This window comes from Giesbergeria sp. (genome assembly GCF_028686475.1).
In the GTDB taxonomy this organism is placed as follows: Bacteria; Pseudomonadota; Gammaproteobacteria; order Burkholderiales; family Burkholderiaceae_C; genus Simplicispira.
This window is the reverse complement of record NZ_JAQUCA010000008.1, coordinates 56,135-136,954: the sequence shown is the minus strand read 5'-3', so window position 1 is coordinate 136,954 and position 80,820 is coordinate 56,135. Positions and strand designations below refer to the sequence as shown.

Below are 80,820 nucleotides of genomic sequence, written 5' to 3'. Positions count from 1 at the left end.
CGAACAGGACAGTGAAACGACTTTGCGCCGATGATAGTGCGGGTTCCCGTGTGAAAGTAGGTCATCGTCAGGCTCATTACACCAAGCGCACCCCTCTAACTTTTATCGGTTAGAGGGGTTTTGCTTTGTGGAATCAACAATTTTATTGATACCCAGCTGCGTGAAGCGGTTGGGTAATATAAATTGCATAGCCCAAGCTCCAAGCACAGCTCAGGGCGGAAAAACTTTATTTAACTGCACCACAGTTCTGGTCCGTGGGTGGCATCTAGCCACAAGGCCCATAAAGCAACACCACAGAGTAACATTCCGGCCAGCCGAGTGCCACGTTGGCCGTGTAGCTGTAATCGTTGGCGCAGCCGTTGCCATAACCACGGCCCGGCCAATAACCACAGGCCGCTGCCCAGCGCAAACAATATCATGGTGATGGCACCAGAGAAGGCGCTACCGCTGAGCGAGGCCACCAATAGCGCTGAATACAGCAGTCCGCAGGGCATGAGCGCCCACAAAAAGCCGGTGATAAAAACGCCGCCGGGTTTTTCTACCACGGGGCGTACCTTTTGCCAAAGGCCACGACCGGCGTTTTCTACCCAAGCTGGTTGGCGCGCCAGCAGTACCATCATCAAGCCCCAAGCCAGCACACCGACATGCAGCATAGTCCATGCCGGGCGCAGGGCGCTGGTTTGCACGGTGAGCCAAGCTAAACTTTGCATGGCGACAGCAGCCAAAGCCCCGATGCTGGCATAACCGAGCAGGCGGCCCAGATGGTAAGCTGAAAGCCGTTGTAATTGACGTGTGCTGCCATACCAGTGCAGAGCTTGCTCGTGAGGCTGTTGCGCTGTTTTTCCAGCCCCCACTACTGCCCCACAGGGGGCTGCACACATCGCCAAACAATGGGGGCCACCCACCAGCCCCATGAGCAAGGCCGTCCAGGCCACAGAAAAAAGCATCATGCCTTAGATGATGCGCGAAAATCGGGTGCGGTTGCGGTCGGCTTGTAAATACCGATCAAAAGTCATGGCAATGCCACGCACAAAGTACCAGCCCATGTCGGTTACTTGTACGCCATCGGCGTGGAATGTAACCAAGCCCTGTCCGGCCATTTCTTGTAATTGCGCTAACTCGGTGGCGAAGTATTGGCGGAAATCAATCAGCCAAGCGCTTTCTAAGGGTTCAAACAGCAATTCACCTTGGCACATCAGCGCCATGATGACGGCACGGCGCACCAAATCGTCGCGCGTGAGGGCCAAGCCGCGCACAATCGGCAAGCGATTTTGGTTGAGGTGGTCGTAATACTCGTCTAAAGTTTTGGCATTTTGGCTGTAAGTGGCTCCAACACGTCCAATCGCTGAGACCCCCAGCGCAATCAAATCGCAGTCGGGTTGGGTGCTATAGCCTTGAAAATTGCGGTGCAGTCTGCCTTGGCGCTTGGCCACGGCCAAAGCATCATCGGGCAAGGCGAAATGGTCCATGCCCACATAGACATAGCCCGCTTGGCTGAAGGAGTCTAGCGCCCGCGCCAACATGCCTACTTTGGCCGAGGCCATCGGCAAATCAGCCCAGACAATGCGCCGCTGTGGTTTGAAGCGCTCGGGCAGGTGGGCATAGGCGTACAGGGCGATGCGGTCGGGGCGCAGCTGGGCCACTTGGGCCAAGGTGCGCTCAAATGAGGCCGGGGTTTGGCGTGGCAGGCCGTAAATCAGGTCGATATTGATGGAGGCAAAGCCTAAGGCGCGCGCGGCCTCTACCAGGGCAAAGACTTGCTCGGCGGGCTGGATGCGGTGCACTGCCTTTTGTACTTCGGGGTCAAAATCTTGTACGCCAAAACTGAGGCGATTAAAGCCCAATTCGGCCAGCACGGCCAACCGCCCTGCATCGACGGTGCGTGGGTCAATTTCAATCGAGTATTCGCCATCAGCTGCCAACGTAAAGTGCTTACGCAGCATGGTCATGAGTTCGCGCAAACCATCATCGGATAAAAAGGTGGGTGAGCCACCGCCCAAGTGCAATTGGCTGACCACTTGGCCTTGGCCGCAGTGGGCGGTGTGCAGTTCTACTTCGCGGCTGAGGTAGCGCAAATAAACATCGGCCCGGTCGTGGTGGCGGGTGATGATTTTGTTGCAGGCGCAGTAGTAGCACAGCGATTCGCAGAACGGAATATGCACATACAGCGATAGCGGCAGGGCCTTGGCCGAAGTGCCTACACTGCGTTGTTGCAGTGCCAGTATATAGTCGCGCTCTCCAAAAGCCTCGACAAAGCGGTCTGCCGTGGGGTAGGAGGTGTAACGCGGTCCGGGCACATCAAACCGGGTTAACAATTCGGGGGAAACAAGGCTCATGAAAAATTCCTCAGGTGCCAAGCCACTGTGCCGTAAACGGCGCTGGTGGGCGTTGACCTCTGTCAAGGGCAGGCAGTAAAAGGGCGCTGCACTGGTGGGGCGTAGTGGATGGGCGATAATTTGACCATATACCCCTGCTATCCGTCACAGTGGGGGGCTTTATTTGCTACCGTCGCCCCCGAGTCATCATGAATCCACATACCATCAAAGTCGCCTGCTCCAACTGCAATCTGCGCGAGCTTTGTATGCCGGTAGGTTTGACCGACGAGCAAATCCAGCGCATTGACGAGGTAGTGGCCACGCGGCGCAAAATTAAGCGCGGGGGTACTTTATTTTGCAATGGTGAGGCGTTTACTTCTTTGTATGCGATTCGCACTGGGTTTTTTAAGACTTGTGTGGTGACCGAAGATGGACGCGACCAAGTGACGGGTTTTCAGATGGCGGGTGAAGTGATTGGCTTGGATGGCATCGTGCATGACCGGCACACTTGTGATGCCGTGGCCTTAGAAGATGCCGAGGTGTGCGTGATGCCGTTTGACCGCATCGAGGAGCTTTCGCGCGAAGTGACAGCTTTGCAAAGCCATGTCCATAAAATCATGAGCCGCGAGATTGTGCGCGAGCATGGTGTGATGTTGTTGCTTGGCAGTATGCGCGCTGAAGAGCGTTTGGCGGCTTTTTTGCTCAATTTGGTGCAGCGCTTGCACGCGCGCGGGTTTTCGCAGTCTGAACTGGTGTTACGCATGACGCGCGAAGAAATCGGCAGCTATTTGGGCCTGAAATTAGAGACGGTGAGCCGCACTTTTTCTAAATTTGCCGAAGATGGTATTGTTGAGGTGCGCCAGCGCCATGTGCGTATCATCAGCACCGATGCCCTCAAGCGTATTGTGAACAACCAACCCGCCTGCCACTGAGGCGGTGCTGTTATTGCACCCGCGCCCGAATTTCGGGCAGCGCTTTTTGCAAATAATAGACCATCGACCATACGGTGAGGACGGCAGAAATCCAAATCAGCCAAGTGCCCCAAACACCGGTATCGACCAGCCCGAACAACTGTCCGTCGTAGAGTAAAAACGGAATGGCCACCATTTGCACGGTGGTTTTGAGTTTGCCCAGCATGTGCACGGCTACGCTTTTGCTGGCTCCAATTTGGGCCATCCATTCGCGCAGCGCAGAGATGGCGATTTCGCGCCCAATAATGATGAGGGCGACAAAGACATCCGCGCGTTGCAAATGTACCAGCACCAGCAAAGAAGCACAGACCAAAAATTTGTCGGCTACTGGGTCTAAAAAAGCGCCAAACGAGGAGGTTTGATTGAGTTTGCGTGCCAAGTAGCCATCGAGCCAATCGGTAGCGGCAAACACGACGAACATCACCGTGGCCAGTAAATTGCGTGTGGCTCCATCGAGGGGCGCATAAAACACCCCGACAATCAAGGGTATCGCGACAATGCGCGTCCAAGTCATGAGGGTGGGAATAGTCCAAAACATGGGCGCGATTGTGGCACGCCGACAAGGCAGCTGCCGAAACTAGCGCAGGGCTTGGTAAATGGCTTCGGCCAAGGTGGCGGAAATGCCTTCTACCGTGGCTAAATCTTGCACACTGGCGGCGGCCACACCGCGCACGCCGCCAAAGCGTTGCAGCAGTCGGGCGCGCTTGGTAGGGCCAATGCCGGCAATATCTTCTAAGCGACTGCCACCAGTCCGCACTTTGGCCCGTGCCGCACGCATCCCGGTAATGGCAAAGCGATGGGCTTCGTCGCGAATTTGCGCCACCAGCAGCAGTGCGGCCGAATCGGCGGGCAAGCGGAGTTTGGGGCGGCCATCGGCAAACACCAGCTCTTCTAGTCCGACTTTGCGCCCCGCGCCTTTTTCTACCCCGACGATGCGCGACAGTGCCAGCCCCAGTTCTTCAAACACAGCGCGGGCTATGCTGACTTGGCCTTGCCCGCCATCGACCAACACCACATCGGGCAAACGCGCTTGGCCTTCGGCCTCGGCTTGGAGCAGCTTGCTGTAACGGCGTGTCAGCACTTGGCGCATGGCAGCGTAGTCATCGCCGCCGGTGATGCCGTCAATTTTGTAGCGCCGGTATTGGCTGGGCTGCATTTGGTGGCCCTGAAACACCACGCACGAGGCTTGGGTGGCTTCGCCTGCGGTGTGGGAGATGTCAAAGCATTCGATGCGTAATGGGGCTAAATCTTCTAAAGTCAAATCCAGCACTTGGGCCAAGGCGTGGGTGCGCGCTTGTTGTGAGCCTTCTTCGGCCAACAAACGGGCCAGTTGCAATTGGGCGTTTTGCTGTGCCATCTCTAGCCAAGTACGGCGCAAGGCACGCGGCTGGTGTACCACATGGATGCGCTGGCCGCTTTGTTCGGACAACAATTGCAACAAGGGTGCAGCGATAGGCAGCGGCAGCACCAGCACGGGCGGCACCGGTATGCCCAAATAATGCTGCGCCATAAAAGCGTGCAGTATTTGGGAATTGGGGGAATTGAGGGAATCTAAGCCCGCATCTAGGCTTGCATCTTCTGTCAGTGGTTCTTCTGGCAGGGCCAACGCGCTGGCATCTTGTACCTGCACCGGAAAATAAGCCCTATCGCCCAAATGTCGGCCCCCGCGCACCATCGCCAAATTAACGCAGGCGCGTCCGCCTTGTACGCACACTGCCAAAATATCGACATCGCGGTCGTCGGTGGTGGAAATGGCTTGCTGCTGCAATACCTGCGATAAAGCGGCAATTTGGTTGCGTAATTCTGCGGCCAGCTCAAACTCCAACTGCTCAGCGTGTGCCATCATGCGCTGCTGCAACTGTGCCAAGACGGTATCGGCTTCGCCGCGCAACAGGGCTTGGGCATCGGCTACGTCTTGGGCGTAATTTTCTGGGGAGATTTTGCCTACGCAAGGGCCACTGCAACGCCTGATTTGAAACAGTAAGCAAGGCCGGGAGCGGTTCTTGAAAACGCTGTCTTCGCAAGTGCGTAGCCGAAATACCTTTTGCAGCAACTCAATCGTTTGCTTAACGGCCCATGCGCTGGGGTAGGGGCCAAAATAGCGGTGCTTGTGGTTGACGGCACCCCGGTAGTAGGCCAGTCGGGCAAATTGTTGCCACGGCGCTGGGCCTTGGCCATCTTTACCGGCTACGCCGGTCAATTGCAAATAGGGGTAGCTTTTGTCGTCGCGGAACAAAATGTTGTAGCGCGGCTGCAAAGTTTTGATGAGGTTGTTTTCGAGCAACAGCGCCTCGGCCTCGGAGCGCACCACGGTGGTTTCTAGCCGGGCAATTTGGCCGACCATGTGGCCGATGCGTGTGCCAGCCAGGGTTTTTTGAAAATAACTGCTCACCCGGCGCTTGAGGTGCAGGGCTTTGCCCACATAGAGCAATTGGCCTTGGGCATCAAAATAACGATAGACGCCGGGCAAAGCGGGCAGGGCGGCTACTTGGGCCAACAGTTCGGGGGAATGTGGCACAAACGTCCTTTCAGGCCGCAACCACCCAGTTGTCTAACTGCAAACCGGGCACTTTGGCAAATTCACGCGTGTTGTTAGTGACCAACAGCGCTTGCTGGCTTAGGGCGTGCGCGGCAATCATGGTATCTAAAGCGCCAATCGGCGTGCCCCGGCGTTCCAAATCAGCACGTATTCCAGCGTAGGCCCAAATGGCGGCCTCATCAAAGGGCAAAATGGTCAAGGGGGCTAAAAACATCTCTAAGGCTTGGCGGTTGCGCGCCGAACCACTTTTGGCCACACCATAGGCCAATTCTGCGGCTACCACGCTGCACAATCCAATCTCGCCCAGGCGGTATTGTCGAAAGCGTGCCAATACTGCTGGCGGTTTGGCATTGATGATGTAGATGCAGATGTTGGTATCGAGCAAAATCATGGCGCAATGGCTATCGCTTCGCGCAGCTGCTCATCCGGTTGCTGGCGCGTTAAGACAAAATTGGACTCAAAGGCGGCCAGCCCAGCTTCTAGCGTTTGCCACGGGTCATGCAGCGGCAATAACAAAACACCGTTGCCAAAGTGCTTTACCACCACTTCGGTGCCGTTAAAGCGGTATTCTTTGGGCAAGCGTACCGCCTGACTGCGGCCAGACTGAAAAAGGCGAGCGGTGTCCATAGCAGGCTCCTTTTATGGTAAGCACCAATGATAGCTATCAACAAGACGGGTGTCCAATGCGGCCCCTAAAACCAATGCAATGGGATATTTTTTGTCAGGTTATTGATAATTTTGGCGATATAGGGGTGTGCTGGCGCTTGGCGCGTGATTTGGCTGGGCGCGGCCATGTGGTGCGTTTGTGGACGGACGATGCCAGCGCCTTGGCGTGGATGGCCCCGCAAGGCTGCTTTGGCGTACAAGTGCGTGCTTGGGGCAGTGCCTTGCAGCCCGAAGATGCTCCCAGCGCGCTACTCATAGAAGCCTTTGGCTGTGAACCCCCGGCAGATTTTCTGGCCGCCACCGTGGCCCAAGTGCAACAGTTGGGCCAGCAACCGCCGGTGTGGATTAATTTGGAATACCTGTCCGCCGAGGGCTATGTCGAGCGCTGCCACCGTTTGCCTTCGTTGGTGTTGCAAGGCCCAGCCCAAGGTTGGACGAAGTGGTTTTTTTACCCCGGTTTTACCCCGGCCACTGGCGGCCTGTTGCGTGAGCCGGATTTGTTGGCCCGCCAAGCAGCCTTTAACCGCCTCGCTTGGCGGCAAGCGCATACCCCAGCGCAGGGCCTAGCGCCTGACGCGCTTTGGATAAGCCTGTTCTGTTACGAACCCGCTGGCCTGCCCGCGCTGCTGGCGCAGTGCCAACAAGCGCAAAACACAACGCACCTGCTGGTAACGCCCGGGCGCGCCCGCGCCGCCGTGCAAGCCGCCTTGTCTGGCGCGGCCTTGCCTGCAACGCGCCAGCAGCTCTGCATGAGTCCATTGCCCCCGGTGCCGCAGCCCGCTTTTGATGAGCTGCTGTGGGCCTGTGACCTCAATTTGGTACGTGGTGAGGATTCTTTGGTGCGCGCCCTGTGGGCCGGGCAGCCTTTGGTGTGGCATATTTACCCACAGCGCGATAACGCGCACCATGCCAAGTTGCACGCCTTTTTAGACTGGCTGCAAGCGCCGCCGTCCTTGCGCCAGTTTCATGCGGTGTGGAACGGCCTGATAGATGCCCCTTTGCCCGAATTAACCCCCACCACACTGCAAACTTGGGCCGATTGCGTGCAGGCAGCACGGCTGCGCTTGTTACAACAGCAGGATTTGTTGACTCAGTTACTGGGATTTTGTGCGTCGCAACGTTAAAATACTGGGTTTCGCGCAATCGAGCTGGCTACGTGGTTGTACCTGGCCCGCGCGTCTTGGCCGCCAAACTTATTCTGCGCGGCCCCAACCCTGCAAATCTTTTATGAAAATCGCTCAAGAAATCCGCGCTGGCAACGTCATCATGCACGGTAAAGACCCTATGGTGGTCTTGAAGACCGAATACGCCCGTGGTGGCCGTGGTGCTGCTACCGTGCGTATGAAGCTCAAAAGCCTGATTGGCAACTTCGGCACCGAAAACGTCTATAAAGCCGACGACAAAATCGACAATGTGATTTTGGACAAAAAAGAGTGTACCTACTCTTATTTTGCCGACCCGATGTATGTTTGCATGGACACCGACTTCAACCAATACGAAGTAGAAGCCGAAAACATGGGCGACACCCTCAACTACCTCGAAGATGGTATGGAGCTGGAAGTGGTGTTCTACGACGGCAAGGCTATCTCGGTAGAGCTGCCCACCAGCGTGGTGCGCGAAATCACTTGGACCGAGCCAGCTGTGAAGGGCGACACTTCGGGCAAGGTACTCAAGCCTGCCAAAATTGCCACCGGCTTTGAAGTGCCTGTACCCTTGTTTGTCAGCCAAGGCGACAAAATCGAAATTGACACCCGCACCGGCGAATACCGCAAGCGCGTCTAAACCCGCATTACGGGCATTCGCCCTGCTGCGCTGCTGCCCGCTGGCGGCGGTGCAGCACCCCGGCCAGCCCCAGCCCCGCAGCAGCGGTCAAGGCAGCGGCCCACCAGTGTTGCCAAGCATCTACGCGCAAGGCCCAGCCCCACAAAGCCAGTTCTGGCCCCAAGGTGGCCTGTTGCTGTCGGTGATAAGCCAGTTCTACCAGCACGGCGCTGCCTACCAGCACCAAACCCAAGGCCATGCCTTGTAGCACGCGCCAGCGCCATTCGGCGCGCCATTGGCCCGAACGCCCATACCGCCACAGCGCCAGTCCGAGCGCAGCCAAGCCGCCGGGGGCCAGCATCACCATGCCAATAAACACCAGCCCCAAGTAAAGCAGCCAAGCTGCCGACAGCTCAGACCACCAAACCAGCGTCAGTACCATCAGCACAGCCCCCAAAATAGGCCCAGCAAAAAAAGCCGCTCCGCCCAAAAAGGTAAACAGCAAATAATGGCCTGAACGCGCCAGGCTAAAACTATCAGCGGCAGTGACCATCTCTACCTGAATGGCGGCCAAAGCCCCGCCGATACCGGCAAAAAAACCAGCTATGCTAAAAGCGATGTGGCGCACGCGCTGTGGGTTGTAGCCAATAAAGGCGGCGCGTTCGGGGTTATCGCGCACGGCATTGAGGATGCGCCCCAAAGGGGTTTGCGTTAGGCACCACATGGCCAAGGTACACAGCAGCGCATAGACGGCTATCAGGTAGTAAACCTCTCGCGCCGGGCCAAAAGTAAAGCCCAGCCACGGCGTGCCATAGACGCGGTTGCTGCTGATGCCGCTCTCGCCGCCAAACCATGCCGGAAACATCAGCGCCACGGCGGCCACCAGCTCGGCCAGCCCCAAGGTAATCATAGAAAACACCGTGGCCGATTTGCGCGTGGCCGCAAAACCCAGCAGCAGCGCACAGGCTAATCCGGCCAGCCCCCCCAACACCGGCACCAGTACCAGCGGCACAGCAAAGTCGCCCTGTGCAGTGCGGTTCATGACATGCACCGCCATAAACGCCCCCAGCCCGGTATAAACCGCATGGCCAAAGCTCAACATACCGCCTTGACCCAGCAAAATGTTGTAGCTCAGGCAAATAATGATGAGGTAGCCCATTTGCGACAACATGCTCAACGCCAAACTGCTGCCAAACAGTTGGGGCAAGCACAGCAGCAAGCACAGCAGCAGCGCACCCGCACCCCAAAGTGCATAGCGTTGGTTCCATACGATTGAAGACAAGCCCATTGCGCTTAATCTTGGCGTTGGCCTAGCAGCCCCTGTGGACGCAGCAGCAGCACCAACACCAGCAACACATAGGGCAAGATGGGGGCCAATTGCGCCACCGTGAGGCGCTCTAAGGCTCCGTTGGCCAGCGTGGGCCACCAGCGCGCCAGCGGTGTATCCATCGACACGGCCAGGGTTTGCAGTAGGCCAATCAACAGCGAGGCCCAAAACGCCCCTAGCAAAGAGCCTATGCCACCCACCACCACCACGACAAAAATAATCGAGCCTACCGCTGCCGCCATGCCCGGCTCGGTGATGTAGGTATTGCCACCAATCACCCCGGCCAAAGCCGCCAGCGCACAACCGCCACCAAACACCAGCATGAACACGCGCGGCACGTTGTGTCCCAGCGCTTGCACCATATCCGGGTGTTCTAAGGCGGCTTGAATCAGCAGCCCGATGCGCGTGCGTGTCAGCAGCCACCCCACTGCTGCCAGCATCAGCAGGGCCACTACCATGATAAAAGCGCGTGATTTGGGAAACTGCACCCCATACAGGCTAAACAGTGGCCCCTGCAACCATTCTGGCAAGGCATAAGGCACCGTAGAGCGCCCCCAGAGCAGTTGCACCAGTTCTAACACCAAATACGATAACCCCCACGTGACCAACAACTCTGGCACATGGCCAAAGCGATGCACGCGGCGCAGGCAATAGCGCTCAAACAGCGCTCCCAGCGCCCCCACCAGCAGCGGTGCCAGCAGCAAAGCCAGCCCAAAGCCCCAATGCGCCGAGATGCTGTAACCCAAGTAAGCGCCCAGCATGTAAAAACTGGCGTGGGCAAAATTGAGTACCCCCATCAGGCTAAAAATCAGCGTCAGGCCCGCACTGAGCATAAACAGCAGCAGGCCATAGCTGAGGCCATTGAGCAGGGATACCAACAGCAGCTCCCAACCTGACCAGCCTATGGAGTCCATTGCAGGCAACAAAAATGGCGGACGGTATGCGGACGCTTTGTGTGCGGTGCCATCAGGAGCTGGGCGTTTTGGGCTGGTAGGGCACCACTTTTTGCCCCGGCGACAGCACATGCACCCCAGTGGCCACCACCTGCATACCCGCTGCCAGCCCAGAGGCCACCACGGCGGCATTGCCATCGGCGGTGGCAATTTGCACACTTTGCAAGCGCACCGTGCTGGTAGCTGGTTCATAGAGCCAAACGGCACTGCCCTTGCCCTGTTGGAGTAAGGCAGTGGTGGGTACCGTGATGGCCAAACTACCGGCACGGCTAAGGGATTGCAGCAGCACATACGCCGTGGCCCCCAGTGGCGGCACAGCGACACCTGGCGGCACTTCTAAAGCCACTTTAACGCTGTAAGTGCGGGTGATGGGGTCTGCGCTGGCGGCGACTTCGCGCACCCGCCCCGGCAAGGGGGCGGCAGCTTGCGCCCACAGGCGCACCTGCACGGCTTGTCCGGGGTGTAGCAGGGTTATTTTGTCTTCGGGTGCGGCAAACACCACATCGCGTGGGCCGTGGTGGGCAATACGCACGATGGGCGTGCCAGCGGCGACGACTTGGCCCGGCTCGGCCTCAATGCCGGTAATCACACCCGCTACATCGGCCAGCAAACGGGTGTAGCCGGTTTGGTTGCCTTGTACCGAGGCTTGGGCTTGGGCTTGGGCCAAGGTGGCTTGGGCGGCTTGCAGGGTGGCCTCGCGGCGCTGCAATTCGGCAGCGCTGATAAAGTTTTGCGCTTGCAAGCGTGCATAGCGTTGGTAATCGGCAGCGGCCAGTGCTTGCTGGGTTTGGGCCGCCGTTACTTGGGCCTGTGCTGCTTGGGCAGCCAGTTGGTAATCTTGCGCGTCTAGTTGGGCCAGCAACTGGCCGGACTGCACCTGTTGGCCCAATTCTGCTGGGCGCTGCACTATTTTGCCTGCCACCCGAAAGCCCAAGCGCGACTCGGTGCGCGCGCGTACCTCGCCCGCATATTCTTGCTCGGCTTGCAAGGCGCTGGCCCCTACCGTCAGCAGCTTGACGGCACGCACTGGCTCGGGTGCTGGGGCAGGCTTAGAGCAGGCCGCCAAGCACAGCGTAGCAGCACAAAGCCAAACAAGCCCCCGGCGGGACGGTGGTGCAATCGAGGAGGGCATGAAAAAACGGAGGTTGCGAGGTGTTCAATTGTAAATCCTAGGGTCGTGCCTTCAGCCAGCACCAGAACCTTGGGCGCAAGCGACAATCTATGCCGTGACCCAAGCCCAAACTATTACCCATTACGAAAACTTCCCGGTGGCCTCGCTGCTGTGCCCACCTGCATTGCGCCCACCGATTGCCGCCATTTATGCCTTTGCGCGCACCGCAGACGACATCGCCGACGAGGGCGATGCCAGCGCCGCAGAGCGGCTGGCCGATTTAACGGCCTACCGCATCGAGCTGCACCACATTGCTGCGGGCGCTGCACCTGGCCCACGCTGGCCGCAGGTGTTTGCGCCGCTGGCAGCCATCTTGCAAAGCCACCGCCTGCCGGTAGCGCTGCTAGATGATTTGCTCAGTGCTTTTATGCAGGATGTGCAAAAAACCGAGGCTGGCGCTGGCTATGCCGACCGGACTGAATTGTTGGAGTACTGCCGCCGCTCGGCCAACCCGGTGGGTCGTTTGCTGTTGCACCTGTATGGCGTGCAAGATGCAGCTGCCTTGCGCCAAAGCGATGCTATTTGCAGTGCCTTGCAGTTGATTAATTTTTGGCAAGATTTGAGCGTGGATATTCCACGCCAGCGCTTTTACCTGCCCCAAGCCGATTGCACGCGCCACCGCGTGCCACCAGCCGACCTATTGGCCCAACGGCTCACCCCAGCCAGTGCCGCCTTGGTCTTGGACTGCGCCCAATGGGCGCGCACCGAGATGTTGCGCGGCGCACCGCTGGTACACCGGCTACCGGGGCGCATTGGCTGGGAATTGCGCCTCGTGGTGCAAGGCGGTTTGCGTATTTTGGACAAAGTGCAGGCCCTGCGCGGGGCCAGCTTGCAGCAGCGCCCCCGCATTCGGCCTTGGGATGGCCCGCTGATGCTGGCGCGGGCGCTGAAAATGTAAGCCCCCAGCAGCGGAGGAGGCAGTTTTTAGCCCAGTGCCAAAATCACTGGCTTGCCATCGCGGCCGGTAAAAATCAAATTGCCGCCCTCGTCCAGATAAAAAGCCCCGCTGCCAAAGTCTTGACGCAAACGCGCTACCAGCTTGCACAGGCTGATTTCTACCGTGCCTTGGGTGCCCACAGCCACCTCTAAGCGCGCCAAGCGGGCTTTTTCTAGCTCTTTTTCTAGCGTTTCGCGCTCTTTGAGCGATTTGCCCCAGGCTTGCACCGCCTGTTGCCATGAGGAGCGGGCGCGCTCTAGTAGCCCTTTAGGGTCTGCGGTTTTGAGCTGCTTGACCAGTTGCTCTAAACGGGTTTCTTGCTCTTTTTCTTCTTCGATGCGCTTGAGCAAGGCGGCATATTCGGCATCTAGCGCCGGATTGACCCCCAGCGTGATTTTGGTGGTTCCGCCCTTGTCCGAGCCTAAAGTGACCACCCGAATCGCCATCATGGCTGTGGCGTGGCCGCCCACCAAACGCCCGGTTTTGCGTGAACCGGTGCCGATAGTGATTTGGTTGATAGCGTGTAGTTCACATTCGAGTGCCATGTCTTTCAGGGCAATCACGGTGCCAGCGCGAATCTCTACCCCTTCGGCAAAGCGCGCCATGACCGAACCTTGGGCCTCAATTTTGGAGCGCCCAATAATGCCGCCCGCAATGCGAATATCGCCGCCCGCGTGCAAATTGCCCGAGTCCACCATGCCATCGACGATGATGTCGCCGCTGGCATGTACCGTCATGCCTTGCACTACTTCGCCAGTCACATGCACGCTGCCATCAAAGTGGATATTGCCGGTGGCCATGTTGATTTCTTTGTAGCGCAGCACCGGCTCTACATTCACTCCGGCATCGACGCGCACTGGCAAACCGCCCACGGCGGCCACCAACACGCAAGCATCTTCGGCAGAGACTTCGGCCCCTTTGAGGCCGGTGGCAAACGGCTTGTCTTTGCCCGGTTTGGCTTTGACTACCACGCCTTTGACGGTTTGGCCATCGGTGCCCGCAGTGGCTGGCGTGCGCCGCATCAAAGGTGCGCCCGGTTGTACGGCCACGATTTCGCCGCGCTCGCGGTAGTCAATCAGGCCGTTTTCGTCGAGTTTGGGTTCGCGGTTGACGGTGTGTGGAATCAGGTCTTCAAACAGGGCATCGGCACCATGCAAAACATCACGACCACGGGCGATGATGACATTGCTACAACTGCCGCGTTGGCAGGCATCTTGGATGGCGGTTTGGTCAATGCCAAAGGTAACACCGGCCTTGCTCAGGGCGCGCAAAGCATCTTCGGGGTTGGCCGCCTTGCCACCAATCGGCGCAATGATGTTGAGCGTGGCATTCATGCCATCGGAGGACACAAACACTTGGTACTCGGCATCCAAACGGCGTGCTACCTCGATGCCAAAAGGCTCCTTTTGCACATTGCACATCTCAGCGGCACTGTGCAGGGCGTTTTGGTTGATGGAGCAATCGCCATAGCCTTCTTGCTCTAGCAAGTGCTGCAAGGTATCGCCATCAATCGGCTCGCGCCCCGGCGTGGGCAGCGCCACCAGCAAAATTTGGTTATCTGCTTCCTCAAAAGAAAGCCCTTGAATTTGAACAACAGACATGGATTTCCCCACTGAATCAGCACATGGCCCAAAATGAGCAGCTAAGATGAATAATCTGCACGACCGCAGCCCGCTCGCACCCCGTCCCAGACGGCAGCGGCGCTAGAGCTGCTTCATGATTTTTGCCAACTTGGCAAGACATTAGCGCCCCAATAAAGCCACAGAGGCTCGTGGGGCTACCGGCGATGGCATTGGCCTGGCACTGTGGCTGCTGCTGCCCGACTCCAGGGTAAACGAAGCCGCCAGCGTGGCCAATTGGTGCGCCTGCTCTTGCAAAGCACTAGAAGCAGCCGAAGTTTGCTCGACCAAAGCAGCATTTTGCTGGGTTACGCCATCGAGTTGCGCTACCGCTTGGTTAATTTGCGCCAAACCTGACGACTGTTGCACACTGGCCGAGGCGATTTCGCCCACGATGTCGGATACGCGCTGGATGCCCGCGACGATTTCTTGCATGGTGGCCCCGGCTTGCGACACTTGGCTGCTGCCCACGCCCACCTTGTCCACCGAATCGGTAATCAGAGCGCGCACCTCTTTGGCGGCTTGGGCGCTGCGTCCGGCCAAATTACGTACTTCGGCGGCCACCACAGCAAAGCCCCGGCCTTGCTCGCCCGCGCGGGCGGCTTCTACGGCGGCATTGAGCGCCAAAATATTGGTCTGAAAAGCGATGCCATCAATCACGCCAATGATGTCCACAATTTTGCGCGATGAGGAATTGATGGCCTCCATCGTATCGACCACCTGCGCTACCACGGTGCCGCCACGTTGCGCGATGCCTGTGGCCGCAGAGGCCAATTGATTGGCTTGGCTGGCATTGTCGGCATTGTGTTGCACCGTGCCCGAAAGCTGCTCGGTGGCCGAGGCGGTTTGTTGCAAGGAGCTGGCTTGCGATTCGGTGCGCTCGGATAAATCGTGCGTGCCCGTGGCCACCTCGGAGGCCGAACCGGCAATGGCATTGGCCCCTTGGCGCACTTGGCTGATGATGTGGTGTAGGTTGCTACGCATGGTCTCCATTTGGCCCAGCAGGGTGCCAATTTCATCATGGCCCGCATGGGGCACGGGGCGCGATAAATTGTTGCCTGCAATTTCGTGGGCGGTATCAATCGCCATGCTAAAGCCTGAACGCATACGCCCTAGCAGGGTCAGGGCCAAAAATGTTGCCGGAATGCCCCCCAGCGCAGTGGTCAGGCCAAACACCCATAAAGCCCGCTCATAGTGTTCTTGTGCCTCTTGGTAGGCTTGCTTGCCTTTGTTGACTTGGTAATCGCGGAAGGCCCCCATTGACTGCACTACGGCCTCGCCCTCGGTGCGGCTGGCCGCTAAAAAACGCTCTAATACTTCGGCGCTGTAGTTGCCACTGCGAATAGCGCTGGTTGTTTCATCCAATTTGGTACGCCACGCCGCACGAATCGGTTTGGTGCTGTCGTACAGTTTGCGCTCTTCGGGGTCGGTAATGTTCTCTTCCATCGCCTTGTTGGTGGCATTGGCCTTGACGCGTGTGTCGGCAATGGCATCCAAGTGGATGTTGGTAGGATGGTCATGCACCGCTGCCAAGGGGTTATCGGGCGCATGTTGGAACGCCAACAACACCTGCAAGCGGTTTTGCACCGTGGCATTCATCGACTCTTCGGCCAGCAGGGCGCGCTGCATGGCTTGGTCATGAATCAGGCGCAGGCTATCGCGCGCCGACATCAAACCCAGCAAGCTGACACCAACTACTGCCGAAAATGAAATCCAGTAAGCAAACAAAATGAGAATAAAGCGCTGGGTGATACGCAGGTTATTGAACATGGAGCGACAAAAAAGAGGAAACGGTACAAGGCGGCACAAACAAGCTCAGCGGACAGCGATGATAGCGCCCGATAGCGCCTATCCCAGCTAACGCGCATCATGGGACAATCCCCACCCATGAATCCGGAACAGTACGTCCAACAAAAAGCTGCCGCTTCGGGCAGCAGTTTCTATTACGCTTTTCTGTTCCTGCCCCCAGCACGGCGGGCAGCCATTACCGCGTTTTATGCCTTTTGTCGCGAAGTCGATGATGTGGTCGATGAGGTCTCTGACCCCGCTGTGGCGCGCAACAAGCTGGTGTGGTGGCAAGCCGAGGTGCAGCGCGCCTTTCAAGGCCAGCCCAGCCACCCCGTGATGCAGGCCCTGATGCCCCACGCGGCCAGTTATCAGATGGAGCAGCGCCATTTGCAAGCCGTGATTGAGGGCTGCCTGATGGATTTAGACCAAACCCGTTATTTAGACTATGCGGGCTTGCAGCGCTATTGCCATTTGGTAGCGGGTATTGTGGGCGAAGTGGCGGCACAAATTTTTGGCCAAACCGACCCAGCTACCACGCAATATGCCCATCGTTTGGGCCAAGCGTTGCAATTGACCAACATTTTGCGCGATGTGGGCGAGGATGCCCTGCGCGGGCGCATTTATCTGCCAGTCAATGATATGCAGCAATTTGATGTCAAAGCGCACGAAATCATCAAGCGCGAATATTCTGAACGCTTTACCGCACTGATGCGCTTCCAGGCCGAACGGGCGCATCGCCTCTATGACGAAGCCTTGGCCCTGTTGCCCGCCGCAGACCGGCGCGCGCAAAAGCCCGGCCTGATGATGGCCAGCATCTACCGCACTCTGCTGCGCGAAATTGAAGACGAAAACTTTCAGGTGCTGCACCAGCGCATCAGCCTGACACCACTGCGTAAATTTTGGCTGGCTTGGAAAGTCCAAGCCTTGGGGCGGATGTGAAAAAAATTGCCATTATTGGGGGCGGTTGGGCGGGCATGGCGGCTGCGGTGGCCGTGGTGCAGGCCGGACATCGGGCCACGGTGCTGGAGGCGGCGCGCGTCATTGGTGGCCGGGCGCGGGCTATTGTGGCCCACGGCGGCAGCGATGCAGCGCCGTTGGTGCTAGACAACGGCCAGCATATTCTGATTGGTGCCTATACCGAATCGCTGCGCCTGATGCGCCATGTGGGCGTGGACATGGATGTCGCGCTGCTGCGCCTGCCACTGGCCTTGCGTTTTGCCGATGGCAGCGGGCTGCAATGGCCGCGCCTGCCCCCGCCTTGGGATGCCTTGGTGGCCATTGCCCGTGCCACCGGCTGGACACGCTCAGAGCGGCTGGCGCTGCTGCGCGCGGCGCTCAAGTGGCAGCTCAAGCGCTTTCGTTGTGATGCACAGGACACGGTGGCCGATTTGTGCGCCAGCTTGCCGCAACGCCTTATCGACGAGTTTATTGACCCGCTGTGTGTAGCGGCACTCAATACCCCGGCAGCGCAGGCCAGCGGCCAAGTGTTTTTGCGCGTGCTGCAAGACAGTTTATTTAGCGGGCCGGGTGGCTCCAATCTGTTGTTGCCGCGCGTTAATTTGGGCGAAGTCTTCCCAGAGGCGGCGGCGCGTTGGTTGCGTGGCCAAGGCTCCATCGTGCGTACCGGTGTGCGCGCGCGCACCCTCAATGCCATGCCGCAGAGTGGACGCTGGCTTATCAACGGCACGCCGTTTGATGCCGTGGTGCTGGCCTGCTCCAATACCGAAGCGGCCCGTTTGGTGTCGCATTGCGTCCAGACCGCGCCGCGTCCGATGGTGATACCGCTGTGTGATTGGGCCGCCAGCGCGCAGGCGCTGCAATTTCAGGCCATTGCCACCGTGTATGCCCAGTTGCCGCTGCCAGAAGAGCGTCCCTCTGGGGCGGTGTTGTCTGCCCCTATGCTGGCTTTGCGTAGCCATTTGCATGGGCCAGCACAGTTTGTTTTTGACCGAGGGCAATTGGGCGGCCCGGCGGGCTTATTGGCCTTTGTGGCCAGTGCCAGCCAAGGCGACCGCAGCAGCCTAGAAGCACAAGTATTGGCGCAAGCCGAGCGCGAGTTGGGTTTGGCCGGGCTGCTGCCCGTGCAAACCGTGATTGAAAAACGCGCCACCTTTGCCTGTACTCCAGGTTTGCAGCGGCCAGCACGCCAAATTGCCAATGGCCTGTGGGCTTGTGGCGACTACATCGCTGGCCCCTACCCCGCCACCCTAGAAGGGGCGGTACGCAGTGGCACCGCCGCAGGTTTGGGGGTGCTAGACCCGCCTAGCGCCTGAACGTAAGCGCTGTGCCTGCTCAGCGCTCTAGTATGGATTGCAACACGATTTTGGCCACAAAGCCCAGAATGCCCAGCCCCAAGCCAATAAACATAATCATGGTGCCAAACTTGCCCGCCTTAGACTGCCATGCCAATTGCCCAATGATGAACAACATCAGCAAAATGAACGCCCCTACGCCGTAGGTCAGGAAAAAATCGGCGATTTGCTCTTCGCTCAAGCCAAAAATCATCAATTTGCGCGTGAAGCCTTGGCCAGACACCAAGGAGGTAGAGCTTAGAGTGCATGGCACCCTTTGCTTTGGTGGCGTACCTAGCACGTCCATTTTTGCCACCTATTGCATGACACACCGGATTTTTTAGCACCCAAGCCGATAGCCATGCTGCCGGGGGCCAAGCATAAAAAAGCCCGCAAACTAACAAGGTGTAGTTGGCGGGCTTGATTCTATTTAATGGCATGGCGGGAACCCAATTCACCAATGAAAACAGTCAAAAAACCCGAATTTATTCCCCGATTTATTCCCCGGTTTTGGTTTTGTTCCCCGTGTTTGGGATTCCAATTGCCCCATGTTTAGGCGCTATGATTTTGATAGCTTGCTTTTTTTGAGTGCGTGGCATGGATGCAACATGGTTGTCGGTTATGGGGTTGGCAGTTTAGCAGTACCACGGGCACGGCCATCTAAGTGGCCTGCCTTTGCCAACTGGCGCGCCAGTGCAGATAGCCGGGCGTGGTGGCTCTGGCGTGGCAGGCAATGGCAATGCCTGCAAGCAATGGCACGCCTCAAGTAGAGGATGGCAACCCGTCGAATACCGGGTAGCTGTGCAGCAAGGGCACACCAGCACCCGTAAGCGATACCGCCATACCCACAGCACGGGCACCCTGTCCGCCTTGGGTAATAGGGCATACGCCTATCAGGCCCAAGCGGTTAAAGGCTTGTGGGGTTAGCACCAGCGCCGGGCGGTGGCCTTGCTGCTCCCGGCCTAAAGTGGGGTCAAAGGTCAGGGCCACGATGTCGCCACGCTCAAAAGCCCTCACAGTGCTACCTCCCGGCCTGTGGCTGGCATGGTGTCCCAGTCGGTATCTATCACCAGCGGTGCCTCCCCTTGCATGGCCAGCACTTGCTCTAGGGTGTAGCTACGGCGGGCCACTGGTGCAACAACAAGGCGGCCATGCTCGGCATCTAGGTTGACCGTGTCGCCAGCGTGCAAGCCCAAGGCACGCGCCAGCTTTTGCGGGATGGTCAGGGCGATAGAACCGCCCACAGTGCGAAGGGTAGAAGTGTGAATGGTGTTGCTCCAAAGGTTGTACACAGTTTAACTTTTTGGGGCTAGGGTGTTGGTTTTGGGCAGGGATGCACCAGAAAAGGCCACGGCCAAACAGGCTAGGCGTACTCCAATCGCACCACAGCACGGCATCCAATGGCTTGGGCATAGCGTTGCACGCTACGCAACGATGGTGGGCGCTGGCCACTCTCTAGCCGGGCTACTGCACTTTGGGTAGTGCCCATGCGCTGGGCCACGTCCGCTTGGCTTAGGCCAGCACGGGCGCGGGCGGCTATCAGTTCACGGGCCATGCCAAACTCATCCCCCATAGCGTCGTATGCCTTACGGGTTTCGGGGCTGGCCAGCATTTGGCTTTTGAGTTGCTGCAATGTTTTCATCGTATAGCCATTTTGCTATACATGGAACGCCACGCGCAACCATCCCCACGTCGGTTAGGGGCTGGGCGGCATGGGGGGGGAAAAGCACCAGAAAAGGCACGGTTTGGGCTGGCTTGCCTTTGCTGGCGCTGGGGGTCTTGCGGCTTAGGCGGCCTTTACCAACAGTGGCACCACTTGGGCCGGTTGCTTAATGCCAGCCGCTTCCGGTATGAACTGGCGCAAAAAAACCCGCTCTAGGCGGGCTAGTGCTGGGTTTCTGTGGTGGTGCTGGCTATCGGCGCTTACTCATGGCGTTGTCAACTGCCTGTTGCAGTTGTTCGCCGGTAGGGCATAGCGGGCCACGGGTTCGCCCACCAGCCTTGCACGCCGGGCACTGCCAATAGTGGGCTTGGAACTCACGGTCTAGGGCGCACCACGGCTGGGCCGCGTGGAACTTGGGCAAGGGCTTTGCCGGGTCTGGGGCCACAGTAAGCGGTGCCAGTAGCTCTACCAATTCAGGCTTGCAGTTGCGGATATGTTGCGCCAATTTGGCAATGCCAGCTTGGTTGCCACGGGCGCGAAGTTCGCCATCGGATAAGGCCAGCACCACGCCCAAGGCTTGGGCCTGCGCCAGCACTTCGGTAGCGCTTGGGGCCGGGGTGCTTTTACTCTTATGGCCCAGAGGGTAGGTAATGGCGGCCATCAAAACGCCACCTCGATAACATCATCATCGCCAGCTTGGGTAGCGGGGGATATTGTGTTGTTTGAAGTCCGCCATGTCCGCCAATGTCCGCATGAATGGGGTTTTTGCCTAAATTTTCAGCAAAATTGGGGGTTTTGGGGTTGTTAGCAGGACTTGCAGGACATTCAGGACTTTGAACTCCTTGCGAGCGCATTCCCCACCCTAGCCGCTAGGCAGGGTGTGGGTCAAGCGAGCGGCACTTGCAAAGTGCCTTTTTTGTTGGATAAAGAATAGAATCATCTGATGCAAATTGGCAACTGTTTTCGTTGTTACCCCACTCCAGCACAAGAAAAAGTGCTGTTGCAATGGATAGGTTGCCAGCGTTTTATCTACAACGCCAAGGTGCAAGAAGACCGCTATTTTCGCACCTTTGCCCGCAAGTCCCTCCAACACACCGGACAGTTTGCCGCCATAGACCAACAATACAGCCAGTTCAAGCACCCAGAACTGACCCCGTGGCTATCTGAGGTGCCTAGCCAGCTGTTACGCAATGGTGCCGCCAAATGGATGCAGGCTTACAGCCGTTTCTTTGCCGGTTTGGCTGGCCGCCCCACTATCCAAGCCAAGTATGGTAAATAATCGGTATGGCTTACGCGCGAATTGTTTTCCTTTGAGCCTATCAAAGATGAGACCGGAAAAGTCACGCACCACCTGCTGCATCTTGGCACCAAAAAGCATCCCCTGGGCTGCTTGGCTTTTACAGCGCACCGTGATTACGCGCTGCCAGCTTCCATCCACCTGAGCATCCATGCCGGACACAGGCATGTGTCCTTTAACTATGACGACGGCATCGCCGAACCTAGCGTTGAGGAAATCACCCAATGGCTACGCAGCTTCAGCACTTCTGAACTGAGTAGCGTCACGCTAGGCTTGGACAGAGGTGTCCAGATTCCACTGGCGGCCAGCAATGGACAGCAGTTTGATTTTCGGGCAATAGAAAAAAAGCGTTTAGTCCAGCAAGAAAAGCGCAAAAAGCGCTGGCAACGCCGCCAAGCGCGTCGGGTTAAAGGTTCAGGACGCTGGAAAAAAGCCAAGCAGCGTGTAGCCCAATGCCAGCAATACGCTACTGACCTGCGCCGCGATTTTTGCCACCAAACCAGCCATGCCTTGGTAGCAGACCCAGCCTACAAGCTGTATGTATTGGAGGCGCTCAAAGTCAAAAACATGGCTACCAGTGCCAAAGGCGATACCGAGAAGCCGGGTAAAAACGTCCAGCAAAAAGCCGGACTGAACCGTGCCATCCTGGCTTCAGGCTGGGGGCAAATCAAGGCTTACACACAATACAAAGCCCTGCGCGCAGGCAAACTGTGCATCGAAGTGCCCGCACACTATTCTTCGCAGGAGTGCAGCCACTGCGGTTTCACTCACCCAGACAACCGGCGCTCTCAAGCCGCGTTTGTTTGCCAAAGCTGCCATTGCACCGACAACGCCGACACCAACGCCGCCAAGGTGCTGGTCAAACGCGGGGTAGCTCTCATTTTGGGCGAGGGTGTAGCAAAGAAGAAAGTCAAGCGGGCAAGGGTCAGAAAACAAAAGGTAGGGGCGGAATGCTCCAAACCGGCTGGGGCAACCTAGCTTACGCTCGTAGAGACATGGGTAAACCGTCCAGATGGCAACATCTTGGCGTACCGGTCGATGAAGCGAGAAACCCCAGCTACAACGCTTTGCGTTTAGCTGTGGGAGATTTCATGTGAACAATATCCCCCGTTGTCGCAACTTCCCACAGCCCATTTAACCGTGCCGCCTACCTTGCCCAAAGACTTGACCTCTAGGCCCATGTGAATGAGTTTTCGTTCAGGTGGGCAAGTGGCGTTTTTGCAATCAACGTCGGTCAGTGGCATGGACAGCTCCAAAGGGGGTATCGGGGTGGTGTTCCCCGGTACCGGGGTACGGGGTGAATCTGTTCCCCGAATTTTTCCCCGGTTGCGTGGTGGCTGTCTATGGGGCTAGGTGGTCTTCTTTGGCCGATACCATGCCCACTTGCCCAATGAAAAAGCCAGTCAACTGGCTGTAGTTGGCTGGCTTTGGTCTATCTGATGGCGGAGAGGGCGGGATTCGAACCCGCGGTGGGGATTAGCCCACACACGCTTTCCAGGCGTGCGACTTAAACCGCTCATCCACCTCTCCGCGTAGCCTATTATTATAGGCGATAAATTGAGCTTCATCTGCGTAGCAGGGCAGAAATAATTATCCGCTGGCCACCACGGTGCGGTTGCGCCCTTGGTGTTTGGCTTGGTAGGCCGCTGCATCGGCACGGGCAATCAGCTGCTCTAGCGTTTCGTTGGTTTTGAGGGTGGCCAGACCTAAGGATAAAGTCAATGAACCCACTTCTGCATCGCGGTAGTTTTGGAGGCGATGGCGTAGACGTTCGGCCAACTCAAAGGCAGGTGCGGCAGCGCATTGGCTCAGCACAATGATAAATTCCTCCCCGCCCCAGCGAATGACCGGGTCGCGACTGCGTACTCCGTGCAGCAAGTGCGTGGCCACGTTGTGCAAAGCCCGGTCGCCAGCGGGGTGACCAAAACGGTCATTGATTTGCTTGAAGTGGTCAATGTCACATACGAGCAAGCTCAGGGGTTCCTGCTGGGCTTGGGCGTAAAGATAGGCTTCGTTGAGCAGCTTTTCGCCGTGTCGGCGGTTGTAAAGACCGGTAAGTTTGTCGTGGGTGGCGGCATAAACCAGCGCTTGCTCTTTATTGACCCGTGTGGTGATGTCTTTGCTCACGCTGATGTAGTGCGTAATACAGCCTTTTTCGTCGCTGATGGGAGAAATGCTTTGCTCGGCATGAAAAATAGAGCCATCGCGCCGCTTGTTGACAAAGGTAGCCCGAAAATCTTCCCCCTTGGCCAAGGTTTGGTACAAGTTCGCATAAAAGCGGTCGTCATGCTGCCCCGAGGACAGCACCGCAGGCGTTTGTCCGTACACATCATCGAGGGTGTAGCCCGTGAGGTACTCATGTCGCAGGGGGTGGTTCGTCGGGCGATGGTCTGAGGCAGAGGACAGGGGGGTTAGAGCAGGTTTAAGATTTGCGCTCAACCTGCACCATCTTCATGGCCGAGGCAATCAGGGTTGAGACTTCGCTCATGTTGCTGGGCACAATCAGGGTGGTGGTGGCATCTTGGGCCAGTTTGCCATAGGCTTCTACCGCTTTTTCGGCCACTTTCAGCTGCACTGCTTGCTCGCCGCCGGGCTGGCGGATGGCGGTGGCCACGCGTTCAATGGCTTGCGCCGAGGCCGAGGCCAGCGTCATGATGGCAGTGGCTTCGCCTTGGGCCTTGTTGATGGCAGCTTGTTTTTCGCCTTCGGAGCGGGCAATAAAGGCTTCGCGCTCGCCGGTGGCGATGTTAATTTGCTCTTGGCGCCGCCCCTCGGAGGCGGCAATCAGGGCGCGCTTTTCACGTTCCGCCGTGATTTGCGCCTGCATGGCGTGCAAAATTTCTTTCGGGGGTGTCAAATCTTTGATTTCGTAGCGCAGCACCTTCACACCCCAGTTGAGGGCCGCCTCGTCAATCGCTTGCACAATTTGGGCGTTGATGATGTCGCGCTCTTCAAAGGTTTTGTCCAATTCGAGCTTGCCAATCACGCTACGCAGGCTGGTTTGTGCCAACTGCGTCACGGCCATGATGTAGTTGCTGGAGCCATAGCTGGCACGCATCGGGTCGGTTACCTGAAAATACAAAATGCCATCCACTTGCAGCTGGGTGTTGTCGCGGGTGATACACACTTGGCTGGGCACATCCAGTGGGATTTCTTTCAGGCTGTGTTTGTAGGCCACCTTATCGACAAACGGCACCAAAAAGTTCAAGCCAGGGCTGAGCGTGCCCGCATACTTGCCCAGGCGCTCTTTGACCCAAGCGTTTTGCTGGGGCACCACTTTGATGGAGCGCGCAATAAAAATCACGGCAATAACAACAAGGATGAGGGCGATTTCCATGATGGGCCTTTCGGGGTTGGGAGAAAAAAATGCCAATGCTGCTCACATGGGGTCAACCAGCAGGCGGCTGCCCACCAGTTCGGCCACGCGGTGTGCGCCGGTGCGTGGGGTGGTGCCGGGGCGGTGGATGGCTGTCCATTGTGCGCCCCGGTAGCGCACAAAAGCGGTGCCATCGGGGTTCCAGCCCTCAATATGCACTACTTCGCCAATATCGAGGTTGACGCTGCGGTCTGCGCGCGGCGATAAATCGCCGGGGCGGCGCCGCCGGTACCAGTGGCACAGCACCACGGCCCCCCCGCCCACCAACGCCGCCAGTACCATTTGCGCCACCTGCCCCAAACCGGCATGGGCGGCCAGCGCGCCAGCCGCTGCACCCAATGCCAACATCAGCAAATAAAAAGTGCCGGTGAGTAATTCGGCCACCACAATGGCCCCCGCCAGCAGCCACCAGAGGGTGGAATGGTCCATTGTCACAACAACCTCGCTTTCGGATGAGTCTGCACCACAGCAGATACTGGGACATTAGCACGGCGCGTCATAGCGCGGACAAAGTTATTCCGTACACTTCGCGCCTGTTTGCTTTTTTGGGGCGCTGTGCCCTTACCCCTTAGCCCCTACATTCAGAGGTAGCCCATGAAATTCCGTTTTCCTATCATCATCATCGACGAAGACTATCGTTCGGAGAATACTTCGGGTTTGGGCATCCGGGCGCTGGCCCAAGCCATCGAGTCCGAAGGTTTTGAAGTGCTGGGCGTGACCAGCTATGGCGATTTGAGCCAGTTTGCCCAACAGCAAAGCCGGGCCAGTGCTTTTATTTTGTCGATTGACGATGAAGAGTTCACGCTGGGTTCGGGCTTAGACCCCATTGTCTTGAGCTTGCGTAGCTTTATTGAAGAAGTCCGGCGCAAAAATGCCGATGTGCCGATTTACGTGCATGGCGAAACCAAAACCAGCCGCCACCTGCCCAACGACATCCTGCGCGAGTTGCACGGCTTTATCCACATGTTTGAGGATACGCCCGAGTTTGTCGCCAAGCACATCATCCGCGAGGCCAAAAGCTACCTAGAGGGCGTGCAACCGCCGTTTTTTAAGGCGCTGCTCGATTACGCCGAAGACGGTTCTTATTCTTGGCACTGCCCCGGCCACTCGGGTGGCGTGGCGTTTTTGAAAAGCCCAGTGGGCCAGATGTACCACCAGTTTTATGGCGAAAACATGTTGCGCGCTGACGTGTGCAACGCGGTGGAAGAGTTGGGCCAGTTGCTCGACCACAATGGCGCGATTGGCGAATCGGAGCGCAATGCCGCGCGTATTTTCAATGCCGACCATTGCTTTTTTGTCACCAACGGTACATCTACCAGCAACAAGATTGTTTGGCACCACACCGTAGCCCCCGGCGATGTGGTGGTGGTGGACCGCAATTGCCATAAGTCGGTGCTGCACAGCATCATCATGACGGGTGCGATTCCGGTGTTCCTCAAGCCCACGCGCAACCACTTTGGCATTATTGGCCCGATTCCGCAAAGCGAGTTTGAACCCGAGGCCATTCAAGAAAAAATCCGCGCCAACCCGCTGCTGCAAGGGGTAGATGCGAAAACCGTCAAGCCGCGCGTCCTCACGCTGACGCAATCCACCTACGATGGTGTGCTTTACAACACCGAGACCATCAAAAAGATGCTTGATGGTTATGTGGACAACCTGCATTTTGACGAGGCTTGGCTGCCGCACGCTGCCTTTCACCCGTTTTATGGCACTTACCATGCAATGGGCAAAAAACGCGACCGGCCCCAGCATTCGGTAGTCTATGCCACGCAATCCATCCATAAGCTGCTGGCGGGTATCAGCCAAGCCAGCCATGTGTTGGTGCAAGATTCGCAATCCACCCCGCTGGACCGGCATTTGTTCAACGAAGCCTATCTGATGCACACCAGCACCAGCCCACAATACAGCATCATTGCCAGCTGTGATGTGGCCGCCGCCATGATGGAGCCGCCCGGCGGCACCGCTTTGGTAGAAGAGAGTATTTTAGAAGCGCTGGATTTCCGCCGCGCCATGCGCCAAATTGAAGACGAGTTTGGCAAAGACGACTGGTGGTTCAAAGTCTGGGGGCCAGAAAAGCTGGTCGAAGAAGGCATTGGCCGCGCCGAAAACTGGATTATTCGCAGCGATGTCAAGGGCAAGGGCAAAAAGAACGATAGCAAATGGCACGGCTTTGGCCCGCTGGCCGATGGCTTCAACATGCTGGACCCCATCAAGTCCACCATCGTGACACCCGGCCTCAATTTAGATGGCGAGTTTGATAAAACCGGCATTCCGGCCAGTATCGTGACCAAGTATTTGGCCGAGCATGGCGTGGTGGTCGAAAAAACCGGCCTGTATTCGTTCTTCATTATGTTCACCATCGGCATCACCAAGGGCCGCTGGAACACCATGCTGACGGCCTTGCAACAGTTCAAGGACGATTACGAAAAGAACCAACCGATGTGGCGCATCCTGCCGGAGTTCTGCCAGCAGCACAAAGTCTATGAACGCATGGGCTTGCGCGATTTGTGCCAGCATGTGCATGAGATGTACGCCAAGTACGACATTGCTCGCTTGACCACCGAGATGTATTTGTCCGACTTGCAGCCAGCTATGAAACCCTCGGATGCTTATGCCCACATTGCCCACCGCACCACCGAGCGCGTGGCGATTGATGAGCTGGAAGGGCGCATTACCGTCGGTTTGGTGACACCCTACCCACCGGGCATTCCGCTGTTGATTCCGGGCGAAGTGTTCAACAAGAAAATTGTCGATTACCTCAAGTTTGCGCGCGAGTTTGCCAAAATTTGCCCCGGCTTTGAAACCGACATCCACGGCTTGGTGGAGGTGGAAGGTGCCGATGGCGTGGTGCGCTACTACGCCGATTGCGTGGCCAAGCAGCAGGCATAAAAAGGCTTCATCGCCAGCACCAAGGATGAACCAAGGTGCTGGCGGGGCGGTTGGCGCTGGTTATTATTCAGCCTCTTCAAACACCAAGGTAGGCCGGGTCATGACCCGTGCTACATCGGCCAAGCTGCCAATCAGTTGGTGGCTAAAGTAGCTGTGTGGGCTGTCCGGCTCTAGGGCGGCAGAGACCAAATTGGTCAAGGGCTGGCTCAGGGAGATGTAATAGCTGCCCGAGGGCACATCCAAAGCACTGCGCTGCAACGTGACTGCATTTTTGTCTGGGCGTGCTGCATCGGTAGCGGCGCTAAAGGTTTCGGCCACGACACCGCCTGGCTCGGCCACACGCAGCACCTGTACGCCCATCAGGCGCAGACGCTCTACCACTTCAGTGGCGGCAGGGGCCAGCCAATAACCACAGGGGCGTGTGCGCGTTTGTACGCTACGCGCTTGCAAGGTGGATTGCCACAGCACGCGCTGGCTACGCACGCTGGCGCTGCTGGGGTCCAGCAGTTGGATGTCGCGCTGTTCTGGCACCGGGGCGGTGTCTAGGATGAGCTTATCGCGGCAGGCTTGGGCCATGCTGTCGCGCACCACAAACGAGCGCACCTGTTCTAGCTTAGCGGCTTGGTCTGCCGTGGTACGCAAAGCGCTGCTGATAGCAGTGATTTGGGCATGAACCCGGCGCTGTACATGGGTGTAACCCAAGCCAACGCCGCGCGTAACCACCACCCCACTGACGGCATGTTTCAGGCCGTTGGCATTGCGGCTGTTGTTTGGCGTGGTTGCGCCCATTAGCAATTGGGCCTCTTGTGCCTGCGTTGGTGTCTGCGCCGATGGTGTGTGGTACCAGTCGGTGCGTAGTGCTTGGGCCTGCAAGGCACTGACTTGGGCGGGGTAGTACCACTCTTGCGCTGCTTTGCTCAAAAACTCTGGCGTGCCGCTGGCATTGGCATATTGCAGCAGCACATCGTTGTAAGCCAAAGCGTTGAACTGCGTCAGGTAGCCACCAGCGGGGTTGTATTCGTGGGCATCTAGTACCAAGGTGGGCCGAAAATCGCGCACCAAGGCCGCCAAGGCGCGCGCCTCGGGGGTTTGTAGCAGCAGGTGGTCGTGGTTCAAATCCAGGCCGTTGGCCGTCAGGCGGCTACCGGCTTCGGCCCCATCGGGGTTGGCACGCGGCACCAACACTACATTGATTTTGTCGAGTAAAGGGGCCAGTTGGCCGTGGGCGAGTTCTTGCGCCAGCACCAACAGGGCTTCGCTGCTGGCTGGCTCGTCGCCATGTTGTTGCGCCAAAAGCAGCACTGTGGGCCGCTTGCTGGTGTTGAGGCTGTTGGGGTCTGTGCCGCCAGCGCGGGTCAGCACCAGCGCATGGATGGGCAAGCCGCGCTGCGAAGCGCCTGCATGGAGCAAAGCGGCGCGCGTAGCACCGGGCAAGGTAGCACTGCTTAAATCTTGCAACCACTGGGTCAGCTCGGCATTGCTGGTAAAACTTTGGCGTTGTGGGGCTAAACCCGGCGTGAGGTAACGCTGGCTGGGTTCGGGAAAATGCAGTGCCAGTGCCGCTGATTCTGGGGCGCTGGCGCTGGTTGCTGGAAAAATCCCCGGTGGATAGGCCACGAGTGGCACTGCTGCCTTGCCCTCGGGCGGGGGCGGCACTTTGGCCGTAGAAGGTTTGAACGGATTGGGCCACGGTGGCAGCGGGGTGGTGGCACACCCCGCCAGCAAAGAGGCCAGCAACAGAGTTTGCGCGCGCAGGAAGGTCATTGTTTGTACAAAGTGGAGCGAACCAAGGGCGTGGTGATATTACTACTGCTGGATGACACGTTGTGCCAACCCAGCAGCACGCCCTTGGTGGGTTCCTTGGCTTTTTTAGCGGTTGAAGGAGCCACCGCGCGAACCGCCGCCGGTACCGCCGCCGCTGCGTGGGCCACCACGCGAGCCACCGCCGCCAGCATAACCGCCACCGCCGCCGCCATTGCGGAAACCACCGCCCCGGCGCCCGCGCTCTAACATGCTATCGACACTGGTACGCATCGGGTCAGGCTGGCCCGAGGGGCCAGAACCCCGGCTAGAGGGCATACTGTGGCCACCGTGGGTGCCCAAATGGGCGTTCTCGCGCGGGGGTTGGGCATCGCTGTTAAAGCGGTTGCCAGTTGGACGGCCCCCACGGGCCGGTGCGGGGCCACGCCCGCCCGCATTGGGCTGGTGCCCTGCCGCTGGCCCATTGCGCGTTGCGTTGCCACGCCCACCACCACCACCGGCATGGCCACCACGGGGGGCACCACCGCCAGCGCCATTGCCGCCGCCAGCGCGTTCTCCTTGGGGGGACTTGCTGGCGCGCATACGTTCCATCATCTCGCCGCGTGCGGCTTTGGCTGCCGCCTGCATGATGTCACGGCTGGGCGGTTTGCCTGCGCCGCCCCAAATGGTTTGGCGGCCCATCGCGATAGGCTCGGCTTTTTCGCCCTCTTCGGGGCCAAAGCCGTCAATCATTTGCACCGGAATGGTTTGCTTGGTGAAGCGCTCAATGTCCATCATGAAGCCTTCTTCGTCCATACAGACCAAGCTGACCGCCTCGCCGTTGTTGCCAGCGCGGCCCGTGCGGCCAATGCGGTGTACGTAGTCTTCGGCCACGTTGGGGATTTCGTAGTTGACGACGTGCGGCAGCTCGTCAATATCAATGCCACGGGCGGCAATGTCGGTGGCCACCAAGGCGCGGATAGCGCCGCTTTTGAAGCCCTCCAGCGCTTGGGTGCGCGCGCTTTGGCTCTTGTTGCCATGCAGGGCCATCGCTTGCACGCCGTTTTTGGTCAAAAATTCGGCCACGTTGTTGGCGCCAAACTTGGTGCGCGTAAACACCAGCACTTGGCTCCAGTTGTGTTGCTGGATGATGTGCAACAGCACTTGCTTTTTCTTGCCCCGACCTACCGGGTGAATTACTTGGGCAATGCGCTGCACGGTGGTGTTGCGCGGCGTGACTTGGATGCTTTGCGGGTTTTTGAGCAGCGTGCCGGCCAGTTCGCGGATTTCATCGCTGAAGGTGGCCGAAAACAGCAGGCTTTGCTTTTCTTTGGGCACGAGGGCCAAAATTTTCTTCACGTCGTAGATGAAGCCCATGTCCAACATGCGGTCGGCTTCGTCTAGTACCAGCACTTCTACGGTGGATAAATCCAAAAAACCCTGTTGTTGTAAATCCAACAAGCGCCCCGGTGTGGCCACCAGCACATCGACACCGCGTTTGATGCGGTCAATTTGCGGGTTCATGCCCACGCCGCCAAACACCACGGTGGAGTTCAAATCGAGGTACTTGCCATACTCGCGCACCGATTCTTCGACTTGCGCGGCCAGCTCGCGCGTGGGGGTAAGTACCAAGGCGCGCAACCCTTTGTTACCGAACTTGCTTTTAGGGGCGCTGGAAAGAGAAAGGCGATGTAACAGTGGTAACGTGAAAGCGGCTGTTTTGCCGGTGCCGGTTTGGGCACCAGCCAACAAGTCATGCCCCGCCAGCACGGCAGGAATAGCCTGTGCCTGAATGGGCGTGGGGGTATCGTAGCCTTGCTCGTGTACGGCCTTCAGAATGGCCGGGGCCAGGTTCAAATCGTCAAATGTCATGGATGTCAGACGCGCCCATCCGGGCGCTGGGTATTGACCTGTCGTGGCAGCGCATTAGCTGCCGAGCCAGTGTTAGGCCAATGAGGTTCAAGGGTGGGAGCCGGCAATGGCTTGCGTCGTCCCCAGCAAAGTGCTGATATTGCCCACAACTGGAGTGGGCAACGGTGCCTATTGTCGCATGGGCCGATAATCGGGTTTTCTTTTTTTAGACTGCACAAGTATCCCGATGGCCCAATACGTCTATTCCATGAACCGTGTCAGCAAAATTGTGCCGCCCAAACGGCAAATTTTGAAAGACATCTCGCTGTCCTTCTTCCCCGGTGCCAAAATTGGTGTGCTGGGCCTGAACGGCTCGGGCAAGTCCACCCTGCTCAAAATCATGGCGGGCGTGGACAAAGAAATCGAAGGCGAAGCCCTGCCGATGGCGGGCCTCAAAATTGGCTATCTGCCGCAAGAGCCACAACTCAACCCCGAACACACGGTGCGCGAGAGCGTCGAAGAGGCGATGGGCGAAGTCTTTGCCGCCAAAGCCAAGCTCGAAGAAGTCTATGCCGCCTATGGCGAAGAAGATGCTGATTTTGATGCCTTGGCCGCCGAACAAGCGCGCCTAGAGGCCATCATCGCCACCGCTGGCACCGATTCTGAACACCAATTAGAAATCGCCGCCGATGCGCTGCGCTTGCCACCGTGGGATGCCAAAGTGGGCGTACTCTCGGGCGGTGAAAAACGCCGCATCGCCCTGTGCCGCCTGCTGCTGTCCAAGCCCGATATGCTGCTGCTCGATGAGCCTACCAACCACTTGGATGCCGAATCAGTGGATTGGTTGGAGCAATTTTTGCAACGCTTCTCGGGCACCGTGGTGGCCATTACCCACGACCGCTACTTTTTGGACAACGCTGCCGAGTGGATTTTGGAACTCGACCGGGGCCACGGTATCCCCTACAAGGGCAACTACTCTGACTGGCTGCTGCAAAAGCAAAACCGCCTAGAGGCCGAAAACAAGGGCGAAGAAGCCCGCGCCAAGGCGCTGAAAAAGGAACTCGATTGGGTACGCCAAAATGCCAAGGGTCGCCAAGCCAAGAGCAAGGCGCGTATTGCCCGCTTCGAGGAATTGAGTGATTACGAATACCAACGCCGCAACGAAACCCAAGAAATTTTCATTCCGGTGGCCGAGCGCTTGGGCAATCAGGTGTTTGAGTTCCACAATGTCAGCAAATCCTTTGGCGACCGCCTGCTGATTGATAACCTCAGCTTCAACGTGCCTGCTGGCGCTATCGTTGGCATCATCGGCCCCAACGGCGCGGGTAAATCCACCCTGTTCAAGCTGCTGGCCGGTAAAGAGCAGCCCGATAGCGGTGAAGTGGTGGTGGGTTCCACCGTCAAAATGGCCTTTGTGGACCAACACCGCGATGCGCTGTCCGACGATAAAACCGTTTGGGAAGATGTCTCTGGCGGTCTGGACATGATCAACATTGGCAAGTTCCAAATGGCCAGCCGGGCTTACTGTGGCCGCTTTAACTTCAACGGTGGCGACCAACAAAAGAAAGTCGGGATGCTCTCGGGCGGTGAACGTGGCCGTCTGCACTTGGCCAAAACGCTCATCCAAGGCGGCAATGTACTGCTGCTGGACGAGCCATCCAACGACTTGGACATCGAAACCCTGCGCGCCTTAGAGGATGCGTTGCTCGAATACGCGGGTACCGTGTTGGTGATTAGCCACGACCGCTGGTTCCTAGACCGTATCGCCACGCACATTTTGGCCGCCGAAGGCGATAGCCAGTGGGTGTTTTTTGATGGCAACTACCAAGAGTACGAAGCCGACAAGAAGAAGCGTTTGGGCGAAGAGGCCGCACGTCCGCACCGGATGCGTTTCAAAGCCCTCAAGTAACGCCGTTTCTATTCCTTCAACCTTGGCGGCCAGCCTCCTGCACCATGACTGCCCAGTCTATTTTGCAAACCTGCGTCACCCAAGCGGCCCAACAAGGCCCAAGCTTGCTGGCGCAATGGCTGGCTGCGGCCTGCCAAAGCCTAGCCGCACAGGCACAAGACGCGAACACAGCTGAAACGGCTGAAACGACAGCCCCAGCGCTGGCCAACCCAGCCGCCAGCCGTGTTTTAGCGCTGTTGCAACAACATGGCCCGGCCTTGTGCCAAGCCTATGGCCCGGCCCTGTTGCAACAGTTTTTAGCGCCGCCCGCCACCGCCCATGCCAGCAGTTTCCAAAGTGAAGAGCTGGCGCTGGTCGATGCCACAGAACACGATGCCCAAGTAGCGTTGTTGCGCGCGCAAGAGCAACTTGGCCACGCCACCGATAGCGCGCTGTCCGAACTCAATACCTTGGTCAGTGCGGCCCAAGGTTTGCACCATGTGCAAGCCGACACCAACCCCCTGCGCCCCGCCAACTACCTGCGCGCTTTGCAACAGGTGCTGGCCCCTATCGCCCCCACGCCCGTCTTGCAACAGCTGTGTATGCAGCACCTGCTGCCCGTCTTGGGGCCAAGTTTGTTGCTCAGCTACCAACAAGCCGTGGCCTATTTGCGCCAGCAAGGCGTAAGACCGGCCAACTACGGCTTGGCAGCCAGCCATTTTTCTCCCGTACCGCCAGCACCGCCGCCAGCACAGCCAGCACAGCCGCCGACGAACCCCAGCCCCAGCCCGAGTTTTTATGCCCAAGAGGCCGCCCAGGCCGAAGAAGAAGTCCTGACCGCCAGCATCTTGCACCAGCTGCTACAAAGTGGGGCCTTGCCTTATGCCAGCGCCTATGCAAGCATGTACGGCGGCATGGTGGCAGACCCAGCGGCACAAGCGACTGACATCGTGGCGCAGATGATGGACAACATCGCCCAAGATACACGCTTGCTGACACCGATTCGGCAAGCCTTGCTCAATATGGAGCCAGCCATTGGCCAGTTGGCCATCCACGACACGCAATTTTTTAACGACCCCGACCACCCCGCCCGCCGCCTGTTAGACGATATTACCGAGCGCGGTTTGGCCTTCAGCAGTGAAGCCAGCCCTGGCTTTCATGCCTTTATGCACCTGCTCAACCAAGTGGTGCAACGCTTGTCGCAGCAAGAGCAGCCCCAAGCGGCCAGTTTTAGCCAAATTTTGCAAGCCCTGCACAAAGCTTGGCAAGCACAAACCGAGCGCGCCAAGCCCGCCGCTACCGCTACTGCTGCCACTGCGGATAGGCCAGCGCCAACGCCTGCCCCAGCCCCCCTGCCCACAGCCCGCACGGTGGACCCCCAACAGCGCTACCAAGCACTGTGCAACGACATCGCCCAAAATATCCGCCGCTTGCCCGACAGCAGCCAAGTGCCTGCCCCCATCATGGACTTTGCCACCAGCGTTTGGGCGCAGGTCATTGCACGGGTGCAACTAGAACAAAGCGCACACAGCACCGAGACCGACCCCCACGGCTACTTGGCACTGGTGCCGCTGCTCTTTTGGAGCGTGCGCCCCCAACTGCCCGCCGAAGAGCGACAACAAATCGCCCCAGAAATCCCCAAACTATTACAAAATCTTACACGGGGATTGCAACATATTGCATACCCCACCTCCGACATCCAACAATTACTGCGGCTGCTCAAAAGCATCCATCAAAATACCCTGAGCATTCAAGCTCCTCCGCCACCGCCACCGCCATTACCAGCAGCCAGCGGCCCAGATATTGATTTGAACTTCCATTCAACGGCAGAAGTGGCCGAAGCAGTGGATATTGAAATCGAAATGGAATCGCGCTATGACAATCTGGCCAGCCCGGTTACTGCGACACCTGCACCGGCACCTACTGCCCAAAGCGCCCCTTTGAAAACAGGCACAGCAGACACAGCCGCGCCTGCTCCCTCTCCCACTAGCAGCAATAGCAGCAATAGCAACAATAGCAGCCCAGAAATCCCCCTAGGCACTTGGGTAGAACTGCGCCGCCCACAACAAACCGTCCGCACCCAACTGACGTGGGCCAATCCCCACGGCAGCTTGTTTTTATTTACCGCCGCCGATGGCAGTACCCAATCCATGACCCGGCGCGTGCGCGACCGCCTACTGGCCACCGGCGAATTACGCCTGCTGCGCTAATGCCAGCAATGGCAATAGCTATCACCGTGCTTTGCACCATGCAAAATAGCACTTGCATTTACAGCTTGCTTGCCTACAATTGACCTTGCTGCACTGCAACAAGGCGTTTCGGTGCGCCCTGTGCAAACAATTTTTGCATTTTGGGCCTTTTGGCCCCCATAATTTTGGAGACCCTCATGTCACTCACCAACGAACAACTGGTAGCTGCCCACAAAGCCAACCTCGAAACCCTGTTTGGCCTGACCAGCAAAGCCTTCGAAGGCGTAGAAAAAATCGTCGAACTCAACGTCACCGCCTCGCGCGCTGCCTTGAACGAAGCCGCCAACCATTCGCAAGCCCTGCTCAGCGTCAAAGATGCCCAAGAGCTGTTGGCCCTGCAAGCAGGTTTGTTCCAGCCCTTGGCCGAAAGAGCTGCCGCTTACAGCCGCCACCTCTACGATATTGCCTCGGGCACTGGTGCCGAGTTTGGCAAAGCCTTTGAAGCCAAGACCGCAGAAGCCCAACTCAACTTGGTTAGCCTGATGGACAACGCTGCCAAAAACGCTCCCGCTGGCTCCGAGCCTGCCGTGGCCGTCATGAAAAACGCTGTTTCTGCCGCGACCAACGCCCTCGAATCGGTGCAAAAAGCCGTCAAGCAAGCCTCCGAGGCCGCCGAAGCCAACTTTAACGCTGTCACCGCATCCGCCTTGGATGCCGCCAAGTCTTCGGCCGCTCCACGCAAGCGCTAAGCAGCGCTGCAAAACTTTCCGCTAGGCTTCTTGGTCAAGAAGTCCAGCGCCCTGTTTGTCTCCTTGGGTCCCCTAGAGCGTTGGTTCAGGGATTCCTTTAGCCCGGCACCTTAGCCGGGTTTTTTTTGTTGCCTCGTTATTGCGAATAGTTCGCGTTTTCGATATGATGCGGCATCCTCCCTCTCATCGACAAGCACCATGCGATTTATTCTTTCTGCCGTGGCCACGGCTGCCTCTGCCTTGCTGGTCAGTGGCATGGCCCAAGCTACCGAGCAGGTCGTTAATCTGTATTCGGCGCGCCATTACAGCACCGACGAAGCGCTGTACAGTGGTTTTACCAAAGCCACCGGCATTAAAATTAACCGGGTTGATGCCGACGATGCCGGTATTTTGGCCCGCTTGAAAGCTGAAGGCAGTGCTTCGCCCGCCGATGTGATTTTGCTGGTCGATGCCGCACGCCTCTATAAAGGCGAGGTTGATGGTCTGTTCAAGCCGATTCAATCCAAAACTTTAGAAGAGCGCATTCCGGCCACCCTGCGCGGCCAGCCCAGTGCAGAGGGTACAGCATGGTTTGGCCTGTCCACGCGGGCGCGCTTGATTGTTTATAACAAAGTCAAGGTGCAAAAAAGCGATGTGGATACCTATGAAGACTTGGCTGACCCCAAAAACAAAGGAAAAATCTGCATTCGTTCAGGTTCGCATCCTTACAACCTGAGCCTGTTTGGTGCAGTGGTAGAGCATCTGGGCGAGCAAGCCACCGAAACCTGGCTCAAGGGCGTAGTCGCTAATTTGGCGCGTTCACCCAAAGGCGGCGATACCGACCAAATCAAGGCCGTGGCCGCTGGCGAATGCGATATTGCCGTCACCAACAGCTACTATTTGGCCCGTTTGATGCGTTCTAGCAAGCCCGAAGACGTGACCATCGCCAACAAGGTGGGCGCAGTGTTCCCTAACCAGCAGTCTTGGGGTACGCATCTGAATATTGCGGGCGGTGCGGTAGCGCGCTACAGTAAAAACCAAGCCAATGCCGTTAAATTTTTAGAATATCTCAGCACCCCAGAGGCGCAAAATTATTTTGCCAACGGCAACAACGAGTGGCCTGCTGTCAAAAATTTACAGGTAGAAAACCCAGCACTCAAGGCCATGACCGGCGGCGCACCCTTCAAGAGCGAGACCATCCCTATCAGCGCGGTGGGGGCCAATCTGCCCAAGGTGCAGCAAATGCTCGACCGAGTGCGCTTCCCCTGAAGCTGTGCGCGGTAGCGTTGATTACAAGCCCGGCCCGTCCGGGCTTTTTTTGCGCCTGTCGCCTAGGTGCTGCAACAGCAGCAAGGCATAATTGACGTTTACGTCAACGTTAAACCAAGGAGACAAACTATGGAAATCGAAAACAACGTTTTTATCGTCACGGGCGGTGCCTCGGGGCTGGGTGAAGGCACGGCGCGCATGTTGGCCGAGCAAGGCGGCAAAGTGGTGCTTGCCGATGTGCAAACCGACAAAGGCCAAGCCTTGGCGCAAGAAATTGGGGCCACTTTTGTGCAGTGTGATGTGAGCCAAGAAACCGATGCCCAAGCCGTGGTGGCGCAAGCGGTGGCACTGGGGCGTTTGTCGGGCTTGGTCAATTGTGCGGGCGTGGCCCCAGCAGAAAAAATGGTGGGCAAACAAGGCGCACACAGCTTGGCCGGGTTTAACAGAACCATCCAAATCAACCTGATTGGCACCTTTAACATGCTGCGCTTGGCTGCCGAAGCCATGTGCCAGAATGAACCAACGGCCAGCACCGGCGAGCGCGGTGTGTTGATTTCTACCGCCAGCATTGCCGCTTACGATGGGCAAATGGGCCAAGCGGCTTACAGTGCCTCCAAGGGTGGCATTGTCGGCATGACCCTGCCGATTGCCCGTGATTTGGCACGCAATGGCATTCGCAACATGACGATTGCCCCCGGCATTTTTGGCACCCCGATGATTTTTGGTATGCCCCAAACGGTGCAAGACAGCTTGGCCGCCGGTGTACCGTTTCCTAGCCGTTTGGGTACACCGCAAGATTACGCCAAATTGGTGCGCCACATTTTGGACAATGACATGCTCAATGGCGAGGTGATTCGCTTGGATGGTGCTATCCGTATGCCACCACGTTAAAAACCAAAAAGCCCTGCCAGCGAACTGACAGGGCTTGGTATTTTGGCGGAGTGGACGGGGCTCGAACCCGCGACCCCCGGCGTGACAGGCCGGTATTCTAACCAACTGAACTACCACTCCTGGTAGATAGCTTTTACTTGTAACCGCGTTACAAGCCAAGCGCTATAACTTGGCGACCCTACGGGGATTCGAACCCCGGTACTCACCGTGAAAGGGTGATGTCCTAGGCCTCTAGACGATAGGGTCAAAACCTAGAAAACTTTGGTGGAGATAAGCAGGATCGAACTGCTGACCTCTTGCATGCCATGCAAGCGCTCTCCCAGCTGAGCTATACCCCCAAAAATACTGGCGGAGTGGACGGGGCTCGAACCCGCGACCCCCGGCGTGACAGGCCGGTATTCTAACCAACTGAACTACCACTCCTGGCAGGAAGCTTTGCAGCTACTTTCGTAGCATCAAGCGCTTCAAACTTGGCGACCCTACGGGGATTCGAACCCCGGTACTCACCGTGAAAGGGTGATGTCCTAGGCCTCTAGACGATAGGGTCAAAACCTTGGAACTAATCCGGCAGAAAAACTTGGTGGAGATAAGCAGGATCGAACTGCTGACCTCTTGCATGCCATGCAAGCGCTCTCCCAGCTGAGCTATACCCCCACAACCTGCAACAAACACTTTTTAATTTGTTTGCTGCGTTTAACTGAGACTTGAATTATAGAACGATTTTTGAACGATTTTGCAATCTTGCCAAAACTTTTTCTTTTCCTAGCAATTCCAGCACCGCATCGACCGAAGGGGTGTGGGCAGTGCCCACCGTCAACACACGCACCGGCATGGCCAGTTGCGGCATTTTAAGCCCTTGCGCGGTCAAAACTTGCTTGAAAGTGGCTGCAATGGCAGTTTTTTCCCAAATGCAGGTCTCGAAAGCAGCTGCCAAGGCATCCAAAGCGGGGCCAATGGCGGCGGTGACGTGCTTTTCTAGCTCTTCGGCACTGGGGCTGACGCTATCGGCATAGAACACATAGGCCCAATCGGCCAAGGCCACGGTGGTGTCGCAGCGGTCTTTGAACAGGGCGCAAAGGCGCGGCAGGCGGCCATCGGCCAAGTCGGCAGTAGCGATACCGCGCTTTTCTAGTTGTGGCGCTACCAAGGCGGCCAAGGCCTCATCGCTCATGGCTTTGAGGTGCTGGGCATTGACCCAACGCAGCTTGGCTTCGTCAAACTGGGCGGCACTGCGGCCCAAATGGTCTAAGTCGAACCACTCTAGGAACTGTTGGCGGCTAAAAATTTCGTCGTCGCCGTGGCTCCAACCCAAGCGGGCCAGATAGTTAATCATGGCCTCGGGCAGGTAGCCTTCATCACGGTATTGCGTCACGGGCTTGGCCCCGTTGCGCTTGCTCATCTTCTCGCCCTGCTCGTTCAGCACGGTGGGCAGGTGGGCATAAACGGGTGGCTCTTTGCCCAAGGCTTGGAAGATGTTGATTTGGCGTGGCGTGTTGTTGACGTGGTCATCGCCGCGAATCACGTGGGTAATGGCCATGTCGATGTCATCGACCACCACGCAGAAGTTGTAGGTGGGGGTGCCATCAGGGCGGGCAATCACCAAATCGTCCAATTCGTCGTTGCGGATTTCAATGCGGCCTTTGACCTTGTCGTCCCAAGCTACGATGCCTTCTTGCGGGTTTTTGAAGCGCAATACCGGTTGCACGCCTTCGGGCACGGGGGGCAATACCTTGCCCGGCTCGGGTCGCCAAGTGCCGTTGTAACGCGGCTTTTCTTTGGCCGCCATTTGGCGCTCGCGCAGGGCATCGAGTTCGGCCACGCTGGTGTAGCAGGGATACACATGGCCCGTGGCTTGCAGTTGGGCCAGCACTTCTTTGTAGCGCGCCATGCGCTGCATTTGGTAGAACGGGCCTTCGTCGGGGTTCATGCCGAGCCAGTCCATGCCTTCTAAGATGACATCGACAGCGGCTTGGGTAGAGCGCTCTAAATCCGTGTCTTCAATCCGCAGGATGAAATCACCACCCGTAGCACGGGCAAAAGCCCAAGGGTAGAGGGCCGAGCGGATATTGCCCAGATGGATAAAGCCGGTGGGCGAGGGCGCAAAGCGGGTACGTACCCGACGGGCGGGGGTAGATAGATTTTGTTCAGTCATTACAGGGTGTCCAAGCCGCGCGCGAGGTCGGCTTTCAAGTCGTCAATATGTTCTAAACCCACCGCCACGCGGATTAGACCTTGGCCCAAACCGGCGGCTTGGCGTTGGGCTTCGGTCAGGCGGCCATGCGAGGTGCTGGCCGGGTGGGTGATGGTGGTTTTGGTGTCGCCTAAATTGGCAGTGATGCTGCACACTCGGGTGCTGTCAATGACATGGAAGGCACGGGCGCGGCCTTCTTCGGGGCTGGTAGCGCGTACATCGAACGACAACACGGCCCCGCCCAAACCCGATTGCTGGCGCATGGCTAACTCGTGCTGCGGGTGCGAGGCCAAACCGGGGTAATAAACCCGCGCCACTTGGGGCTGCTGTTCTAGCCACTGCGCCAGCGCCAGCGCATTGGCGCTTTGTGCCTTGACGCGCAAGGACAGGGTTTCCATGCCCTTTAGCACCACCCACGCATTGAAGGGCGACAAGTTCATGCCCGCACTGCGAATCAAGGGGGCGAGTTTGTCATCAATCAAGGCGCGTGGGCCACAAACCGCACCGGCCATGACGCGGCCTTGGCCGTCCAAGAATTTGGTGCCGGAGTGAATCACCAAATCCGCCCCCAGCTTGGCCGGTTGTTGCAAGGCTGGTGAGGCAAAGCAGTTATCTACCGCCAACAGCACCCCGGCGGCATGGGCGATATCGGCCAAGGCACGAATGTCGCACAAATCCGTCAGGGGGTTGGTCGGGGTTTCGGCAAACATCAGCCGGGTTTCAGGCCGCAGGGCGGCTTGCCACGCAGCGGCATCGGTTTGGGCGACAAAACTCGATTGCACGCCAAACCGGGCCAGCTCTTTGCTAATCAGGTTGATGGTGGAGCCGAACATGGATTGCGAGCAAATCACATGGTCGCCGGTTTTGAGCAGCGCCATGCACATCAGCAAGATGGCCGACATGCCGCTGGCGGTGCCAATCGCGCTTTCGGTGCCCTCTAAGGCGGCCAGACGGCGCTCGAAGCTGCTGACGGTGGGATTCGAGGTGCGCGAGTAGGTGTAGCCGTCTTCTTCACCCGCAAAGCGGCGCGCTGCGGTGGCCGCATCGGGCTGCACAAAACTGCTGGTCAGGTACAGGGCTTCGGAATGCTCGCCGTAGGCGCTGCGCGGCATGGCTTGGCGCACCGCCAAGGTGTCAGGATGGAGGGTGGCTAGTAATTCTGGGGTCATGGGCGGGGCCTTGAAACAAAAAATGCAGCGGCCAACTTAGCCATGCCGGGCATTGGGCAGGGCCAGGCGCGAGGTGTCTTCTTCATCTTCTTGGGCGTTGGGGCGCTCGTCGTTCATGCGCTCAATATCGGCCAAGGTGATGTCGCCGGTGACATACACGCCATCAAAGCAGGAAGCGTCAAAGCCATCCAAATCGGGGCGCAGGTTGCCTACGGCCTGTTTCATGGCATCGACATCTTGGTAGATGAGTGCATCACAGCCAATCAGGTCGCGTATTTGTTCAATCGTGCGGTCGTGGGCCACCAGTTCGCTGCTGGTGGGCATGTCAATGCCATAAACATTGGGATAGCGCACGGGCGGCGCAGCGCTGGCCATATAGACCTTGTTGGCCCCCGCCTCACGCGCCATTTGGACGATTTCGCGGCTGGTGGTACCGCGCACGATGGAGTCATCCACCAGCAGCACATTGCGGCCTTTGAACTCGCTGCCAATGACGTTGAGCTTTTGGCGCACCGATTTTTTACGCACGCCTTGCCCCGGCATGATGAAGGTGCGACCGACATAGCGGTTTTTGACGAAGCCTTCGCGGTAAGGCAGGCCGAGCAGCTGGGCCAACTGCATGGCGCTGGGGCGGCTGGATTCTGGAATCGGAATCACTACATCAATTTGGCTAGGCGGTACGGCAGACACTACGCGCTTGGCCAGGGTTTCGCCCAAATTGAGGCGGGCCTGATAGACCGAGATGCCATCCAGCACCGAATCAGGGCGCGCCAGATAAACAAATTCAAAAATGCAGGGGTGCAGGCGCGGGTTTTGCGCGCATTGCTGGCTGCTGATGTTGCCTTCTAAGTCGATGAATACCGCTTCGCCGGGGGCAATATCGCGGTCCAGCACATGGCTGGAGCCTTCGAGAACCACGGATTCGCTGGCCACCATGATGGTGCCGTCGGTGTTGCGCCCTAAGCACAGCGGGCGAATGCCATAGGGGTCACGGAAAGCCAGCAGACCATGTCCGGCAATCAGGGCAATCACGGCATAGGAGCCACGGATGCGCCGGTGTACGGCGGCCACGGCAGCGAACACGTCTTGCACGTCCAGTGCTTTGCCGCGCGTGGCTTTGTCGATTTCATCGGCCAGCACATTGAGCAAGACTTCGGAGTCGCTCTCGGTATTGATGTGGCGGTGGTCGGTGGTGAACAGCTCCGAGCGCAGGGCTTGGGCGTTGGTTAAATTGCCATTGTGTACCAGTACCAAGCCGAACGGTGCATTGACATAGAAGGGCTGGGCTTCCTCCTCGCTGAAGGCATTGCCTGCGGTGGGATAGCGCACTTGGCCCAAACCGCAGTTGCCCGGCAAGGCGCGCATATTGCGCGTGCGAAACACATCTTTGACCATGCCCTTGGCCTTGTGCATAAAGAACTTGCGCTCTTGCTGTGTCACGATACCGGCGGCATCTTGGCCCCGGTGCTGCAATAGCAGCAAGGAGTCATAAATCAGTTGATTGACTGGGGCGTTGCTGATAACGCCGACGATTCCACACATAGTTGACTTTCTTTTACCAAGATAGGTTTTGCAGCAGTTCTAGTGGCAAAACAGGTGCCACAGCCTGTAAGGCCAACGATAGCCAAGGCGCGCTGAACGAATCTCGCCACCAAGGCTGTTGTTGTAACGGTAACCATTGCAGCACCAGCGTAGCCACTAGCAGTAGCAGTGCCGCCCGTACTGCACCAAACAAGCCCCCTAGCACCCGGTCTACGGGGCGCAAACCCACCACCTGCACCAGTTGACGGCCCAAGGTGGCCACCCAGCCACACAAAAAAGCCGCTGCAATGAACACCACGGCAAAACTGGCGGCATGGCGGCTGCCCCCTTGTAGAGGCCCCAATGGCAAATGCAAGGCCGCATCGGCGGCAAAGAGGCGTGCCAGCAATACTGCTGCACCCCAAGCCAGCAAGGACAGCACTTCAAACACCAAGCCACGCCAAGCGCCGAGCAACATCGAGCCCAGCAGCAGCGTAAGGACACAGCCATCCAAGACAGTCATGGTATGGGGGCAGGGGGTAACTTAGGAGCCAGTAATGACCGCCGGTAATCCCAGCCCCCGGGCGCGCTCGGCCGCTTTGTCTGCATCGGTGCGGCCATTGAAGGGGCCAACCCGCACCCGCGTGCGCTTGCCGTCTTTGGTGTCAATGACTTGGGTGTAGGCTTTCAGGCCAGCGCTTTCGAGTTTTTGCCGCACTTCGGAGGCTTTGCCACTATCAGCAAAAGCGCCAATTTGAATGACAAAGCGTTTATTTTCGTTGCCAGCAGGCGCTGGTGCCGCCGCTGCGGGTGCAACGCTGCGGCCTTCGAGCAAGGCGCGCGCACGCGCTGCCTCATCGACACGAACTGGTTTGGGTTCGGGCTTAGGCTCGGGTTTTGGTTCTGGCTTGGGCGGTTTAGGTTCGGGCTTAGGCTCAGGTTTGGGTTCGGGTTTGGGTGGCTTAGGCTCGGGTTTTGGCTCGGGCTTGGGCGGTTTGGGTTCGGGCTTAGGCTCAGGTTTAGATTCGGGTTTGATGGCCAATTTGGCCGGTGCAGACAAGCCGGGCAGCCCCGGTAAGGCCGGTACCATCGAATTAGGTGCCAGTATTTGCTCGCCCTCGCCCAAACTGGCGGCGGTGTTGGCGGCTACGCTGCTGCTTTCGCTGCCATCGGCGGGCACGACCAGTGGGGCCACTTTGTTGCGGTCGGGCATCTCTATCGGAATATCGACGGGAATGGGCCGAGGCTGGGTATCAAACAGCATCGGAAAACCAATCACCCCCAACAATACCAGTACCGCAGCGCCAATCAGGCGGTGTCGGGCGCGTCGGCGCATGACCTCGATGCTCTCGGCCCGAGGCGCGCGCGAGGGCCGCATGGCGGTGTCATTGGGAGCAGAGGCGGAGGAGGTGGGCCACCGAAACTTGAAAAATGCCATGTATAAGCAACCACGGGGTGGACGTTAAGTGTCCAGATGTTTGGCTTGCAAACGGGGCGTGCCATTTTGCAAAACAGCACCAACCGTATAGAAGGAGCCAAAGACGACGATTCTATCAGCCGGGTCTGCCACTGCGACAGCCGCTTCTAATGCAGCTTGCGGGTTGGCATGGGTGCTGGTGGGTACTTCGCGGCGGCCACCCGCGACAATTTGCAGCGCATTCCATTTTTGCTGCAAGTTGGCGGCAGCATCAGCGCGCGGCGTGGGTAAATCAGTGAAATACCAGCGGTCAATCAGTGGCCCGACTTTGGCCAGCATCGGGGCTAAGTCTTTGTCGGCCATCGCACCAAATACTGCATGGGTGGTGGGAAAGTAGCCCATCGCATCCAAATTGGCGGTGAGCGCAGCCACGGAGTGCGGGTTGTGCGCCACGTCCAACACCAGCGTAGGTTGGCCCGGCACAATCTGAAAACGCCCCGGCAAACCCACCATCGACAAGCCCGTGCGTACGGCTTGCGCGGTGATAGGCAGGCGTTGGCGCAGGGCTTCTAAGGCCGCCAAGGCCCCCGAAGCGTTCATCAATTGGTTGGCGCCGCGCAGCGCTGGATAGGCCAGCCCGGCGTAGCGCCGCCCGCGTCCACTCCAAGCCCATTGTTGTTTGTCGCCAGAATAATTGAAATCGTGGCCAAAGCGCCACAGGTCAGCACCGATTTCGCGTGCGTAATCCAGTACGCTTTGCGGCGGCATCGGGTCACTGACGATTACCGGGCGGCCAGTACGCATGATGCCCGCTTTTTCGCGCCCGATGCTTTCGCGGTCGGGGCCGAGGTATTCGGTGTGGTCAATGTCGATGCTGGTGATGACAGCGCAATCGGCATCTATGATGTTGGTGGCATCGAGCCGTCCGCCCAAGCCTACTTCTAAGATGGCCACATCCAGTAAAGAATGGCTCATGAGGCGCAAGATAGCCAGTGTGGTAAATTCAAAATAGCTCAGCGAGACATCGTTGCCGTTTTGCGTGCGCGCGGCTTCTACGGCCTCGAAATGCGGCACTAGCGCTTCGGCTTGCACGATGTCACCGTGGATGCGGCAGCGCTCTTCAAAATGTACCAAATGCGGCGAGGTATAAACCCCGGTGCGCCAGCCCGCTTGCAGGGCCACGGCCTCTAGCATGGCGCAGGTAGAACCCTTGCCGTTGGTGCCCGCCACGGTAATCACGGGGCAGTCAAAGCGCAGGCCCAAGCGACGCGAGACTTCGCGCACGCGCTCTAGGCCCATGTCGATAGCTTGGGGGTGCAGGCGCTCGCAATGGGCCAGCCAGCCGTTGAGGGTGTGGATTTTGGTGTGCATACAGGGGGCTATTGTCGCCGAGGCGACGCTGGCGCATCATGGCGGGCATGACTATCACCACCAACATCACCGTGTATGGCATTGCCAACTGCGACAGCGTGAAAAAAGCCCGTGCGTGGCTAACGGCGCAAGGCCTGCCTTACCAGTTTCACGATTTTAAAAAACAAGGTGTGCCCGCCGAACGCTTGGCCGCTTGGATGGCCGCTGTGGGCTGGGAACGCCTGCTCAATCGCCAAGGCACGACTTGGCGCCAACTAGACCCAGCTTTGCAAAGCAAGGTGTGCGATGCCGCCAGCGCCAGCGCATTGCTGTTAGAACACAGCAGCGCTATTAAGCGCCCCGTGGTCGAGTGGCAGTGCGGCGATGGCCTGAGCATTACGGTGGGTTTTGCTGCCCAGCAGTGGGCGCAGATGTTGGCCTAATCTACAACTTGAGCAAGCGTGCTGCGTTGTCGAACAACAGCTTTTCCACCACCCCAGCATGAAAACCCAAGGCCAAAAAGTCTTCTATGGTTTGGCCGATAGGCCGGAACGGGTACGACGAGCCAAACAAAAACTGCTCGCCTAAAAAGCTGTTGGCCGCCTCCACATAAGCCTGTGTTCCGGGTTGGAACAGGTACATATCCGGCACCAAGAAGACATTTTCGTAACGAAAGGCCACGCCAATCGCTTGCTGCACATTCGGCCAATAGCCGTGGTAGGCCACTAATTTCAGACACGGAAAGGCTTGCGCCACCTGTGCCAAGGGCGCTGGGTCGTTGTAGCGCAAATCGGGCGTAGTGGGGCCACTCATCAAGAAGACAGGGATGTCCAAGTCTTGGGCCAAGTCGTAAATCGGGAAGTAAACCGGATCATCCGGATGGCGCGCTGGGGCACCAAAGCCCGGTTCTAGGTCAATGCCCGCCAGTCCCAAGGTATGCACCGCACGTTCTACCTCGGCCAGTGCGGCCTCGGTGCCCTGCAACGCTGGGTCAACCGCACCAATGCCAATCAGTTCTGGATGCCCTTGCACAATTTGGTGGATGGTGTCGTTGGGCAGGTGCTGGCCGGGGGCGTGGCTCCAAAAAATCATGCAGATAGGCCGGGCGGCAGCGCATGTCAATCACACGGTGGCCGCTGGCGCTGCGGGGTGCTTGCAAAGTAGTCTCATAGCTGGCTGGTTTAACGCGATTCGGTGGTGACGGTGGCACGGGCATCAAAAGCACCGCCAGTCAGGGTTTGGTCACGCAGGTTCACCGGCTTTTTGCCCGGCAGCAGCGGGAACACCAACTCAGCAAAACGGATGGATTCTTCGAGGTGCGGGTAGCCCGAGAGCACAAAGCTGTCCACGCCCAAATCCATATATTCTTGTAAGCGGGCAGCCACTTCTTCGGGGTTGCCCACCAGTGCCGTACCGGCACCACCGCGCACCAACCCGACCCCGGCCCACAAATTCGGCCCCACCACCAACTGGTCGCGGCGGCCACCGTGCAGCGCCGCCATGCGGCGTTGGCCTTCGGAGTCCATGCGCGCATAGTTTTGTTGTGCGCGTTCAATTTCTTCGTCACTCAAGTGGCTGATGAGGCGGTCGGCGGCGGCCCAGGCTTGGGCACTGGTTTCGCGCACAATCACATGGATGCGAATGCCAAAACGCACGGTACGGCCATATTTGGCAGCACGCTCGCGCACATCGGCAATCTTTTTGGCTACCGCCTCGGGCGGTTCGCCCCAAGACAGGTAAGCATCGACATGCTTGGCGGCCAACTCGTGCGCTGCTGGCGAGGAACCCCCAAAATACAGCGGTGGATACGGTTTGCTGACCGGCGGGAAAAAGTTTTGTGCCCCTTCTACGCGCAGGTGTTCGCCCTCAAAATCCACCCGTTCGCCTTGGAGCAGTTTGCGCCAGATGGTCAAAAACTCATCGCCAGCGGCATAGCGCGCGTCGTGGTCGTAAAAAATGCCATCAGCCGCCAGCTCAACGGCATCGCCGCCGGGCACCACATTGAGCAGCAATCGGCCATTGAGGGCTTGGTCTAAGGTAGCCGCCTGCCGTGCCGAGGCCGTGGGGTTGCCCAAAGAGGTACGCAATGCCACCAACAACTTGATGCGCTGCGTGACCGGTACCAAACTGGCCGCCGTCACCCACGGGTCAAGGCAGGAGCTACCGGTAGGAATGAGCAAACCATCGTAGCCCAAATGCTCGGCCGTGACGGCAATTTGGCGCAGATAGGCATTGCTGGGCGCACGGCCAAAATCGGACTTGCCCAAATAGCGGGTGTCGCCAGAGGTAGGGAGAAACCAGAAAATATCGAGGCTCATGGTGTTTCCTTGTCGGAGGGGGTGGGGGGATAGGGGAGGTCGGTGTCGTCGGCATCGGTAGGGTGCTTGCGCGTACCGTTGACTTCGCCCAGCCGGATCAGGCGGGCGCGCACAATGTTGCGGCTCACACCCAAGAGGCGGGCAGTTTCGCTTTGGCTGTAATGGCAATAGCGAAAGACTTCGCGCAACAGGGTGTCTTCTACGCTTTGGTACAAATCGGCCGCATTGGCCTCGCACAGTTGGCGAATGGCGTGGCGCAAAGCTGCGTGTGCCGCACTTTCGCTGTGGACTGTTGGGAGCAGGGGTATAGGCGGCTGCACCGATAGCGCCGGAGCTGGAACTTGCTGTGCAGGCGGACTGGGCGCTGCTACGGTGCTGCTGCCGGGGTGCAACAGGCGCAAACTACTGGCATCCAGCACATCCCCATCACACAACAACAAACTGCGGTGGATGGTGTTTTCTAATTCACGCACATTGCCCGGCCACGGGGCCTGCATCAGCAGTTGCTCGGCTTGAGGCGTTAAGCGCAGCCGGGCATAACCCAGCTTGCGGCTGTACAACTCCATAAAGTAACGCGCCAGCGGCACGATGTCGCCGGGGCGCTCGCGCAGGGTCAGTACGTGCAGCCTGACCACATTGAGCCGGTAGTACAGGTCTTTGCGAAAACGCTTTTGCTGCACCATCTCATCTAAATCAGCGGTGGCAGCAGCCACAATACGCACGTCGATGGGAATCGGTTTGCGCCCACCCAAGCGCACAATTTCATGCTCTTGCAGTACGCGCAGCAGTTTGTTCTGTACTGTCAGTGGCAGGTCGTTGATTTCATCGAGAAAAATGGTGCCACCATGCGCGGCCTCAAACCAGCCTATCTGGGTACCAAAGGCACCGGCAAAAGCGCCGTTTTCGTGGCCAAACAGTTCGGCATCCACCAGCGCTTCAGAAAAAGCGCCACAACTGACCACGACAAACGGGCCATTGCGCCGGGCGCTGCGGTCGTGCAGGTGGCGGGCAATCAGCTCCTTGCCAGTACCCGTTTCGCCGGTAATCAGGATGTTGGCATGGCTGGGAGCCACCTGCTCGACTTCGGTCAACAGGGTTTTGGAGCGCGGGTCTTCAAAAATCCAGTCAAATGCGCTGCTGTCTTGCCCCGGCGGTGGCGGCCAAATCGGAAGGGTTGCGGCCATCAAGGTATCGCTCAAGAGTAGAACGAGGGCGCAGGAATCTCGCGATTGAGCGCCCAGTCACCCAGCTCTTTGAGCTTGTAATCGACCGGGTCGTGCAGGGTTTGGGTGCGTAGATTGCGCCAAAAGCGATCCAGCCGTAGCGCGCCGTGGGTGGCGCGGGCACCGGTGGTCTCAAAAAAGCGGCTCGACACCTCCAAACCGACCCGAGTGGAGGCCACCTTGGCCGCCGCAATCGCTACGGCCACTTGGCCGCGCTGCTGTGCGTCCAGCGCCTCACCTTGGCTCCAAGCGGCATCAAACAGCTCGGCGGCGTTGCGCGCCAGCAGGCGTACACTTTCCAAACCGACAAAAAACTCGCCATAGTGCAGCAGCGTGTACGGGTCTTGGTGGGCCTGCTCCATCCCAGAACGGAACCAAGGCCGTGACTCGTTCAGGGTGTAGTGGCTGGATTGTGCCAAAGCACCTTCACCCAAGCCCAGAAATAAGTTGACAAAAATCAGCTGCGCCAGCAAGGGCCGCAGCGACGAGAACGGCGTGGACAGCGGGCCGGGGTCGAGCAGCAGCTCATGGGCCTCTACCCGCACTTTTTCAAACAGCGCGCTGCCGCTATCGGTTTGGCGCTGGCCCATGTTGTTCCAGTCGTAGTTGAGGGTGATGCCCGCCCGTGAGGTGGGCACCGCCGCAATCAACAATTTGCCGCTGCTCTCGTCCACACCCGAGGCCACCAGCATCTCAGAATCTGCCGAGCCAGAGCAAAAGCTCTTTTTGCCCGAAAACTCATACCAGCCATCGAGTTTTCGCACCACGGTGCGCGTATCGAGTGGGTTGAGGGCATTGCCCCAAAACCAATTTTTGCGTGCCGTCTGCTCTAACCAAGGCTCCCACTGGTCGGGGCGCGAGAACAGGCGCACCGTAGCCAGCAGCAAATGGTGAAAACCATAGACATGGGCAATCGAGCTGTCCACTTGGGCCAAGGTACGCACTGTGTCCAGAATTTGGCTCCAGTTCAGTCCTTGGCCACCGTATGCTTGCGGGATGGACAAAGACAGCAGCCCACTGCGGCGTAGCGCATCGCGCTCGGCCTTGGGGGTGCCGCCGCTGATGTCGCGCGCAACGGCGGTTTCGGCAAACTCGCGCGCCAAGGCGGCGGTGATTTGTTGGTAAGGTAAGGGAGGGGTGGTTAAGGTGGACATGGTGTGCCTCTTCTTTTCAGCCCATCAAGCCCAAGACGCTGCCGGCCCGCTGGCATCGGCCACACTCTCTTTGCCGATGTAGTGTTTGCGCCAGTGCGTGGCGGGGTGCGAGTCGCGTGTCTTGCCGTCCTTGTCACCCAGCAGCTTCTCGCGCAGGGTGCCCGGCGCATAGGAGCTTTGTGCGCGCCCGCGCTTACGCAACTCGGGCACTACAAAATCAATGAAGTCAGTGGTCGATGCAGGGGTGATGGCATAGGCCAAGTTGAAGCCATCCACACCGCCTTCATCCACCCAGCGTTCCAGTTCGTCCGCCACCTTTTGCGGCCCGCCCACCACGACGGGGCCAAGACCACCAATAGAGCGTTGGCGAATCACCTCGCGCACTGTCCATTCCTTGCCGTCGGCTGCCAGCGATTCAAGGGTGGTACGCAGGCTGTCGTTTTCTACCGCTTTCAGGGGCGTATCCGGGTCGAGGGAAGCAAAGTCCAACCCCGTCCAGCCGCCATAGAGTGCCATCATCCCGGTGGGACTGGCATAAGACAGGTATTCCTCATGCTTGCGCTGCGCCGCCTCGTCGGTAGGCCCAGTAATCACCGTGAGCAAGGTGAAAATCTTCAAGGCATCGGGTTCGCGCCCAGCAGCTGCCACTTCGGCACGAATCTTGTCGGTCAGCACGCGGGCCGACTCGGGGCTAGTGGCCAGAATGAACATGGCCTCGGCATGGTGGGCGGCAAAAGCGCGGCCCGCTGCGGAGGCTCCCGCCTGAAAAATCACGGGTGTGCGCTGGGGCGATGGCTCGGTCAGGTGAAAGCCCGGAACCTTGAAATACTTACCTTCGTGCTTGATAGGGTGTACCTTGGTCGGGTCGGTAAAGATGCCGCGCTCCTTGTCGCGCAAAACGGCCCCTTCTTCCCAACTGCCTTCCCAGAGCTTGTACATGACCTCCATGTACTCTTCGGCCAAGTCATAACGCTCGTCATGTGGAAGCTGTTTGTCTAAACCAATGTTGCGGGCGGCTGAATCCAGATAGGACGACACCACGTTCCAAGCCACCCGACCCTTGGTCAGGTGGTCTAAGGTGGACAGGCGGCGTGCCAGCAAGTACGGATGCTCAAACGTGACCGCAGCTGTGACACCAAAGCCTACATTGCGGGTTACGGCAGCCATAGCAGAGATGGCACCAAAGGGGTCATTCACTGGAACCTGTGCTGCGTCTTGCAAAGCGCCCTCAGCCGAGCCTCGGTACACGTCATAAACCCCCACCACGTCGGCGATGAACAGCGCATCAAATGCACCACGCTCCAGCTCAATCGCCAGATTCGTCCAATACTCCAAATCGTTGTAACGCGAAGCCTGACTGGAAGGATGCCGCCAAGTGCCAGCGGCCTGATGGCCGACGCAAGTCATGTCAAAAGCGTTCAGGATGATGCGTTTCTTGGAAGTGGTCATGGGAAAAGCCTGTGGAAAAGAGGTGAAGTCAAAAACTGGATGGCCGGGCAATGGATGAAGGCGGATTACGCGGCAACAGGGGTTGGGGCGGCTTGCGCCTTCAGCAGTGGGGCGCGGTCTAGCAAGGGCACAGCGCGCTCAATTGCCAAACGGATGCGCTCCAGCAATGGGGCGCTGGTGATTTCGTAGTTGCTAAAGTCCTGCTCGGTGGCATAAACGCCAATCGGCAACGTGCGGGCTTGGAAAAAGCTGAACAGCGGGCGCAACTGGTGGTCAATCACCAGCGAGTGGCGCTCGCTGCCGCCGGTAGCTGCCAGCAGCACCGGCACATCAATCAGCGCTTCGTGGTGAACAAAATCAAACAGGTGTTTGAACAGGCCGGTATAAGAGCCGCGATAGACTGGGCTGGCCACGATGAGTACATCGGCAGATTCAATCGCTTGGATGCTGGCCTCTGCTGCAGCGGGCAGTTGTGTGCGTGACAAGGCGCTGCCAATCAGCGGGGCCAGTGCGCCCACGTCAAGGTGTTGCACCTCAATCGGTACAGCATCGCCCAAGGTGTTGACCAGTTGCTCTATCAGCGCCAAGGTGCGCGAAGGGCTTTGCACACTGCCAGAAACTGCCACCACTTTGTAAATTTGACCCATTTCATTTTCTCCAGAAATTTTTGCACAATCAGAGCGCCTCTCGATTTGTTTAAATCGCAGTGCGGTCTTGCGTTGGTGGCCGTATTCTGGTGCTGAAAGGAATGGGGCTTTACTAGAAAAATGTTAATGCTTATGAAGATTTCTATTGTTGTGTAAGTTGTTGTTTTTAAAAGAATTTTTCATTTAATTTAAAATTCCATATAAACAATAATTATTTGTTTATTAAAACAAGCCTATATCAAAAACAAAAAAATGCTTTTTTGTTGCCCTGCTGTTGCCAGAGCAGCAACCTTACAGCCAATCTACAGCCGCTAATCGCTAGGGCACAGGTGTACCAGCGCTTTGTCCGCTGGAGCAATCAGGGGTATTTCAAGACGTTGTTTTTGGTGCTGCAAGAACACGATCACCAAGTGCGCGAGAAGCCTTGGGGTTTAGCCCGAGATCGAGAGCGCGCGGATGCCGTAGGCATCCTCATGGGGCGTTTGCTGCTCTTCAATGTATTGCCGAAGCATGTCTATCGGTGTACCACCGCAGCTTGAGGCAAGACAACCGGGGACGCTGGTACTTGAACGTCGTCGTCAAGGTGCAGCTAAAAAGCCCTCGATTTTCCAAAGTTGCCTACAATCTACGCGCCAACAAAAAAGCCGCCCCAGTTAGGAGCGGCTTTTTTGTTTATTTACTTGGGGTGACTGATGGGGTTCGAACCCACGACAACAGGAATCACAATCCTGGACTCTACCAACTGAGCTACAGCCACCGTAGAGCGAAATTATAGCAAGAAAAAACCTCGTTTGCCAAAAATTTAATTCTTTTCTGCATTCGCACTGGCGCTAACAGGACGCGGGGCCTTGATTTGCACCTTGAAACGGGTTTTTAAGAACTCGTAGTAGGCTTGGGCTTCAGCAGCGGCCAACCACTGCACGTACTGCTGCTGGCGTTGCTCTTCTATATTGGCCGGGCCGGGTTCGCGCGGCACGATGCGGTTGATGCGTGCCAAGGTATAGCCTTGGTTGCCCAAGTCAACCCCGACCCAAGCAGGCAGCTCATTGGTTTTGGCCGACAAAATCGCATCCAGCAAGGCCGGGGCTTGGTTTTGGCGTTGCTCACGCGAGACCACCAACGCAGCCCCTAAACCCGTAGCAGCTTCGGGTTTGATTTGCCAAGCGGCCAAACGGGCCTCGCCTTCTTTGCGCGCCAGTTCGGCTGATTTTTCTGCCACATAGAGTTTTTGCACCTGCTCGCGCACGGTGTCAAAGGGCAAAGTGGCTGCCGCTTGGTACGCCGTGATGCGCCCCGCTACCAGTTGGTTGTTGCCCAGCTCCAGGGCTTCGGTATTGCGCTGGTTGGCAATCGAGTCTTCAGAGAACAGCGCGGTCAAGAATTTTTCGTTGTTCAAAGGAGCTGGCGTACCGGGGCTGGGCTTGCGCTGCACTTGGGTAGCGGTTTGCACCTTCAGGCCCAGTTTTTCGGCCACAGGTTGCAAACTTTCGGCTTGTTCGTAAACGGTGTTGGTGAAGGTTTCAGCCACTTCGGCAAATTTGCGTTGTGCTTGTTGTTGGCGCAACTCGGCCTCTAGGCGTGGGCGCAGTTCTTCAAAACTGGGCTGGCGCGGGGTTTTGATGTCGGTGAGTTGAATCAGGTGGTAGCCAAATTCGCTCTCGACCACTTCGCTCAGCTCGCCTTTCTTCAAGGCAAAAGCGGCCTCTTCAAACGGTTTGACCATTGCCCCTTTGGCAAAAAAGCCCAAATCACCGCCTTGAACCGCCGAGCCTGTATCTTGCGAATGCTTCTTGGCCAATTCAGCAAAGCTGCTGGGGTTTTTACGCAATTGTTCTAGCAATTCTTGGGCGCGCGCTTTGGCCTTGTCGCGTTCAGCGGCGGGGGTGTCTTTACTGGCCTGGAGGAGAATGTGGCTGGCGCGACGCTCTTCTTTACCCGCCCATTGGGCCAGATTTTCTTGGTAATAGGTACGCAGGTCGGCTTCGTTCAGGTTGATGCTGGCAGCAACGCTGGCCAAATCCAGCACAGCATACTCGATGCTGGCTTGTTCGGGCTGCTGGAACTTGGCCGTATTGGCTTGGTAATACTGTTGCAGCAGTTCAGGGGTTTGCTCTACCTTGCTGATAAAGCTGGCGGGCTTGACTTCGACCAATTGCACTTCACGGCGTTGCAACAGGGCATCTAAAGTGACTTTGGTTTGCGTGGCGGTACCAAACGCTGTGCTGCCCAAATGGCCCAAGACCTGGTTGATGGCCAAATCACGGCGCACGGCAGCTTCAAAGCCTTCGGGGGTGAGGCCCTGCGTGGCGACCAAGGCTTTATAGCCTTCAATATCGAGTGTGCCATCGGCACGGCGCAAAGCCGCAATTTGTGGAATGTCCTTGAGTTGGCGTGCCAACTGGCCATCGCTGGCAACCAAATGGGATTTTTTGACCGCGGCTTGCAAGACGCGCTCGCGCACCAAACGCTCTAGCGTGGCATAACGGGCTTCGGGGGTATCGAGCAAGGCTGCATTGAGCTGCGGTTGCTGGGCGCGCAGACGGTCTGATTCTTGCCGATGGGCATTATCCCAATCGTTTTGGGTGATTTCTTGGCCATCGACCAAGGCCACCACCGGACTGCTGCCTGAAAAATAGCTGGAGTCGATACCTACCAAAATGAAGGATGGAACGATCAGCAAGAACAGCAAGAGCATCGCAATCTTGGAGTGCTTGCGGATGGATTCAAACATGGTCTATCTTTCAGTGACAAAAAAAAAGCGAACTTGCGTTCGCCTTTGTATTCGGTGGTGGTGGGTGCTAACGGGGTCGAACCGCTGACCTACGCCTTGTAAGGGCGCCGCTCTACCAACTGAGCTAAGCACCCCACCGGAAAACGTTAGTTTACAGCATTTTTGAGCGTTTTTCCAGGTTTGAACTTAGGAATTTTTGCGGCTTTGATTTCAATGGGGCTGCCGGTACGGGGATTGCGCCCTTTGCGCGCGGCACGTCGCCCGACAGAGAAGGTGCCAAAACCCACCAGCGAGACGCTACCGCCTTGTCTGAGGGTGTCTTTGATGGCGTCCATAGTGCCTTGCAGCGCGCGGGCGGCTGCCGCCTTAGAGATGTCGGCGTGGGTGGCGATATGCTGGATGAGTTCGGTTTTGTTCACAAGAAACCTCTGGGTAGCGGATGGATGGCAATGGCCTGTAGCACCTGCCGCAAGGTGGCACGGGCCGCGATTTTAGTCGCAATTACCACGGCAGCGGTTGGGTGGTGCGATGCGCCGCAAGGCCGTTTGCAGGGCCTGTTGGGCCGCTGGGGCCAGCACCCCCATACGCACCCAACCGGGCAAACCAAAGGAGTGGCAGTCGCGCAATTGGATGTCTTGCTGGCGTAGTTGCGCCAGCAAGTGCGCGAGGTCGGGGGTGCGAGGTTGGGCGACCAAGTAATTGGCCAAACTCCCCGCCTGCACCGACCAACCCGATTGGGCACACAGGACCAGTTGGGCTTGCTTCCATTGGCGCAGCGTGTGCAGACTGTGCGCCAACCACGTTTGGCTACTGGCTTCTAGCCACGCTTGTAACAGCGCTACGCCATGCGCTCCCACCGGCCAAGAAGGCGCTAAAGCCAGTAGTTGGGCCACGTCTTCTGCTGCATGGGGATGCAAAGGAGCGATAGCGTAGGCAGCACGCACACCGGTCAGGCCCAAGGCTTTGTTGGGTGTCCAGAGTTGCCATACATGGGCCGGAATCGTGCTGGGCTGGCCTTCGAGTTGCAAGGGCCGATAGGCGCAATCGAGTACCTGCCAGCGGTGGTAGGCTGCGCTGGTGGGTTGGACCAGCGCTGGTTCGGGCAGGCCCAAGGGGCTAGAGGGTTCGCACAGCCAATGTAAATCGGCAGGGGCCGCATGGGGGCGGCGGTAGAGGGGCAGACCCCATGCCTGTGCCGCTTGAGCATAGTCACCATAACTGTGGCACGGCAAAGAGACCGCCTTGGCTCCGTGGCGAACGGCCAGCAGGGTGATGCGGCCAATAAATTCGCTGGCGCTGGCGGCCAACACGATGCGCTCAGGACTTACGCCATGAAATTGCGCCAGTGCAGTGCGTAAAGCGGTATAGCGGGGGTCGGGGTAGCGGCTGGCATCGGCTTGCTGCACCGCCGCTAAGGCATAGGGACAAGGGCCACAGGCGTTGCTGTTGGTAGAAAAATCCCAACGTGCGGGGCCACGGGCATCGGGGCCACCGTGGTGCGCCGGTTCGGCCAGCAGAGAACAAGGTAAAGATGCGTTCACAAGCCAAGCTCAGCAGTTAAAACGCCCATAGGCAAGCCAAGCACAGCACCAGCAGACAGGCCAAGCCCACCGCCCGCGCCGCCAAGTGGCAAGCTTGGGCGCTGTGGCTGGCACTGGCCAGATAGCCTGCGGGGTGGAGTTGGTACACCCCCGGTTTACCCAAGCGAATTTGCAGTGCCAAGGCCATTGCGGCCATCGGCCAACCGCTGTTGGGTGATGGGGTTTGCCGTGCTTGCTGGGCCAAGCTGCGCCACGGTACACCGGCAGCAGCCAACCCCAATAACAGGGCCGTGAGCCGTGCAGGCAACCACGACAGCACATCATCGGCGCGCGCGGCCCATTTGCCTGCCCATTGCCAATAACGGGCATGCTGCCCGTGGCCGCGCCAACCGGGGTAGCCCCACATGGCATCGGCGGTGTTGGCCAGCCGGTAGAGCGCGGCACCGGGCAAACCTGCCAGCAAAAACCAAAACAGTGGCGCAATCACCGAGTCACTGAGGTTTTCAGCCAAGGATTCAATGGCGGATTCGCGCACCTGCACGGCATCCAAGGTCGTGACATCGCGACTGACCAGCCACGCCAAGCGGGCACGACCGGCCTCCAACGATTGACCCAGTGCGGCTTCTACTGCCTGCACTTCAGAGCGCAACATGCGCCACGAGAACAGGGGCTTGAGCCACACCCCCAAACACAGTGCAGCCAAGCTGGAGGACAGCCACGCTTGGCCCACCTGTGCGGCGTAATGCAGCGTAGCCGTCTGCAAGCCCGCATACGCCAGACTGACCAGCAGCGCCAGCACACACCAAAACAAGGCAAAGCGCGCAAAAGAATGCCAATCTGGCCCCGTGCTGGCACGGGTAGGTGCCCAACGCTGGCTAGCCCAAGCCAAAGCATGGCCGATCCACACCACCGGATGCCAACGCACCGGCGGTTCACCCCAGCAGTGGTCGATGAGCAAAGCCACCAGCAGCGCTAAAACGGCGATGCTAGCGCCAGCATCGTTGGCCCATAACGGCCCCCACAACCCGCTAGCTGCGTCAAACATTGGCATCTTCTTTCAGCCGGGCCGAAAACAGTGCCGACGGGGTGTTCCAATGGTCGTCAAACACCAAGGAAGCCAGCGGCGCACGTGATGCCCAGCGTTCGCTTTGCAGCATCGGTTGTTGGTAAAACTCCTGCACTGGCCCCAGACAGAGCAGGGCAATCGGTTCAGCGCCCGCAGGCAGGCCGAGTAGTTGGCCCAAGGCCAGCGGGTCGAAGATAGAAACCCAGCCCATGCCCAGCCCTTCGGCCCGTGCCGCCAACCACAGGTTTTGGATAGCACAACTGGCCGAGGCCAAATCCATCTGCGGCATGGTACGGCGACCAAACAGATGTTGTTCTCGGCCATCGGCCAGTGCCACTACCAGCAATTCGGCCGCCTCCAGAATACCTTGCACCTTCAGGCGCATAAATTCTTCTTGGCGCTGCCCCAAAGCTTGGGCGGTGCGTATCCGTTCTTGCTCAACCAAGGCGTGCAGGGCCGGGCGCAGGGCAGGCTGGGTAATACGGATAAAACGCCACGGCTGCATAAAACCGACACTGGGGGCATGGTGCGCCGCTTGCAACAGACGCAGCAACACCTCGGGGGCGACGCTGCCACCGCTAAAGTGGCGCATGTCGCGCCGCTCATGGATGGCACGGTACACGGCCAAGCGTTCGGCTTCGGTAAAAGCCGGGGCGTGGGCCTGTGGGTAGGTGCTGGTCTGCTGCGGCATCGCTCAGTCCTCAATACCGCGCTGGGCTGGAATGCCGGCCTGAAAGGCGTGTTTAATCAGCTTCATTTCGGTCACGGTGTCGGCCAGCTCGATAATTTCTGGCGGGCAACGACGGCCTGTGAGCACCACATGCACTTCTTTCGGGCGTTGGCGCAGGGTATCTAAGACCCCCTCCAAGGGCAGCCAACCATAAATGAGCGGGTAGGTAATTTCGTCCAATACCACCATGAAGTAATCACCCGAGAGGATGGCCGCGCGGGCTTTGTCCCAGCCATCACGCGCCAGTTGGGCCGAGTGCTCTAAGTCTTGGCTTTTCCAGCTGAAACCATCGCCCAAGCCTTCGATGGGCAGGCCGATTTGCTCAAACATGCGGTGTTCACCAAACCGGGCACTGGGCACTTTCATGAACTGAAAAATCTTGACGGCCTTGCTCCGGCCGTGGGCGCGCAAAGCCAAGCCAAAGGCTGCCGTGCTTTTGCCTTTGCCGTCGCCGGTATGGACGATGGTCAGGCCACGGCGCTCGCCCGTGGGTTTGTCGTAGCGTTTTTCGGTCGGTGGGGTTTCTATCTGCATGGTCAAAAATTCAATGGGATGGATGAAAAGCTGCTGGGTGTGGCGTGAGGCAAGGCAAGGCCACCCACATGCCAGCGGCTTGCTGGATGTGGATACGTTGGTCAAACACCTGTTCTAGGGCGCGGTGGGTAGTGCTGTCGCTGGCGCAGCCGTGGTGTTGTAGGCGGCCCTCGGCCAAAATCGCGATGTCGTCGGCTTGCAAAGCCAAAGACACTTCATGCAGCACACTGACCACGGTATGGCCTTGCGCCACCAAGGCGCGTACCAACAGCAGCCAATCGGCTTGGTGCGGTGGGTCTAAATTGGCCAGTGGCTCATCCATCAACAGCACCGGGGCTTGCACGGCCAAGGCGCGCGCCAGCAAAACCCGCTGGCGCTCGCCACCCGAGAGTTGGCCCAAGCTGCGCCGTCGCCAATCCCAAGCTTGGGTGGCACGCAGGGCTTGCTCTACGGCGGCGTGGTCAGCAGCACTGGGGACAGCCAGCCAAGCTTGGTGTGGCAAACGGCCCAGCATGGCTACGTCATACACGCTCAAGTCATCGGCGGTGGCTTCGTTTTGGCCTAACCAAGACAAGGTGCGGGCGCGTTCGCGCCGGGGCCAATCGTGCAAACTGCGGCCCTGCAACTGCACTTGGCCAGTGCAGTGCTGCAAGCCCGCCAAAGCGCGCAACAGGGTCGATTTACCCGCACCATTCGGCCCAACCATGCTGGTCCAACGCCCGGCCGGGATGGATAAATGGACATCGTGCAAGATGGTGCGCTGCCCTATCTGTACACGGATGCCTTCGGCTTGCAGGGCAAGGGATGGGGGCAAGGGATTCATGCCAGCCCCCCGGTGCGCCGGTGCATCAGCCAAAGCAAATAACCGCCGCCCAACACCGCCGTGAGCACCCCCACAGGCAGTTCTTGCGGGGCCAACAGGCCACGCGCCAGCAAATCAGCCCCGGCCAACAACACCGCACCCATCACGCTGGCCAACAGCATCAAGCGGCGGTGCGGCACCGGGGCCACGGCGCGCACCAAATGCGGAGCCGCCAAACCGACAAAGGCAATCAACCCGGTTTGGGCTACCGCTGTGCCGGTAGCCAGCGCCAGCACACCGACCAAGGCGGCGCGCAAGGGGGCCAAGGGCAAGCCCAAACTGTGCGCCGTGGCCTCGCCCAAGGCCAAGCCATCTAACACGCGCGACAAGGCCCAAGCCGCCAACAAGCACAGCCCCCACACACCGGCCATGAGCCAACAGGCTGTCCAGCCGACAAAGCCGGTCGAGCCCAACATAAAAGCCTGCATGGCCTGCATAGAGTCGGGTGAGAGCAACAAAATCAGCGAGGTAAAAGCCCCCAGCACCACGCCCACAATCACACCGGCCAGCAACAGCCGCAGCGTGTGCTGTACCCCGCGTGCCAACAGCAAGGTGAGCAGTACCGCCAGCACCGCGCCAGCAAACGCAGCCCCAGTCAGGCCCAAGCGCACTAACCAATGCCCAGAAAACACCGACACGCCCGCGCTGCCCATACCGCTGCCCGCGCCAGCCAAGCCAATGCCTGAACCCATCAAGGCCAGCGCCAACGCTACCCCCAGCGAAGCCCCGGAAGCACTGCCAAGCAGGTAGGGATCGGCCAGCGGGTTGCGAAACAAGCCCTGTGCCACCGCCCCCGCCAAGCCGAGCAAAGCCCCGGCACACCAAGCGCCCAAGGTGCGCGGCAGGCGAATCTCCCAGACAATTTGCCACGCCATAGCGCGGCTAGACTCCTCTGCCTCGCCCCCCCAAAGGGTGGGCCACAGGTTTTCTAAGCCCGCACTGCCCACTGCTGTGCCCAGCGGCAGCAACAATAGACTAGAACACAGCAGCACCAGCGCCAGCCAACGTGCGCGCGCGCAAGGGCTACTCATCGGACAGCAGCCTTTTCGGTCAGGCAGCGCGCCATCAAACGTGCCCCTTCGGCCATGCGCGGGCCGGGGCGAATCAGTATGTCAAACTCTGTTGGCGTAAAGATGCAGAGACTTTGTTGGCGTAGGGCGGGCATAGATTGCCAACCGGGGCGCTCGCTCAGGCCCTCCACGCTGCGTGCGCCCACCATGATCAGATCGGGGTTGGCACGCACGACAAACTCGGGGTTGAGCTTAGGGAACGGCCCCAGCGTAGCAGGCAAGATATTGCGTGCGCCCAAACGGGTCAAGGTTTCACCAATAAACGAGGAACTGCCCGCCCCATACGGCCCTCGGTTCACTTCAAAATAAACCCGTGCTTGGCGGGCGTTGGCAGGCACCGACTGTGCCGCCGCTTGCACGCCCGCATCGATCAAACGCCAAACGCGTTGGGCATCGGGCACCGCCAGCACTTGGCCGATTTTGCCCAACACGCGCTGTACATCGGCATGGCTTTTAGGTTCCAGTGCCAGCACCGGTATGCCCAAAGATTCAAGCCGGGCCGCGCCGCGCGAGGAGGTGGCCATCAGCACCACATCGGGGCGCAAAGCCACAATCGCTTCAATGTTCGGATCCAAACCACCGCCCACCTTGGGCAGCTTCTCTACGCTGGCGGGCCAGTTGGAATAGCGGTCCACGCCCACCAAGCGTTGGCATTGCTCTAAAGCACACACGGTTTCGGTGAGCGAGGGCAACAAACTGACGATGCGTTGTGGGGGCCGTGGCAAGCGCACGGCTTGGCCCCGGTCATCCGTCAGTTGGATAGGTTGGGCCTGCGCCACGAAGCTGGCGGCAGCCCCTAGCAACACGGTAGCTAGCCGGGTCAAACTGCGTGCAAGCCGTGGCATGGAGCGTCTTTCACACTGTCTTTCAAGGTCAAGGGCAAACCAGCAGCCATCAGCGTGACGCGCTGGCAGGTTTGGGCTACCTGTTGGTTCAGCTGACCGAGGGCATCGACAAAAGCGCGTACCTCGCGCCCGAGCGGAATCACGCCCAAACCGATTTCATTGCCCACCAGCACCACCGGGCCAGGGGCTTGTGCCAGTGCGGCACAAAAGGCGCTGGCTTGTGCGGGCCAGTCTTGTGCCGTTGGCAAGGTCGTGGCGGCATCGGCAGGCATCAGCCAATGGGTCAGCCACAAGGTCAGGCAATCCACCACGATCAGGGTGTTTGGTCGGCTGTGCTGTTGCAGCGCCTGCGCCAAGTAGCGCGGTTCCTCGAGCGTCGCCATGCCGGGCACACGCTGCGCCCGGTCTTGCTGGTGGCGTTGGATACGTTGCTGCATTTCTTCGTCCCAAGCTTGGGCTGTCGCCAGCATCAGGGCACGGTGTTCGGGCGATTGCGCCAGCCAATCGCGCGCTAACAGCTCCGCCCGGCGTGATTTGCCGCTTTTTTGTCCGCCCAAAATCAGCTCGGTGCGCGCCATCGACAGGTTCATGCGCTCACCTCTGCGCCCAACCAGCGGGCAATGGTGCGCGGGCTAGAGGCAAACCAAGCATGGAAATAGCTGGCGTGCAGGCTGCCGTGCTGGTACAGGGCTTCGCCTTTGTCCGCCTCGGGCGCTTGGCCGGGGCGGCTGCTGCGCGCCAACACAGGCACCGGGCTTTCCAGCCGCGAGTAGTGGAAGGTGTGGCCGCGCAACAGCCCAGTGTCGGTCGCCAATTGCTGCATACCCAAGCCAGCCAGCCGCTTTTGCAGCACTGCCCGGCCCGGCAGCAGACCCCACAAGGGGGCAAACTGGCCATCGTGGCCAGTGATGCCTTCACACAGCGCCACCATGCCACCACACTCAGCCCAAATGGGTTTACCAGCAGCCCAATGGGCGCGTAAACCGTTTTGCACCGCTTGATTCGCCATCAGTGCGGGGGCGTGCAATTCTGGGTAGCCACCGGGCAACCAGACGGCCTCGCAGGGGGGTAAGCCCTCGCCTGCCAGTGGCGAGAAAAACACCAGTTTGGCCCCCATGGCTTGCAAGCAATCCAGATTGGCCGGGTAGATAAAGCTAAAGGCCGCATCCCGCGCCACAGCCACGGTACGGCCTTGTAGCCAAGGGTGAATAGCTTCGGCGGCGGGCTTGGCCGCAGGGGCGGCAAAATCCACCGCCCAGTCTTGCCATTGCTGCCAACTGCGCTGGCCCAAGGGGGTCTGCTCCAGTGCATCGGCCACTGCATCCAGCCGTTGCAGCGCATCGCCCAACTCATGCGCGGCGACCAAACCCAAATGGCGTTCTGGCAGCAACGAGGTGTCTCCCACCGGGATAACCTTGGGTAGCGCTCCTTGCCACAGGGCCGGGTCGCGCAAACCCGCTTGCAACAGTTGGGCGTGGTGTTCCGTGGCAACCCGGTTGGCCAACACCCCTGCCCAGCGCAAACCGGGTTGGTAATGCACCAAGCCATAGACCACTGCGCCAAAGGTGGTGGACATGGCTCCAGCATCCACTACCGCCAGCACCGGAATGTTGAAGCGCTGCGCCAATTCAGCCGCACTGGGGCTGCCATCAAACAGGCCCATTACGCCTTCTATCAGAATCACATCAGCTTCTTGCGCCGCAGCGTGCAGCCGGGCGGCCATATCCTCGGGGCCAGTCATCCAACCGTCTAAGGAATGCACCGGCGCGGCGCTGGCCAGTTCATGCCAATGCGGGTCTAAAAAATCGGGGCCGCACTTGAACACGCGCACCTTGCGCCCTTGGCGGCTGTGCCAGCGCGCCAAGGCCGCCGTGACGGTGGTTTTGCCCTGCCCCGAAGCCGGGGCCGCAATCAGCAAGGTGGGGCAACGGGCGCTGCTCATTGGGGTGTCCACTTCAGGCCCAGATAGAGGCTACGCCCAGCCGTGGCATAGGTGCGCGCCAACTGGTAATCTTTATCGGCCAGATTGTCGATGCGTGCCAGCAGCGTAAAGTCGCGCGCCAAGCGCTTGTTGGCATACAGGTTCCACAAGGCATAGCCGCCCAAGCGGTTGGTATTGGCGGCGTTGTCAAAGCGCTGGCCCGAGGCTTGCATTTCTGCCCCCACATTCCAGCCAGACAGCAGCGTTTCAGCCCCCAGCGTGGCATGGCGTTTGGCGCGGCGTGCCAATTGCTTGCCGGTGTCTAAATCGCGTGGATTTAGCCAATCCACCGAACCCCGCCATTGCACTCCGGCCAGTCGGTAAGAGCCTGCCAGCGTGATGCCTTCGTATTGGGCGCGCGCGGTGTTGGCATAACAACCAAAATCGGAGGCACAACTGCCAGCGCCCGCAAAGCTAATCAGGTTACGTACCCGGTTGCGGTAGGCCACGATGGAGAAGGTGCTGCTTTTCTCGGCCCAGCGCAGACCGATTTCGGCATTGTGGCTTTTTTCGGGTTGCAGGGTGGCGACACCGTATTCACTAAAGCGATGGTAGAGCGTAGGTGCGCGAAACGCTGTACCCACCGAGGCCGTGGCGCGCCATTGCGGCGTGATGGCATAGCCATAGGCGAGGCTGCCGGTGTTTTGGCCGCCAAATTCGCTATCGTCGTCGTGGCGGGCATTGATTTGCAGCGTGTGGCCGTGGGCGCTGTAGCTGTAACCAAGTGCCAGACCGTCTTGGCTACGTTCGCCGTCGAGCGTTACGCCCCACGCATCCAAGGCTGGGTTGTACAGTTGGTCTTCGCGGCGCTCCAAAGTGGCGCTAAAGCGGTGTGCGCCCGCTTGGTAATCGTGCTGCCACAGGTAGCCGTGCAGGGTGGTTTCGGTCAGGTAGGGCGATGGGGTGGTTTCGTAACGGCTCACTGCCTCGGTGATGGACAGGCGTGTGCGGTAAGCCTCGCTCCATTGCGCTTGCCAGCTCAGGCCCGCCGTGCGTAGGCGGTGCAAATTGCGGTCATCGCTTGGATGGGCTGGGCTATAACTGAAATCATCGTAACCCGAGTTCATGCGCTGCGCCAGCAAGTTACCCTCTAGCCGGTGTTGGGCATTGATACGCAATCCCAAGCGTGCATAGCCCGAAGTGCTGCGATAGCCATCGCGGTCGGTGTCGTGGCTGCCGCTGTTTTTGGTGTCAAAGCCATCGCTGAGGGTGCGGCTCAAGCCCAAAGCGTAGTCGAAAGCGCCCTCGGTGCCGGTGCTGCCGCTGATAGCGGCTTCGATGTGGCGCGTGCCTTGGCTGCCGATGCCCACACCCACCATCGGCTGTGCTGGCCCTTGGCCTTGGCGTGTAAACAGTTGAATCACCCCAGCAATCGCATCCGAGCCATACACTGCCGCAGCGGGGCCGCGCAACACTTCAATGCGCTCAATTTGTGCCAGCGGAATTTGCTCCCATTGGGTGCCGCCGGTGGATTGGGAATCAACCCGCACGCCATCAATATACACAGCGGTAAAGCGCGATTCAGCACCGCGCACAAACACGCTGGCACTGCTGCCCAGCCCGCCATTGCGTGAGATTTCGATGCCCGGCAGGCGCGCCAACACATCCGGCAAGGCCGTGGCACCGCTGGCCTCGATGGTTTCGCGGTCCACAATCGACACATCGGCCACCAAATCGGCCAAGGGCTGGGGCGTGCGTGTAGCGGTGACTACCACCTCATCCAACGATGGCGCGCGTAGATTTTGCACCACCAGCCAAGACGGCGCTGGGGTGGCAGTTTCGGCTTGGGCCGCTAGGGCCAACAACCACAGGCCACAGGCCGTGGCGACAGGACGCAAACCCAGCAAAGCGTTAGCGTGGGCTGGAAAAACAACAGACTTCATGGAGAACAAAGAAAAAAGCAACCCGTGCCAGCCTCCCCGCCAGCATTGGGTGATACAGCTAGGCCACAGCGCAGAGGCTGTGCATAACCACGGTGTTGGCCGGTATCCGGGCTGGCGGAACACCCCTTAGCGCCTTCCCAGTGCTTGTTCAAGGCATCCAGTGGCGTATAGCTAAAGAGAGAGACAAAAAATGACTCGTCCGCTGACCGTTGCGGGGGCAGCGCAGGTTTGGTAGTGGCTTGGATAGGCCATTTCCTCCCTGCTTCCCGTTGAACTGCGGCATGTGAACCACACCGCGAGCACCAACGGTAGCAATTCTACGGTGCTTTGGTCTTTGGCAACCCTACAATTGCAGACATGGCCCCCTTGCAAACCCTCGACCTCATCACCGTGCGCGTGGAGCATCTGCTCCAACGCCTAGCCCAGTCGCAACAAACCCAGGAGCAGCAGGCGCAGCAGCTCGCTGAGTTGGGTCGAGAGAGACAGGCATTAGAAAAAATTCGCGAACAGCAAGCGCAGCAAATTGTGCGCCTGCTTGAAGAGCATGACATGCTGGTGCAAGCGCACACCAGCTTGCAAGAAGACGGCCTGCGCCAAGAAGCCAAGGCCCTGCACCTAGAGCAAGAGCGCGATGCCTTGCAGAAAGTCCATGCGGCACAAACCGAGCAACTCGTCAGCCTAACGCGCCAACACGAAGAGCTGCAACGCAGCACCGCGCCCCATGCCGATAAGCTGGCCGCCTTGCAGCAAGAACATACCCACCTGAAAAACGCCCACACCGCTTTGCAACAAAGCAGCACCGCGCAGCTGGCGCAAGTAGATACTTTGGCGCAACAATGCGAGACCCTCAAGCAACAAGCCCAAGTGCAAAGCACGCAAATTACGGCACTCACCCAAGAACGCGATGCTTTGCTACAGAGCAGCCAAGCGCAACTGGAAAAAATTCATAGCCTCACGCACGAGCATGAAACCCTCAAAGCGCGCCTGCAAACCGCCCGCTCGCGCATGGATGCCCTGATGGAAACCCTGCCCATCAGCCCCGCCGAGCAAGCAGGGGGCGCGCTATGAGCATGAAAAAAATCGAGGTGCAAATCATGCAGCAAAGCCTGCTGCTCAGTTGCCCAGAAGGGGGCGAAGACTACCTGCGCGAGGCCAGCGCACGGGTTGACCGGGCCATGACGCAAATCCGCGATGGTGGCAAAGTGCGCCTGCGCGAACAAATTGCCGTGCAAGCAGCTATCAATTTGGCTTTTGAGATGGTTAAAACGGCGGTGGCACAAAAAGAAGCCCTAGAGCGCGCCGAACGCGCCGAGGCCACCACCGCCAACGCTTTGGCGCAAGCTGAACAAGCCAAGCAATTGGCCCAAGCCGTCGGCGGCCCCGAGTTGCAAGCCAAATGCCAAGCCTTGCTGGAGCGCTTAGACAGTGCCTTGCAAACGGGTAAAAGCGCCACCTAAAAGCCAACCCGGCTACAATGGCCGCGTCTGCGGTGCTGCTGGGCTTTATATTTCCTTGAACCAATGCTCATTGAGCCTGGGCTTGGTACATTGCCCGGCAAGCGTGATCGTCTCGCGTCAGATGAACCCAATGCCTGGCTGCCCTTGCCCCCCTGAACCCCCGGTTCAGGATGCCGGTTCGGTGGCACTTGCAGACACCTTCCTCCTCTTTGCCACCGACTGCCACAGCACCGCGCTGACCTTGTCGGGCTGCGCCAGCTTTTTCCCCTGCTTATGTTAGACACCCTGCTGATTGTTGAATTGGCCCTGTTGGGCTTGTGTAGTGGCTTTTTTGCCGGTTTGTTGGGGGTGGGTGGCGGCATGATGCTGGTGCCATTTTTTACCTATTTTTTAACCCAGCGCGCCATTTCGCCCGATTTGGCCGTCAAGATGGCAATTGCCTCCGCAATGGGCACGATTTTGTTCACCTCGATTTCTAGCGTGCGCGCCCACCATCGGCGCGGTGCCGTGCGCTGGGATTTGGTGCAAGGCTTGGCCCCCGGCATTGCCTTGGGCGGTATAGCGGCCAGCTTGGGGGTGTTTGCGTTGCTCAAAGGCTCGTTTTTGGCCTTGTTTTTTGGCGTGTTTGTCGGCTTTTCGTCTTTGCAAATGTTCAGCAACCGCAAGCCCACCCCGGCGCGGCAAATGCCCGGCACGGCGGGACAAGTGGCCGCTGGCAGTGGCATCGGTTTTTTGGCGGGCTTGGTTGGTGCCGGGGGCGGCTTTATCAGCGTGCCCTTTATGACATGGTGCAATGTGCCCATCCACAATGCCGTGGCCACCAGTGCGGCCTTGGGCTTTCCCATCGCGGTGTTCAATGTGGCCGGTTATGTGTTGGGGGGCTGGTCGGTGGCGGGGTTGCCCGCCTATTCTTTGGGCTATGTCTGGCTGCCGGGTTTGGCCATCTGCGCCAGTTGCAGCGTCCTGACCGCCCCGTTGGGGGCGCGTGCGGCCCACAGCCTGCCCGTGGCACCGCTCAAGCGCATTTTTGCCAGCCTTTTGCTGTTGCTGGCGCTGTATATGTTCTGGAAAGGACTGACCGCCGTATGATGGCCTAGCTGGCTTTTTCATCGGTGCTGTCGATGCTGGCATCTTCGGGTGGCACTGGTGATAAGCCCGATAAATGGGCCAGCCGTTGCGCCGCTTTATAGCCTTGTTCTACCGCGCGGCGCAAATCACTCAGGCGCGCCAGCCAGTCATAGACCGCCCCCACATCCACCCCACCGCCTGCGCCCGCGTGCAACAGCGCCGCTTTGGCGGCTTGGTAGTTGTCTTCAAATTGCTCACGCGCTTCGGTCAATAACCAGGTGTTGCCGGGGCCGGGTTGTTCGCCTTCGGGGTCGGCGGCGGCAAAAAATGCTTGGGCTGCACAAAATACCGGCACCACACAGGCGATGAGGTCGCTGTCGGGTGTATGGACAGGCTCGGCCGGGGGCGCTGGCGCGGCCGCACCGGGAATCAAAATATGCTGCAAGGCATCGGGCAAAATCAATAAAGAGGTGCTGGCTGCTGCGGGTGCAGGTTCGGGCCGGGGCGTGTGCCAGCCTTGTAGCCCTACATGGTGCATCACACGGGCCAGGGTATCAAAATGGGTGGCAATGCGGAGCAATTCGGGCAGTTGGCTCGATACATCCAAGGCCATTGGTTGGCGGCTGAGTTCACCCACAAACTGGCCGATAGCGCGTTGCAGGTGGCCCACGGTTTCTAGCTCGCGCGCCAATTGTTGGTCGGCATGGGCGGGCGCTGGGGCCAAAGGCAGCTTGCAGGGATTGAGTTGCACTGCATGACGCGCCAATTGCACAGACAAATGGCCCATGCGCGCCAACTCGCGCCGTAGCGCTTGCAAGGCCAACACCGGAACCGCTGTCACGTTGCGGTCGAGGTAAATCGGACGCGCCAAATCCTCGTTTGCACTGGTAAAACGGGCCAGCAAAAAGCGCGCTAACCAACGCGACAACGGCCACATCAGCAGCACACCCAGCGCATTAAACGCGGTATGAAACACCACCAATTGCGTGACCACATCGCCACTGCCGACCAGCTCTACACTGATATTTTGAATCAGCCACAGCAAGGGCGAGAGCAAAACAATCGCCACCACCGCCGTGACCACGTTGAACAGCACATGCGCGGCGGCCAGCCGTTTGGCGTTGGCCGTGGCTCCAATCGCGGCCAAAATGCCGGTCAGGGTGGTGCCGACGTTGGCCCCAATCACTACCGCTGCGCCCACTTCAATCGACATCATGCCACCGGCCACGGCGGTTAGCACCAGCGTCAGGGTGGCCGAGGAGGCTTGCAGCACAATGGTCAGGGCTAAGCCAATCAACACCGCCAAGCCCAAACCTTGCCAGTCGTTGCCCAGTTGCGGCAGTGCTTCTGGCCCTAGGGCGGCAAAGCCGTTTTTGAGCATGTCGATGCCCAAGAACAGGACACCAAAACCGGCCAGCGCTGTGCCCAAGCCTGCCCGTTTGGTGCCCGCTCCAGTGAGTTTGAGGGCCATGCCCACGCCAATGAAGGGCAGGGCGAAGGCATCAATCTTCATTTTGAAGCCAATCGCCGCTACCAACCAACCCGTGACAGACGAGCCTAGATTAGAGCCAAACACCACCCACAGGGCCGAGGAAAAGGTGAGCAGCCCGGCGTTGACAAAGCCAATGGCAGCCACCGTCATGGCGGTGGACGATTGCACCAAGGCGGTTAAAGCAATGCCGGTAATCAGGCCATGCAAGGGCGTGCGCGTCCAAGCAGCCAAAATGCGCTCTAGCGCCCGGCCAGCGGCCAGCTTGAGACCATCGGTGAGCATGGTCATGCCCAGCAAAAATAAACCGATGCCACCCAGCAGGGCAATCAGCATCATGGTGGGGGAAGGGCTGGCAGCGCTCATGGCGGCATCCTCCTAGAAACAAACAAGGCCCTCACGGGCAAAACACCTGCAACAAAATCAGGGGCGTTGGCGGGTTGGGCGTACCCGTGCCGCACTTTGGCAGGCGCGGCGGAAGCGGCGCAGGGTTTGTTCGGCCAAAGCTATCACACTGCCGGGCGCTGCGCTGGCGGTTTCGCCCGCCTCAATGCCGGGGGCTTGGCCAGTCAGCAGGGCGATGCCATCGCGCACATGGTTGGCGGTGTAGATGTGAAAGCGCCCTTCGGTCACGGCCTGCACTACCTGGGGTTCTAACATCAGGTGGTGGCGGTTGCGTGCCGGAATCAACACGCCTTGTTGCCCATCCAGACCGGCAGCTTGGCAGGTATAAAACCAGCCTTCAATTTTTTCGTTGATGCCCCCAACGGGCAGCACTTCGCCATGTTGGTTCAGTGCGCCGGTGACAGCAATCCCTTGGGCCAAGGGCAGGCCGGACAAGGCGGAGAGCAGGGTGTACAGTTCGGCGCAAGAGGCCGAATCGCCTTCCACACCACTGTATTCTTGCTCGAACACAATCGAGGCATTCAGCGCCAGCGGGGCAATGTGGCCGAACAGGGCCATCAGGTAGCTGTGCAAAATCAGCACCCCTTTGTCGTGGATGGGGCCAGACATTTCCACTTCGCGCTCGATGTTGAGCAAGCCTTCGTGACCTGCAAACACCCGCGCGGTGATGCGCACCGGAAAACCAAAGCGGTAGTCGCCCAAGTCAATTTGCGTCAGGGCGTTGATTTGGCCGATATGGCTGCCACTGACACTGAGCAGGCGCTCGCCATCGGCAATCGATTCGTGCAGGCGCTGTTCGGGGTAGTTGTGGCGCAGCTTGCGCGCTTGCAGCGCCGCCTCGATGTCACACGGCTCGACCAGATCGGCTTGGCGGGCGCTGCACTGCGCGGCGCTTTCTATCACCAAGGCTTCGGTTTGCGCGAACAGGGCGCTTTGGCGCGTTTGGTCATCGGCCTCGCGGTGGCTTTGCTCTAACAGGCGGGCCACGGCGGCAGCAGAAAAATGCGGCAAACCACGTTTACGCACCGTGTGTGCGACAAATACGGCGGTGTTGTGCCGCGTTTGTTCAGTGGCACGGAAGGATTCGGCAAAATCTACCTTCACCCGAAAGCGCCGCGCTACTTCGGGGTCGGCCTCTTGCAGGGCGTAGTATTCGTCCACCGAGCCAATCAGCACGATTTTGACTTCTATGGGCAGCGCTTCGGGTTGTAACGCTACCGTCGCCAGCGGGCCGTGTGCGCTGGCGGCAGGCTCTTCAATTTGCAGGCGGTTGCAACGCAAAAAGCGGCGCAGGCGTTCCCATAAGCCTTCATCTTCGAGCAGGTCGCGCAGGTGCAGCAGCAAAAAGCCACCGTGGGCACGCAACAGGCTACCGGCATGGATGCAGGAAAAATCGGCCAGCAGCATGTCATCTTGCGCTTGGTATTCGATGCTGCCCAACAAGCTGCGTGCTTGGGGGTTGTCTTCGATAATGACTGGGGCGCAGCTGAGGCCCGCATTGTCCACCACCAAATTGATATGGCAGCGGGCCAGTAGTTGCTCTAGCTCGTCTTTGCGCTCGTCTTCGGCGCTCTCGTTGCTTGCATCGCCAGCGGGACTGAACAGGGCCAAATGGTCTAGCACCTGTTTTTCTAGCTGTTGCCACCACTGTGCCAACCGTAGCTGGTCGGGTTCGGTGGCCGTTTGTAGGCTGTCGCGCAGGGTTTGCAAGCTTTGCGCCAGCAAAGGCTGGGCGGTGTGGCGGCGTAATTGCTCTAAGGCTTGGTCGCGGGTGCGCTCTAGTGGCCGGGTGGCTTCTAAGAACTGGGCAATCGCTTGGCGCAATTGTTGTTCTGCGGCATCAATCTCGGCGCGGCGTTCGCGTGGCAGGGCTTGGGCTTCTTTTTCTGTCAGCGGGTGGCCTTTGGCCCCGAGCAGGGTAAAAACCATGTGGCCGTTGTCGCGCGTGAGGCGAAAGTGCAAGCCTTCCGCCAAGGCATCTAAGGCAGCGAAAGCGGCGCTTTCTTCGGTTTGGTAGTTCTTCTCGATGCGTTCGGCCTCGGCGCGAAAATCGGCCCCTTCTAGCCGTTTGGGCAGTTCAGTTTGCAGGCTGCGCGTGAACTGCTCCATGCCTTGGCGCAAGGCCCGGCCTTGACCGGCGGGCAGGCGCAGGGCGCGTGGACGCTCGGGGGTGTCAAAGTCGTGTAGGTAGCACACATCGGGCGGCACGGGGCGCGTTTGGGCGGCGGCCTGCATGGCTTGGCGCAGCAAAGAGGTGCGGCCACTGCCGACTTCGCCCAAGACAAACAGGTGGTAGTCGGGTTGCTGCAAGCCCAGACCAAACTCGGCAGCGGCTTGCGCCCGTTCTTGGCCTATCCAAGGCACGGGCAAGCCCTGTAACTCTGCGGTGCTGGCAAAACCCAAGCGGGCAGGGTCAAGGCAAAGGCGCAGTTGCGCGGGCGCAAGGGACGTAGCGGGCATAACGGCGTTTGGTCTCCAAAAAAATGCAAAAAATGCGAAAAAATACAAAAAAGAGGGGGGCGACGTTAGTTGGCCATCGGGCAGCGGCCTTGTGGCGCACCACCGGCCAAAGCCACGGCCTGTGCTTGTGCCAAGGCGGCCCGGTCAGGGGCTTGGGTGGGCCAGCCGGATAGATGCTGGCGTGCAATCTGGCTCAGGGCGTGAATCCACTGCGGGCTGTCGTTCAGGCAGGGGATGTAGTGGAACTCTTTGCCGCCAGCGTGCAAAAAGGCTTCACGCGCTTCTTGGTTGATTTCTTCCAGCGTTTCTAGGCAATCGCTGGTAAAACCGGGGCAGATGACATCGACGCGCCCGGTGCCCGCTTGGGCCAGTTGTACCAAAGTGGGTTCGGTGTAGGGTTGCAGCCATTTGGCCTTGCCAAAGCGCGATTGGAAGGTGACTTGGTAGTCGTCCTTTTGCAAGCCCATGCGCTCGGCCAACAGGCGGGCGGTTTTGTGGCTTTCGCAGTGGTAGGGGTCACCCAGATGCAGGGTGCGCTCGGGCACGCCATGAAAGCTCATCACCAGTTTATCGGGCGGGCCGTGGCGTTTCCAGTGGTTTTTGATGCTGGCGGCCAAAGCGTCGATGTAGAGGGCTTCGTCGTGGTAGCGCTGGACAAAGCGCAGTTCGGGGATGTTGCGCGTGCGCGCGGCCCAAGCATAGACCGCATCGCACACGCTGCCCGTGGTGGCGCTGCAATACTGCGGATAGAGCGGCAAAATCAGGATGCGCGTGGCCCCTTCGGCCTTGAGGGTATCGAGTTGGCTGGCAATGGACGGGTTGCCGTAGCGCATAGCGTGGCGCACCAGCACCTGCTGGCCAGCATCGTCCAAGGTATCGCGCAACAAAGCGGCTTGTTTGGCTGTCCATACCGCCAAGGGCGAGCCTTCGGGGGTCCAGATACTGGCATATTTGGCGGCCGATTTGCCTGGTCGGGTGCGTAAGATGATGCCATGCAAAATCAGCCACCACAGCGGCTTAGGAATTTCGACCACGCGCGGGTCGGACAAAAATTGCCCCAAATAGCGGCGCAAGGCCGAAGCGGTGGGGGCATCGGGGGTGCCCAAGTTGCACAGCAAAATAGCGGTGCGTGGCGCTTGGCCGTGGGTGTAAGCAGGTTCGGGGCGAAAAGACATCGGCATTAATCCAGAGAACCCACTAGGCGTACATTCAGTGGGGTGGTTTTGGGTAAATCGCTCGTGGCATCGCCAGTTTGTAAATCTACCGCCCAGCCCAGCAGGGGCAACAAGGTGCTGCCGCCTTGGCCGGTACGGTTTTGCGAGATGTTGGAATAATCGTACTGATTGCCTTGGCTATGGCGAATGGTGGGTGTGGAAGTCCAATACAAACCAGCAGGGGCTTGCGGAAACAGCGCTGGATGCAAACCGGGTGGTTTGCTGTATTTTTCTACCAGATGGCGCAACTCGGTCAGGCGCGGCACACGCCAATGGATGCCACCCGATTGGCTGCGTGCGTGCGCCAGCTCGACGGCATCGGCATAGACAAACTGCATCGGCAGGCCAAGGCAGGTGCTGCCCGTCCAGCGCATCCCCTCGGCGCAGCGCGGCCAAATCAGCCGGGCGCGCAAGTCCAGCACATAGGCCCCATCGTCTGAAACCACCAAATGCGCCGGTGGCGCTGTCGTGTTGGTCGTAGTCGCTTCGGGCTGGGCGGGCGTGATGGTCACGCGCACACCGCCAGGGGCCGGGGTTTGCGCGGCACTGGGGGTGGCGGTACCGATAGCCAACATCCAAGGCAGCAGCGCAGTGGCAGCGCGCAAGAACGCAAGCAAATTGCTGGACATGGGGGCCTCCGTAGGCGGGCCGTGGCGATTAATGGGCCTTGTGGTGTTGTTGTTCCCAGCGTGATTTACAAGCCACGCAGTGTTGGGTTTGTGGCTCAATTTTGAGGCGCTCGAACGGAATTTGGCAGCCGCATTCGCCACACTGGCCATAGCTGCCGTCTTCCATCGTTTTGAGGGCATAGTCAATGCGTTGCAGGTCGGCGGCCTCGATGTCGGTCAGGGCTTGCTCCACTTCGCGCGCGACATTGCGCTGCACTATGCCGCCTTCATCGGCGGTGGGAGGGGCCAAATTTTCGCGCTTTTGGGCAATTTGTACCAACAGTTCGCTGCGGTGGCTTAGCAGCAGGGCTTTGAGTTCTTCGAGTTGGCTGGCGCTGAGGGTATGGGGCATAGTCGTTCTCCGGTCAGAAAAAGGCTAAGCATACAGGCCAGCAAGGCCCCTAGAACCCAAAAAGGTGCAAACCCTTACGGATTGTTATTGGCTGCCGCTTGGGCCACTGGCGGTGGCAGCAACCAGCGATTGGCCTGTTGCACCGTGTCTAAGCGATCGGCACCGGCCAAAGATTGCAAGCGCAATTGCGAGACCAAATACAGGTAACGCGCTTGGGCCAAATCGCGCAGGGCCAGGGTTTTTTGTTGTTCGGCGTTCAGCACGTCAAGCGTGGTGCGGACACCGGCTTCAAACGAGCGCCGGTTCGATTGCACCGCCTGTTGCGCCGAGCGCACGGCTTGCTCTAGCGCTTGGATACGCAACACGCCTTCGGTCATACCGCGAAACTCGCGGTGTACGCGCACGCCCAAATCGCGCCGCGTGGCCTCTAGCATTTCTTGGGCGCGCTCTTGGGCGGCCAAGGCTTGGCGTACCGTGGAGTTGACTTGTCCGCCAGCGTAGAGTGGAATCGACAATTGCAGGCCGATGCTTTTGTTGTCGTAGCGGGTGTTGACGCTGGTGACGTTATCGCTGTTGGTGCGCGACCATTGCGCCACGGCATCGAGGGTGGGCAGGTGGCCAGCACGGCCTTTGTCCACTTCTTGCTTGGCGGCTTCTACTTGGGCGCGCAGGGCTTGCAGCTCGGGGCTGTGGGCTTCGGCTTGTTCTATCCATGCCTGGACTGAGGCGGGTACCGGCGCACCGGCCTGAAAACGCTCGACATCCAGCCGCGCCAGCTCCTGCATAGATTGGCCGGTAAGCACCTCGATGCGGTGGCGCGTAAACACCATGTTTTGCCGTGCTTCTAGTTCTTGCGCCACCGTCATGTCCAAACGGGCTTGGGCTTCGTCGATGTCGGTGCGTGTGCCAGTACCTGCGTCGAAGCTTTTGCGCGCTGCATCCAATTGCGTGCTGTAAGTGGTTTTTTGCGCCAAGATGAGCGTCAATTGGTCTTCGGCCAACAGGGCATCAAAATAGGCTTCGCCCACGCGCGTGACCAAGTTTTGCTCATCGCGCTCTAGCGTGGCATCGGCATCAGCCACTTGGGCCTCTGCTTGGCGCACTTGGGCCAGTTGGTAGGGGCGGTAAAGCGGCTGGCGCACCGACAGCGACTGGTTGCTGGAGTAGTAATGGGTCTCGGTAGTAACCGAGTGCCCTAGCATCCCGCGTCCGGTGGTGGCCAAATCATTGTAGTTGCGTCCCATGTTCACGGCGATATTGGGCCGCAATTGGGCCTTGGCCTGTGGCAGGCGCTCGCGCGTGGCTTGGGCACCGGCGCGCGCGGCGCGCACTTGGGCATCGTTGGTTTGCGCGGCTTCGTAGGCTTGGCGCAAATCCATCGCCTCAGCCATGCCCCCGGAAAAAACGGCGGCAGCGGCCAAAGCCAAGGCTTTGAATTGGAGCAAGCGTGACCCAGAGGCGGAGTCAGACGGGTGGCGAGTGGGCAGCAAGTCAAGCATGGCTTATTCCTCTTTCATGGCGGCAGAGATGCGCTTGGTGAGTGGGTGCAGCAGGTAGGTCAGCATGGAGCGCTCGCCGGTTTTGAACACCACTTCGACCGGCATACCCGGTTGCAGTTGGCGCTGGCCCAAGGCTTTCATGCCCTCGGGGGTGACTTGCACGCGCGCCAAGTAGTAGCTCATGTTGGTTTGTGGCTCGGTGAGTAAATCGCCCGAGATAGACACCACTTGGCCATTGACCACCAATTGCGGCGAATGGGCAAACGAGGAAAAACGCACATCCACCGGCAAACCGGCTTTAACGCGGTCAATCAGGTGCGGGGCCACATGGGCTTCCAACAATAAAGGCTCTTTCTCTGGCACGATGTCCATCAGCTTTTGGCCGGGCTGTACCACGCCGCCCACGGTTTGGATGGCCAAACTGACCACTTGGCCCGAAGCCGGTGCCTTGATGTCGATACGGCCTAAATCATCGGTGACGGCTTTGAACTTTTGCTCTTCGGCCAGTACGTCGCGGCTCACGTCAGCCAATTGGGTTTCGACCTCACGGCGAAAATCTTGTTGGCGCGAGATAGCTCGCTGGCGCAACTCGCTAACGCTGCGTTGGGCGCGAATGGTGTTGCCTTGTAAATCGGCAATCGAGGAGCCAGACTCGGCCACCATGCGCTCTAACTCCAATTGGCGGTTGCGCGGTGCGTAGCCTTCTTTGACCAAGCCGCGAATGTGGCCCAGCTCTTCATTGAGCAAGGCTTGTTGGCTCTTGCGGTTGGCCAAAATACTGGCGTAGCCTTGCAACATGCCTTGTTGGCCTTGGATGCTTTCTTCGATAGATTGCAAATCCGAGCGCAACAAATTGCGCCGGGTTTGGAACAACTGCTCTTGGTTGAGCATTTGTTGCTGAATCATCGGGTCGCTGGCGGCTTGTTGCAAATCGGGGTGGAAGCTGATGCTGGCTTTGTTGGCTTGTTCGGCTTGCAAACGTCCTTGCATGGCGCGCAGGCCTAAGTAGCGTTGGCGCACCGATTCGTAGTTGGCGCGCGCCACGGCCTCGTCCAAACGAATCAGCAATTGGCCTTCTTTGACCACTGTACCCTCGCGCACCAGCACCTCTTTGACGATGCCGCCGCTCAAATGCTGCACCGCCTTGCGCTTGGTGTCGATAGCCACCATGCCTTGGCCGGGCACGCCCTCATCCAAGGGGGCCAAACCGGCCCAAAGCAAGAAACCGCCAAAACCGATGCCCAAGGCCCACAGGCCCATGCGCCCAATGCGCCGCGCATCGCCGGGGGCTGCTGTATCCGCGGCGCTGTCAAGAGAACTCAAATTTACGTTAGCCATGTGAAAAAACTCGACCGTATAGGGAAAAAAGAGGGGGAAGGCTTAGGCGGGCTGTACCGCCACGGCGTTGCCGGGTTGCGGTGCTGCTGGCGCTGCGGCACGCAAAGCGGCCAAGACTTGGTCACGCGGGCCGTCGGCCTGCACTTGGCCATCGCGCAAAATCAGCAGCCGGTCGGCCACGGCCAAAATGCCGGGGCGGTGGGTAATCAGGAACACGGTGCAGCCCGCTTGTTTCAGGCCCTGCACGGTGCGTACCAAAGCGGCCTCGCCCACATCGTCCAAGTTGGCGTTAGGCTCGTCTAGCACGACCAGCACCGGGTTGCCATAAATGGCGCGTGCCAAACCAACACGCTGGCGCTGTCCGCCCGAGAGCAAGCCCCCGGCTTCGCCAATCGGGGTGTCGTAGCCCTTGGGAAAGCGCAAAATCATCTCGTGCAAACCGGCGCTGCGGGCAGCGGTAATGACTTTGTCCGAGTCAACCTTGCCAAAGCGGGCGATGTTCTCGGCAATCGTGCCTTCAAACAGTTCAATGTCTTGCGGCAAGTAGCCCAAGTACGGCCCCAGCTCGGTGCGTTCCCAGCCGTCGATGGGCAGGCCATCGAGTAGCACTTCGCCCGACACGTTCGGCCAAATCCCGACCATCGTGCGTGCCAGTGTGGATTTGCCCGAACCCGAGGGGCCTAACACCACCGTCACGGTGCCGGCCTCTACCGAGGTGCTGATGCCCTTGAGAATCGGGGTTTTGCGTCCGGGGGCGCTGGCCACCACATCGCGCAAAGTCAAAGCACCTTGAGGGGCCACACGCGACAGGGCCGGGTCACGCTCGGGGTAGTCGCGCAACAGGGTTTCGAGGCGTTCAAACGAGGCTTTGGCACTAATAAAGGCACGCCAAGTGCTGACCATCATGTCAATCGGCGATAAAGCCCGCGTCATGAGCACGTTGGCGGCAATCATGGCACCGGGCGAGATTTGGCCGTCAATCACCAACAACGCACCAGCACCCAAAGACAGCGATTGCTGCGAATAGCGGATAAATTTGCTCCAAGCGGTCATGCGGTGCGTGAGCGATTGGGCGCGCGATTGCAAGGCCAAAGATTTTTGGTGGCGCTGCGCCCAATGGGGATGCAGGTTATGCACCATGCCCATAGACTCCAGCACCTCGGCATTGCGTAATTTGCTTTGCAGGTAGGCGCTGGTCTCTGACGTGGCTTTAGAGGCTTCTTCCGATGGCTCGACCATGCGGCGGTGGCCAAACCAAGCCAGCGCCATCTGTACCAAGGCAAAGCCAATCGACAGCCAGCCCAGCATGGGGTGCAAGAAAAACAGTACGGCAATGTAGATCGGAGCCCAAGGCGCATCAAAGAAGGCAAAAATACCATTGCCGGTAATAAATTGCCGAATTTGAATCAAGTCGTTAAAGGCGCGCGCTGGGCCGCTGCTGGATTGGCCTAAGTACGATTCAAAACTGGCATTGAACACGCGCGTGCCCAAAGCCGAATCCAGTTGCACCCCAGCACGCACCAACACGCGCGAGCGCATCCATTCGGCAAAGGCCATGATGCAAAAGAAAAACAGCGTAATCAAGGACATGGCCAGCAGCGTCAGTTCGCTGCGGCTGGACATGACCCGGTCATAGACTTGCAGCATGTAGAGCGTGGGCGAGAGCATGAGCAGGTTGGCCACCATGCTAAAAATGCCCACCGTGAGGAACTCGCGGCGAAAGCTCCACAGCACCTGCGTCAGTTCGCTGCGTTGGAAAAAAGAAGGCTTGCTCATAAAGTGGTTTCCATTGCCATCGCTCAGGCGGCTGTGACTACGGCATTGGCCGGGCGCGCTTGCGCTGGGGCTTGTTGTTGCTGGGCGGCTTTTTGTAGCGCGGCCAACACCTCGTCGCGTGGGCCAAAGGCTTGGACTTGGCCGTCGCGCAAAATCAACATCTTGTCGGCCACCGCCAGCACGCTGGTGCGGTGTGTCATCACGACAAAGGTGGTGCCACGCGCTTTGAGGCCGGCAATGGCGCGCGCCAAGGCGGCATCGCCCTCTTCGTCCAAGCTGGAGTTGGGTTCATCCAACACCACAAACACCGGGTCGCCATAAATGGCCCGTGCCAAACCGACGCGCTGGCGCTGGCCACCCGAGAGCATGGCCCCTTCGCGTCCGACGGAGCTGTCATAGCCTTGCGGCAGTGCCATGATGAATTCATGCAAACCGACGGCACGGGCAGCGGCTTCGACCTTGGCCATGTCCACCTCGCCAAAGCGGGCGATGTTTTCGGCCAAAGAACCATCAAACAACTCAATGCCTTGCGGCAGGTAGCCGACATGGGGGCCGAGTTCGGCCTTGTCCCAGGCAAACACATCGACACCATCCAAGCGCACCTTGCCCATCGCCGCAGGCCACAAACCCACCAGCAACCGCGCCAACGTGGTTTTGCCCGAAGCCGAAGGTCCCACCACCGCCAGCACCTCGCCGGGGGCTAAAGCGAAGGCCACCCCTTTGAGGATGCTGTTGTTGCCAGCGCCCGGCGCACCGGCCATGAGCTGCTCGACTTGCAGCAAGCCGCGCGGGGCGGGTAGGGCCATGTTTTCGGGGCGTGCTGGGATGGCCTCTAGCAGTTGCTCTAGCCGTTCCCACGAGGCACGCACATTGACCACGCTTTGCCATTGCGTCACCACTTGCACCAGCGGGGCCAACACACGGCCACCCAGTACCGAGGCAATAATCAACATGGCATCGCCACCGTTGAGGCTGTTGTGCAGCAGCAACCAGCAGGCCAAGCCGAGCAACAGGGAGCTAAGGACGTTTTGCAACATCTTAGAGACGGCTTGGTAGCCGCCCGCGCTTTCGGAGGCTTTGGCTTGCAAATTGAGAAACTCGCGCTGCTTGCTCATCCAACGGGCGTGGATGTCGCGCAACATGCCCATAGATTCAATCACTTGGGCATTACGCAAAGAGCCATCGGCGTATTGCTGCGCGGCCATCGCGCTGCGGTTGGCGGCCATGAGTGGTGGTTTGGTGCTGCGCTCGTTCAACCAGCCCACCAAGGTAAGCACCACCGAAAACGCCACT

Annotated in this window: 71 protein-coding genes, 9 tRNA genes, 2 pseudogenes and 1 riboswitch (1 of these 83 running past the window's edge); of the genes and pseudogenes, 19 read left to right on the top strand and 63 right to left on the bottom strand. The window is 58.8% G+C overall.

The annotated features are described in order from the left end of the window. Nucleotides 1-230 precede the first annotated feature (230 nt). Together PHX60_RS08015 and hemN are read right to left on the bottom strand one after the other, a co-directional pair. Nucleotides 231-947 carry a sulfite exporter TauE/SafE family protein gene (locus tag PHX60_RS08015; RefSeq protein WP_300076539.1) on the bottom strand — a complete coding sequence of 239 codons (717 nt, stop codon included), beginning with the start codon at nt 945-947 and terminating at the stop codon, nt 231-233. A 6-nt stretch (nt 948-953) separates the two neighbouring features. Further along, nucleotides 954-2,336 carry an oxygen-independent coproporphyrinogen III oxidase gene (hemN, locus tag PHX60_RS08010; RefSeq protein ID WP_300076526.1) on the bottom strand — a complete coding sequence of 461 codons (1,383 nt, stop codon included), beginning with the start codon at nt 2,334-2,336 and terminating at the stop codon, nt 954-956. 188 nt (nt 2,337-2,524) lie between these two features. On the opposite strand from hemN, the gene fnr reads away from it, so the two are divergent. Further along, entirely contained in the window at nt 2,525-3,247 is a 723-nt protein-coding gene (gene fnr, locus PHX60_RS08005; RefSeq protein ID WP_300076524.1) for a fumarate/nitrate reduction transcriptional regulator Fnr, read from the top strand. Between the two features lie 10 nt (nt 3,248-3,257). On the opposite strand, the gene pgsA is transcribed toward fnr, so the two are convergent. From pgsA to vapB, 4 genes are read right to left on the bottom strand one after another with little or no spacing between them, the layout of a single operon-like run. Beyond that, on the bottom strand, nt 3,258-3,824 hold the full coding sequence (gene pgsA, locus PHX60_RS08000; protein ID WP_300076522.1) for a CDP-diacylglycerol--glycerol-3-phosphate 3-phosphatidyltransferase: 567 nt from the start codon (nt 3,822-3,824) through the stop codon (nt 3,258-3,260). A gap of 39 nt (nt 3,825-3,863) precedes the next feature. Further along, nucleotides 3,864-5,804, bottom strand: a complete 1,941-nt coding sequence (uvrC, locus tag PHX60_RS07995) for an excinuclease ABC subunit UvrC (protein WP_300076521.1) — start codon at nt 5,802-5,804, stop codon at nt 3,864-3,866. A gap of 10 nt (nt 5,805-5,814) precedes the next feature. After that, nucleotides 5,815-6,216, bottom strand: coding sequence for a type II toxin-antitoxin system VapC family toxin (locus PHX60_RS07990; protein WP_300076520.1), 402 nt, complete (start codon nt 6,214-6,216; stop codon nt 5,815-5,817). Then, entirely contained in the window at nt 6,213-6,452 is a 240-nt protein-coding gene (vapB, locus tag PHX60_RS07985; protein ID WP_300076518.1) for a type II toxin-antitoxin system VapB family antitoxin, read from the bottom strand. The genes PHX60_RS07990 and vapB overlap by 4 nt, the downstream gene beginning before the upstream one ends. 74 nt (nt 6,453-6,526) lie before the next feature. On the opposite strand from vapB, the gene earP reads away from it, so the two are divergent. Then, a complete protein-coding gene (gene earP / locus PHX60_RS07980) occupies nt 6,527-7,615 on the top strand; it encodes an elongation factor P maturation arginine rhamnosyltransferase EarP (protein WP_300076517.1) in 1,089 nt (362 codons plus the stop codon). 103 nt (nt 7,616-7,718) lie between these two features. Then, nucleotides 7,719-8,273: an elongation factor P gene (efp, locus tag PHX60_RS07975; protein ID WP_300076515.1), complete on the top strand. Its 555-nt coding sequence runs from the start codon at nt 7,719-7,721 to the stop codon at nt 8,271-8,273. A 7-nt stretch (nt 8,274-8,280) separates the two neighbouring features. Here efp and PHX60_RS07970 read toward each other — a convergent pair whose 3' ends face one another. From PHX60_RS07970 to PHX60_RS07960, 3 genes are read right to left on the bottom strand one after another with little or no spacing between them, the layout of a single operon-like run. After that, nucleotides 8,281-9,540, bottom strand: coding sequence for a branched-chain amino acid ABC transporter permease (locus tag PHX60_RS07970; protein WP_300076513.1), 1,260 nt, complete (start codon nt 9,538-9,540; stop codon nt 8,281-8,283). Nucleotides 9,541-9,545: 5 nt separating this feature from the next. Continuing rightward, a complete protein-coding gene (locus PHX60_RS07965) occupies nt 9,546-10,493 on the bottom strand; it encodes a branched-chain amino acid ABC transporter permease (RefSeq protein ID WP_300076511.1) in 948 nt (315 codons plus the stop codon). A 52-nt stretch (nt 10,494-10,545) separates the two neighbouring features. Next, nucleotides 10,546-11,664 carry an efflux RND transporter periplasmic adaptor subunit gene (locus PHX60_RS07960; protein WP_300076509.1) on the bottom strand — a complete coding sequence of 373 codons (1,119 nt, stop codon included), beginning with the start codon at nt 11,662-11,664 and terminating at the stop codon, nt 10,546-10,548. Between the two features lie 94 nt (nt 11,665-11,758). Between PHX60_RS07960 and hpnC the strand changes: the two genes are divergently transcribed. Beyond that, nucleotides 11,759-12,601 carry a squalene synthase HpnC gene (gene hpnC / locus PHX60_RS07955; RefSeq protein ID WP_300076508.1) on the top strand — a complete coding sequence of 281 codons (843 nt, stop codon included), beginning with the start codon at nt 11,759-11,761 and terminating at the stop codon, nt 12,599-12,601. 26 nt (nt 12,602-12,627) lie between these two features. Here hpnC and PHX60_RS07950 read toward each other — a convergent pair whose 3' ends face one another. Together PHX60_RS07950 and PHX60_RS07945 are read right to left on the bottom strand one after the other, a co-directional pair. Next, a complete protein-coding gene (locus tag PHX60_RS07950) occupies nt 12,628-14,241 on the bottom strand; it encodes a FapA family protein (RefSeq protein WP_300076506.1) in 1,614 nt (537 codons plus the stop codon). 141 nt (nt 14,242-14,382) lie between these two features. Then, a complete protein-coding gene (locus PHX60_RS07945) occupies nt 14,383-16,029 on the bottom strand; it encodes a methyl-accepting chemotaxis protein (protein WP_300076504.1) in 1,647 nt (548 codons plus the stop codon). 117 nt (nt 16,030-16,146) lie between these two features. On the opposite strand from PHX60_RS07945, the gene hpnD reads away from it, so the two are divergent. Both hpnD and hpnE read left to right on the top strand, forming a co-directional pair. Then, nucleotides 16,147-16,986 carry a presqualene diphosphate synthase HpnD gene (hpnD, locus tag PHX60_RS07940; protein ID WP_300076502.1) on the top strand — a complete coding sequence of 280 codons (840 nt, stop codon included), beginning with the start codon at nt 16,147-16,149 and terminating at the stop codon, nt 16,984-16,986. Next, a complete protein-coding gene (gene hpnE / locus PHX60_RS07935; protein ID WP_300076500.1) occupies nt 16,983-18,320 on the top strand; it encodes a hydroxysqualene dehydroxylase HpnE in 1,338 nt (445 codons plus the stop codon). The genes hpnD and hpnE overlap by 4 nt, the downstream gene beginning before the upstream one ends. A gap of 19 nt (nt 18,321-18,339) precedes the next feature. On the opposite strand, the gene PHX60_RS07930 is transcribed toward hpnE, so the two are convergent. From PHX60_RS07930 to PHX60_RS07910, 5 genes and pseudogenes are all read right to left on the bottom strand, one after another. Continuing rightward, nucleotides 18,340-18,552, bottom strand: coding sequence for a DUF2788 domain-containing protein (locus PHX60_RS07930; protein WP_300076537.1), 213 nt, complete (start codon nt 18,550-18,552; stop codon nt 18,340-18,342). A gap of 602 nt (nt 18,553-19,154) precedes the next feature. Beyond that, a pseudogene (locus PHX60_RS07925) lies at nt 19,155-19,355 on the bottom strand (type II toxin-antitoxin system PemK/MazF family toxin); the annotation flags it as partial. Further along, the gene (locus PHX60_RS07920) at nt 19,352-19,630 is read right to left on the bottom strand and encodes an AbrB/MazE/SpoVT family DNA-binding domain-containing protein (protein WP_300076498.1); all 279 of its coding nucleotides are present in this window, start codon (nt 19,628-19,630) and stop codon (nt 19,352-19,354) included. The pseudogene PHX60_RS07925 and the gene PHX60_RS07920, both read right to left, overlap by 4 nt. Nucleotides 19,631-19,701: 71 nt before the next feature. After that, nucleotides 19,702-19,980: a helix-turn-helix transcriptional regulator gene (locus tag PHX60_RS07915; protein ID WP_300076496.1), complete on the bottom strand. Its 279-nt coding sequence runs from the start codon at nt 19,978-19,980 to the stop codon at nt 19,702-19,704. Nucleotides 19,981-20,251: 271 nt separating this feature from the next. Next, on the bottom strand, nt 20,252-20,662 hold the full coding sequence (locus PHX60_RS07910) for a hypothetical protein (protein ID WP_300076494.1): 411 nt from the start codon (nt 20,660-20,662) through the stop codon (nt 20,252-20,254). Between the two features lie 282 nt (nt 20,663-20,944). On the opposite strand from PHX60_RS07910, the gene PHX60_RS07905 reads away from it, so the two are divergent. Beyond that, nucleotides 20,945-21,280 (top strand): helix-turn-helix domain-containing protein, encoded by a 336-nt coding sequence (locus tag PHX60_RS07905; RefSeq protein ID WP_300076493.1) that lies wholly within the window; start codon nt 20,945-20,947, stop codon nt 21,278-21,280. 21 nt (nt 21,281-21,301) lie between these two features. Then, nucleotides 21,302-22,276, top strand: coding sequence for a transposase (locus PHX60_RS07900; RefSeq protein WP_300076491.1), 975 nt, complete (start codon nt 21,302-21,304; stop codon nt 22,274-22,276). A gap of 462 nt (nt 22,277-22,738) precedes the next feature. On the opposite strand, the gene PHX60_RS07895 is transcribed toward PHX60_RS07900, so the two are convergent. The 4 genes from PHX60_RS07895 to PHX60_RS07880 form a co-directional block, all read right to left on the bottom strand. Beyond that, nucleotides 22,739-22,828 (bottom strand) — tRNA-Ser (locus PHX60_RS07895). A 60-nt stretch (nt 22,829-22,888) separates the two neighbouring features. Then, nucleotides 22,889-23,737 (bottom strand): sensor domain-containing diguanylate cyclase, encoded by an 849-nt coding sequence (locus PHX60_RS07890; RefSeq protein ID WP_300076489.1) that lies wholly within the window; start codon nt 23,735-23,737, stop codon nt 22,889-22,891. Next, the gene (locus tag PHX60_RS07885) at nt 23,721-24,635 is read right to left on the bottom strand and encodes a stomatin-like protein (RefSeq protein WP_300076487.1); all 915 of its coding nucleotides are present in this window, start codon (nt 24,633-24,635) and stop codon (nt 23,721-23,723) included. Before PHX60_RS07885 ends, PHX60_RS07890 begins: the two co-directional genes overlap by 17 nt. Before the next feature lie 42 nt (nt 24,636-24,677). Continuing rightward, on the bottom strand, nt 24,678-25,103 hold the full coding sequence (locus PHX60_RS07880) for an NfeD family protein (protein ID WP_300076485.1): 426 nt from the start codon (nt 25,101-25,103) through the stop codon (nt 24,678-24,680). Between the two features lie 165 nt (nt 25,104-25,268). Between PHX60_RS07880 and PHX60_RS07875 the strand changes: the two genes are divergently transcribed. Continuing rightward, the gene (locus PHX60_RS07875) at nt 25,269-27,563 is read left to right on the top strand and encodes an arginine/lysine/ornithine decarboxylase (RefSeq protein ID WP_300076483.1); all 2,295 of its coding nucleotides are present in this window, start codon (nt 25,269-25,271) and stop codon (nt 27,561-27,563) included. A 63-nt stretch (nt 27,564-27,626) separates the two neighbouring features. On the opposite strand, the gene PHX60_RS07870 is transcribed toward PHX60_RS07875, so the two are convergent. Continuing rightward, nucleotides 27,627-29,327, bottom strand: a complete 1,701-nt coding sequence (locus PHX60_RS07870; RefSeq protein WP_300076481.1) for a M14 family zinc carboxypeptidase — start codon at nt 29,325-29,327, stop codon at nt 27,627-27,629. A 105-nt stretch (nt 29,328-29,432) separates the two neighbouring features. After that, nucleotides 29,433-31,175 (bottom strand): DEAD/DEAH box helicase, encoded by a 1,743-nt coding sequence (locus PHX60_RS07865; RefSeq protein WP_300076479.1) that lies wholly within the window; start codon nt 31,173-31,175, stop codon nt 29,433-29,435. Between the two features lie 226 nt (nt 31,176-31,401). Between PHX60_RS07865 and ettA the strand changes: the two genes are divergently transcribed. The 5 genes from ettA to PHX60_RS07840 all read left to right on the top strand — a co-directional run bounded on the left by ettA (nt 31,402) and on the right by PHX60_RS07840 (nt 38,119). Then, on the top strand, nt 31,402-33,063 hold the full coding sequence (ettA, locus tag PHX60_RS07860) for an energy-dependent translational throttle protein EttA (RefSeq protein ID WP_300076477.1): 1,662 nt from the start codon (nt 31,402-31,404) through the stop codon (nt 33,061-33,063). A gap of 44 nt (nt 33,064-33,107) precedes the next feature. After that, nucleotides 33,108-35,252, top strand: coding sequence for a DUF1631 family protein (locus tag PHX60_RS07855; RefSeq protein WP_300076475.1), 2,145 nt, complete (start codon nt 33,108-33,110; stop codon nt 35,250-35,252). 176 nt (nt 35,253-35,428) lie between these two features. Beyond that, complete coding sequence (locus PHX60_RS07850; protein ID WP_300076473.1) at nt 35,429-35,980, top strand: phasin family protein; 552 nt, start codon at nt 35,429-35,431, stop codon at nt 35,978-35,980. Nucleotides 35,981-36,178: 198 nt separating this feature from the next. Further along, the gene (locus PHX60_RS07845) at nt 36,179-37,228 is read left to right on the top strand and encodes an extracellular solute-binding protein (RefSeq protein WP_300076471.1); all 1,050 of its coding nucleotides are present in this window, start codon (nt 36,179-36,181) and stop codon (nt 37,226-37,228) included. Nucleotides 37,229-37,357: 129 nt separating this feature from the next. Beyond that, nucleotides 37,358-38,119: a 3-hydroxyacyl-CoA dehydrogenase gene (locus PHX60_RS07840; protein ID WP_300076469.1), complete on the top strand. Its 762-nt coding sequence runs from the start codon at nt 37,358-37,360 to the stop codon at nt 38,117-38,119. A 43-nt stretch (nt 38,120-38,162) separates the two neighbouring features. Here PHX60_RS07840 and PHX60_RS07835 read toward each other — a convergent pair. From PHX60_RS07835 to folC, 12 genes are all read right to left on the bottom strand, one after another. Then, nucleotides 38,163-38,239: transfer RNA gene (locus PHX60_RS07835), tRNA-Asp, on the bottom strand. A gap of 50 nt (nt 38,240-38,289) precedes the next feature. Next, a tRNA-Glu gene (locus tag PHX60_RS07830) sits at nt 38,290-38,365 on the bottom strand. Nucleotides 38,366-38,381: 16 nt separating this feature from the next. Continuing rightward, nucleotides 38,382-38,457 (bottom strand) — tRNA-Ala (locus PHX60_RS07825). Nucleotides 38,458-38,465: 8 nt separating this feature from the next. Continuing rightward, nucleotides 38,466-38,542 (bottom strand) — tRNA-Asp (locus tag PHX60_RS07820). A gap of 48 nt (nt 38,543-38,590) precedes the next feature. Then, nucleotides 38,591-38,666: transfer RNA gene (locus PHX60_RS07815), tRNA-Glu, on the bottom strand. 31 nt (nt 38,667-38,697) lie between these two features. Then, nucleotides 38,698-38,773, bottom strand: a tRNA-Ala gene (locus tag PHX60_RS07810). Between the two features lie 55 nt (nt 38,774-38,828). Then, nucleotides 38,829-40,271 carry a glutamate--tRNA ligase gene (gene gltX, locus PHX60_RS07805; RefSeq protein ID WP_300076467.1) on the bottom strand — a complete coding sequence of 481 codons (1,443 nt, stop codon included), beginning with the start codon at nt 40,269-40,271 and terminating at the stop codon, nt 38,829-38,831. Continuing rightward, complete coding sequence (locus PHX60_RS07800) at nt 40,271-41,479, bottom strand: O-succinylhomoserine sulfhydrylase (protein ID WP_300076465.1); 1,209 nt, start codon at nt 41,477-41,479, stop codon at nt 40,271-40,273. The genes gltX and PHX60_RS07800 overlap by 1 nt, the downstream gene beginning before the upstream one ends. Nucleotides 41,480-41,515: 36 nt before the next feature. Next, entirely contained in the window at nt 41,516-43,021 is a 1,506-nt protein-coding gene (purF, locus tag PHX60_RS07795; RefSeq protein ID WP_300076464.1) for an amidophosphoribosyltransferase, read from the bottom strand. 13 nt (nt 43,022-43,034) lie between these two features. Beyond that, the gene (locus PHX60_RS07790) at nt 43,035-43,523 is read right to left on the bottom strand and encodes a CvpA family protein (protein WP_300076462.1); all 489 of its coding nucleotides are present in this window, start codon (nt 43,521-43,523) and stop codon (nt 43,035-43,037) included. A 21-nt stretch (nt 43,524-43,544) separates the two neighbouring features. Then, on the bottom strand, nt 43,545-44,438 hold the full coding sequence (locus PHX60_RS07785) for an SPOR domain-containing protein (RefSeq protein WP_300076460.1): 894 nt from the start codon (nt 44,436-44,438) through the stop codon (nt 43,545-43,547). Between the two features lie 24 nt (nt 44,439-44,462). After that, nucleotides 44,463-45,788, bottom strand: a complete 1,326-nt coding sequence (folC, locus tag PHX60_RS07780) for a bifunctional tetrahydrofolate synthase/dihydrofolate synthase (RefSeq protein ID WP_300076459.1) — start codon at nt 45,786-45,788, stop codon at nt 44,463-44,465. 47 nt (nt 45,789-45,835) lie between these two features. Between folC and PHX60_RS07775 the strand changes: the two genes are divergently transcribed. Continuing rightward, on the top strand, nt 45,836-46,210 hold the full coding sequence (locus tag PHX60_RS07775) for an arsenate reductase (protein ID WP_300076458.1): 375 nt from the start codon (nt 45,836-45,838) through the stop codon (nt 46,208-46,210). A 1-nt stretch (nt 46,211) separates the two neighbouring features. Here the strand turns inward: PHX60_RS07775 and PHX60_RS07770 are convergent, their stop codons facing one another. The 6 genes from PHX60_RS07770 to msuE form a co-directional block, all read right to left on the bottom strand. Next, nucleotides 46,212-46,859: an amidohydrolase family protein gene (locus PHX60_RS07770; protein WP_300076456.1), complete on the bottom strand. Its 648-nt coding sequence runs from the start codon at nt 46,857-46,859 to the stop codon at nt 46,212-46,214. An 89-nt stretch (nt 46,860-46,948) separates the two neighbouring features. Beyond that, nucleotides 46,949-48,085, bottom strand: a complete 1,137-nt coding sequence (gene ssuD / locus PHX60_RS07765; RefSeq protein WP_300076454.1) for an FMNH2-dependent alkanesulfonate monooxygenase — start codon at nt 48,083-48,085, stop codon at nt 46,949-46,951. Then, the gene (locus tag PHX60_RS07760) at nt 48,082-49,269 is read right to left on the bottom strand and encodes a sigma-54 dependent transcriptional regulator (protein WP_300076453.1); all 1,188 of its coding nucleotides are present in this window, start codon (nt 49,267-49,269) and stop codon (nt 48,082-48,084) included. The genes ssuD and PHX60_RS07760 overlap by 4 nt, the downstream gene beginning before the upstream one ends. 11 nt (nt 49,270-49,280) lie before the next feature. After that, entirely contained in the window at nt 49,281-50,462 is a 1,182-nt protein-coding gene (locus PHX60_RS07755) for an acyl-CoA dehydrogenase family protein (RefSeq protein WP_300076451.1), read from the bottom strand. A 24-nt stretch (nt 50,463-50,486) separates the two neighbouring features. Continuing rightward, nucleotides 50,487-51,911, bottom strand: coding sequence for an LLM class flavin-dependent oxidoreductase (locus tag PHX60_RS07750; RefSeq protein WP_300076449.1), 1,425 nt, complete (start codon nt 51,909-51,911; stop codon nt 50,487-50,489). 65 nt (nt 51,912-51,976) lie between these two features. Next, nucleotides 51,977-52,558 carry an FMN reductase gene (gene msuE / locus PHX60_RS07745; protein WP_300076447.1) on the bottom strand — a complete coding sequence of 194 codons (582 nt, stop codon included), beginning with the start codon at nt 52,556-52,558 and terminating at the stop codon, nt 51,977-51,979. A gap of 386 nt (nt 52,559-52,944) precedes the next feature. Here msuE and PHX60_RS07740 point away from each other — a divergent pair, with 386 nt between their 5' ends. Beyond that, nucleotides 52,945-53,097: a hypothetical protein gene (locus tag PHX60_RS07740; RefSeq protein ID WP_300076445.1), complete on the top strand. Its 153-nt coding sequence runs from the start codon at nt 52,945-52,947 to the stop codon at nt 53,095-53,097. A gap of 142 nt (nt 53,098-53,239) precedes the next feature. Here the strand turns inward: PHX60_RS07740 and PHX60_RS07735 are convergent. The 14 genes and pseudogenes from PHX60_RS07735 to PHX60_RS07670 form a co-directional block, all read right to left on the bottom strand. Then, nucleotides 53,240-53,315, bottom strand: a tRNA-His gene (locus tag PHX60_RS07735). A gap of 45 nt (nt 53,316-53,360) precedes the next feature. Beyond that, on the bottom strand, nt 53,361-55,289 hold the full coding sequence (locus PHX60_RS07730) for a SurA N-terminal domain-containing protein (protein WP_300076443.1): 1,929 nt from the start codon (nt 55,287-55,289) through the stop codon (nt 53,361-53,363). A gap of 58 nt (nt 55,290-55,347) precedes the next feature. Further along, nucleotides 55,348-55,423: transfer RNA gene (locus tag PHX60_RS07725), tRNA-Val, on the bottom strand. A gap of 12 nt (nt 55,424-55,435) precedes the next feature. Beyond that, nucleotides 55,436-55,732, bottom strand: a pseudogene (locus PHX60_RS07720) (HU family DNA-binding protein); the annotation flags it as partial. Between the two features lie 48 nt (nt 55,733-55,780). Then, on the bottom strand, nt 55,781-56,830 hold the full coding sequence (locus tag PHX60_RS07715) for an aminotransferase class I/II-fold pyridoxal phosphate-dependent enzyme (RefSeq protein ID WP_300076441.1): 1,050 nt from the start codon (nt 56,828-56,830) through the stop codon (nt 55,781-55,783). Nucleotides 56,831-56,846: 16 nt separating this feature from the next. Then, on the bottom strand, nt 56,847-57,875 hold the full coding sequence (gene cbiB / locus PHX60_RS07710) for an adenosylcobinamide-phosphate synthase CbiB (protein ID WP_300076439.1): 1,029 nt from the start codon (nt 57,873-57,875) through the stop codon (nt 56,847-56,849). Continuing rightward, complete coding sequence (bluB, locus tag PHX60_RS07705; protein ID WP_300076437.1) at nt 57,868-58,587, bottom strand: 5,6-dimethylbenzimidazole synthase; 720 nt, start codon at nt 58,585-58,587, stop codon at nt 57,868-57,870. The genes cbiB and bluB overlap by 8 nt, the downstream gene beginning before the upstream one ends. Nucleotides 58,588-58,590: 3 nt before the next feature. Continuing rightward, entirely contained in the window at nt 58,591-59,160 is a 570-nt protein-coding gene (gene cobO, locus PHX60_RS07700) for a cob(I)yrinic acid a,c-diamide adenosyltransferase (protein WP_300076435.1), read from the bottom strand. A gap of 10 nt (nt 59,161-59,170) precedes the next feature. Next, entirely contained in the window at nt 59,171-59,983 is an 813-nt protein-coding gene (locus tag PHX60_RS07695; RefSeq protein WP_300076433.1) for an ABC transporter ATP-binding protein, read from the bottom strand. Beyond that, the gene (locus tag PHX60_RS07690) at nt 59,980-61,053 is read right to left on the bottom strand and encodes an iron ABC transporter permease (protein ID WP_300076431.1); all 1,074 of its coding nucleotides are present in this window, start codon (nt 61,051-61,053) and stop codon (nt 59,980-59,982) included. Before PHX60_RS07690 ends, PHX60_RS07695 begins: the two co-directional genes overlap by 4 nt. Further along, nucleotides 61,050-61,937: a helical backbone metal receptor gene (locus PHX60_RS07685; protein ID WP_300076429.1), complete on the bottom strand. Its 888-nt coding sequence runs from the start codon at nt 61,935-61,937 to the stop codon at nt 61,050-61,052. Before PHX60_RS07685 ends, PHX60_RS07690 begins: the two co-directional genes overlap by 4 nt. Then, entirely contained in the window at nt 61,913-62,527 is a 615-nt protein-coding gene (cobU, locus tag PHX60_RS07680) for a bifunctional adenosylcobinamide kinase/adenosylcobinamide-phosphate guanylyltransferase (protein ID WP_300076427.1), read from the bottom strand. Before cobU ends, PHX60_RS07685 begins: the two co-directional genes overlap by 25 nt. Beyond that, the gene (locus PHX60_RS07675) at nt 62,524-63,879 is read right to left on the bottom strand and encodes a cobyrinate a,c-diamide synthase (protein ID WP_300076425.1); all 1,356 of its coding nucleotides are present in this window, start codon (nt 63,877-63,879) and stop codon (nt 62,524-62,526) included. Before PHX60_RS07675 ends, cobU begins: the two co-directional genes overlap by 4 nt. Beyond that, on the bottom strand, nt 63,876-65,801 hold the full coding sequence (locus PHX60_RS07670; protein ID WP_300076423.1) for a TonB-dependent receptor: 1,926 nt from the start codon (nt 65,799-65,801) through the stop codon (nt 63,876-63,878). Before PHX60_RS07670 ends, PHX60_RS07675 begins: the two co-directional genes overlap by 4 nt. A gap of 79 nt (nt 65,802-65,880) precedes the next feature. Beyond that, nucleotides 65,881-66,123: riboswitch (cobalamin riboswitch) on the bottom strand. A gap of 35 nt (nt 66,124-66,158) precedes the next feature. Here PHX60_RS07670 and PHX60_RS07665 point away from each other — a divergent pair. From PHX60_RS07665 to PHX60_RS07655, 3 genes are all read left to right on the top strand, one after another. Further along, nucleotides 66,159-66,869 (top strand): hypothetical protein, encoded by a 711-nt coding sequence (locus PHX60_RS07665; protein WP_300076421.1) that lies wholly within the window; start codon nt 66,159-66,161, stop codon nt 66,867-66,869. Between the two features lie 2 nt (nt 66,870-66,871). Next, a complete protein-coding gene (gene zapA / locus PHX60_RS07660) occupies nt 66,872-67,258 on the top strand; it encodes a cell division protein ZapA (RefSeq protein ID WP_300076535.1) in 387 nt (128 codons plus the stop codon). Between the two features lie 273 nt (nt 67,259-67,531). Beyond that, nucleotides 67,532-68,347: a sulfite exporter TauE/SafE family protein gene (locus PHX60_RS07655; protein WP_300076419.1), complete on the top strand. Its 816-nt coding sequence runs from the start codon at nt 67,532-67,534 to the stop codon at nt 68,345-68,347. 4 nt (nt 68,348-68,351) lie between these two features. Here PHX60_RS07655 and PHX60_RS07650 read toward each other — a convergent pair whose 3' ends face one another. From PHX60_RS07650 to PHX60_RS07610, 9 genes are all read right to left on the bottom strand, one after another. Beyond that, nucleotides 68,352-70,181, bottom strand: coding sequence for a Na/Pi symporter (locus PHX60_RS07650; RefSeq protein WP_300076417.1), 1,830 nt, complete (start codon nt 70,179-70,181; stop codon nt 68,352-68,354). 57 nt (nt 70,182-70,238) lie between these two features. After that, a complete protein-coding gene (locus tag PHX60_RS07645) occupies nt 70,239-72,680 on the bottom strand; it encodes an ATP-binding protein (protein WP_300076415.1) in 2,442 nt (813 codons plus the stop codon). A 65-nt stretch (nt 72,681-72,745) separates the two neighbouring features. Further along, a complete protein-coding gene (gene hemH, locus PHX60_RS07640; protein ID WP_300076413.1) occupies nt 72,746-73,861 on the bottom strand; it encodes a ferrochelatase in 1,116 nt (371 codons plus the stop codon). Then, nucleotides 73,861-74,523, bottom strand: coding sequence for a DUF1566 domain-containing protein (locus PHX60_RS07635; RefSeq protein ID WP_300076411.1), 663 nt, complete (start codon nt 74,521-74,523; stop codon nt 73,861-73,863). The genes hemH and PHX60_RS07635 overlap by 1 nt, the downstream gene beginning before the upstream one ends. Nucleotides 74,524-74,551: 28 nt before the next feature. Further along, nucleotides 74,552-74,914: a TraR/DksA family transcriptional regulator gene (locus PHX60_RS07630; protein WP_300076410.1), complete on the bottom strand. Its 363-nt coding sequence runs from the start codon at nt 74,912-74,914 to the stop codon at nt 74,552-74,554. A gap of 74 nt (nt 74,915-74,988) precedes the next feature. Then, nucleotides 74,989-76,413 (bottom strand): TolC family outer membrane protein, encoded by a 1,425-nt coding sequence (locus tag PHX60_RS07625; protein WP_300076409.1) that lies wholly within the window; start codon nt 76,411-76,413, stop codon nt 74,989-74,991. Between the two features lie 3 nt (nt 76,414-76,416). Beyond that, nucleotides 76,417-77,751 (bottom strand): HlyD family type I secretion periplasmic adaptor subunit, encoded by a 1,335-nt coding sequence (locus PHX60_RS07620; protein WP_300076408.1) that lies wholly within the window; start codon nt 77,749-77,751, stop codon nt 76,417-76,419. 42 nt (nt 77,752-77,793) lie between these two features. Further along, nucleotides 77,794-79,527 carry a type I secretion system permease/ATPase gene (locus PHX60_RS07615; RefSeq protein ID WP_300076407.1) on the bottom strand — a complete coding sequence of 578 codons (1,734 nt, stop codon included), beginning with the start codon at nt 79,525-79,527 and terminating at the stop codon, nt 77,794-77,796. 23 nt (nt 79,528-79,550) lie between these two features. Beyond that, nucleotides 79,551-80,820, bottom strand: partial view of a type I secretion system permease/ATPase gene (locus PHX60_RS07610; RefSeq protein ID WP_300076406.1) — the 3' portion only. 479 nt of this gene lie beyond the right edge of the window; only the last 1,270 of its 1,749 coding nucleotides appear in the window; its start codon lies off the right edge, out of view — the gene reads right to left on this strand; the stop codon is at nt 79,551-79,553.

Excerpts from the sequence above, each read along its gene's own strand:
- PHX60_RS08015 (WP_300076539.1), bottom strand. The coding sequence starts at position 947 with ATGCTTTTTTCTGTGGCCTGGACGGCCTTGCTCATGGGGCTGGTGGGT.
- hemN (WP_300076526.1), bottom strand. The coding sequence starts at position 2,336 with ATGAGCCTTGTTTCCCCCGAATTGTTAACCCGGTTTGATGTGCCCGGA.
- fnr (WP_300076524.1), top strand. The coding sequence starts at position 2,525 with ATGAATCCACATACCATCAAAGTCGCCTGCTCCAACTGCAATCTGCGC.
- pgsA (WP_300076522.1), bottom strand. The coding sequence starts at position 3,824 with ATGTTTTGGACTATTCCCACCCTCATGACTTGGACGCGCATTGTCGCG.
- PHX60_RS07990 (WP_300076520.1), bottom strand. The coding sequence starts at position 6,216 with ATGATTTTGCTCGATACCAACATCTGCATCTACATCATCAATGCCAAA.
- vapB (WP_300076518.1), bottom strand. The coding sequence starts at position 6,452 with ATGGACACCGCTCGCCTTTTTCAGTCTGGCCGCAGTCAGGCGGTACGC.
- earP (WP_300076517.1), top strand. The coding sequence starts at position 6,527 with ATGCAATGGGATATTTTTTGTCAGGTTATTGATAATTTTGGCGATATA.
- efp (WP_300076515.1), top strand. The coding sequence starts at position 7,719 with ATGAAAATCGCTCAAGAAATCCGCGCTGGCAACGTCATCATGCACGGT.
- PHX60_RS07970 (WP_300076513.1), bottom strand. The coding sequence starts at position 9,540 with ATGGGCTTGTCTTCAATCGTATGGAACCAACGCTATGCACTTTGGGGT.
- PHX60_RS07965 (WP_300076511.1), bottom strand. The coding sequence starts at position 10,493 with ATGGACTCCATAGGCTGGTCAGGTTGGGAGCTGCTGTTGGTATCCCTG.
- PHX60_RS07960 (WP_300076509.1), bottom strand. The coding sequence starts at position 11,664 with ATGCCCTCCTCGATTGCACCACCGTCCCGCCGGGGGCTTGTTTGGCTT.
- PHX60_RS07950 (WP_300076506.1), bottom strand. The coding sequence starts at position 14,241 with ATGTCTGTTGTTCAAATTCAAGGGCTTTCTTTTGAGGAAGCAGATAAC.
- PHX60_RS07945 (WP_300076504.1), bottom strand. The coding sequence starts at position 16,029 with ATGTTCAATAACCTGCGTATCACCCAGCGCTTTATTCTCATTTTGTTT.
- hpnD (WP_300076502.1), top strand. The coding sequence starts at position 16,147 with ATGAATCCGGAACAGTACGTCCAACAAAAAGCTGCCGCTTCGGGCAGC.
- PHX60_RS07930 (WP_300076537.1), bottom strand. The coding sequence starts at position 18,552 with ATGATTTTTGGCTTGAGCGAAGAGCAAATCGCCGATTTTTTCCTGACC.
- PHX60_RS07915 (WP_300076496.1), bottom strand. The coding sequence starts at position 19,980 with ATGAAAACATTGCAGCAACTCAAAAGCCAAATGCTGGCCAGCCCCGAA.
- PHX60_RS07910 (WP_300076494.1), bottom strand. The coding sequence starts at position 20,662 with ATGGCCGCCATTACCTACCCTCTGGGCCATAAGAGTAAAAGCACCCCG.
- PHX60_RS07905 (WP_300076493.1), top strand. The coding sequence starts at position 20,945 with ATGCAAATTGGCAACTGTTTTCGTTGTTACCCCACTCCAGCACAAGAA.
- PHX60_RS07885 (WP_300076487.1), bottom strand. The coding sequence starts at position 24,635 with ATGGAAATCGCCCTCATCCTTGTTGTTATTGCCGTGATTTTTATTGCG.
- PHX60_RS07880 (WP_300076485.1), bottom strand. The coding sequence starts at position 25,103 with ATGGACCATTCCACCCTCTGGTGGCTGCTGGCGGGGGCCATTGTGGTG.
- PHX60_RS07875 (WP_300076483.1), top strand. The coding sequence starts at position 25,269 with ATGAAATTCCGTTTTCCTATCATCATCATCGACGAAGACTATCGTTCG.
- PHX60_RS07870 (WP_300076481.1), bottom strand. The coding sequence starts at position 29,327 with ATGACCTTCCTGCGCGCGCAAACTCTGTTGCTGGCCTCTTTGCTGGCG.
- PHX60_RS07865 (WP_300076479.1), bottom strand. The coding sequence starts at position 31,175 with ATGACATTTGACGATTTGAACCTGGCCCCGGCCATTCTGAAGGCCGTA.
- ettA (WP_300076477.1), top strand. The coding sequence starts at position 31,402 with ATGGCCCAATACGTCTATTCCATGAACCGTGTCAGCAAAATTGTGCCG.
- PHX60_RS07855 (WP_300076475.1), top strand. The coding sequence starts at position 33,108 with ATGACTGCCCAGTCTATTTTGCAAACCTGCGTCACCCAAGCGGCCCAA.
- PHX60_RS07850 (WP_300076473.1), top strand. The coding sequence starts at position 35,429 with ATGTCACTCACCAACGAACAACTGGTAGCTGCCCACAAAGCCAACCTC.
- PHX60_RS07845 (WP_300076471.1), top strand. The coding sequence starts at position 36,179 with ATGCGATTTATTCTTTCTGCCGTGGCCACGGCTGCCTCTGCCTTGCTG.
- PHX60_RS07840 (WP_300076469.1), top strand. The coding sequence starts at position 37,358 with ATGGAAATCGAAAACAACGTTTTTATCGTCACGGGCGGTGCCTCGGGG.
- gltX (WP_300076467.1), bottom strand. The coding sequence starts at position 40,271 with ATGACTGAACAAAATCTATCTACCCCCGCCCGTCGGGTACGTACCCGC.
- PHX60_RS07800 (WP_300076465.1), bottom strand. The coding sequence starts at position 41,479 with ATGACCCCAGAATTACTAGCCACCCTCCATCCTGACACCTTGGCGGTG.
- purF (WP_300076464.1), bottom strand. The coding sequence starts at position 43,021 with ATGTGTGGAATCGTCGGCGTTATCAGCAACGCCCCAGTCAATCAACTG.
- PHX60_RS07790 (WP_300076462.1), bottom strand. The coding sequence starts at position 43,523 with ATGACTGTCTTGGATGGCTGTGTCCTTACGCTGCTGCTGGGCTCGATG.
- PHX60_RS07785 (WP_300076460.1), bottom strand. The coding sequence starts at position 44,438 with ATGGCATTTTTCAAGTTTCGGTGGCCCACCTCCTCCGCCTCTGCTCCC.
- folC (WP_300076459.1), bottom strand. The coding sequence starts at position 45,788 with ATGCACACCAAAATCCACACCCTCAACGGCTGGCTGGCCCATTGCGAG.
- PHX60_RS07775 (WP_300076458.1), top strand. The coding sequence starts at position 45,836 with ATGACTATCACCACCAACATCACCGTGTATGGCATTGCCAACTGCGAC.
- PHX60_RS07770 (WP_300076456.1), bottom strand. The coding sequence starts at position 46,859 with ATGATTTTTTGGAGCCACGCCCCCGGCCAGCACCTGCCCAACGACACC.
- ssuD (WP_300076454.1), bottom strand. The coding sequence starts at position 48,085 with ATGAGCCTCGATATTTTCTGGTTTCTCCCTACCTCTGGCGACACCCGC.
- PHX60_RS07760 (WP_300076453.1), bottom strand. The coding sequence starts at position 49,269 with ATGGCCGCAACCCTTCCGATTTGGCCGCCACCGCCGGGGCAAGACAGC.
- PHX60_RS07755 (WP_300076451.1), bottom strand. The coding sequence starts at position 50,462 with ATGTCCACCTTAACCACCCCTCCCTTACCTTACCAACAAATCACCGCC.
- PHX60_RS07750 (WP_300076449.1), bottom strand. The coding sequence starts at position 51,911 with ATGACCACTTCCAAGAAACGCATCATCCTGAACGCTTTTGACATGACT.
- msuE (WP_300076447.1), bottom strand. The coding sequence starts at position 52,558 with ATGGGTCAAATTTACAAAGTGGTGGCAGTTTCTGGCAGTGTGCAAAGC.
- PHX60_RS07730 (WP_300076443.1), bottom strand. The coding sequence starts at position 55,289 with ATGTTTGAATCCATCCGCAAGCACTCCAAGATTGCGATGCTCTTGCTG.
- cbiB (WP_300076439.1), bottom strand. The coding sequence starts at position 57,875 with ATGTTTGACGCAGCTAGCGGGTTGTGGGGGCCGTTATGGGCCAACGAT.
- bluB (WP_300076437.1), bottom strand. The coding sequence starts at position 58,587 with ATGCCGCAGCAGACCAGCACCTACCCACAGGCCCACGCCCCGGCTTTT.
- cobO (WP_300076435.1), bottom strand. The coding sequence starts at position 59,160 with ATGCAGATAGAAACCCCACCGACCGAAAAACGCTACGACAAACCCACG.
- PHX60_RS07695 (WP_300076433.1), bottom strand. The coding sequence starts at position 59,983 with ATGAATCCCTTGCCCCCATCCCTTGCCCTGCAAGCCGAAGGCATCCGT.
- PHX60_RS07690 (WP_300076431.1), bottom strand. The coding sequence starts at position 61,053 with ATGAGTAGCCCTTGCGCGCGCGCACGTTGGCTGGCGCTGGTGCTGCTG.
- PHX60_RS07685 (WP_300076429.1), bottom strand. The coding sequence starts at position 61,937 with ATGCCACGGCTTGCACGCAGTTTGACCCGGCTAGCTACCGTGTTGCTA.
- cobU (WP_300076427.1), bottom strand. The coding sequence starts at position 62,527 with ATGAACCTGTCGATGGCGCGCACCGAGCTGATTTTGGGCGGACAAAAA.
- PHX60_RS07675 (WP_300076425.1), bottom strand. The coding sequence starts at position 63,879 with ATGAGCAGCGCCCGTTGCCCCACCTTGCTGATTGCGGCCCCGGCTTCG.
- PHX60_RS07670 (WP_300076423.1), bottom strand. The coding sequence starts at position 65,801 with ATGAAGTCTGTTGTTTTTCCAGCCCACGCTAACGCTTTGCTGGGTTTG.
- PHX60_RS07665 (WP_300076421.1), top strand. The coding sequence starts at position 66,159 with ATGGCCCCCTTGCAAACCCTCGACCTCATCACCGTGCGCGTGGAGCAT.
- zapA (WP_300076535.1), top strand. The coding sequence starts at position 66,872 with ATGAAAAAAATCGAGGTGCAAATCATGCAGCAAAGCCTGCTGCTCAGT.
- PHX60_RS07655 (WP_300076419.1), top strand. The coding sequence starts at position 67,532 with ATGTTAGACACCCTGCTGATTGTTGAATTGGCCCTGTTGGGCTTGTGT.
- PHX60_RS07650 (WP_300076417.1), bottom strand. The coding sequence starts at position 70,181 with ATGAGCGCTGCCAGCCCTTCCCCCACCATGATGCTGATTGCCCTGCTG.
- PHX60_RS07645 (WP_300076415.1), bottom strand. The coding sequence starts at position 72,680 with ATGCCCGCTACGTCCCTTGCGCCCGCGCAACTGCGCCTTTGCCTTGAC.
- hemH (WP_300076413.1), bottom strand. The coding sequence starts at position 73,861 with ATGCCGATGTCTTTTCGCCCCGAACCTGCTTACACCCACGGCCAAGCG.
- PHX60_RS07635 (WP_300076411.1), bottom strand. The coding sequence starts at position 74,523 with ATGTCCAGCAATTTGCTTGCGTTCTTGCGCGCTGCCACTGCGCTGCTG.
- PHX60_RS07630 (WP_300076410.1), bottom strand. The coding sequence starts at position 74,914 with ATGCCCCATACCCTCAGCGCCAGCCAACTCGAAGAACTCAAAGCCCTG.
- PHX60_RS07625 (WP_300076409.1), bottom strand. The coding sequence starts at position 76,413 with ATGCTTGACTTGCTGCCCACTCGCCACCCGTCTGACTCCGCCTCTGGG.
- PHX60_RS07620 (WP_300076408.1), bottom strand. The coding sequence starts at position 77,751 with ATGGCTAACGTAAATTTGAGTTCTCTTGACAGCGCCGCGGATACAGCA.
- PHX60_RS07615 (WP_300076407.1), bottom strand. The coding sequence starts at position 79,527 with ATGAGCAAGCCTTCTTTTTTCCAACGCAGCGAACTGACGCAGGTGCTG.